Below are 115,343 nucleotides of genomic sequence, written 5' to 3'. Positions count from 1 at the left end.
GACAGGCTTCTCCTCCAGCCGCGTGGTTGTCGACCAGGAGGTGGGCGCTCGGAGACCCGCCGGGAAGCCACTCGGCCGGCCGGGGGAAGTCGCTCGAGTTCAAGCTGCACCGAGTCCACGTGTCCGCTGAGCCGCAGTAGAACGTGGTCTTCCACGACTGCTGGGCACCGGCGGGTTCGGCCACGGCGGCCTCCATGGGCGCTGCCTGAACTCCGGGTGCCGTGACCAGGAGGGTGCCGGCGACGATGCCGAGCAGGCTGCCGATGAGCTTTCTCATGGTTGTCCGTTCTCTCGTTGATGCTTCGTGCGAGGAATCTCGCCATGTGTTTCGCCGACTACGTTGCGGGACGCAGTCGTTCGGATGCGGCAGTCCCGGAGGAACCCGGATTCAGCGGGCTTTCGGCGTTGGGAGGCTTGCCTTCAGGGCTTGCGGATCCCGGACGATTCCGGAGAGCAAGGTGGGGGAGGTTTGTATACGTGGAGTTACCAAGTGCACCGCAGAAGTGGTTTGCCGGCCGGCTGCGACGGCTGTGCGTCTCCTCTGGCGCACCCACTCAGGCTCAACTGCTTGCCCATGACAGGAGCAACGTCCTCACGCGGTCGTCCCTGTCGGATCTGCTGGCAGGCAAGTTCATCAAGCCGCCTCCGTGGGAGCGGGTCGCGGCCTACGCGGGGGCATGCGTCCGTGCCGCGCACACCGGCAGAATCGCACTGTCTCTTGAGGAGGAACTCGCGCGGCTGCGCGCCGATCACGCCACGCTCACCGACCTGCTCGAGACCGCTGCCCCAGAGGTATGCGCACCGGCACCGCTCTGCTCGCGGTTCCGGGTCGTCCGCCTGCCACCGCGCAATCCTCACTTCACCGGCCGCAACGCCGTACTGCGGGAGTTGAGGCAGCGGCTCACGTCGGGCGGGACTGTGGTGCAGGCCGTGCGCGGCTTGGGCGGAGCCGGTAAGACCCAGCTCGCGGTCGAGTACGCCTACCGCTACCGGTCCCAGTATCGGTTCGTAGCTTTCGTGGACGCTGAGGATCCCGGCCTTGTCACGTCGCAATTCGCAGCGCTCGCACAGGAGTTGGGACTCGCGGAGGTGCCCTTCGACGAGGTCGTCCCACGCGTGTATGGCGCACTGCGTGATCACAGCCCCTGGCTGGTCATCCTCGACAACGGGGACAGGCCGGGCCCTCTCGTGAACGCGCTTCCTTCTGGCGATGCGGAGGGCAGCGGTCACGTCGTCGTCACGACCAGATCACGCGGCTGGTCGGGGCGAGCCGGCGTCGTCGACCTGGACGTGTTCACCAGGAGGGAAGCCACGGAGTTGCTGGGCCGGCGGGTTGACGGCATGACCCCAGCGGTGGCGGACCGGATCGCCGAGCATCTGGGCGACCTGCCGCTCGCCCTGGAGCAGGCAGCCGGGTACATGGACTACAACCACACCCCGCCCGAGGACTACCTTGCTCTACTGGCATCGCGGCTGGACGACATGATTGCGCTGGGCGAGTTGGCTGACCGTCCGGCCGTCGTGGTCGCCACTCTGTGGCAACTGAGCGTACGACGGTTGGAAATTGAGCGCCCACAGGCGAAACGGCTGCTGGAACTCTGTTCTCTGCTGGCCCCGGATCCGATCCCGCTGGACCTTTTCAGCAGCAGGGCCGACCTGGGGGACACATCTGTGGCAGACCCGGTGGCATGGGACATGACTGTCGGTGCTCTGGCCGGACTCGGGCTTGCGAGACGCGCCCGGTCTTGCCTCGTTCTGCACCGGCTGGTGCAGGCTGCCATTCGCTCCTCGATGCCGGACGCCGTGCGCGCCGAGGTTCGAGTGCGGCTGTGCCGTGGGCTGCTCCGGGCAGTCCCCCACGATATCCACGGCGTTCCTGACGCGGGCTCGCGATGGCAGATCCTCCTCCCGCACGTTGTGATGCTGACCAGGGACGAGCCACCATCTGAGTGCGTTGCGGAGACGGCGCTGCTGCTGAGGCTGGCAGCGGTGTATCTCCTGTCGATCGGCGATCACCAGTTGGCAATGCCCCTGTGCGAACGTGCCTTGGTGATTGACGAGTCACTCGATGACAGGGACGTCGAGATCGGCTTTGATCTGATCACTTTGGCGCAGATCCACCGCGAGCGCGGCAGGGCTCTGCTCGCGCGTCCGCCGGCGGAACGTGCGCTGAGCCTGCACCAGTCCTGTCTGCCATCCGACAGCACGGCCATCGCGACGGATCTCGCGACTCTGGCACGCATCCTGTGTGAGCTCGGTGACCACAAGGCTGCGGTACCGCTGGCCGAGCGCGCGCTGCGTATCGACGAGACGGCCTACGGACAGGACGATCCCTATGTCAGCTTCGACTTGATCGCACTTGCGACCGTCTACCTCAACCTCAATGACCCGAGTGCAGCCGCACCGCTGATCAACCGGGCGCTCAGCATCCGCGAGGCCCGCTACGCACCTGACCACCTTTACATCGGGTACGCCCTGCTCCTCAAGGCCCAAGTCATGTCTACTCTGGGCGACCCCACCGGCGCGAGCCTTGCACACAGGGGCGCTCTCATCCTGGGCTCCCGGCTGGGCCAAGCTCACGCCAAGACCGAAGAAGCCGTCGCTCTCGCCACTGGCCTGCTGGAGCGCTGGAGGCACGACGAGGATCAGTCCGGCGAGCCGGAGTAGCCCACGTTGACTCGGCCCCGCTCGAAGTCGTCCATCATGCCCGGGGCCCGCCGGTCCTGGAAAACCTGTTCCTGAGCTGGAGCACAAGAAAGGGCGCGGATGCACGCCGGGCCAGCACGCCGGCCCGGCGCCTATGTGGAGGCGCCCGCCACTTCTTCTCTGTACGGGATCCTAGGCATCGCGGGGTGTTTCGCGCATACGGCTGATCTGAAGGAACTCAGCGAACGCGCGCCCGGGTTGCGCCTGGTGCCGCAACCCGCCTGGCGTTCACCGCCAGCCCTCGCGTCCAGTGAGCCACCGCGCAGTGCGGCACGCCTGTCATCACTCGCCACTCCCCCATCAGGCCTGTGCGCGATGGTTCAGCTCATGCGCTCGCCCTCAGTAACAGCCCGTACGGGCAGGGAGCGTGACTCTTCATAATCGGATGCGCCTGGGGCGCACAGCCGTATGCGTTGACGGAGGCATCGATCGTCCGTGCATGTGGGGCCACAGTATTACGCCGTAATATCCACCCACTGACGGGCCCTCAGGGTATTAGCTAACGTGTCCTTGATGAAAATGATCTACACCGTTAGTAAGGTATGCGCATGACGTCGCCTGACACAGCCGACCGCGAGAAGGTCGTCTCCAAGCTGCCCCCCGCCCTCCAACAAGCCCTGAAGGTCCGCGCAGCCCAACACGGCACCGATATCCAGCATGCTGTCGAAGCAGGTATCACCGCATGGCGCCGGCTCGGAGCGAACCTCCCTGCGGCTGACACAGGGGGTGCCAAACCGTTCGCCACCTTCCTACCTACGGGCCAGTGGGACGAGTTCCGTGAGGCCTGCGCCTCCCGTGGAGTCTCACTCATCCAAGGCCTCACGCAGTCCGTCCTGTTCTGGCTCGACACCAACCCAGCCCCCGGTGTCGTCCGCCCCGAGCATCCCAAGCGGATCGTCATCTGCAACCAGAAGGGGGGCGTAGGCAAGACCGCGCTCGCCGCCGGCGTCGGTGAAGCCTTCGCAGAGGACAGCGACCAACTGCACCCCGTACGCATCTCCAAGCACTTCGCCGCCGCACTCCTCGAACCCGACACGGAACCGGCCTCTCGCCTCGACTACGAGGATCTCCCCGGGCTCGGACTCCGCGTTCTCCTCGTCGACTTCGACCCGCAGTGCCACCTCACCAACCAGCTCGGGCACGAGCCGCTGCCCATCGAGGGCGACTCCCTCACCAAGCACATGGCAGGTGAGGCGAAGGGCGAACTCAGGGACCTCATCGTCCCCATCGAGGAAGCACGCTTCGGCGACCGGCTGCACCTGCTGCCGGCGTGCACCGACGCCTTCCTTCTCGACGTGAAGCTCTCCAGCGTCCGCGCCCGCGAAGCCGCCCTCGAACGTGTCCTGGGAACGGTCGAAGGGGACTACGACGTCGTCATCATCGACTGCCCTCCAAGCCTGGGCCTCAGTATGGACGCCGCCGCCTACTACGGACGGCGCCGCGACGGCGAAGCGCCCGGCAACTCGGGCATCCTCATCATCGTCCAGGCCGAAGACAGCTCCGCCGACGCCTACGGGCTCCTCACCAACCAGATCGAGGACCTCCGGGGTGACATGCACCTCGAACTCGACTACCTCGGCATCGTCGTCAACCACTACGACGCACGCCGCGGCTACATCGCCACCTCCTCCCTCCAGTCATGGATCGACATAAAGGATCCACGGGTCGTCGGCGTCATCGGAGACCTCAAGGAGCAGAAGGAGGCTGTCCGTCTGAAGCGGCCCCTCCTCGCTTACGCCCCCCGCTGCGACCAGGCCGTCGGCATGCGCGCGCTGACCAGGGAGATCTCATGAGCAAGGCAGACACCCTGCGCGCGAGTGCGTCCTTCGGCCAGGCCAGGGGCGGCATCAGCGCCCGCCGTGCCGCGATCGAGGCCGCCGCCGCCGCCCCCACCGACGGTGCTCCCCCGCCCCTCAAGCTCCCTGTGGACGCCATCAGCCTCAACCCGGCCAACCCCCGGGAAGAGCTGGGTGACCTGACGGATCTCGGAGCGAGTCTCCGCGACCACGGGCAGAAGACCGCCATCAGCATCATGAGCCGGTTCGCCTACCTGGAGGGCAACCCCGACCGGAAAGACGACCTTGAGGAGGGGACCAAGTACGTCGTCATCGACGGCAACACGCGCCTCGCCGCCGCGCGCGAAGCGGGCCTCACCGAGATCAAGGTGATGCTGGACGACGAACTCGGCAGCAATCCCGACGAGATCCTTGAGTCCGCGTTCGTCGCGAACGTCCACCGCCAGGACCTTGACCCCCTCGACGAGGCGAGGGTCCTCCAGCAACTGCTGGTCATTCACAAGACGCAAGAGGCTCTCGCCGCCCGCCTTCACCGCTCACAGGGGTGGGTGTCGCAGCGCCTGGCGCTCCTGAGTCTGACGCCGGAGCTGAAGGAGAAGCTGCAGTCCGGTGAGGAGCCCGCAGCACTGTTGCGACGTGTAGGAAAGAAGAAGCCTGAAGAGCAGGAGGCACACCTCCGCCAGCTCAAGGCGAAGGAGCAGAAGCATCCAGGGAGGAAGGCGACCGCGAAGCCTCCGGCCATTCCGGCTCCCGCTCCCCCGGCTCAGGATTATTACGCCGTAATGAAGCCCGTCTCCGGTGGCGATGACGCTGTGAGCGCTGGAAACGTCGCATCCGCACCCTCAGATGCGGATGCGGATGCAGGGGCCGTCGACAGCGAGGAGACGCCTCCCTCCGCGGAGTCCCGGCAGCAGGGCGAGGCACTCATGGACGCCGCGTTCGCCAAACTCAACGCCGAACAGCGCAGTGCATTCATCCTGCGCTACTTCCAGCGGAGCGCTGGGGTCGAGGCCGTCACGACGGACATGCGAGGAGACCTTCCTGCCGATGCGCGAAACTCGCTCGCAGATATCCTCCAGCAGATCGCGACAGGCTTGCGCGCGGAGACGTAGCCGCCGCAGAATCAGCGCCTGGCAGATGGCGGGCCCCACCGATGTGGGGCCCGCCATCTGCGACTGGTCGCCACCTGGCTCCTCGCTGCGAGCCTGTGGCCCGTCGCGGGGCCGCATCAACCGCGTATGGGGGACGGCGGGAACGGTCTGCGGCTCGCTCAATCGGTGAGGTCCCTCGGTGGGGGCCACGGCCCCTCGAAGGTCGGCCCGCAGTCGTCAGGAAGGTGGGCCACCACCAACGCGGCCGCCTCTCGCGGGGTGAGCGACTCCCCCAGGACACGTTCCGACGCGTGCAGAGGCGCGTACACGATGCACTCTGTCGCGTCGCCCACGATGAACGGTAGGTCGTTACTCCACGGGAACTCCGTGTTCCGGTGGAGGGTGAGCGCTCCATGGCTGGGAAGAGGAAACAGGGCCCGCAGCCGAGGTTCGGCATAGGCAGCCTCTATCACTGCGGGCTCACCCCTCCGCGCGCCGGGAAGCTTGTTCAGGATCCCGAGCCACGTCTTCTCGACCACGGTCTTCTCAGCCATCCTGCGATCATGACGCCCCGAGGCAGGTCATAACAACCCGCCTCATGGGGACCGTCGAACCCCGCTAGTGCTGTGTCCGCATAGGTTGGCCGGGTTGGTAGTTCGAGCGGTTGGATGGTTGGTGACGGCCATTCGACCGCTGGAGGCGTGGTGGCTGAGCCTGTCCATGTACGCCGGCTGACCGACCAGGAAGGGCAGAAGCTGCAGCAGGTTGTGCGCCGGGGGAGTGCCAGGTCGTTGCGTTACCGGCGCGCGATGATGCTGCTGGCCTCAGCTGGCGGGAACCGTGGCCCGGTGATCGCTCAGTTGGTCCAGGCCGATGGGGACACCGTGCGGGACGTGATCCACCCCGACGTACTCGCCGCACGACGCAAGGAACGCATCCGCATCCGCAGCGAGAGGGGCATCCGCTGGGGCGGACGCCCCTCTCGCCCATGCGGCCTGACAGCACTTTGTGCACATCGCCTAGGCCCCATCTACGGACCCAAAGGACACTCGTGAGCATCCGTACGACGCACCGCGCTCTGCTGAGCCGTCTGCTGCCCGACGACAAACCGGACGACCTGACAGTACGCCAGGGCCAATTCCACCTCGTGGTCCTTGGCTCAGACCGCGTCGTATGCCTGCCCCGTACCCGGGCAGCGGCCACCCGGTTACCCCAGCGGGTGGCCGCACTACACGCACTCGCCGACCTCGACCTCGGCTTCCGCACACCTGAGCCGCTGCTCCCGGGCGGCGCCCACGGCACCGATGAGGCGCCGTTCCTGGTACTCAGCCGCATTCCCGGCGAACCGCTGGAGACCAACGCCCTCAACGATGCCGAAGTCGTCGACACCGTGGCCGCGCAGTACGCCACGCTGCTGTCCGCTCTGGCCCGTGCCGGCACCGAAGAAGCGGTGCGGGCAGTTCTCCCCCAGGCAGCAGAAGGCCAGTGGCGGAGGTTCGAGGAGAACGTGCGCGCGGAGCTGTTCGCGCTCATGTCCGAGAGCGGACGCCTACGGGCCGAGCGAGAACTCACAGCACTCGACGGCCTTACCCACCTCACCCGAGCAGTGGTCCATGGCGACCTCGGTGCCGAAAACGTCCTATGGGAGTGGACGCACGGCCTGCCGCACCTCTCCGGAGTGCTCGACTGGGACGACGTCACACTCAGCGACCCGGCCGAGAACCTCGCAGCCATCGGCGCCGGCTACGGCCCTGAGCTCCTGGAGCAGGTGCTCACCCTTGGCAACTGGTCAGACCACGGGCTCCACACCCGCATCGCCGCGATCCGCGGCACATTCGCCCTACAGCAAGCCCTCTACGCGATCCGCGACGGCGACGAAGAGGAACTCGCCGACGGCCTGGCCGACTACCGCTGAGGCACCCCGACACATCCGCTGCATCGAGCACTTCACATCAACAGCAGCCCCGTGAACCTATGCGGTCACAGCACTAGCGGTGTTACCCGCGCCGGTTAAGCCTCCCCGCCGACTCCCGGTTAGATGGTCAGCTCGGCAGAGTCTGGATGCCAGGCTTCGCCTTCACCGCGGAATTATTACGCCGTAATGACGTGCTCTGAGCCGGCGACGGTGTGCGGAGCTCAGGCTACGGCGTGCGTCCGCGTGAGTGGGCCCCGGCTTCCCATGGGGGAGGGGTTCCAGGGGATGGTCGTTGCCATCGTGTGCAGGTGCGGTTCGTCATCCAAGGGAACTCATGGGGGAGCGATGGCTTTCCACCAGCTGAGGAACCGCTTCCGGGCCGAGGACGACAGGGCGGATACCGGAGCGAGGAGCTTCCTCGAACCCTGTGCGCAATGGGCATCGCCAGACGTTGGCCTGCTCGAAATGCGCCGGTCCAGGTTCAGGGCGACGAAGGCAGTGAGGATGTCGCGTGTGCCGGGCATGGGCGTCAGGTCGGGGATCCCGCCTCCGCTGAGTGGTCGCCTTCGCCGCGTCGGCGAGGTCGCGTTCGGCCAGTCCGTACTGCGTGCGCAGGCTCATTCCGGAGCTTCCTCGGCGGCGGGACTGTAATCGTCGTTCACGAGCCAGCGCAGGGGGACGAGCACGTCGATGCCGCTGCGGCGGGGGAGTTCCACCCGGCGGGACGGGGCGTGCCCGATGTCGTGGTGGACGGCGCGGAGGTCCGGAAAAGTACCGGTGCGGCTGCGCCCTCCGGCACGTATCACCCGTCACCGACGGCGGCGATAAGCGTACCGGCGCGTCCTGGAATCGCAGCGGTCCTGCTGCCTGTGGTCACTGGCCCCCTCCCTGGCCTGGCGGTGATCCCCGGACCGTATGACAGCAGCGGCCGCTCAACCCGGTCCGGGAGACCGGGTTGCCTGTCGGGCCAGGGGAAAGCACCCGGGGTCAGAGCAGGTGGAGGCGCTCGGCCATTCCAGTAGCCGGCTTGCGGTAGGTGGGCCGGCCCCGGCCCGGAAAGTCGCGTCGTCGGGGCTCAGGTCGTAGCAGCGGGCCACCACTGGCCCGGAGGCGAACTGCCGCTCACGTGGCGGGAGGTCCGTGACGTCAGCCCGGTCGGTCAGGCGCGGCCCCTCGTCGCCTGCTGTCATCGGGGCAAGCGGCACCGGACCGGCCCTGAGCCGTTCCTGGGCCGCCCACGGCCGACGTGCCCGGGCCCGCGCGACCACCGCGACGAGCTCCAGGACGCTGCCAAGACCCGCGGCCTCGGGGGAGTGGACCGCGGCTGCCAGGCTGGGACGACGCCCATCGCCACGTCCGTAGCCGGCCGGACGAGGTGGACCGGGATCAGCGATCTTCCCGGTGACGCCCGGCAGGCGCTGATCGAACGTCTGGTGCGCTGATCGTCCGGCATCCGGATCAGGGACGCGATGAGTCGGAGAGCCGCTCCATGTCCGAGCCTTCGGCAGTGATCTGTTGCGAGCCCCGGGCACATCGCAGGCGAACGCCGGGCACGCCGCGGGGGTGACAACGAGAGCCACGCCCACCACGGGCATGGCGTCGGTGAAGCCGGTCGTGAACGCCCGGCCCACGTCGTCGGCGAACGCAAACCTCGGCGCCCATGGGGGTGGCGACCTCCAGACCGTCGGCGGACGAATGGCACACGGATTCGGCCGCCTCGGTCGGCAGCCTGGCCCGGCTGTGGGGGAGTGCCAGGCGGTACTGTCCGGCAAAGACGGTGCCCCTGATGGCAGTGCCGATCGCCGAGCCGACCTCGCGGGTGGTGTCGTTCATCGTCGAGGCCGCTCCCTGGCTGTCGGGTCCCAAGGAGTCGATGACGGCGGTGGTGCTGGTGGAGCTGCTCAGGCCCATGCCGATGCCGGCGAGGAACGGTCCGCTCCCGAAGGCCGGGTAACCGCTGTCGGCGAGGAGCAATGGCCCGCTTTGCCATGACGGCCTTCAGTCCGACGCGGCGGACCGGTCGTGGAGTGAACGCAGCACGTCCTGGCGCACCGCGGTGCTCCGCACCGACCGAATGTCCGCCTCCAACTGACCTTCCATGATGCGTCGGGCCTTTCAAGGATCACGACACAGTACGTACGCACTTCGTACGGTGAACGTACGCGTATCGTACGCTCGACATGATAGGTTGTCAGTCAGGAGGTGCTCCATGTCCGAGTTGTTCGACGCGGTCGACGCCCTGGTCGCGTCCCGCGCCAAGCTGCCGCCCCCGGCGGAACGCAAACGGCTGCGCTCCGCGCACGGCCTGACGATCGATGAGGTCGCCGGAGCACTGAAGGTGCGCCGGGCCACGGTGTCCGGGTGGGAGTCCGGCAAGACGGAGCCCCGCCCGCCGGAGCGTGACGCGTACGCACGGCTGCTGGACAGGCTCGCGGAGCTCTACCCCGCCCCCCCGGGCATGGACACGGCCGCTGAGACGGTGCCCGCGCAGGATGCCCCGGTGCCCGCCGTGTTCACCGCCGCGCCCGCTCCGGCAGAGCCGCTTTCCACCGAGCAGTCCTCCGGGGCCGCAGGTGTGAGCGCGCCGGTGAAGCCGCAAGTGCCCGCCGAGGCCCTGGCGGATGCTCCGGCGGCGGCGCCGGGGAGCACCACCGGGTCGTCGGCGTCGCGCCGCCCCGGTGCGCGGAAGGCGTCCGCGGCCGGAACTCCGGCGGGCGGCGCCGATCCGCGGTTCGAGAACGGACCGCTGGCGGTCGTCGACGCCGGGGACGGCGAGGTGGTGGCGTACTGCGTCGGCGGTCTGGTCCTGGATGTGCCGGCCACGTCCCTGCCCTCGTTGGTGGAGTGGACACTGAAGGAGAGCAAGCTCGGACAGCCGAAGCTGTCGGGCCCGGGAAGGCCGGCCGACCCGCTGCTCGTACTCACCCCGGCCGCGTTGGAGCGCTACGGCCTGCCCACCACGCTGACGGCGCAGGAGAGGGACGCCGGGCGGATCCCGGAGGGCCACAAGGTCATCAAGCAGCTGACCCGTGCGGACTGGAAGCTGACGAAGAGGGGCTTCGGCCCGTGGGCGCGGATCTATCGCCCGGCCAAGGGCTCGGAACGCCAGTGCGTCCAGCTGTGCATCCCCTCCTGGAACGCTCTGGACCCCCGCTTCTGGGGCACCGCCGCGCAGCTTCCCCCGGCGGAGCTCGCCCGCGTCCTGGGCACCTACGCGATGCGGGTGATGACGCCGCGGGGCTCGACCGCCGTGACGGGCCTGGAGCTGATGACCGCGCTGCACCCGCCGACCCACGCCGTACGGGACGAGGAAACCGGCGCCCTGCGGCAGGCCGACGCCAAGACGCCGGGGTCGCTGGGATCGGACCCGGTGGACTGCGCGCCGTGCGAGGCCCCGGACGGGCACCCGGTGGTCACTGCGCTGGGTCTACCGCGCTTCCACGTGCGGGGACCTGCGGAGAAGCTGTTCGAGGAGGCCTACGACTGGGCCCGGCCCATGACCGATGCCGAGTGCACCCTGCGCTACTTGGTGGGTCTGGACGTGAACATGGCCTTCGCCGCCGGAGCGAACGGGCTGACCGTCGGCCTCGGCGAGCCCACACACGTCCAGGCACCTACGTTCGACCCGAAGTTGCCCGGCTCGTGGCTGGTCGACCTCTCCCACGTCGACCTGTCCCATGTGAAGGTCGGGAAGGAGTGGGTGGACCTGAACGGCAGTCTGCTGCCCTCCCCGTTCACGCCGAAGGGCGACCCCCCGACCGGCCCGGCCTGGTACGCGACACCGACCGTGGCGTACGCGCAGGAGCTGGGCTACGACGTCAGGCCGACCGAGGCCTACGTCCGGTACGACAACGGCCGCTACCTGGACGGCTGGTACCAGCGGCTGCGGGACGCCTATCTGGCGACCATGGCCGACCTCGGCGTCCACGCCGAAATGGAGCCGGCCGGCTTCCTCGCCGCGATGGACGGCTACAAGGGCCGCGACCCGGAGCTGAGCATCGTCATCACGGCGATCAAAGCGACGGTCAAGGGCGGCCTGGGCAAGTTGCGCGAGCGGCCCCGCGGCGAAGGCTGGCGGCCGGGCGAGCGGTGGCGCGCTCTGGAGCGGCCGACGTGGCGGCCGGACATCCGGGCGGCGGTCATCTCCCGCACCCGGATCAACCTGCACCGCAAGATCGTCAAGCACGCGGCGTTCACCGGCCGGTATCCGATCGCGGTCCTGTCCGACTGCGTCGTCTACGCCTCCGACGGCCCCTCGCCGCTGGACGTGCTGCCCTACCGGGACGGCAAGCCGCTGCCCGGCGGGTTCAAGCTCGGCATCAACCCCGGCCTGGTCAAGCACGAAGGCACCCAGACCGTGCTCTGGGGCGAAGGGGTGCGCGAGCAGTTCGACGCACCGCATCTGAACTTCGCCCGGTTCATCAAGGACGGCACCATCACCGATGCCGACAACGGAGAGTAGGAGAAGACCGGCATGAGCCTGATCGGGGACGGACTCGACAAGGCGGTGCAGAAGGCGTTCACCCGCCCCACACCGAAGAGCGCGGGTGCGCAGATGCGGTACCTGGTCAAGCAGCTCGGCGGCACCAGGGCCGTCGCGCAGATGCTGCGGGTCTCCCAGCGCACCGTCGAGCGCTACGTGAAGGACCAGATCAAGAAGCCCCGACCCGACCTCGCCGGACGCCTGGACCGTGAAGTGAAGGCCCGGTGGCAGCCGCAGATCAGGGCCAAGGCTAAGGCGAAGGCCGCGTCCACGGACGGCATCATCATCGACACCCGCGCCCGCCTCGGCTACACCGCCCCGATCGGGTCGACGGACCAGGACCGCATCCGCCACCTGACCGTCGCCCTCCCACCGGTCCACGCCGCCCGCCTCTTCGACGCCCAGGAGCAGGGCGCGTCCGACACCCGCCTCCAGGAGATCGCCGCCGAAGCGCTCAAGGAGGTCTACTTCCAGGACGGCGGCCGCCGCGCCGGCTCCCTGGACGAAGTCCGCTTCACCGACATCGAACACCTCGAGTTCGACCTGTAGCCGCGTGCTGAACGCGGGCGAGCCCGGCCCTGTACAGCCCGGTGGGCCAAGACACGCCAGGGTGTCGGATCGGCCGACCTGTTGTCGCCCGGCCGGCGGGTGGGGGAGGGGAGGCGAGCAACCGGCCAGCCCCCCTCCGCGGACGCCGACCGTCGCAGGTGCACCGGCTGCGGCGCGACATAGCCGACAAGCTGAGGCCCGGCGTGCTTCCCGCCGGAACTTGCCCCCACGGCTCAACGACTTACTGGTAGTGCGCGGCAGAAGCCGCGGGTGTCGCACGAGGGGAAACGGTGCTCATGAGGGCGGGGCTGTCGAAAGTTCTGTTGGTCAACTCCTGTCTGGCCGGGGCGGTGTGGCTGACGTGGGCGCTGGTGTGGGGGACGGAGTACTTCGACGTACTCGCCGACAACTGGCGGGTCGCGGTAACGATGATCTTCGGGTCACTGGTGGGCGGGGGGACCAGCGAGGGCGGTGGGGCCATCGCGTTTCCGGTCATGACGAAAATTCTGGCCGTACCACCGGACCAGGCACGCGTCTTCACGTTCGCCATTCAGTCGATCGGGATGACCGCGGCCTCGCTGTCCATCCTGCTGTGCCGCATACCCATCGAGCGGCGTGTGGTGATCCACGGCTCGGCCGCGGGGGTCGTCGGAGTGGTGCTCAGCGTCTCCTTGCTGGCCCCCCTTGTCCCCCTGGGAACCGTCCGGGCCCTGTTCACGATGCTCCTCGTGGCGCTCGCTGTGGCGCTGTTCGTCCAGATGCGACAGCGCGGCTACCACCGCAACGACACGATCCCCTTCTGGAACGGGCGGGAGAAGGTGCTGGTGGTGACAGCGGGCTTCCTCGGCGGTGTCATCAGCGGCGTCGCCGGAGTGGGAGAGAACTGTGTGATGTTCCTGCTGCTCGTGCTGTTGTTCCGGGTGTCGGAGAAAGTGGCCACCCCGACCACCGTCGTGATGATGACGGTGATATCCATCGCGGCCTTCCTCACTCACATTCTCCGTACAGGAGACTTCACGGGGCCCGTCGTCGACTACTGGACGGCGGCGGCTCCTGTCGTCGCCGTGGGTGCGCCGCTGGGCGCATGGGTCTGCACCAGGCTCACCCCGTTGACGATACGGATGATTCTCTTCGTGCTCATAGGCGCCGAGCTGATCAGCACACTGCTGCTCGTGCACTTCACCGACGGGATGATCGTGCTGAGTGCGGTCACCTTGACGGTGTTCACGGGGCTGTGCCTGATCTGTGTACGGCAGGACCGTTACGCCCGGCCCACGGAGTCGGGGGGCCGGGCGGACAGTCCAGGTCTCAGCACTGCTTCGGCGCGCTGACCGGAGCGACCGGCCCGTTCACGCGCTACCGGGTGGCGGCGCCGGCCCCCTCGTACCCGTGCCTCTTACGGAGCGCGGTACGTGGACAGCCACGGTCCGGTGCCGTCATCCGGTACGACGATGGCCGGGGCTGGATTCTCTCTCTACGGACCCTCAGACCCGGCTCATGGTCGAGGAGTAGCCGCCTCCACCGGGGTAGACCCAGTCACCGGTCGCCTTGGTTCCCGCGGCGTTGAACTCGCCCTCGAAGTAAGCGGGGCTTCCCTTCTCACCGGCCCAGATGGTCAGTTTGTCGCCGACCAGTTCGTACACGTAGTCAAGGGTGTTGCCCTGGGAGTCGTAATACCTCGACACCACGTCCTTACCGGGCTCCTCACCGAACGGACGCAGGTTGCCGATCAGTTCCATGCCGCTGACCTGCTCGCCGTCCTGGGTCAGGTCAACGTGCTGGATCAGAAAGAAACCACCGGGCATCCACTCGTAACGGACAGTCCCCTCGGCTCCGCCGGTTACCTTCCAGGTGCCGACCAGGCGGTCCAGGGCCTGCAGCTCAGTGCTCGGCGTGTTGGTCTCGGACATGTCTCTCTCCTCGCAAGGTCTCTTCCGGATGCCACTTACCCGCCTTCCCGCCCATCGGGCAACGAGGCTCCGTGGCGGTCGTCAGAAGACTGATCGCCGCAGGAGGGGCTCGGTCGGCCTCCTGGACCGGGGAATCGCAGCACCCGGCTTCGGAAAAACGGGCCACGCGGTCCTACGCTGCACGGTCCGCGAGAACTCGCGACGCCGACATGCCGCGTCACCACCCGACAGCACCCTTACGCGTTCAGCCTCGGCGGCCGACCGAATACCGGATCGAACAATTCCGGTCTCTTGGTGCGAGCGACCGGGAAACCGCTCGGTCGCTCGCACTCGTACCCCCGGCGACCAGGGAAAAGAGGTCGTCCGGTGTCGATAGCGACGGAAGCGACCCACAGTTCGGGTATATGAGGTCATTCTGCGGGTGCAGGCATGCGTCATATACAGGAGAGTCGAGTCGCTTCCGTCGCTGTCAGCCGTCGGCATCCCCTCCGAACTGGCGCTTTGTCGATTCAGAGGTACAGCGATCAAAGGGGCTCGGTCGCTACGGAAACTGAACGCGTGAGTAGAGGCTTCTCCGGCGCCAATACGGTGCAAGATTCGGGAAGAGGAAGCTCCGCACGGGCCGGATGTTTTCGCTAATCTGTGTTGGTCGGTGGGTCGCTTCAGTCGCTACGGGGGAACGATGTATGGCTCCTGAGCTGCGCGTTCGGGGATTCTCCACCGTACGCCCCGGCACCGTCCTCCCGGCTGCGCCGCGGTCCGTGGACATTGCCCGGTGGTGCGCGGAACAAGGCTGGCCGGTCCATCCACTGGCCGTCGGCCGCAAGACGCCGGCAGGCAACTGCGGGGGCTGCCGGGCCCCCGGTCACACCCACTCGGGCTGCACCTGCCCTGCGGAAGGGCGCTGGTGCCATGGTTTCCGGGCAGCCACGTGTGACGCCGAGAGGATCCTCCGGTGGTGGAGAAGTGCACCGGAAGCGGGAGTCGGGGTCTCCTGCGGCCCCGCCGGGCTGGTCGTCATCGACATCGATGCCCATGGACAGAGCCTGCCCGACCGCGACTGCCTGCTGCCGGGCATACCCGTACCGCCGCAGGTCGATCTCACGGGTCTCGCGAACGGCTACCACACCCTGGCCCTCCTCGCGGCCCTGCGGGGCGCCCCCGACCCGGCCGATGACGAGGACACCTTGCGGGTGCGCACGCCTTCGGGCGGCCTCCACGTCTGGTACCGGGCTCCCGACGCCCGCTCGTGGCAGAGCTCCGCGGGCTCGGGTGGCGGACGCGCCCTGGCCTGGCAGGTGGACGTCCGCGCCCACGGCGGATACATCGTCGCCCCGGGGACCTGGACCCGGGCCGGGACCTACCGGGCTCTGGGCGCCTGCCGGAAGCCTGCGGTGCTGCCTGCCTGGCTGGCCGAGGAGCTGAAGCGGACGGGCCACCTGCCTCGGAAGATCCAGGCAGGCCCCTGGCAGCCCCCGCCCAGGGCCCGCCAGGCCGTCGCCGCCGCGGGCGGCGGTGGGCAGGGTGCTCTCGGCATACTCGTTCCGGTGCTGGCCGAGGTGGCAGCCTGCGCCGCGCAGTCGCAGGGCACCGGATTCTCGGAGAAGCTCAACCGGGCCTCGTACACCGCGGGCGGACTGGTCACCGCCGGTTTCCTCACCCATCAGCAGGCCGAGCAGATCCTTCAGGACACCGCGGCCGCAGCCCGGCCGGGGCAGGGCAGGAAAGCCGCTGGGATCATCCGCAGCGGGATGTCGGCCGGTGCGCGCCGGCCGCTGTACCTGAGGAGAGAGGGATGACCCCCGGAGGCCGTCCGCCGTCCGGCTTCGACGCTCACGCCGTGGCAGCCCAGATCCTCGCACGGTCCACTTCTGCCGGGCCTTCGCTGCCCGCGGGAGGGGTTCCGGGTCGTGCAGAGGCGTCTGCGGGCCCGGAGCAGGTGTTGGGGGTGGGGTTGTTACCGGATTCGTTGACGGATCGGGGGAACGCGAAGCTGTTCGTGCGGTTGTACGCGCAGGACTACCGGCATGTGACGGGGCTGGGGTGGTACCGGTGGGACGGCACGCGGTGGCAGAGCGATGAGGACGACACGGTGCTGTGGGTCGCTGGTGAGATGGCGGAGAGTATCGCGGCGACCGATCCGCGGGGGGTGTATTCCGATGCGGCGCTGCGCAAGCACCGGCGGCGTGCGTTGAGCACGTCGGGGATCAACGCGTTGTTGAGCCAGGCGAGATCGGCGCCGGGGATGGTGCTCAGTGCGGGGGCGCTGGACGCGGATCCGTACATGCTGTGCACGCCGGCGGGGGTGGTGGACCTGCGGTCGGGGAAGCTGCGGGCCGCGGACCCGGACCGGGACTTCCATTCGCGCTCGACCTCGATCGGCCCCCGGCAGATGCCGACGCCGCGCTGGGATCTCTTCCTGACCGATACCTTCGGGGACGACGCGCGGGGCCGGGAGATGATCCGTTTCCTGCATCTCCTGCTCGGTTACTCCCTCACCGGTGACGTCGGAGCGCAGGTCATGCCGTTCCTGTTCGGATCGGGCAAGAACGGAAAGTCCGTACTGCTCGACGTCCTGATCAAGCTGCTGGGCGACTACGCGGACGCCGCGCCGCCCGGTTTCCTGATGGCCCGTCCCTTCGAGGGGCACCCCACCGACCTCGCCGAACTCCACGGACGCCGCGTGATCGTGTGTTCCGAGGTCAAGCCCGGTGACCGGTTCGACGAGTCCCGGGTGAAACTCCTGACCGGCGGCGACCGCATCAAAGCACGCCGGATGCGCCAGGACTTCTTCTCCTTCGCCCCCACCCACAAACTCTGGCTCCTGGGCAACCACCGCCCCGAAGTCGGCACCGGCGGCTACGCCTTCTGGCGCCGGATGCGCCTGATCCCCTTCGACCGCGTCGTCTCCGACCAGCAGAAAATCGACAACCTCGCCGACATCCTCGTCACCGAGGAAGGCCCCGGCATCCTCAACTGGCTCATCACCGGAGCCCACCACTACCTCAACAGCCCCCGCGACCTCACCGGACCGGAAACCGTCCGCATCGCCACCACCGCCTACGCCGAAACCGAAGACCACACCGGCCGCTTCCTCACCGAACGCTGCACCTTCCAGCCCCACCACAGAGTCGAACAGGCCCGCCTGTACCACGCCTACACGGCCTGGTCCCGGCACGAGGGCATCAATCCCGCCTCGTCCCGGGCCTTCGCCGCCCGCATCCGGGAAGCCGTCGGACTGGCGTCACCGAAGGAGATGCTGCTGTCGAACCAGCGCAAGTACTACCCGGGCATCGGGCTCCTGGCTGTGGCCGAGGAGGAGGCGGAGTGAGTGCTCTGATCGACGGGGACGAGATCAGTGAGGAAGCGGAGCTTGTCTGGCTGGAGGACATCTCGATCCTGGATTACGTACGACAGAGCCTGGACCGGCTCCCCAACCGGAGAGGAAGGCCCGCCTACCACCGGGACGGCCGCATGGTGGGATACGCCGTGCTCCATGCGCGGGCCCGCCCCTCACGTACGTCCGGCACCTTCCGCCGACGCGTCTTCTGGCTCCTGCCCCACGACCGCGACACCGCCCCCCAGGGCCTCTACGCCACCGGCGCACCGGCCGAAGCCGTCGACCCCGCCACCCTCACCCCCCGCACCAAAGGCCAGAAGACCGAACGATCCGAAGGAGGCCCCCTCACCACCCCCCCTCACCCGGCCACACCTGTGCCCGGGTGAGGGGGGGGAAGTGCCCGCGCCTGTCAGCCGGTGAGAGCCTCGTCGGCCCGGGTGCCGTTCTGTCCGCTCGCCGTGGCATAGCCGTCGGTGACGATGCGGTCCGCAGCCTGCTGGTAGTAGTCGTCCTGCGTCGGGATGCCGGTCGCCAGGCAGCTGACATAGCGGTTGTACATGCAGAAGGCGGCGGCGATCAGCACGGTGTCGTGGATGTCGCTGTCCTCGGCACCCGCGGCGCGGGCAGCCGCTACCGTCTCGTCGCCGACGGGACGCGCAGCTGCCATGACCTCGGCGGCGACGGCGAGCAGGGCGCGCATCCGGGGGGAGACGGGTGCGTCCTGCGGAGCGGCGAAGACGGCGGTCACCGCCTCGTGTCCGCCGTCCAGCTGTGCTGCTGCCGCGGCTCCGTGGGTTCCGGCGCAGAACGGGGTGTCGTTCAGGTGTGAGACGTAGGCGGCGATCAGTTCCCGTTCGCCCCGGCTCAAGGACGCCGGGGCGCGCAGCAGGACGTTGGCGAGGTGGTTGAGCGGCGCGGCGGCGTCCGGCCGCTGGAACATCAAGCCCCGGATGCCGGGGTGGTCGTTGCTGATCTCGATGTGCGGCACAGTGCTCCTCGGATGCGGAGGGACGAAGCGGCCTTCATGTTCACGGGGGAGGCGAGCGTGCTCAACTTCCTCCGTGCGCTTGTGTGCCCGGGTCCTGTGCGGCATCGGCCGGATTTCGCCTCCGTGCCGCGGGCGAGCATTCTGGGAGATGGATTTGCCCGGTGCCGCTTCTACGCTGTGACCTCAGCCGTGGAGGGGAACCCTGTTGTGGCCGGCATCACCGAGTCAGCGGCACGGGAAAGGGGAGGGATGGCGGCGGGAGCGTCGGTCCGTCGGCGGCAGTTCCTCTGCGGTCGATCGGCGGCGTGCCGGCCGTGGCGCCGGTGTTCCCGCTGTCGGCCTTCTGCGCGGGCGGTCGGTCCGCGGCCCGGATGACGTCATCCTCCACACGATTGACGGCGGTCTCCGCGGGGACCCTGATCGCGGCGGGCATCTTCACCTTCTTGTACCGGGACGTCAGGACTGGACTCACGCGCGCCGGGAGGCATCTCCTGGCATCCGATCGCTCCGTGGGACGCGTGAGGCCTGTTTCACCGCCGGCGGGCGCAGGATCCCATACCCCGCCCCGGGCTGATGCGGTATCCGACTTTAGGCTGCTCATGGCCGCAGGCCCGGTGCACAGTGTCCAGTAGCGGCTGTGGCCGAGGAGGAGGCGGAGTGAGTGCTCTGATCGACGGGGACGAGATCAGTGAGGAAGCGGAGCTTGTCTGGCTGGAGGACATCTCGATCCTGGATTACGTACGACAGAGCCTGGACCGGCTCCCCAACCGGAGAGGAAGGCCCGCCTACCACCGGGACGGCCGCATGGTGGGATACGCCGTGCTCCATGCGCGGGCCCGCCCCTCACGTACGTCCGGCACCTTCCGCCGACGCGTCTTCTGGCTCCTGCCCCACGACCGCGACACCGCCCCCCAGGGCCTCTACGCCACCGGCGCACCGGCCGAAGCCGTCGACCCCGCCACCCTCACCCCCCGCACCAAAGGCCAGAAGACCGAACGATCCGAAGGAGGCCCCCTCTCCACCCCCCCTCACCCGGATGTCGTTCCCCCGGACGATTCCGTTCCGCGGTGACGTGTCCGCCCTGACCGGGAGGTCGTCCCGTGTTCGGTGAGGAAGCGGCCGGTGTGGTCTTCGGTTTCGGCGTAGGCGGTGGTGGCGATGCGGACGGTTTCCGGTCCGGTGAGGTCGCGGGGGCTGTTGAGGTAGTGGTGGGCTCCGGTGATGAGCCAGTTGAGGATGCCGGGGCCTTCCTCGGTGACGAGGATGTCGGCGAGGTTGTCGATTTTCTGCTGGTCGGAGACGACGCGGTCGAAGGGGATCAGGCGCATCCGGCGCCAGAAGGCGTAGCCGCCGGTGCCGACTTCGGGGCGGTGGTTGCCCAGGAGCCAGAGTTTGTGGGTGGGGGCGAAGGAGAAGAAGTCCTGGCGCATCCGGCGTGCTTTGATGCGGTCGCCGCCGGTCAGGAGTTTCACCCGGGACTCGTCGAACCGGTCACCGGGCTTGACCTCGGAACACACGATCACGCGGCGTCCGTGGAGTTCGGCGAGGTCGGTGGGGTGCCCCTCGAAGGGACGGGCCATCAGGAAACCGGGCGGCGCGGCGTCCGCGTAGTCGCCCAGCAGCTTGATCAGGACGTCGAGCAGTACGGACTTTCCGTTCTTGCCCGATCCGAACAGGAACGGCATGACCTGCGCTCCGACGTCACCGGTGAGGGAGTAACCGAGCAGGAGATGCAGGAAACGGATCATCTCCCGGCCCCGCGCGTCGTCCCCGAAGGTATCGGTCAGGAAGAGATCCCAGCGCGGCGTCGGCATCTGCCGGGGGCCGATCGAGGTCGAGCGCGAATGGAAGTCCCGGTCCGGGTCCGCGGCCCGCAGCTTCCCCGACCGCAGGTCCACCACCCCCGCCGGCGTGCACAGCATGTACGGATCCGCGTCCAGCGCCCCCGCACTGAGCACCATCCCCGGCGCCGATCTCGCCTGGCTCAACAACGCGTTGATCCCCGACGTGCTCAACGCACGCCGCCGGTGCTTGCGCAGCGCCGCATCGGAATACACCCCCCGCGGATCGGTCGCCGCGATACTCTCCGCCATCTCACCAGCGACCCACAGCACCGTGTCGTCCTCATCGCTCTGCCACCGCGTGCCGTCCCACCGGTACCACCCCAGCCCCGTCACATGCCGGTAGTCCTGCGCGTACAACCGCACGAACAGCTTCGCGTTCCCCCGATCCGTCAACGAATCCGGTAACAACCCCACCCCCAACACCGAGGGGGTGCTGCGCACGGTCCGCAGGCGTCTGCGGCGCGCCGGGGCCGAGTAGGTGCGCCGGCGCTCGGGAAGGCCGAGGGGGCGGGCGGCGGGTGACAGTTCCGAGGAGGTTCCGCGGGGGCCGACCGGTGTGGCGGGCACAGCGTTCGAGCGAAAATGACCTGCAGAGCCGGCCTCGTCCACGGGCGCTCCTGACCGTCGGTGGATACGAAAAGGGCTGAGCCGTGCGTGTCCGCCCCGCGCGCGTGAGCGGCGGGTGGCGAACGGATCGGTCCCGCTTCTCAGAACCGCTCGGCCTGTCGCCCGGCGCCCGGGGCATCGGGTGCCGGAGTGGCATGTCGCGGTGGTGCGGGAGCAGCCCCGGGGGCCGGAGGGCCGGCCGCCGTGAGGCGCGGATCCGGTGGACGGGTCGAAGCGTTGCCTTCGGCTGAACTCATCACGTGTGCGCTTCCTGAATCATCGGAACTGGTCATGTTCGCGTGACTGAACGCGCCGAGGCACCCCCGGAAAACGTCTTCGATGCATCATAGGAACGATTCTTTTTTTGTCCATGGGAGACTAAAATTTTTGGCCGATTCACCCCGACAAAGGGTGTGTTCTGTAGAAGTGTGCACGCGGGGTTCAGGCCGCCCTCGGCACGTCGGGAGTCCGCGGGGGAGGCGGAGGCGGGGGCAGCCGGCCCGGGCTTTTGATGATTTTCTGCCAGAAGACTTCGGCCATTCACCCAACTCCCGCTAAGGTCGTGCCCCTGCGAATCGGCGACCGGGTTCGAGCCCGTGCCGCCGACGGGGGACGTAGGGGAGGTTCGCGTGGGCGCGATGACGGGTGGGTCGCGGCAGACGGAACGATGTGCGGACGGGGGAGCGCCCATCCGCCCACCGTCGGCGGTCCCGCCGTGCGGCCCGGTCCTCTTGCGCGCCAGGGGCGGCGGAGTGCAGGCCCGGCACGGTCCGCTCAACGGAATCCGTGATGGCCGATGCCCGGCTGCCGTAGGACCGTCGGAGCGATTCACCGGTGGCGTTTCAGCTGGTTCCTCCGCCGGCGCCAGGTTTCCCGGATGGTCCCTTTTCAGCCGTGGCGCCCGAACCGTGCGGTACCGGATCGCGGGACCATGCTCCGTGTACGTACCGGCCGATCCTGATTTACGATGTCCTCTCCGACGATGATCGGCATGGCGAAGCAGCGTGCGGAGTTTTATGCCGAAGGGGTTCGGAGCCTTGCCCGGGGGGGCAGGCCGACGGCACTCAAGTTTCGGCGCAATGGCGACCAGGTGACAACCACGAATCGATCAAGCAGGTAAAAGGCTTGGTCAAGCGGGGGAGGGGGAGGGATGTCGGCGATCTTCGAGCCCCATGGGGCCGACGTTCCCTGCCAGGTCTCCGGCCGACGGAAGCGCCCTCCCCGTAGAACACCATATCGCTCGCTGCGATATCGCGGCGCTCGATCGGTTGCCCAGGAGAAGGGAAACGAGCCATGGCGGCACACGACGTGAGGCACGCGCACCTGCCGGTCTCCGTACTTGCCGATCAGATCTTCGGGCACCTGCCGAGGGCCGATCAGAGGGCGTGGGCCCAGGCCTACCTGACGGGGCTGCTGACCACCGACGGCAAGAAGTCGATCAGACGGATGGCCGCCACCGTCTCCCGTTCGCCCACCGCGTCGCAGTCGATGCACCAGTTCCTCAATGCCAGCCCCTGGGACTGGGCCCCGGCACGTGCCGAGCTGATGAGATGGGTCGAGCAGCAGCTCGATCCGCGCGCCTGGGTCCTGTCGGTGGCGGTGTTACGCAAGCGGGGAGATCACTCCTGCGGGGTGCACCGGCGCTTCGTCCCCGCCACCGGACGCTCCGTCAACTGCCAGCTCGCGGTGGGTGCGTTCCTCTCCACCGGCGCGACGGCCGTGCCCGTCCACTGGGGGCTCCTGCTGCCCGGGGCCTGGGTCGAGGACCATGCGCGCCGCGCACGGGCCCGCATCCCCGAATCGGTCGGCCAGCGCAGCGTCGAGCAGCATGCGCTGGACCTCGTCGACGCGCTGTGCGGGAGCACGCAACTGAGTCCCCGGCCGGTGGTGGCCGATCTGAGTCATCATTCCGGGGTCATCTCGCTGGTGCGCGGACTCACCGCCAGGGGACGCGAGTTCGTCGTGTCACTGCCGGGCCGGACCCCGGTGGTCCCGGTGGGGAGAACGACGGCGCGCGGCGCGTACTCCGCGAACCTGCCCGCCCCCGTGGAGGCACAGCGCCTCTTCGGCCTCAAGCACGCCGGGCATCTCAGACCCGGCGCCCATGATGGGCACGGCGGCGCCGATCGCACCGCCACGATGACCACGCTGGTGCGGCTGCCGCAGGTGCGGCTGGCACGTCACACGCCGCACGCCACGTACCGGATCTTCGGTATGCCGTCCTACTCGGGGCCCCGCTCCGCGCGGATCTGGCTGACCAACATGACGCAGCGGCGGACCGACGAACTGCTGGCGCTGGCCGGGCTCCAGCACCGGGCGGGCACCGCGGTGCAGTCGCTGGAGGACGACTTCGGTCTGCTCGACTTCGAGGGACGGTCCTTTCCCGGCTGGCATCACCACATGACTCTCGTGTCGGCGGCTTCGGCGTACAACCTGCTGGAGCTGTCCGGCCGCCGGCCCGGCTCCCAGGAGGGGAGCTGAGCGACGCGTCCCTCGTGGACGGCCGAGGGGGATACGGGCGGGTTCCGGTTCCCCGGACCCACCCGCGCGCTTCTCCCCTTCCCGGGCGCTCAGCTCGCCGCCGGCAGGACGCCCGCCGCCCGCGGGGGAGGCCCGAGGTGGCGGCGGGCGACCGTGATGAGCAGGGCGTAGGAGAGAACGGCCAGCCCGACCGTGACGATCCAGGTGTACGAACCGGCCGGATCGTAGACCCGCCCGGGGTTGCCCACGTCCACGGCCGGAGCGGTCCGGCCGGCTTCGAAGGCGTCGCGGTCGCTTCCGTACAGCTTGACGCTCCCGAGATCCACGGTGCCGTCGGTGGAGCGGAACGTCCCCAGCCACTCGCAGGTGGTGTGTCCGGCGTGCCCGGCGCACACCAGGCGGGTAGCGGTGAAGGTGCCCAGGGGCCCGTCCGCCGTGGCGGTCCGGGCCGCGTCACCCAGGTTCGGCACCGTCAGCCAGAACAGCAGGACTCCGAGAAGCAGGAGCAGCAAGGACACGAACCCCGAAGGCCTTCTGCCGCTCGTCGTCACGGGGTCAGGCCTTCGGGGCGCAGGTGCACCGTGCGTCGGCGTTGTCCGGTCGGCCGGGCCGGGTGTGCAGGTACATCGCGACCACCATGGGAACCGTCACCAGGGTGTTGTAGAAGAGGTGCAGCTCCACGCGGGGCGCTATCAGCTGGATCAGACTGGTTGCCGCCGGCCTCCCCAGCAGGTTGGCCCCGGCCAGTGCCTGCACCAGGAGCAGCAGATGTTCCATGTGGTGCCAGACCTGGATGCCGAGGGAGATCTTCCACCAGGTGGCCGAGCGCCCGGTGAACCCCGGCCGCAGGAGGAACAGGCCGACCATCATCACCAGGGCGTAGCCGTAGTGCATCCACTCCGAGGTGACCAGCCAGGGGAACGGCATCCCGAGGACGCCGCGCGCCTCCGGAATGGGCCAGCCCATGACGTAGATCTGGTAGGCCTGGACCAGGTGCTCAGCCCAGTGCGCGACGACGATGAACATGAACACACGCAGGCCGAGTTGGTGGTGGCGGGTGTTGACGGCTTCGATCCCGCCGCGAACGGTGAAAGGTGATGCTCCGGTGCTGATGGCCATCCCTGGGCCTCCACGGTCGGTTTGGGAGGGGCAGTGGGTCATCACACCAGCACTTCGCGCGCGCGGGCTTCTTCCGGAGTGCTCTCTTCTCCGTGAGCCGGGCCTTCCGTGGGTCCTGTGAAACAACTCGAACGGTACGGTCAGGCATGCTGCCACGGACGTACGAAGGACAGGACTGCTCGCTGGCCCGGTCCCTGGAAGTGATCGGAGAGCGCTGGAACCTGCTGATCGTCCGCTCCGCCCTGCTGGGCGCCTGCCGGTACGACGAGTTCCTGCGCCAGATGCCGATCTCCCGGAACGTGCTGGCCGACCGTCTCGGCCGTCTCGTCGACCTGGGTGTCATGCGGCGGGTCGTGTACCAGGAGAAGCCGGTACGCCACGAGTACCCGCTCACGCCCATGGGCCGTGAACTCACCGTCGCCGTGGTCGCCCTCATGCAGTGGGGCGACCGGAACCTGCCCGCGGAGCTGGGACCGTCCCGGCAGGCGCAGCACACCGGATGCGACGGCGGTGTACGGGTGCGGCTGGGCTGCGCGTCCTGCGGGCGGGACGTCCACGAGGACGAGGTGGCGGTACGCCGGACGCGCTGATTCCGGGCTCCGTGAGAGCCGGACGGCATTGCGCACGGCACGAGTTGCCAGCGCGTTCATTCATCCTCAAACCCCCTTGCAGCACAGAGGTGTTGCGCATTTGCGAAGATGCTCTGATCTTCGCGCCGAGCCGACCATGAGGCCCTTCGCCACCCCCTGGTGGCCGGTCGAGGGAGGCACACGCGTGGCATCGGTACCGGGATCCCTGCGCAGACTTCTCATGGCTCCGTCCCTGGCCGACGTGAGCTTCGCGGGCCGGGGTTTCCCGGTGGTCGAGACCGCCGCGACCCGCCAGCTGGAGACCATCCCCCAGACGGTGGTCACCGGATTCGAGTGGGGCATCGAGTCGAAGAGCCTGTGGGAGACCGAGCGGCGGCTCTCCCTGGTCGACGAGGAGCTGCGGGGCTTCGCCTACGAGGGCGCGACCATGGCTTCGGTGATCCGGGACTCGATGCCCGGACGGGGAGGCCGCACCGCGGAACTGCTCCAGGGAGCCGGACGCCGCCACATCTTCCTCAACTACATCGGCATCGGTTTCGCGATGGCCAAGCTGCCCAGGCCGCTGTGGAAGAAGGCCGTGCCCGCGCTCGACGGCGACGACCTCTACCCGTCGATGAGCTGGCTCGCGGTCGACGGCTACGGCTTCGACCGCGCCTACTTCGCCCCGGAGCGATGGGTGGACGAGCAGCGGCTGGACACCCCGTACGGCTGGGAGGACCGGCCCGGCTACTTCCAGCGGGCGGTGGACCAGGGCATCGGGCGAGCCCTGTGGTTCATCCACGGCGCCGCGGTGGATGCCGTGTGCGCCGCGGTCAACCGGTTCGCCTCCGATCGCAGGCCGGACCTGTGGGCCGGTGTCGGGCTCGCGGCCACGTTCGCCGGCTGCTCCACCGCGGCGGAGCTGGACACGCTTCGCGTCCGGTCGGGTGAGCTGGCCGGGCATGTCGCCCAGGGCTCGGTCTTCGCCGCCAAGGCCCGCCACTTCTCGCTGACGGTTCCCGAGCACACCCGGACAGCGCTGCACGCGCTGACCGGCCTCACCGTCGAGTCCGCTGCCGAACTCGCCGATGACGCCGCGCCCCCCGCGGGCGTCGGCGACGGTGTTCCCAGCTACGAGATCTGGCGCAGATCAGTACGCGAGAAGCTTCCGCTCACATACCCCTGAGCATTTCCGGAGTAGACATTCGGTCACCTCAATTGAATAAGTTCGGCTGAGCCAATGAGGATGTCAGGCAAGAGTATCGAGGGGCGGTCTTTCAGGTGTCCATGTTGCGAGCGCTGAGGCGCCGAATTCTCACTCCCAGTGTTCGAGAAACACAGCTGGAAACACGGGGTTTCCACATCAAGGACGCGGAGGCCAAGCACCAGTTGGAGACGGTCGGGACGAGCTTCCTGCAGGGGTACGCGTACGCGGTCGAGGCCCGTTCGGCGAGCCAGGCCGTCGACTGGCTGGAGACCGTGCCCCGGGCCTTTCGCGGGTTCGCCTACGAGGGCGCGGGCATGGGTGCGGTCATGCTCGGCTCCCTCACCGGGAGCAGTCGGCGGCTGACGGGGATCCTGGAGGGCGAGGGCCGGCGTCACAACTACATGATCTACGTCGGCATCGGGTGGGCAATGGCCCGGCTCCCCAAGTTCCTGTGGCCCGACGTGACCGCGACCGACCCGGTGCTGCGCTGGCTGATCCTGGACGGGTACGGCTTCCACCAGGCGTACTTCAAGACGGACTCCTACGTTCGCAATCCCGCCGCCGAGCACCCCTTCACCTGGAAGGGCGGCCCGGACGCCTACAGCGCGCGCGCCATCGACCAGGGCATCGGCCGGGCCATGTGGTTCGTCGGGGGCACCGACCCCGACGTCGTGGCCGACCTCATCGGCACGTTCCCCGAGCACCGCCACGCCGACCTCTACGCGGGCGCCGGGCTGGCCTGCACCTACGCGGGAAGCGTGGACGGGGACGAACTGCGGCGCTTCGCCAAGCACGCGGGCGACCATCTGCCCAGCCTCGTACAGGGCTCCGCTTTCGCCTGCGAGGCGCGGGAGCGGGCGGGGACGACGACCGCCCACACGCACCTGGCCGCCCAGATCCTGTGCGGCGGCCGGACCCCGGCGGAAGCCGCACAGGTGTGCACGGACGCACGGCCCGCCACCTGTGCCGGCGGGGAGACCCCGGCCTTCGAGACCTGGCGGCAGCAGATCGCCGCCACCATCAGTTCCATTCCTCCCACGCAGAAGGGCGCCGTCGCATGACACATCCAATTTCGTGGCTGCGGAAGCAGGCTCCGGGGGTCGTCGCACTCGCTGTCATGGTCGGCACTTTCTACGCGGTGAAGCCGTCGGAGTCGAGCGCCGCCGAGAAAAAGGAAATGGCGGAGAGTTTCACTTTCGAGCCGATGGCGATATCCATGCCTGGCGGTTACAAGAAACAGAGCGTCCGCAAGGTCAACAAGGCCTACAAGCACATCGAGGCGTGGATCTCCTCCGTCGGCGCCGGCGTCGCCATGAACGACATCGACGGCGACGGCCTGCCCAACGACCTCTGCATCACCGATCCGCAGATCGACCAGACCGTCGTCACCCCGGCCCCGGCGCCCGGTCGCGAGAGTCCCACGTACGCCCCCTTCGTGCTCGACCCGGCTCCGCTGCCCAAGAGCGACATCATGGCGCCGATCGGCTGCGTCCCCGGGGACTTCAACGAGGACGGCGCGATGGACCTGCTCGTCTACTACTGGGGCCGCACCCCGGTGATCTTCCAGGCGGAGAGGAAGCCGGGCGAGGACACCACGGCGATGGACCCGAAGTCCTTCAAGCCCGTCGAACTGGTTCCCGGCAGCAACGGCAGCACCTACAAGGGCCCCCTGTGGAACTCCAACGCCGCGACGGTCGCCGACTTCGACGGCGACGGTCACAATGACATCTACATCGGGAACTACTTCCCCGACAGCCCCGTCCTGGACGACAGCGTGCACGGCGGCGTGACGATGAACGACTCGCTCTCCCACGCCCAGAACGGCGGCGGCGGTCACTTCTTCCGCTGGACCCCCTCCGGCTTCGAGGAGGTCAAGAACGTCCTGCCGAAGGGCATCGACCGGGGCTGGACACTTGCCGTCTCCGCCACCGACCTGGACGGCGACCAGCGCCCCGAGATGTACCTGGCGCACGACTTCGGAACCTCGGCGCTGCTGTACAACAGGTCGACCCCCGGAACGTTCAAGTTCAGCGAGGTGAAGGCCGTACACACCGCGACCACTCCGAAGTCCAAGGAGATCGGCCGCAGCTCCTTCAAGGGCATGGGCGTCGACTTCGGTGATCTGGACAACGACGGCCTGTACGACGCCTTCGTCTCCAACATCACCACCTCCTTCGGCATCCAGGAGTCGAACTTCGCCTTCGTCGCGACCGCTCGCGACAAGGCGGATCTGCGGGCGAAGTTCCGTGACGGCGTCGCCCCCTACAAGGACGAGAGCGCACCTCTCAACCTCGCCTGGTCCGGTTGGGGCTGGGACGTGAAGATGGGGGACTTCGACAACAACGGAATCCAGGAGATCACCCAGGCGGTCGGCTTCGTCAAGGGCAAGCGCAACCGCTGGGCCCAGCTCCAGGAGCTCGCCACCGCCAACGACGCGCTGGTCAAGCACCCCCGCTTCTGGCCCCGGGTGGAGGAGGGCGACGACCTCGCCGGCGATCAGCACCTGCGCTTCTTCGTACAGGACAAGGACGGCGAGGCCTACAGCGACCTGTCCAAGCAGCTCGGTCTGGCTGTACCCGTGCCCAGCCGGGGCATCGCCACCGGCGACGCCGACGGGGACGGCCGCCTGGACATGGTGGTCGCCCGCCAGTGGGAGGACCCGGTCTTCTACTGCAACATGAGCAAGGACACCGGGGAATACCTCAACCTCAGCCTCGTCGACGAGGCCGGATCGCCCGTGATCGGCGCGCAGGTCACCGTGACCCTGTCCGACGGCAGCACCCGCCTGGGCCGCGTCGACGGCGGCAGCGGCCACTCCGGCAAGCGCAGCCAGGACGTGCACATCGGACTCGGCCAGGAGGCCGACGGCCCGATGGAGACCCGTCTGACCTGGCGCGACCGCACCGGTCAGGTGCGCAACAAGGACCTCCAGCTGACTCCCGGCAGGCACGCGCTGGAACTCGGCGCCGACGTGAAGGAGAAGTGACCGTGCCCGGTTCAAAGACGCTCACGCCCGCCCCCCGGCACGATGTGAAGGTCACCACCGCCCTCCGCCGGTTCGCGATCTCGATCTCGATCCTCAACATCGCCGGGTACACCTTCCTCGGCTTCGAACAGCCATGGCTGTGGCCCTTCATCGCGGTCCTCACCGCCTATGCGGTGGAGATCGTCCTGGAGGCCGTCAGCGCCCGCGGCGAGAAGCGGGCGCCCCGCTTCGCCGGCGGGGGGTTCAAGGGGATGGTCGAATTCCTCTTCCCCGCCCACATCACGGGCCTCGCCGTGAACATGCTGACCTACGTCAACGACCGCGTGTGGGTCATGGTCTTCGGCGTCATCGTGGCCGTCGGCACCAAGTGGGTGCTGCGGGCTCCGCTCAAGGGCCGCATGCGGCACTACATGAACCCGTCGAACTTCGGGATCGCAATGATCCTGGTCCTCTTCCCGTGGGCGAGCATCGCGCCGCCCTACCACTTCACCGAGTACCTGTACGGCCCGGCGGACTGGGTGCTCCCCGCGATCATCCTGGTCCTGGGCACCATGCTCAACGCCAAGCTGACCGGACGCATGTGGCTGATCATGGCCTGGCTCGGCGGCTTCGTGGTGCAGGCCGTCGTCCGAGGGCTGGTCACGGGCACATCCATCCCCGCGGCACTCGGCATGATGACCGGCGTCGCCTTCGTGCTCTTCACCAACTACATGGTCACCGACCCCGGCACCTCACCCTCCAAGCGATCCTCCCAGATCTTCTTCGGAGCCGGAGTCGCGGCGATGTACGGCGTGCTGACCGCTCTCGGAATCGCGTACGGCATCTTCTTCGCGACCGCCTTGGTCTGCCTGATCCGCGGGGGCTACCTGTGGGGGCTGCACTTCCTCGCCAAGCAGCGTGAGGCTCAGGCGCCTCCCGCCCTCGGGGTCCAGGGCCACCGCCCCGACACCGCGGTCGAGCAGATGACGGCCGCCCCGGCGCCCGCCGCCGCTTCCGGACCGGCGGACGGATCGCCCGAGCCGGCGACGGTCGTCCTCTCGGGCAACCCCTGTAAGGACGGCACCTGCTTCCACGGCAAGTGCGCAGCCGAACGAGCGTCGAAGAAAAAGGCGACGGTGCCTGTATGAGCCGCATAGCCATCGTCGGAGTCGCGTGCACGTACCCCGACGCCACCACCCCCCGGGAGCTCTGGGAGAACGCCGTCGCCGGACGGCGGGCCTTCCGCAGACTGCCCGACGTCCGGATGCGGTTGGACGACTACTGGAACCCGGACCCCACGGTCCCCGACACCTTCTACGCCCGCAATGCGGCGGTGCTGGAGGGCTGGGAGTTCGACCGCGTCGCCCACCGGATCGCCGGCAGCACCTTCCGCTCCACCGACCTCACCCACTGGCTCGCCCTGGACACGGCGACCCGAGCGCTGGCGGACGCCGGCTTCCCGGCCGGTGAGGGGCTGCCCACCGAGCGCACCGGAGTCGTCGTCGGCAACACGCTGACCGGAGAGTTCTCCCGCGCCAACGGCCTGCGACTGCGATGGCCCTACGTACGCCGGATCCTCGCCGACGCCCTCCAGGAGCAGGAGTGGGACGACGACCGCCTCGGCGCATTCCTCCGAGGCGTGGAGGAGGCGTACAAGAAGCCCTTCCCCGCCGTGGACGAGGACACCCTCGCGGGGGGCCTGTCCAACACCATCGCCGGGCGGATCTGCAACCACTTCGACCTGAACGGCGGCGGCTACACCGTCGACGGCGCCTGCTCGTCCTCGCTGTTGTCCATCACCACCGCGGCCACCTCGCTGCAGAGCGGCGACCTCGACGTGGCCGTCGCCGGTGGCGTCGATCTGTCCATCGACCCGTTCGAGATCATCGGTTTCGCCAAGACCGGGGCGCTCGCCCGCAAGGAGATGCGGCTCTACGACCGCGGATCCAACGGCTTCTGGCCGGGCGAGGGCTGCGGCATGGTGGTCCTCATGCGCGAGGAGGACGCGGTCGCCTCCGGGCACCGCATCTACGCGTCCATCGCCGGCTGGGGCATCTCGTCCGACGGCCAGGGAGGCATCACCCGGCCCGAGGTGAGCGGGTATCAGCTCGCGCTGTCGCGCGCCTACGACCGGGCGGGCTTCGGCATCGAGACCGTGCCGCTCTTCGAGGGCCACGGCACCGGCACCGCCGTCGGTGACGCCACCGAACTCCGGGCGATCATGAGTGCGCGCGCCGCAGCCGACCCCCACGCCCCGAGCGCCGTCATCACCTCCATCAAGGGCATGATCGGCCACACCAAGGCGGCAGCGGGGATCGCCGGACTGATCAAGGCGGTGATGGCCCTGGACTCCGGGGTGCTGCCCCCCGCCATCGGCTGCGTGGACCCCCACGACCTGCTCACCGACGAGTCCGCCAACCTGCGCGTCCTGCGCAAGGCGGAGTCCTGGCCCGAGAACGCGCCGCTGCGGGCCGGCATCACCGCCATGGGCTTCGGCGGGATCAACACCCATGTCGTCCTCGACAGGTCGGACGCCTCCGGGCGCCGCCCTGCCGTCAACCGCCGGACCACGCTGCTGGCCAACTCCCTCCAGGACTCCGAACTGCTGCTCCTGGACGGGGAATCGCCCGCGGCGCTGGCACGGCGGCTGACCCAGGTCGCCGACTTCGCCGCGCAGGTCTCCTATGCCCAGCTCGGCGATCTGGCCGCGACCCTCCAGCGGGAACTGCGCGACCTGCCCCACCGGGCCGCCGTCGTGGCCACCTCGCCGGAGGACGCCGAGCTCAGGCTGCGCGGACTGGCCGAAACCGCCGGGGGGCGGGCGCCCGACGACGGCCCGGTCTTCTCCCAGGACGGCCGCGCCTTCCTCGGCACCGCCGCCGAGGGAGCCCGCGTCGGCTTCCTCTTCCCGGGACAGGGTTCCGGCACTTCGACGGCCGGGGGCGCGCTCGCCCGCAGGTTCACCGAGGCCGCCGAGGTCTACGCGCGCGCAGGCCTTCCCACCGCTGGAGACATGGTCGCCACCCATGTGGCCCAGCCGCGGATCGTGACCGGTTCCACGGCCGGACTCCGGGTGCTGGAAGCTCTGGGAATCGAGGCCGACATCGCACTCGGCCACAGTCTCGGCGAGCTCTCCGCCCTGCACTGGGCGGGTGCGCTGGACGAGACCACGCTGCTGGAGGCCGCGCGCACCCGCGGTGCGGCCATGGCCGCACACAGCGCTTCGGGCACGATGGCCTCCCTGACGGCCACCCCGGAGGAGGCGGTCAGGCTCGTCGAGGGGCTGCCGGTCGTGATCTCCGGGTACAACGGCCCCCGGCAGACGGTGGTCGCCGGGACCGTCGAGGCCGTGGAGAGTGTCGGGGAGCGGGCGGCGGCCGCGGAGATCGCCTTCACCCGTCTGGCCGTGTCGCACGCCTTCCACTCCCCTCTCGTCGCCCCGGCCGCCGAGTCCTTCGGCGACTGGCTGGCAAAGGCTCCGCTGGGTGGGCTGGGACGCCGGGTCGTCTCCACCGTCACCGGTGCGGAGCTGGAGCGCGACACCGATCTCGCCAAGCTGCTGCGGCAGCAGATCACCGACCCGGTGCTGTTCACCCAGGCGGTCCGGGCGGCGGCGGCCGAGGTCGACCTGTTCGTCGAGGTCGGGCCCGGCCGGGTGCTGAGCGTCCTGGCCGCGGAGACCGCCGGGAAACCCGCCGTCGCGCTGAACACCGACGACGAGTCGCTGCGCGGGCTGCTGCAAGTGGTCGGCGCCGCCTTCGTGATCGGGGCCCCGATCATTCACGAGCGGCTCTTCAACGACCGGCTGACCCGGCCGTTGGAGGTGGGCAAGGAGTTCCTCTTCCTGTCCAGCCCCTGCGAGCAGGCCCCCGAGTTCACGCTTCCCGCCGCCGCTCGTGAACCGCTCGTCCAGGAGCACGACGCCCCGACGACCGCGGGCGCCGGCGACACGGCGGAGGAGTCGGCGCTGGACGTGCTGCGCGCACTGGTGGCCGAGCGGGCGGAGCTTCCGAGCGAGTTGATCGACGAGAACAGCAGTCTCCTCGACGATCTGCACATGAGCTCGATCACCGTCGGCCAGATCGTCAACCAGACGGCTGTCCGGCTCGGACTCGCCCCGTCCAGCATTCCGACGAACTTCGCCACGGCGACCCTGGCGGAACTGGCGTCGGCCCTCACGACCCTGGTCGAGACGGGTGCGGACCCGACGGCGGCGCCCGTCGTGACCGGGTCCGCGGCCTGGGCCCGGCCCTTCTCCGTCGACCTCGACGAACTGCCCCTCCCTCCGGCGGTGGCGGATGAGAAGGACGGCACGTGGGAGCTGTTCACCTCCGCCGACCACCCGTTCGCCGAGGAAGTCCGGCGCGCTCTCCAGGACGCCGCGGTGGGTTCCGGAGTTCTGGTGTGCCTGCCGGCCGGCTGCTCCCCTGATCAGCTCGAACTCGCCCTGGACGGGGCGAGATCGGCCCTCGCGGGCAGCCAGGAGGGACGCTTCGTCCTGGTGCAGCACGACCGGGGCGCGGCCGGTCTGGCCAAGACCCTGCACCTGGAGGCGCCCCACCTGCGAACCACCGTCGTCCACACTCCGGTGGCCGACGGAGCCGCGGACCGGGTGGCAGCCGAGGTCGCGGCGACCACGCACTTCAGCGAGGTGCACCTCGACCGGGACGGCACCCGGCGGGTGCCCGTGCTGCGGGCCCTGCCCTTCGCCCCGGACCGTACCGACCAGGTGCTGGGCCCGGACGACGTCCTGCTCGTCACGGGCGGCGGCAAGGGCATCACCGCCGAGTGCGCGCTGGCCGTCGCCGAGCGGACCGGCGCGGCGCTGGCCGTGCTGGGCCGCTCGGACCCGGGCAGCGACCAGGACCTCGCCGCGAACCTGGGACGGATGAGGGAGAGCGGGATACGCGTCGCCTACGCGGCCGCCGACGTCACCGATCCGGTGCGCGTCGCCGGGGCCGTCGCCGAACTGACCGGGGCACTCGGATCCGTGACCGCTGTCCTGCACGGTGCGGGACGCAACGAGCCGACTGCGCTCGGCGGGCTGGACATGGCCGCCGTCCGCAGCACGCTCGCCCCCAAGGTCGACGGGCTGCGGCACGTGCTGGACGTGGTCGGCGAGCAGAACCTCAGACTCCTGGTCACCTTCGGCAGCATCATCGGCCGGGCGGGGCTTCGAGGGGAGGCCCACTACGCCACGGCCAACGAGTGGCTGGCCGGACTCACCGAGGACGTGGCCCGCCGGAACCCGGACTGCCGGGCGCTGTGCATGGAATGGTCCGTCTGGTCCGGCGTCGGCATGGGCGAGAAGCTGTCCGTCGTCGAGTCCCTCTCCCGCGAGGGCATCGTGCCGGTCTCGCCCGACCAGGGCATCGAGATCCTGCTGCGTCTGATCTCCGACCCCGACGCCCCGGTGGTGACGGTGATCAGCGGCCGGACGGAAGGCATCGGAACCGTCCGGCGCGAGCAGCCCCCGCTGCCGCTGCTGCGTTTCACCGGGGAGCCCCTGGTGCGCTACCACGGCGTGGAACTCGTCACCGAGGCAGAACTGAACGCCGGCACGGACCTCTACCTCACCGACCACATGCTGGACGGCAACCTGCTGCTGCCCGCGGTGATCGGAATGGAGGCCATGGTCCAGGTCGGCTCAGCCGTCACCGGCCGGCGGGACGTGCCGGTCATCGAGGACGCCCGGTTCCTGCGGCCGATCGTGGTGCCACCCGGCGGCACGACCCGCATCCGGATCGCGGCCACCGTCACCGGCACCGACCGTGTGGACGTGGCCGTCCACGCGCAGGACACCGGTTTCGCGGCGGAGCACTTCCGGGCGCGGCTGGTCTACGGCGGCGCGGCGATCCCGGACGGCGCCCCCGACCAGGTGGGGCCGAAGGTGCCGACGGCTCCGCTGGACCCCGCGACCGACCTGTACGGCGGGGTGCTCTTCCAGGGCGAGCGTTTCCAGCGGCTGCGGCGCTTCCACCGGGCCGCCGCCCGGCACGTCGACGCCGAGGTGGCGCTCGACACGGCGTCCGGCTGGTTCGCCGGCTTCCTGCCGGGCACGCTGCTGCTCTCGGACCCGGGGATGCGCGACGCCCTGATGCACGGAAACCAGGTGTGCGTCCCCGACGCGACCCTGCTGCCGTCCGGCATCGAGCGGCTGTATCCGATGGCGGCCGGCGAGGATCTCCCGGAGCTGGTCCGCTACTGCGCGACCGAGCGCCACCGGGACGGCGACACCTATGTGTACGACATCGCCGTGCGGACTCCCGACGGCTCCGTCGTCGAGCGGTGGGACGGGCTCACCCTTCATGCCGTGCGCAAGTCGGACGGCTCCGGCCCATGGGTCGCACCGCTGCTCGGCTCCTATCTCGAAAGAACCCTGGAGGAAGTGCTCGGCACCCATGTCGACGTCGCCGTGGAGCCGGTCCCAGCAGACTCCGGGGGCTCCGTGGCCGATCGCCGCAAGGCCACCGCACGGGCCGTCCAGCGGGCGCTCGGTGAGAGTGTAAAGGTGCGCTACCGGCCCGACGGGCGGCCCGAACTCGACGGCGTGCGCCGCCTGTCGGCAGCACACGGCCCGGGGGTGACGCTGGGCGTCGTCGGCACCACCACGGTGGCCTGCGACATCGAGGCGGTCACCGCTCGCGGTGCGCAGGAGTGGGAGGGACTGCTCGGCGAGCACGGGAACCTGGCGGCCCTGGTCGCCAAGGAGACCGGGGAGACGCCGGACCACGCGGCGACCCGCGTGTGGACGGCCGTCGAGTGCCTGAAGAAGGCCGGCCTTCCGGCCGGGGCGCCTCTCACCCTGGAGCCTCAGGTCAGAAGCGGGTGGATCGTCCTGACGGCGGGCGGGCTGCGCATCGCGACCTTCGCCACCACGCTGCGGCACGTCGAAGAGCCCGTGGTGCTCGCGTTCCTCACCGCCGGCACGGACGATGCGGCCCCCGGGAGCGCCCGCGCGTGAGCAGGTACCGGTGCGGGCGGGGAGCGAAGCCGAGCCCCCGCCCGCACCGGTACCCCTTCCCCATCGATCCCCCGATCCACCGGCACACCATCGAGCCGGGCTCCGGCAGCCGGCAGGAGGCAGAAATGAGTCCGATCATCGCTCCGCCCGCAGAACTGGTCGACCCGAAAGACCGCGTACAGCTCAGGAGGGTGTTCGGGGACTTCCCGACCGGCGTCACCGTGGTGACCGTCGGCGGGAGCGAGCCCCGGGGAATGACCGCCAACTCGTTCACATCCGTCTCGCTCTCACCCCCCCTGGTGCTGATCTGCGTCGGCAAGGACGCCGTCATGCACCAACGCCTCACCGCGCTGCCGACGTTCGCCGTATCGGTGCTGGAGGCCGGGCAGGAGAAGGCCGCCAGGCACTTCGCGGACCACTCGCGCCCCCCGGGCGTGGACCAGTTCGACACCGTGGACTGGGTGCTCGGAGAGGAATCCGGCGCACCGCTGATCGCGGGTGCGGTGGCCCACCTGGAATGTGCGATACACCGGCTCTACGAAGGCGGCGACCACACCATCTTCCTCGGCGAGGTCATCACGGCGACGCGCTGGCCGGCCCGCGAGGGGATGCTGTTCTCCGGCGGCCGCTTCCGCCGCTTCGCTCCGGATGCGGACGAAGGAAGGGCGGCATGAGGATCGACCCGCCCGGCCCGCCCCTCCGGGCGCTTCCGGGACTGCTGAGAAAGCTGGCGGTGGACCGCCTCGGGATGATGAGGGACGCGGCCGGGCTCGGGGACGCCGTCCGCGTCTCCATGGGGCCCAAGAAGCTGTACATCTTCAACCGCCCCGACTACGCCAAGCACGTCCTGGCGGACAACAGCGACAACTACCACAAGGGCATCGGTCTGGTGCAGTCCCGCCGGGTGCTGGGCGACGGGCTGCTCACCAGTGACGGTGAGACGTGGCGCGAACAGCGCAGGATCGTGCAGCCGGCGTTCAAACCGGGCCGCATCAACCAGCAGGCGGCCGCCGTCGCCGAGGAGGCGGCCAAGCTGGTCGCCCTGCTGCGCGGTCACGAGGGGGGCGGTCCCGTGGACGTTCTCCAGGAGGTCACCGGTCTCACCCTAGGCGTACTGGGCCGGACCCTGCTCGACTCGAACCTCACCGCGCACGAGTCGCTCGCCCACTCCTTCGAGGAGGTCCAGGACCAGGCCATGCTGGAAATGGTGAGCCAGGGCACGGTGCCGGCCTGGCTGCCGCTGCCTCCGCAAGCACGCTTCCGGCGCGCCCGCAGGGAGCTGTACCGGGTGGCCGACCTGCTGGTGGCCGACCGGCGCTCCAGGATGGCCGACGGCGGGCCGGGCGACGACGCGCTGTCCCGGATCATCGTCGCCGCGGACAGGCGCCGGGACGACCCCGCCCGGGCTCGCAACAGGCTGCGCGAGGAACTGGTCACCCTGCTCCTGGCGGGCCACGAGACCACTGCCAGTACGCTCGGCTGGACCCTGCATCTGCTGGAACGTCACCCCGAGGTACGTGACCGGGTCCGCGCGGAGGCCCGTGCCGCCCTCGGCGACGGCGTCCCCGGACCGGAGGACCTGCATCGGCTGACGTACACCACGATGGTGGTGCAGGAGGCGATGCGGCTGTTCCCTCCCGTGTGGATCCTGCCCAGGGTGGCCCAGCAACGCGATGTGGTCGGCGGCTACACGGTGTCCGCCGGATCGGATGTGCTGGTCTGCCCGTACATCATGCACCGCCATCCGGGGCTGTGGGAGGACCCCGAGCGCTTCGACCCCGAGCGGTTCGAACCCCGGCAGACCGCCGACCGGCCGCGGTACGCGTACATCCCGTTCGGCGCGGGGCCCCGGTTCTGCGTCGGCAGCAACCTCGGGATGATGGAGGCGGTGTTCGTCACGGCCCTGGTCACCCGCGATCTCGATCTGCGTACCGTCGCCGGACACCGGGCGGTTGCCGAACCCATGCTCTCCCTGCGGATGCGCGGAGGGCTACCGATGACGGTGAGTACGGCGAGGTGAGGCGGCTCTCCAGCGCGAAGTGGGCCAGCAGGACCGGTGGATCGAGGGCGTCCACCGCGCGCAGGAGGATGTCCGCCGGCCGGAGCAGGGCACCGGGGTGCACCACGAGCGGTCCGCTGTGCCCGAGCAACAGCGGTTCGGAGTCGAGCTGGTGCGGCCGGTGTCCGGCGGGGAAGGAGTGGACCAGGATGTGCCAGGTGCCCACGGGCACGTCCCGGAGCTCGAAGGCCCCGGGACTCTCCATGACGGTCCAGCGCGCCGGGCGGCCCTGGCGCATCCTGCCGGGGAACAGGCCCACGAAGATCCTTCCGGGCCTGTCACCCGGGGCGGAGTGAATGCGGCCGCGCACGGAGGGATTGTGCGCGGTGGGAGTGAGACGGGCCGCGGCGGAGGGAAAACCCGGCTGCACCCCGCCGAAGTCGCGATAGGCGCTCGGGGAAAGCCCCACACAGGCCTTGAAGCGAGAACTGAAAGTACCGACACTGCTGTAGCCGACCTGACTGCTGATATCGGCCACACTGAGTGCAGTGTGCACGAGAAGTCTCTTGGCCTCCTGAATCCGTAAGGCGGACAGGAAACGCCCGGGAGAGGTACCGGTGACTTCGCGGAAGATGCGGGTGAAATGGAACTTGCTGAACATCGCCGTGCGCGCCATGTCATCGATCGTGAGGTTCTGACCCAGGTTGACGTGCATGTACTCGACGACCCGGCGGACCGCGTCCTCGATGGTGTTCGTGGTCACCGTAACTCCCTGTCGAAGTAGGCCGTCAACGGCGAGTTGGCTGAGTCGTGCGGAGTCCGGAGCCGTCGGCCGCGGCGCTGTGCCGGCGCCGAACCATCTCCTCGGCGAACCGGTGCCAGGCGTCCGAGCAGTGCTGCGCCAGCTCCGCCATCGAGTCGACGCAGTGGGCCGGGACCGCGTCCGCGCGCCGGCGCCACGCCTCGTCGACGACGAACCGGTTGTGCAGCCAGCGCATGAGTTCGCGCCCCTGGTCGGAGTGGCGCAGGGAGGGGTCGTTGGAGAGCTTGCGCAGCGCCTCCAGCGGGGCCCGGGACCGCGGTGACACCGGCGGCCTGCCGGCGACGGCGGGCGGCACCTTCGGGACCGGACGGGCGGCCGGGCCGACGGGCGGCTTGGCCGTCGCCTTCTTCTGCGGGGCGAGTCCCGGCTCCAGCATCGCGCTCTGCCGGTTCTGCGGGACCGGGTCCTCGCCCCGCAGCAGCCGACGGCGGACGTCGTGGGCCGTGCCCAGCGACAGCCCCGTCTGCTCGACGACGGAGCGCAACGGGAGTCCCGGGTCCTGGGTCAGCAGCGCGGCCGCGTGCAGGCGTTCGGCGGTGCGGTCCAACGGGTGGACGCGGCCGTCCGCCCCGGTGCGCATGTTCAGCAGCGGAGAACCCGCGGCTGAACACGTCCGTACCCCCGCCACGGTCTTGGCGTCGAGGCCGACGTGTGCGGCGACCGCGCGGTCGGACAGGGTCGGGTGGGAGGCCAGAATGCGGGCCGCGGCGGTCTTGCGGTCGGCCACCGACAACGGCAGGCCGTTGGTGATGTTCGCCGCGACGGAACGCAGGAACACCTGCTCCTCGGCGCCCTCGAAGAAGGTGACCTCGACCGTGTCCAGCCCCTTCAGGCGGGCCGCGCCGATGCGGTGCATGCCGTCGACGACCCGCATGGTCGGGCGGTGCACCAGGACCGGCGGCAGGGACGCGTACACGGTCGCGAGGCGCTGCACATGGGAACGATCGATTCCGTTCAGGCGCGGGGAATCGGCGGGAATGAGTTCATCGATCCGTACGACACGGCGTGATCGCTCCACGGCGCGTTGGGCAGAGTCACTTTTCACGTTTCCCCCAAGACATGAGACCAGGGCTCACTTCCACATGCGGTGCCCGTGCAGAAGCTTTTCCACGTGCAGGTGATGAAGACATCCGTGCGGCCAGACTAGTGAGCCGCTCGCCCGCGCGTGTAATCCATCCGCCGCTTCGCGCCAACTCCGTGGAGTCGGTTTCAAGGTCGCCTCGACTTTGGCTAGTTGCTTGAACCGGTCGAACGAACCTAGCTTTCTCCTCGCCACAAGGCATCCCACTCCGGACTGCGAGAATGGAGAGCGAGTTGCGCGACGACAATGAGCGAGGGGCGCCGGCCGGCGATATCCGGACCATGACCCTGGAGGCCTACGCGGACACGATCGTGCCGGGCCAGAAGCGCTTCGCGGACGACCGGGCCATCGCGGGGGTGTCCACCGGCGGTGGCGCCGTCCAGGCGGGAGCCCTGGAGCTCCTGCAATGGGATGCGACCGGCATCCACGAGGGTCTGGACGACCTGGTGCGCCTGGTGAACGAGCACGCGCTGGCCTACGCGGCGGAGCGCCGCCTGGCTCCCGACCCGACGGTCCCGCCCTTCGTGGCGCTCGACTACCCGGACCGGGCCGCGCTGATCCAGCGGCTGACGACACCAGGCCACCCCGAGAAGGAGTTCTGGGTGCTGCTGTCCCTCTTCTGCAACATGGCCTTCGATTCGGCCGCGCACCTCAACACGGCACAGGCGATGGAGGACGGCCATCCGGGACTGGAGGCCATGGGCCTGAGCATGCCGGACGCCGACGGCCTGTGGCGCTTCAAGGATTACAGCTACGGGCGTGAGTTCGCCCGCCTCCACCCCGACACCACGTCCACCGGGAGCCCCGCATGAGCACCACGGCCGAGCGCACGGACGTCCTCGTCATCGGCAGCGGATTCGGCGGTGCCATCGCCGCCTACCACCTGGCGGCGGGGGGCGCCGACGTCACCGTCCTGGAACGCGGGCCGTGGCTGGAGAGCAAGGAGTTCGAGCACGACTACAAACTCGGCTCCTCGTACACGAGGGCGTTCGACTTCACGGTCGGGGACGGCATGAGCATCCTCGGCGGGAACTGTGTGGGCGGCGGCAGCGTCGTCTACTTCGCCGCGATGCCCCGCGCCCCGCGCTTCGTCTTCGACCGGCAGGGGTCCATAGGACGCCGGATGTGGCCGCAGGCGGTGAGCCGCGAAACCCTGGACCCCTGGTACGACCGTGTCGAGGAGTCCCTCTCCGTGACCCGGCAGGACTGGAACGACGTGAGCTACGCCGGCGGACTGTGGGCCGCGGCGTGCAACCACGCCGGCCGCACCGCCAACCCCCTCGCCGTCGCCATCGACAACACCAAGTGCGTGAACTGCAACTGGATGATGGCCGGCTGCCGCTTCGAGGCCAAGCAGTCCTTGCTGGTCAACTACCTGCCCGCCGCCATCGCCCATGGGGCGCGCATCCGCCCGCTGCACGAGGTCCAGCACCTCTCGCGCACCCCCGACGGCTCCTACCGGGTGCACTACAACGTCGTGCACGACGACGACTACCGCCTCCAGGCGGGCAGCGGCGTCATCGAGGCGAAGATCGTGGTGATGGCGGCCGGCGCGGGCGCGACCCCGGTGATCCTCCAGCGCAGCGAGGCCCACCTGGGCACCATGCCACGAGCGGTCGGACGCTACTTCTCCGGCAACGGCGAGCGGCTCAACACCGCCATCATCGACGAGGCCAAGGCGGCCGAGCTGTTCGGCCTGGACCGGGGCGACGGGCTCGCCTACGCGGCCAACCAGATCGGCAAGGGGCCCACCGTGGCGAGCTGGGACAGGCTGGACGGCTCGTTGCCCGAGTACTCCCGCTACTCCCTGGAACAGCTCTACTTCCCGCCGGGCCTCGGCACGATCCTCGCCCAGGTGCCCGGCGCCACGGGCCCCTCCTGGTTCGGCAAGGAGAAGAAGGAGATCCTGAAGCAGTGGACCTCCTGGCTCACGATCTTCACGATGATCGAGGACGACAACGAAGGCGTCTTCGGCCCCCCTCCCGCCACCGGTAACGCCCACCGCATCTCCCAGCAGATGCTCGGCCGGGGCAACCTGCGCTACGACCCGACGAAGAACACCCTGGGCGCCTGGGCCGCATCCGACGCCGAGGTCAAGGAGATCCTGGAGAAGGACGGCCTGGCCAAGGTCATGCCCTGGACCAACGACCTCGTCGGCGCCTACACCGTCCACCCGCTCTCCTCCTGCCGGATGGGCGACGACCCCCACACATCCGCCCTGGACGACAGCAACGAGCTCCGCGACCACCCGGGGATCTTCGTCACCGACGGATCGTCGGTTCCCGGCGCGCTGACGGTCAATCCCGCGATGACCATCGCGGCGCTCGCCGAACGCGCGATGCCGGGGATCGTGCGCGCCGCGCAGAGCCGGGGTATCTCCGTCACCTACGGCGCACCGGCCCCCGACGGCTCCACGAGCGGCCGCGAGAGGGTTCTTCCCCTGCTGCCGTCGGCGCGCGGCTGACCCCGCGCCGGCCGGCACCCCGCCCGCACTCTCCGCCCGGAGCGCGGGCCACCGACCCCGCAGGCCATCGCGACCAGTGAGTTGCTTCACGCAACTCGGTGCGACGACCGGCCCCGACGACGAAGGGCACAGACCTATGACCGCGACGAATCCTGACTACTTCGAGCTCCGCCACACCGTCGGCTTCGAGGAGACGAACCTCGTCGGCAACGTCTACTACGTCAACTACCTTCGTTGGCAGGGGCGTTGCCGGGAACTCTTTCTCAAGGAGAGGGCGCCTTCGGTGCTCGCCGAGGTCCAGGAGGACCTCAAGCTCTTCACCCTCAAGGTGGACTGCGAGTTCTTCGCGGAGATCACCGCCTTCGACGAACTGTCGATCCGGATGAGGCTCTCGGAGCTGCGGCAGACCCAGCTGGAGTTCACCTTCGACTACATCAAGCTGGGCGACGACGGCGGCGAGACCCTGGTGGCGCGGGGACGCCAGCGCATCGCCTGCATGCGCGGCCCCAACACGGCGACCGTGCCGACCCTGATACCCGAAGCCCTGGCCGAGGCGCTCGCGCCCTATTCCGACCGGGCCGGCTCCTACGCGGGACGCGCCGCCTAGCGACTGTCGCCGACGCTCCGCGACGGCGCTTCCGCCGGCCGCCGGCCCACCCGGCGGGACATCCGTCCCAGCCCGGAACACCCCCAGTGAAGGAAGTACGAGATGAATTCGCTCGACGACGTCCTCAAGCACCTGGCCACCGACATCGAGGAGCTGGCGCAGCTGGTCGAGAAGATCGACGACGAAGCCTGGAACACTCCGACGCCGGCGCCCGGCTGGACCGTCACCGACCAGATCGCCCACCTCACCTTCGTCTTCAACCTGGCCAGGACCGCGGCGGCGGCGCCGGAGGAGTTCAAGGCCGTCACGGCCGCCGCGGCAGGCAACTTCGACGGAGCGGTCAACGCGGCTCTGCAGCAGTTCAAGGGCTTCCCGCCGCAGGAACTGCTCACCCGCTTCCGGGGCATGGGGCGGGCCTCGGTCGAGGCGCTCGCCGCGGTCCCCGCCGGCCAGGTGGTTCCGTGGCTGGTCAACCCGCTGCCGCCGGTCGTTCTGGGCTGCGCCGGGATCATGGAGGTGTTCGCCCACGGCCAGGACGTCGCCGACGCCCTGGGTGTCCGGCGCACGCCCACCGAGCGGCTTCGCAACATCGTCGACTTCGCCTGGCTGACACGCGACTTCGGCTACGAGTCCCACGGTCTGACCCCGCCGGCCGCGCCGTTCCGCTTCGAGCTCACCGCCCCCTCGGGCGAGGTCTGGACGGTCGGCCCCGAGGACGCCACCGAGACGGTCAGCGGTCCCGCGCACGACTTCTGCCTGCTGGTCACCCGGCGCCGCCACCGCGACGACCTCGCCCTGACCGCGTCTGGTCAGGAGGCGGAGAAGTGGCTGGACATCGCCCAGGCCTACCGGGGGCCGGCGGGCGAGGGGCGCAGGCCCGGGCAGTTCGCGGCGACCGGGAGCTGACCGGCGCCCCGGGGCCGGTGCCCCGCGGATCGCGGCCCGGGGCGGGTCAGTACGCCTGGTGGGCGACGGGCTCCCGGTCCCGGCCGATGTCGGCCAGGGCGTTGAGCACCATCGGCGGGTTGTCGGCCAGCCTCCGCAGCAGGGGAAGCCACCAGTTCATCCCGTAGGCCGCGTGGATGCGACAGGGGCGGCCCGCCGCCCGGTGGCGGCGCAGCAGCTCGGGCCGCACACCGTAGAGCATCTCGATGTCCTGGACGCGTTCGAGCAGACCACGCTCCTGCGCCCCGGCCAGGACCTCGGCGTCCGGAGTGGCCAGACTCAGCCGGACGCCACGGTCCACGAGAAGCTCCGCGAGGTCAAGGTACCGGTCCTCCAGAGCGGGGCCCCGGGACAGAGCGGTGCCGGCAGGCTCGGCCGAGGAGCCCATGACCAGCCGCACGGTGCGGCCAGGACCCGCGACCGCCATGGCGTCGTCCACGGTGCGGTGCAGGTGCGCCTGAAGGGTGATCCCCACGTTGTCGTAACGGTTCACCAGGGCGTCATGGACGGCCAGCACGGTGTCGATGTCCTCGGACCCCTCCATGAGCAGGACGACCTCGCTCCCGCGGAGCGCCGCAGCGGCAGCCAGCCGCCCGGTGTTGCGCAGGGCAGTCTGCGCCGAGTGGGCGAGGCCGATCCGGGAGACGTCCACACCGATCCGGTCAGGGGCCGGCTCCTGATCGAGCAGCCTCAGGTGCTCTTCGACCACGTGCTCCGCGTGGAGGGCGTCGGTGGCTCCCTGATCGGGGCCGACGAACTCCGCGCTCACCCGGTACCCCCGGGAGCGCAGCCGGACAGCCTGCTCGAAGAACCCCGCGCGGTCCGAGGCGAGCACGTACCGGCGGGCGGCGGGGGAGAACATGTCCCTCAATGCCGAGGAGGGCGCGGCCGACGCGCTCCGGCACCGCGCGTCGCCGGCCAGCCGCCGCAGCCCCTCGGCCGCCGCCTCCAGCAAGGCACGCTGGGACATGTCGTGGTTCACGGCTGGGCCTCGGCATTCTTCTCGGTGGGAACCTGCTGCGGCCGAGGCCGCTGTGCCCATCAGCGGACGCACACCGGCGCCTCGTTCCGGACGGTGCGGTCCGTCGGCCGGGCGACGAGAAACCGGAGCCATGCCGGAGCAGTGTCACCCGGGGGGCGAAGGCTGTCCGGGACGGACAGAGATGTATCGGTTTTCGGCAAAATCTTGCCATCCCCATCGACATCAGTTGCCTGGCCAGAACGGCAGCACTGACGAACGCCATCGCCGCTCAACTCGATGTTTCCCATATGGCCGCCCGAGATCGGAGGAGGCTACTTGACTTGCATATCAGCACGCCTCTTCAGCAAAGGCAAGCAATTGCCATTCGGTTCGACAATTTTGGCAACAATTGACTGTGTAGGAGGTACACATGTGCCAACAGATGCACCACCAAGGGCGAGCAACCGTGGGGGGCGGCACACGCCGGCGCCTCACGCCGACGGCGGTGGCCACGGCGGCGCGGTGGACCTCGCGAACCGGCGCGGCGTCAGCCGCCGGTGGCGCCGCGGACCTTCCCGCGCGCCCGCATCAGGCATTCCGCCGCGAGCCGCCAGATCTCCGCGGCGAGGTTGATGTTGGAGTTCTCCTGCGCCTCCTCGGCCAGGAGCTGGAGGCCGGCCAGGCCTTCCTCCTCCTCCCCGCTCAGGATGCGCAGCTGATGACCGAGGACCTCCAGGCGGATCCGGCTCTGATAGGGCAGCCGGAGCTCGGTCCTGCCGAGCCTCTCCAACAACGCGCGGGCATCGGCGAACCTGCCCTCATGGAAGGCGAGGCGCGCCCGCAGAGCGGCGAGGGACTGTTCCAGAGCGGATGTGCGGGCAAAGGGAAGGGCCGCCTCCGCCGCCTCGATGCAGAGCTGCGCGGCGTCGGGCTCGGGAGGAAGTTTCTGCAGGTGGAGTTCGGCCATCGCGATGCGCAGCCGCAGCCAGATCGTCAGGTTCTCCCGGCTGTCGAACCCGTCCAGAGCCTCCTGGAAAAGGACCTCGGCCGCGGCGAACTCGCCCTGCCGCACCTTCAACGCACCCGCCGTCCACAACGCCTCGGCCCACAGAGTGTCGGACCGTCCCCTCACCAGGACGGTCAGTTCGTCGGCGTGGCGCCGGGCGTCGGGCATCCGTCCCGCCTCGGCCTCCACCGACACCAGAACCAGCAGCGAAGCGGCCCTGTCCTGGCTGGACAGCGCATGGTCCACCGCGAGCCGGTGGGCGGCGGCGGCAGCCTCCACCGCCGGAACGATCTCGCCCAGTACCCGCAGCGACCGGGCGAACTGGGTCAGGGCCCGTGCGCGCAACTCGGCCAGGCCGATCTCCTCACTCAGCGTCACCAGACGCTGGAGGTAGCCGTGCTCGCCGGCCGAGTCGCCGTGCCGGCGCTTCCACTGTCCCAGCAGCCACAGGGCCTGCCAGCGGAGCATCGGATCCTGGCCATGCGCGGAACGTACCGCCTCGGCGAGAAGCTCACTGGTCTCGTCGGACTCCAGGGAAGTGGAGAGGGAGAGGATCTGGGCGAGCGAGGTGGCCCGGGACCCTTCGAACTCCGACGGGCTGATGCCGAGTTGTCCGGCCAGGTGGGCGACGGCGCGATCGGAGGGCTGCCGGGCGCCCGACTCCAGGCGCGAGAGATAGCCCGTAGACATGCCGTCCCCCGCGAGCGCGGCCTGGGAAAGACCCCGCTCGGTCCTCAGCTGCCTCAGGCGACGGCCGAAAGATGGCTGCTCCAACACGTGCACGCCCCAGCGAATAGATGGAGGACGAAGGTTCCTGGCCCGGCCCGGTCCCCGTGGCCTGCCACGCTACTCATTCCAGTTGTGCCAGAGAGTATGCCGGTCGCGCGCGGCTTGGCAAACCTGCGGACCTCGAATGCCTACACATCTCGCCCAACTGCAGTGGGTGGATGGCAAGGAGGGTTGCCACCGACTTGGAAAGGTATTGCCATGCAACATGTGCTCCCGTACCGTGGCGGGAAGCCGATGCAGCCGACACATGCCCCTGGAGGTGGCGAAAGTGACCAGTGACCGCTCTGCCGTCTCCGGCCGGAACCGTTCCGCGGGATCCGGCGCGCCGAAGGGCCCCGACGGCGACGAGCACCGGCTCGGTGACGTGGGGGAGTTCATGGTCGGCGCGTGGAGCGAGCTCCTCGGCCGCTCCGACCTCACCGAGCATTCGGATTTCTTCGCGCGCGGCGGGGACACGCTGCTGATCACGCGGCTGGTCCGCAGGATCACCGAGAGGTTCGGCGTCACGGTGTCGCTGCGCGAGCTGTCGCGGCGCAACCTCGGCGACCAGGTGGCGCTGGTGCATGCCTCGCGGCTGCGCTCGGCACGTCGGGGCTCCCGGCGCACGGTCGTCACCACCGGCGACATCCGCCAGGTACTGGTGCGCGGCTGGGGTGACCTGCTCGGCTTCCCGGACCCCTCCGAAGGTGCTGATTTCTTCGCCCACGGCGGCGACTCCCTGCTCATCACCCGGCTGGTCCGCAGGATCAACCGCGAGCTGGGCGTCACGCTCCCGGTACGCGACATGCTGGCCGCCCCGACGCTGGGTGAGCAGACCCTGCTGCTCTGCGACGCGGTCGCGGGATCTCGCCGTTCCGTCTTTACCAGCGGCCGACAGTCCGGCTGATACACAGGCAAGTTGCCAAAGTCTGGCATATCGTTGCCACCCTCAGTCCGATTCGCTAGCTTCCTGGCATCACGAGGTCTCACCGTCCCGCGGTCACGCCGCCCTCGCTAGGAGCTCGCATGGGTACCGCACTTCACGTTGCCCGACTGTCCCTCCTCTTCGGCACGTTCGGACTCGTCACCCTCTTCACCACGGCCTCCGCCCACTCCGCAACGGGAGGGGAAGACGTGGAATGGCCCTTCACCCGCATCTGCGCGGCCGCCGACGACGAAGTCGAATGGCCCTGATCCGCCGCCGTCCGCCCCTCGTCCACCCGGAAGGAAGAGCCGTGCCCCACATAGCACTCGACAACGACCTCCCCGGCATCAGTGGTCTGATGGCTCACCACCCCGGCACCGCAGCACCGCTGGGCGATCTCGCGAACGCCCTGCTGCGGGCGCCGTCCTCGCTGGAACCGGGGCAACGCGAGCTCATCGCGGCGTACGTCTCGCATCTCAACTCCACCGAGTTCTGCGCCGCCTCCCACGGGGCCTTCGCCGCCGCGCAGCTGCCGGGAGGCCGGCAGCTCGTCGAGGCCGTCCTCGCCGACCCCGCCACCGCGCCCATCGACGGCAGGACGCGCGCGCTGCTGGCCGTCGCCGCCGAGGTCCAGAGCGCGGCGCGCCCGGTCTCCGCAGGGGTGATCGCCTCGGCGCGGGCCGAGGGAGCGGACGACACCGCTCTGCACGACACCGTTCTGATCGCCGCCGCGTTCTGCATGTTCAACCGGTACGTCAGCGGTCTCGCCACGGAGCTGCCGAAGGACGACGAGTACTACGAGCACTCCGCCCGGCAGATCGTCGCCAACGGCTACCGGGCCGCGATGGCCCAGGCCGGCTGACGCATCCCCCGGGAGGGACGACCGATGAGAACGCGGCGACGCTGGAGCGCCGCCGATGTCCCGGACCGTACCGGAACCACCGCGGTGGTCACCGGTGCCAGCTCCGGCATCGGACTGCACCTGGCGCAGGAGCTCGCCCGGCACGGCGCCCACGTGGTGCTGGCCGTGCGCGATCCGGACCGCGGGGTCGCCGCGGCGGCCCGCATCCAAAGCCGGGTGCCGTCGGCGCAACTGACGGTCAGACGGCTGGATCTTTCCCGTCTCGCGTCGGTGCGTGCCGGCGCCGAGGAACTGCGCGACCGCTTCCCGCGCATCCACCTGCTGGTCAACAACGCGGGCGTGATGTGGACCGACCGGGCCCGCACCCCGGACGGTCACGAACTCCAGTTCGCCACGAACCACCTGGGGCACTTCGCCCTCACCGGCCTGCTCCTGGACAGCCTGCGGGCCGCGCCGGGCGCGCGGGTCGTGACGATCAGCAGCTATCTGCACCGGCTGGGGCGCATCGACTTCAGCGACCTTCACGGCGAACGCCGCTACAGCCGGTACCGGGCCTACAACCAGTCCAAGCTGGCCAACCTCATGTTCGCGCTGGAACTCCATCACAGACTGGCGGAGTCCGGCGCGGAACTGGCCTCGCTCGCCGCTCATCCCGGGCTGACCGCGACCGGTCTGGGCCGGGACTTTCCCGCGCCCGTGCGCAGGCTCGGCTCCCCGCTCGCCCCGTTGTTCCTGCAGCCCGCCGCGGCGGGGATGCTGCCTGGTCTGCGGGCGGCCACCGATCCCGGCGCGCGCGGGGGCGAGTTCTACGGGCCCCTCGGCGTGACCGAGACCCGGGGCGCACCCGGGCTCGTGCGCCCCGGCGGAGCAGCCGTCGACCCCAGGGCCCGGCGCCGCCTCTGGGAGGAGTCCGAGCACCTCACCGGCGTACGCCTCCGGCCGTGAGACAGCCTTCCCGAGCCGTTGCGGGGCCGTTCATCCCGGCCCGGCGGCGTCGGGCACGACGAGCGTGCGACCGACACGGACGGCCGTGGTCAGCGCGGCGTAGGACGTGAGCTCGACGAGTTCGCGGTCGGTGGGCCGACGCCGTCTGAACTCCTCGACGTCGTCCGGGAGCACCTGGTAGGGGGCGAAGGCCGTCAGCAGCGCCAGCCGTGCCGCGGGCACGTCCTGGGGCGGCAGGCCGGACACGGCCTCGTCGAGCCATCCCCGGCCGAGGCCCGGCGCCGATCCGTCCCAGGTGTCCAGACGTGTGCGCAGCCGCTCCCGGACCGGTTCGGGCACCCAGTGCGCTCCCTGGTCCACAGCGGCGACGGCACGCCCCAGCGCCTGGGCCACGAAAGGGTTGCCCTCGGCCCACTCCAGTCCGGGCGGCAGGGGAGCCGGAGGCAGCAGGCCGAGCGATGCGCCCGGTGTCAGCAGCCCCGGGCCGACGGGACGCATGGCCAGTGCGGTGGTCCTCATGATGGGCCCGCGCAACGGTGTCGGCGTCCGGGTCGGCATGGGGGAGTCGTCGAGGAAGAGGGAGACCATGCGGTTGATGTAGTGGAACGTGACCACGACGCCGCACAGTTCCGGTGCCTGTTCACCGCTGAACGGAAGCGGCCGCCCGCCGCCCACCGCACCGCCGCCGGGCCGTCGGCCTGCCTCCCGGACCCACCGCAGGAGCCCGGCCTGGCCGCCGTCCGGAGGCAGTGTCCCGAGTACCGCCTGATGGACCTGGACGCAGTACGGACAGTCGTTGGCACGGGAGACCTCGGTGGCGACCGTCTCCTTCACCGCCCGGCTCACCCGCCCGTCGACCAGCAGTGTCTCCCGCAGCATGAGCCACGTCGCGGCCAGCGACGCCGCGGCGGGCGAGTGGAGGGCCAGGGGGGGCGCGAGCACGCCGAACTGCTCCTCGGTCTCCCGGTACACCCGCGCCACCAGGGAGCGCGCCCGGCGCGGGGAGACCACGTCCACGTACCTCACCTGCCGCAGGGAACCCCGCAGCACTGCCCGAACGAGCGGCCTCATCGTCCTCCTACCTTCCCGTCGTCGAGGTTCGGCGCCCACGTGGGCGGGGGTTCGCCCGGCGCGTCCGGTCCGGTCTGCGGCGCCGGGCCGTGGCCGGAGCCGGTCCGCCGCGCCGGGCCGTCCGCGCGGGTCTCGGGACCGACCGCGCCGGGACCGAGCACCATCTGTTCCATCAGCATGCGGACCAGCGCGGTCGCCGCTTCCTGGGCGGTCGCCGCGGTGTAGGCGGCGGGCGAAGCCACCGCGGCGCCGAGGACCGTGCCGGCCGACGGTTTCGCGGTGGCGGGTGCCACCGCGGCCGGCACCCGGGACGGACTGTCGTTGTCACTCATGGGCTGCCTCCATGACCGGTCCGGGCGTGGTCCGGCGTGACCGGCGACGGGCGCCGGCGCCGGCCGTGACTCCGGCCGAGAAGCACATTCTGGCTTCCCGGACCGTTCGTGGACTTCTCGTGGGATGCGCTGTCGCACCAGCCCGATCGGCATCGGGGTAGGTGACCGGCAATCAAGGAGATGCGACGTCCGCGGAACTCGGTGAACCATGCGGGAGCAGGGCGACGCCGTCCTGACCGATGCGCGCAGACGCCTGCTTCCGCATACCGCGGACAGGGCGTCTCATGATTCCTGGAGGATCGAGTGGACCAGACGTCTACGCCCGCCCGTACCGAACTGGTGGAACGGGCCTCGAAGCTGAGGCCGCTGCTCCAGTCCCACGCGGCCTGGACCGAGGAGAACCGGCGGCTGCACGAGGAGTCGGTCGAGGCGATGGCCGAAGCCGGGATCTTCCGCATGCGCGTGCCGGCCCGTTACGGCGGCTTCGAGTCCGACGCCCGCACCCTGGTGGACGTGGCCGCCGAGCTGGCGCGCGGCGACGGATCGGCCGCCTGGACGGCCTCGGTGTGGTGGATACCCACCTGGATGGCGGGCCTCTTCCCCGACCACGTGCAGGACGAGGTGTTCTCCCGGCCGGATGTCCGGGTCTCCGGCACCCTCAGTCCCGGCGGCATGGCGGCCCCGGTCGACGGCGGTGTCGTAGTGAACGGCAAGTGGGGCTTCATCAGCGGTGCCTGGCACAGTCACTGGCAGGTTCTGATCGCCGTCTCACCGACCCCCGACGGCGGCATGCAGCCCGTGATGGCCCTGGTGCCGACCGACCAGCTGCAGATCGTCGACGACTGGCACACCTCGGGGCTCCGGGGCTCGGGAAGCGTCAGCACCATCGCCGCGGACGTCTTCGTTCCCCAGGAGCGCGTCCTTCCGCTGGGCGCGGTGCTCCAGCAGCAGTACGCCTCCGAACTCAACGCCGGATCACCGATGTTCCGGGCGCCGATGCTGGCCGTGGCCTCGGCCTCGTCGGTCGGCACCATGACCGGACTGGCCGCGGCCGCTCAGGACGTCTTCCGCGGGAGGCTGCCCGGCCGCAAGATCACCTACACCGAGTACGAGGAGCAGGGCTCGGCGCCGATCACCCACCTGCAGCTCGGCGAGGCGACCCTGCTGGCCGACGAGGCACGGTTCCACGCCCATCGGCTGGCCGACCTCGTCGACTCCAAGGGGGCTTCGGGCGAGGCCTGGACGCTGGAGGAGCGGGTGCTGTGCCGCGGCCTGCTGGGGCGGGCGTGCCGACTGGGCAAGGAGTCGGTGGACATCCTCGCCCAGGCGAGCGGCGGGTCCTCGATCTACAACGACGTCCCGATCCAGCGCGTGCAGCGCGATGCCCAGAGCATCACGCTGCACGCGCTCATGAACCCGAGCACCAACCTGGAGCTGTACGGCCGGGTGCTGTGTGGTCAGGGGCCCAACACCCTGTACGTCTGAGAGGGCGCGCACCCGCCGGCCGGGACGGTCACGTGTTCCGGCCGGCGGGGGCTCAGGACCCGAGGGTCACGGGAAAGGTTTCGAGGCCGCGGACGACCCAGCGGTCGCGGTAGACGGGGGGCTCGGACACGGCCAGGTCCGGGAAGCGGCGCAGCAGACGCGGCAGCGCGATCCGGGCTTCCAGCCGCGCCAGCGGAGCGCCGAGGCAGAAGTGGCCGCCCGCGCCGAAGCTCAGCGGTCTGGTGGCCTCCGGCCCGCCCGGCCGGGGCGCGTAGCGGTCGGGGTCGAAGCGGCCGGGCTCGGGGTAGCGGCCGGGATCGCGATTCGCGGCGGCCAGGATCAGGACCAGCTTGGAGCCCGCCGGTACGGACAGGCCCAGCAGGTCGAGGTCCTCGGCAGCCCACCGGCTGGTGACGTGGACCGGCGGCTCGAACCTGAGGATCTCCTCGACGTAGCCGTCGGCGAAGTCGGGTTCGGCCCGCAGCCGGGCCGCGTGCGCCCGTTGTTCGAGGGCGATCATCGCCCCGTGGCCGATCAGAAAGCTCGTGGTCTCGAACCCGGCTGTGAGCAGCACCATCATGGTGCCCATCAGTTCGTCGTGGTCCAGGCGCCCGGGGGAGCCGTCGTGGGCCTCGGCGAGCAGGGTGACCAGGTCGTCGGCCGGGGTGCGGCGGCGACGGTCCAGGAGGTCGTCGAAGTAGGCGCTCATCTCGTCCATGGCGGCGTCGGCCCCCGTGAGCGCGCCGGGGTCGGTGAAACCGTCCGTCGCCACGGCGACCCGGGAGGCCATGTCGCGGAACCACACCTGGTCCTTCGCCGGAAAGCCGATCATCTCGCTGATCACCGCGACGGGCAGCCGGGCGGCGAACTCGGCTATGAGGTCGACCGGGGAGCCGCCGGAGCCGAGCCGGGCCATCCGGTCGAGGAGCCGGTCGGTCATGTCCTCGATCACCCCGTGCATCCGGCGCACCTTGGGCGGGGTGAACGCGAAGCTCACCACCTGGCGCAACCGGCCGTGATCGGGCGGGTTGCTGTAGAGCATGGAGCTGGTGAACCCCCGGACCGAGGAGTGCGACCGCCACGAGGGGAAGACGACGTCGTAGCTCCTGGCGTCCTGGACGCGCAGGGCCGGTTCCCGCAGCGCCCGGTCGCACGCGTCGTGGCCGACCACCACGAAGCGGCCGGGCTTCGTGGGGACCGCCTGCCCGTGCGCGCGGATCGCCTCGTAGAAGGGATAGGGGTCCTGACGCCCCTGCACCGTGCCCAGCGCGTCGAGCGCCTCCACCGGCGACATGACCAGGCCGGCCATACGCTCTCTCCTTGTCTGCCGTGGCCCGCGCCGCGATGGGCCGGGGCTCCGGGCGGTCAGACCGCGGACATCTGGATGATCGCGGAAGGGCCCGCGGGGTGGACGGCGACGACCCGGAGCCCGGCCCGGCCGGCGAGTTCCTCGAACTCCTCCACGCGGCGCTCCTTGGCTCCGTAGATGCACAGCATGCGCAGGTCCATACCTGTGTGCGGGGCGTCCCCCGCCGAGCCGGTCGACTCGATGACGAACACCGATCCCGTCTGCCCCGCCGCCTCGGCGCAGCGCCGCAGGATCGCGACGGACGCCTCGTCGTCCCAGTCGTGCAGGACCAGGGACAGGACGTAGGCGCCCGCGCCGGCGGGGAGGGCGTCGAAGAAGCTGCCCGCGACCGCGTTCGCCCGGTCGTCCAGTCCGGACACGGCGAACGACTCCTTGGCACGCTGCACCGCTTCGGGCAGGTCCAGGACCGTGCCGCGCAGTGACGGACAGGCGGTCAGCAGTGCGGTCAGCAGGGAGCCGTCGCCGCCTCCGAGGTCGATGACATGACCGGTGCTCGCCCAGTCGAAGCCGGCCACCACGGCCGGGGCGCGAGTGGCGACGTCCTGGCCGAGCAGCCGGTTGAAGGACTCCGCGCGGCGGGGGTCCTCCGCCAGGTCCTCCCAGAAGGGGCGGCCGTAGCGCAGGGGGAAGGCGGCCTTCCCGGTCCGTACGCTGTGCAGCAGGTCGACGAACGACAGCTCGCCCCGCCCCGCTCCCTCCATGTCGAACCAGGCCCGGACGCCGGCGGGGTGGTCCTCGCACAGCGGCCGGCCCAGGGGGGTCAGCGTGTACCGGCCGAGCCCGTCACGGTCCAGCAGGCCCCGGACGGTGAGGTAGCGCAGCAGCCGGTCGAGGGATTCCTCGTGCACGGCGGCCGCTTCGGCGATTTCGCCGGCGGTGTGCGCTCCGGCCGTGATGTGGTCGGCGATGCGCAGGGTCGCCGCGACGCGCACGGCCATCGGTGTACCCAGGTTCGCCATCGACCACAGCTCGGCGGCCTTGCCGTCCTCATCGCCCAACACGGCGCTTCCTTCCGGGAGATCGGCCTGCGGCCGGTGGGCCACCATCGTGACGCCTGGTCGCGGGCGGCCCATCTTCTGGGTTGCTCAGTCGTACGGCGGGCGGCCCGGGGGAACCGGCCGCCCGCCGTACGGGTCTCGTCGGGACGGGTCTCAGCCCACGGGCTGGGACGTGCGGTCCTCGCGGACGGGGGCCGGTCCCCCGGACGTCTTCGACAGCGCGCCCGGCCACCAGAACCGGGGCCCCAGATCGAGCGCCAGGGCCGGCAGAAGAATCGTCCGGACGAGGAAGGTGTCCAGCAGAATGCCCAGGCCGACCACGACACCCATCTGGGCCATCGGGACCAGCGGCAGTGTGGCGATGACGGCGAACGTCGCGGCCAGGACCACGCCGGCACTGGTGATGACGCCCCCGGTGGTGGTCAGGCCGGTGAGCACGCCCTTGGCATGGCCGTGCAGAGCGACCTCCTCCTTCACCCGGTGCATGAGGAAGATGTTGTAGTCGATTCCGAGGGCGACCAGGTACACGAACCCGAGAAGCGGCACCGACCAGTCGACGCCGGCGTGCCCCATCACGTACTCGAAGAGCAGGTTGGACGCCCCCAGGGCCGCGAAGAACGACACGACCACGGTGCCGAGCATGATCAGCGGTCCGGTGACCGAGCGCAGCAGCCAGATCAGGACGAGCAGGACCACCAGCAGGACCGCGGGGACGGTGACCCAGAGGTCACGGACCGAGGCGCGCTGGGTGTCCAGGCTCTGGGCCGTCGTACCCCCCACGAGAGCATCCGTGTTGTCCCGCAGTGCATCGATGGTGTCCTTGGCCCCGCTGCTGTCGGGAACGTCCTTCAGCACCACGGACAGCATGGTCAGCTCTCCGTCGGGAGTGGTGGGGCCGTCCTGGACGGAGACCACTCCGTCGGTCCCCTCGGCGGCCCGGCGGACCTCGGCCACGTCCGCGCTGGGTGCGACGACGGTGGCGGGGTCGGAGGAGCCGGACGGGTAGTGGGCGGAGATCCGCTCCTGGGCGACGACGGACTCGGGCTTCGTCTGGAGCAGTTCGCTCTGGGTGAGTCCCATGTCGAGGCCGAGGGAACTGAGGGCGAGAAGCCCCGTCGCGGCCAAGGACAGCACCCAGGCGCGGCGCGGCCGGGCGGCCGTGACGGAGCCGATGCGCTCCCAGCGGCTGTGGGACGCCGGTGCCTCGGGGGCCGCGGCCGACTCCGGCGTCCAGCGGGGAACGAAGGGCCAGAACACCCAGCGGCCCAGGATGACCAGCAGCGCGGGCAGGATCGTGACCATGGCGAGGAGGGCGCAGACCACGCCGATCGCGCCGACCAGGCCCATGGAGCGGGAGGAGTTGACGTCCGCGAGGACCAGGCAGACGAGGCCGATGGCGATGGTGCCGGCCGAGGCCAGGATGGCCGGGCCCGACCGTCGCAACGCGGTCTTCATGGCCACGTGCCGGTCCTGCTCGCGGCGCAGTTCCTCACGGTAGCGGGCGATGAGCAGCAGGGCGTAGTCGGTGCCGACACCGAACACGAGGACCATCAGGACGCCGGAGCTCTGCGGGTCGACCGGCAGCCCGGCGTACTTGGCGAGCATGTAGGTGCCGACCTGGGTCAGCACGGAGGCGAAGCCGACGGAGAGCAGGGGCAGCAGCCACAGGATGGGGGAGCGGTAGGTGATCAGCAGCAGGATGGCGACCACAAGGCCGGTGACCATCATCAGCATGGAGTCGAGGGACTCGAAAGCGCCGGCGGCGTCGGTCGTCGACCCGGCGGGCCCGCCCACCTCGATGGCGACGCCCGGGGGGGCGTTGGCGTCCGCGACATCGCGGACCTTCTTCGTCGTGGCGACGATGTCGGCGTCGCTGATCAGCGGAACGACGACCATGAGCGCCTGGCCGTCCTCCGACTCCAGGGGCGCTTCGACCTTCTCGCCCTCGGCGGCCAGCTCCTGGAAGGCGGCTATGTCCTTCTCGGCCTTGGCCCGCCCCTCGGCGGGCAGCGAGCCGTCGGCGCTGTAGACCACCACGGCCGGCATCAGCTCGTCGGCGCGGAACTTCTCCAGTTCCTTGTTCAGCTTCGCGGACTCCGAGCTGCGCGGAAGGAAGGCGTTGGCGCTGGAGTCCTGGACGTCGGCGAGCTTCCCCGCCAGCGGGCCCAGCGCCATCGCGATGATGAGCCAGGCGGCCAGGACCAGCCACTTTCCACGTCTGTCACCGGGCACACCACTGGTGCGCTTGAACCAGGCTTGCAAGGGGGGCTCCTTCGGGCACGTCTCGGATTCCGCGATGGCCGGGAGTGTTGGAGAGGGCCGCACTGCACGGCCGTTCCGACGCGGCCGGCGGGGGCCTCCATCGTTCCCAACTCCACCTGGAAGACGTCAACTTCCAGATTGCGCAGTTGGTCGAACAAGGTTTGACCGAACGCTTCGGCGCCGTACGCGGAGCTCCGCACTCAAGGAGAAGCGTCCTGTGCGCCGCCGCCCCAAGATGGGCGTCGTGGCGAATGACGTGACTGTGACCGAGCCGGACCGGGGGCCTTCGCCGGCCTCCGGATCTGCGGTGTTGCACCCGTACGCGGCCTACCACGTGAGCGGCGGACTCGACCTGGAGGCCCTGCGGACGGCCTGGCGGGCCGCCGCCGGAGACGGGGCCGCCGTGGACGGGCCGAGTGCCGACGAGGAGTGCGGGGAGGAGGAACTCTGCGCTCGCTGGGCGGCCCGTCCCTTCGCCGAGGGTGACGCGCCCGCACGGCTCCACATCGCCCGCAGAGGCCCACGCGCGCACCTGCTTCTCCTGGTGGCCTCGCACTCCGGAGCCTGGGACGGGCCGTCCGGGCCCCTGCCGGCCGCGTTGTCGAACGCGTACCTCGCCGTCACCACCGGCGGCCGGCCTCCCACTGCGCCCGCGCCGCAAACGCCCCGGGCGCCCGGGAGCGAGGAGTCTTCGGCGACCGCCTCCGGACAGGTCCTGCCCGCCGACCGGAACCGCCCGCACCTGCCCTCGCACGCGGGGAGCACCGTCGCCTTCGGCTGGAGTCCGGACCTCGGCTTCCGTACGGCCCGGCTCGCCGAAGCGGAAGGGGTCACCGCCGCGGCCGTGGTGCTGGCCGGATTCCGAGCCCTGGTCCAGCGCTACGCCGGACAGGACGACGGCACGCCGGCCACCGCCTTCCGGGAGCTGCTGCACACGACGCCGGCCCCGGCCCCCGGGCCGTGCCGGATCGAGGGGGCCGACGCCGTGTTCGTCCACGAGGAGCGGCCGGGCCTGCGGATACCAGGCGCCGAGGTGAGGCGGCTGTCCGTGCACAACGGCACTGCCGCCGCCGACCTGACCCTGGTGCTGCAGGACACCGCGCCCTCGGTCACCGGCTACCTGGAGTACCGCGAAGCTCTGTTCGAGCCCGCTTCGGCCCGGCGGATGCTGGATCAGCTGGCCGTCCTCCTGACCGCCGCGACCACGGATCCGGACACACCCGTGGGCGCTCTGCCGCTGGACGACGACCGCCACCGGGACCACGCCCTGCGCGCTTCGGACCGCCGGGCGTCCGGCGGGGACATGACGCGGCCGGTGCACGCCTCGGTCCGCCGCCACGCGGAACACGACGGTGTCGCCGTCTCGTTCGGCGGCACGCGCACAAGCTACGCCGAACTGACCGCGGACGCGGCCCGCGTCGCCTCGGCCCTCACCGCGGCCGGCGCGGGGCACGGCTCGCCGGTGGCGGTGCGGATGCAGCCGGGCGCCCGCCGGATCGCGGTGCTGCTGGGAGTCCTGGAGGCGGGCGCCCACCTGGCGTGGTTCGCTCCGGACGGCGCGGGCGAACGACACCGGTCGATGCTCAGCGATCTGCGCCCGGCGTGCCTGGTCCTCGACGGCGATCCGCAGGAGGATCCGCTGGCGCTCTGGTACGCCGGTGAACCGGGCGCCACCCTGCTGGACGCCTCCTCTGTGCTCGGCCCTCGACCCGCCGCCGGCCCGGACGCGACGACCGCGGCGGGGCCGGGCCTGGCAGACCTGGCCTACGTGGCGTTCACCTCGGGTTCGACCGGGCGGCCCAAGGGGATCGCCCAGTCGCATGCCGCGCTGGGCCAGTTCGCGGGCTGGATGGGCGAACGGTTCGCGATGGGGCCGGGCGCGCGGGTGGCGCAGTGGGTCTCCCCGGAGCACGACCCGGCGCTGGCCGAGGTCTTCGCGACGCTCGTGGCCGGCGGGACGCTGTGTCCGGTGCCGGAGCGCGTCAGGGTGAACCCCGACAAGCTGGTGCCGTGGCTCGTCCAGGAGCGGATCACTCATCTCCAGACCGTGCCCAGCTTCGCCCGGGACCTCCTGGGAGTGATCACCGCCTCCGACCCGGGCGATCGGCCCGGCACCCTGGGCCACCTGCTCCTGATGGGCGAGGCGCTGCCCGGCGAACTCGTGGACGGACTGCGCGCGGCCCTGCCCCGGACCCGCCTGATCAACCTCTACGGGCCCACCGAGACGATCGCCGCGACCTGGCACGAGATCACCGGGCCGGTCACGGGCCCGGCCCCGATCGGGTACCCGCTCCCCGGCCGCCAGGTACTCGTCGTGGACGCGGACGACCGGCCGAGCCCCGCCGGCGTCACCGGCGAACTGGTGATCCGCTCCCCGTACGTGACGCCGGGTTATCTCGCCGTCGAGGGCGGCCCGGACCACAGCGCGCTGTTCGCGCCCCTCGCCGGCCTCGCCCCGGACGGTGACCGGTGGTACCGGACCGGGGATCTGGCGCGGGTACGGTTCGACGGAGCCCTGGAATTCCGGGGCCGCAAGGACTTCCAGGTCAAGCTGTTCGGGAACCGCTTGGAACTCACCGAGATCGAGGCCGCGCTGAACCGTGACCCCTCGGTCCTGGAGTGCGCGGTCCTCCCCCACGTCAACGGCCAGGGCCTGGTGACCCGCCTCGCCGTGTACGTGGTGCCACAAGGAGAGGGCCGGGAGGACGTGCGCGCGGACATCCGGGCCTGGCGTTCCCATCTGCGCGGCCAGTTCGGCCCCCTCGCACTGCCCGCCGTCTTCACCCGCCTGACTTCACGCCTGCCGCGCAACGCCGCGGGGAAGGTGGACCGCTCCCGGCTCACCCGCTGAGCCGCGCCTCACGAACCCACCCCCTGACCTGTCGTACACCGGCCTCGGCCGCTACCCATGGAGTGATGGCATTGACTCAAGTCGAGACCGAGATCGTCCCGGTTTCCGTCGACGGCGAGACCCTGACCGTCGAAGCCGTACGCCGCGTCGCGGAGGAACGCGCGACGGTCGACGTACCGGCCGAATCCATCGCGAAGGCCCAGAAGAGCCGGGAGATCTTCGAAGGGATCGCCGAACAGAACATCCCCATCTACGGGGTGACCACCGGGTACGGCGAGATGATCTACATGCAGGTCGACAAGTCGAAGGAAGTCGAACTGCAGACCAATCTCGTCCGTAGCCACAGCGCGGGAGTCGGTCCGCTGTTCGCCGAGGACGAGGCGCGGGCGATCGTCGCCGCCCGGCTGAACACCCTCGCCAAGGGCCACTCCGCGGTGCGCCCCATCATCCTCGAACGCCTCGCGCAGTACCTGAACGAGGGCATCACCCCGGCCATACCCGAGATCGGGTCACTCGGGGCGAGCGGCGACCTGGCTCCCCTCTCCCACGTCGCGAGCACCCTCATCGGAGAGGGCTACGTCCTGCGCGACGGACGGCCGGTGGAGACCGCCCAGGTGCTGGCCGAGCGGGGCATCGAGCCGCTCGAACTGCGCTTCAAGGAGGGCCTCGCACTGATCAACGGCACGTCCGGGATGACCGGTCTGGGCTCCCTGGTCGTCGGACGGGCCCTGGAGCAGGCCCAGCAGGCCGAGATCGTGACGGCTCTGCTCATCGAGGCGGTACGCGGATCGACCAGCCCCTTCCTCGCGGAGGGGCACGACATAGCCCGCCCGCACGAGGGCCAGATCGACACCGCCGCCAACATGCGGGCCCTGATGCGGGGCAGCGGACTGACGGTCGAGCACGCCGACCTGCGCCGAGAACTCCAGAAGGACAAGGAGGCCGGCAAGGACGTCCAGCGCTCGGAGATCTACCTGCAGAAGGCCTACTCGCTGCGGGCCATCCCCCAGGTCGTCGGGGCGGTGCGCGACACCTTGTACCACGCGCGGCACAAGCTGCGCATCGAGCTCAACTCGGCCAACGACAACCCGCTCTTCTTCGAGGGCAAGGAGATCTTCCACGGGGCGAACTTCCACGGTCAGCCGATCGCGTTCGCGATGGACTTCGTGACCATCGCGCTCACCCAGCTCGGCGTCCTGGCCGAGCGGCAGATCAACCGGGTCCTGAACCGGCACCTCAGCTACGGCCTCCCGGAGTTCCTCGTCTCCGGGGACCCGGGGCTGCACAGCGGATTCGCCGGCGCCCAGTACCCGGCCACCGCACTGGTGGCCGAGAACCGGACGATCGGCCCGGCCAGCACCCAGAGCGTCCCGTCCAACGGCGACAACCAGGACGTGGTGAGCATGGGCCTGATCTCGGCCCGCAACGCCCGCCGGGTCCTGTCGAACAACAACAAGATCCTCGCGGTGGAGTACCTGGCCGCCGCCCAGGCGGTCGACATCTCCGGCCGGTTCGACGGCTTGAGCCCGGCGGCGAAGGCCACGTACGAAGCGGTGCGCCGGCTGGTTCCGACGCTGGGCGTCGACCGGTACATGGCCGACGACATCGAGCTGGTCGCCGACGCGCTGTCCCGCGGCGAGTTCCTCCGGGCGATCGCCCGGGAGACGGACATCCAGCTGCGCTGACCAGGCCCGGTTTCACATGGCTGAGGCGGTTCACCCGGTACCGGGTGAACCGCCTCAGCCATGTGAAACCGGGCGCCGCGGGGAGACGGCGCCCGGCGAGTCTCACTGCGTTCCGGAGCCCTCGCCGCCCGCGGCGTCGGCCGTCCGGACGACCGCCGCGATGAAGGTAGGCAGATCCGGGTCGTCGAAGAGGACGCCGATGTCGACCCAGATGTCGAGCTCCTCCTGGATACGCGTGGCGATGCGCACGGCCGAGACCGACTGCCCTCCGAGCTCGATGAACGTCGCGCCTTCCTCACCGGACGTGCCGAGAACACCCGTCCAGATCCGGGTGACCTTCTCCTCCAGGGAGGAGCCGGCCGCTGTGTCGGAAACGGTGGACACTGGCTTTCCTTTCTTCGGGCGGGTTCGCCGCCGCCGGAACTGTCTCAGGAGGTGAAGGGGGCGTCCGGCCGGGCCACCGCGTTCTCGAGCACGTCGAGGTAGTCGGCCAGGAAGGCCGCCATCGTCTCGTCCTTGAAGCGGTTGGTGTTGTACCCGAGGCTGCCGGCCATGGAGCCCGAGGGGTCGATGTGGATCGACCACAGCACCCCGTCGGGGATGTCGGAGCCCTCCGCCTGCGACAGCTGCCGCTCCCAGATCTTCGAGTACGTCAGGTCCCCGGCCTGCTCGGGCCCCTCGGACGCGGGCGCGTGCACGGCCTGGAAGACGGAGATCTGGTGGTTGTCGGAGGCCGCCGACGCCATCAGCTCCGGCACCTCCGGGATCAGCCGGGAGAAGGGCAGCTCGTGGGTGAACGCCTCTCCGCAGGTGGTGCGGGTGCGCAGCACGACCTCGCGGAAGGATGCGCATCCGGAGAGGTCGGTACGCAGCGGCAGGAAGTTGATGAAGGAACCGACGGTGTCCTCGAACCGCGAGTTGTTGCGCCCCCCGGAGAAGGTCGGCACGGTGATGTCCAGCTCGCCCGTCCTGCGGTGCAGCAGCACCTGGTAGGCGGCGAACATGGTCATGAACGGGGAGCACTTGGCGGCCCGTGAGAACTCCACCACGGCGTCGGCCAGTTCCCCGCGTACGGCGAAGCGCTGCCACGCGGTGCCCTTGGGCAGCCCCGCCGAGCGCGGTATGTCCGTCTCCAGCCCGATGATCCGCGCGCCCTGGAGGCGCTTGCGCCAGAATTCCTTCGAGACCGCGACCCGCGGTGCCTCGGCCGCCTCGCGCTCCCAGCGGGCGAACTCGGCATGCTGGGCCGGCTCGGGGAGCGGGGGAACCGGGTTCCCGCGCCTGGCGGCGTACAGGTTGAGCAGGTCGCGGGCGATGACGTGCATGGCCCAGGCGTCCGCGGCGGTGTGGTGGGCGATGAGGACCAGCACCGCGTCCTTCTGGTCGAAGCGTCCGAGCACGGCCCGCAGCAGGGGCAGCTCCCGCACGCTCAGACCGGTCGACTCCACCTCGTTGAGCAGTTCCTCACCGCGCCGCACCCGCTCCGACTCGTCGACGTCGCCGAGATCACGGACCTCCAGCGCGGCGGGCCCCGCAGGCAGGATCTCCGGCCGGTGCGTGCCACCTTCGCGGACCAGCGATGTGCGCAGGGCCTCGTGGCGCACGACGACGTCACCCAGCGCCTCGCGCAGGGTCTCCTCGTCGATCCCGCCGGTCAGCCGCCAGGCTCCGACGATGTGGTACATGGGGCCGAACGGCCCCACGTCGGCGCCGTCGTTCCCGCTGTCGAACATGCACAGGAACTCCTGGTGGAAGGAGAGCGGCGGCACGCCGTCCTGGGACCGGTCGGTGGTGTCGGACGTCGTCATGATGTCAACCTCTCAGTCGGGAAGGTCGCCGGCGCTCGGTGCCGGACGGGATGCAGAAGTGCGGACGGTCACCCGACGGGGCGGGCGACGGCGGATTCGGGAACCGGCTCGCTTCCCGGGGCCGTCCGGGCGCGGAACAGCCGTCGCTCCCACAGGGTGGCCGGCCAGGCGAGCAGGACCGCGGCCATCACGGCGGCGATGAACCAGCCCGAGGCGCCTCGCTCGTCGGAGTAGGCGGCCAGCAGTGGCCCCGCCCCGCCGAGGAGTGCGGTGGTCGAGGCGTGCGGCAGCCCGATGCCCAGGCCGCGTATCTGCGGAGGGAAGATTCTGGAGAGCATCTTCGGCAGCACCATGGTGACGCAGCCGAGGAAGATCACTCCGGTGCTGTACGTGAACGCCAGGCTCGCGAAGGAGTCCTGGACGGTGAGGTAGGCGTACGAGCCCACAGCGGCGAAGACGACGCTGGAGACGATCAGGAACCTGCCCGGTTCCACCCGGTCGGCGAGCAGCCCTATGGGTACCTGCAGCAGGATGACCGAGCCGGTCACACAGACCACCACCCAGAACATCGTCTGCGAGCCGATCAGACGGTGGCCCATCGCCGGGACCGCGGTCGACCACGTTCCGCCGATGACGCCCAGTCCGGCCACCAGCATCACGGCCAGCAGCACCTGGGGGCGGTGGGCTCCGATCAGCTGGCCCAGTGAGCCGCGCCGGGCCCGGGGCCGCACCTCCCGGCGGAAGACCTCGGTCTCGGTGAGCCGACGGCGCAGGAACAGCAGGATCACGCCGAAGACGCCGCCGAGGAGGAACGGCACCCGCCAGCCCCAGGCCTCCATCGTCGCGGTTCCCAGCCACACGCCGAGGCCCGCGCCCAGCAGCGATGCGACGAAGGGGCCCGCCATGGTCGTCACGGAGAAGAGGCTGCTGTAGAGGCACCGGCGGTTCTTCGGCGCGATCTCCATCAGGTAGGTGGCCGCCGCTGTCCATTCCCCGCCCGAGGAGACTCCCTGGGCGAGCCGGGCGAGCAGCAGAAGCAGCGGGGCGAGGATCCCGATGTGCTCGTAGGTGGGGACGACGGCGATCAGGGTCGAGCCGCCGGTCATCAGTCCGATCGCCAGCATCAGGGCGGGGCGCCGGCCGCGCCGGTCGGCGAGGCGGCCCAGCAGGACCCCGCCGATCGGCCGGAAGAGCATGCCCGTGCCGAAGACCGCGAACGCGCCGAGCAGGGAGGTGAACTGGTTGGACGAGGGGAAGAACTGAGCCGCGAAGAGAGGAGCGAAGAGCCCGTAGGCGAGCCAGTCGAACGACTCCACGAAGTTGCCCACCACCGTCGCCACGACGGAGCGTCGGTGCGACTGGCCTGACTGCACCGATCCATTGACAGCGGGCATCGAGCCTCCGTGCGTAAACGTGTGCGAACTCCGTGACACCGCAGATCGTCGCACCGGGTCGCGGGCCTCAGCTTCTTCCAGAATGCGCGACTTGTTCTGGCCGTGAAGTGACTGGCGTGGGGCGCAACGCAGGAGATGCCTGATGACGGGGCCGCCTGCCAGCGTCGGGCTCGGGCAGGGCTGCGGGCCGTGCCGAAACCGCCAACCAACGGACGGGAACCGCGATATGACCAGCACCGACTCGACCACCTCCGCTCCCGACGCCGCCCTGGCAGCGGTAGCCGCTCTGCCGGCGCGCATCGTGGCCGCCTGGGCCGACCACGACGCCGACCGGTTCGCCGACGTCTTCGCCGAGGACGGGACGATGATCCTCCCCGGCCTCTTCCGCAAGGGCCGCGAGAACATCCGCACCCACATGGCGGCCGCCTTCGCGGGCCCGTACAAGGGCACCCGTGTCATCGGCAGCCCCATCGACGCGCGCCTGCTCGGCGACGGCATCGCCCTGCTCATCACCGAGGGCGGCATCCTCGCCCCGGGGGAGACCGAGGCGAGCGGCGACGGCGCCGTCCGGGCCTCCTGGCTGGCCGTCGAACAGGACGGGCAGTGGCGTCTGGCCGCTTACCAGAACAGCCCGCGCGGCAACGACTGACCGGACCACCGTCCCTTTCTCACCTCACGGATCACTGAGCACTCCTGAAGATGCGAAACACATCTGAGGGCACGACAATGTCCGGAAGGTCGGGGCGCGCCGTCGTGCAGCGGTCGGCGTGCCCTCCGGAACCCCCAATTCTGGCAGGACCGATTACTTTTCCTCCGGACGCCGGTCTCCACTGTCGGCAGCACGCCCCACAATGTGATCTGAGGGAAGCTATGTCTTCAACCCGTGAGAAAGCAGCCAAGGTGGAATCAACGACGGTATCGGCCGACGGCACCACGATCGCCTTCGACAAGTCGGGCGAGGGGCCGGCGGTGATCCTGGTGGCCTCCGCCTTGGCCGACCGCTCCGACGCCAAGAAGCTCGCCGGTCTCCTCGCCGAGCACTTCACGGTCGTCAACTACGACCGTCGGGGCCGCGGCGCCAGCGCCGACGGTCCGGCGTACGCGGTCGAGCGCGAGATCGAGGACATCGCGGCGCTGATCGACCAGGTCGGCGGTTCGGCCTCCCTGTTCGGCAGCTCTTCCGGCGCGGTGCTCGCCCTGCGAGCCGCCGCCGCCGGCCTGAAGGTGAACAAGCTCGCGGTCTACGAGCCGCCGTTCTCCGTCACCTCGGACGGCTTCGGCCCGCCCGCCGGCTTCGGCGGTCAGATCGACAGCCTTCTGGCGGAGGACCGACGCAGCGACGCGGTCAAGGCCTTCATGGTCAAGGCACAGGGCATGCCCTCCTTCATGGTCGGCGCCATGCGCCTGATGCCCGGTGTCTGGTCCAACCTCAAGGGTCTGGCCAACACGCTTCCCTACGACATCGCGGTGATGGGCGACACCCAGCAGGGCAAGCCGCTCCCCGCCGAGCCGTGGTCGGCGGCGTCGGCCCCGACCCTGGTGCTGACCGGTTCCAAGAGCCCCGACGGTTTCCAGCGTGCCGCGAAGGAACTCACCGGAGTCCTCCCCGACGCGAGCCACCGCACCCTGAACGGGCTCAACCACGGTGCCGTCGCCATGGCGCCCAAGAAGCTCGCCCCCGAGCTCATCGGATTCCTGCGCGGCTGAGCACCAGCCGCCCCGACGGTGTACTGCGGCCCCCGGACATCGCGTCCGGGGGCCGCAGTACACCGTCGGGGAACTACAGCCCTCCGAGAAGGTCGCGGGAGGCGGAACGCATCGCGTGAAACGACTCCAGGTCGGGAGCGGTCCAGCCGTCCAGGTCGTACTCGTCCATGCATGCCTGGGCGAAGTCCATGTACGAGTCCAGTTTGCCGCTCGCCGTCTGCGACAGCAGCAACTCGATCCGGGTGTTCTCGTGGTTCCCGGAGTAGTTCCGCTCGTAGAGTTCGTGCCGGCCGCCGAAGTCGGATCCCACCGCGTCCCACAGCAGCTTCATCACCTTGACACGCTCGACGGCGCCTGCGCCGTCGCTGCCCCGGAGGTACTTCTCCAAGTAGGGGCCGGTCTCGGGGTTGCGGAAGTCCTCCGTGGAGGAGTTGACGTACATGAGGCCGCTGGCCACGTCCTGTTGGACGATCTCCAGGACCCGCGGGTAGCCGATCTGCATGAACCAGCGGTAGGCCATACCCGCCTGAGGGTTGGGCAGGAGCGTGCCGTTCTTCCAGGGGACGGGGTTGCGGGCCGCCGCGTCCGACAGTGACCAGAAGAGGTTGCGCCAGGCCAGGACTTCTCCGAGCCGGGTCTGCACACCGCGGAAGTCCTTCGCCCCGGTGATGTCCAGCGCCTTGGCCAGCAGCCCGGCGATGAACTCCAGCTTCACGGCGAGCCGGGTGCACCCGTGGAAGGTGGCGCGTTCGATCATCCCGGACTGTCCGGCGAGGAGATGTACCTTGCCCAGGTTGCCGTAGACGAACACGTTCTCCCAGGGGATCAGCACCTGGTCGAGTACGAGGATGGCGTCGTTCTCGTCCAGCCGTGAGGACAGCGGGTTGTCGAACGGGCTGCCCGTGGTCGCCGCGTTTGCGGAGTAGGAGGGACGGCAGATCACCTTGAGGCCGTCCGCGTCCATCGGCACGGTGGCCACCAGGGCGAACTTCCGGTCCTTGATGGGAAGTCCCCAGTGCGAGATGAACGCCGCGTGGGTGAGGGCCGATCCGGTCGCGACGACCTTGGCCCCGCTCACCACCAGGCCCGCGTCGGTCTCCCGCTCGACGTGGATGAAGACGTCGCCCACCTCGTCGGCGGGCAGCGAGCGGTCGACCGGCGGGTGAAGGAAGGCATGGTTCCAGTACAGCACCTTCTCCTGCGACTCCCGGTACCAGCGCCGGGCGTTGTCCGCGAAGGGCTCGTAGAAGTCGGCGTTGGCCCCCAGCGTGCCGAGGAACGACGCCTTGTAGTCGGGGCTGCGCCCCATCCAGCCGTAGCTCTTGCGCGCCCAGGATGCGATGGCGGCCTGGTCCTTGACCAGGTCGTCGACGCTGCGCGGTGCGGTGAAGAAGCGGTGGGTGAAACCGTCACCGGCATCGGTGGGCGCCGTCAGGACCGCTTTCTGGGCGGGGTCGTGCAGGCTGTCGTACAGCCGGGCCGTCATCCGGGCCGGGTTGTGGAACGCGGGATGCGCGGTGACGTCCTTGACGCGGCTGCCGTCGAGGTACACCTCCCGCGCGTCCCGCAGGCTCTCCAGATACTCCTCGCCGGTCAGCGGCCGGGTGCCGGCGCTCTCCTCGGCCGGGCTCGCTTCGCGCTCTGCACCGTGGGGCACCGGTCTCCCTTTCGTCTGACCCGGCGGACCGGGGGTGGGTTCAGGCCACGAGGCTGTCGTCGTGCCCCCGGTAGTACTCGAACTCCACGCCCTGGCCGTCCAGGGCGATACGGAGTTCCGCACGGGCGGCCCTGACCGCGGCGAGCACGGCCGGGACCGCGCAGCTCTGCTCCAGCAGGCCCAGGCTCCGGTAGCTCACCAGGAGCTGCTCCACCTGCTCAGGCCTGAGGGGCGAGTTCGCGCTCGTCATGAAGTCGTGCCGCCTTCCACTTCGATCGGGGGAGGCTGCCCGCGGGGGTCAGCTCCACCTGGGGCCGTATGCCTATCTCACGCTTGAACTCCTCGGTGATGCGGCCGCACAGGCTCTCGGCCGCCTCACCCGAGATGTCTCCCGCCTCGACCTTGACGTGGATCGTATCGAGTCCGCGGACGGTCCGGATGGACGAGTGGAACTCGTTCACCTCGTCGAAGCCGCGCAGCACATCCTCGATCATCACCGGGGTGATCGAGACCCCGCGTATCTTGCGCATGTCGTCCACGCGCCGAAGGATGCCGCCGTCGTAGAAGTCCCACGTCCGGCCGCAGCCGCACTCGGTGTGGGGCCGCTTGACCACGACGTCCTCGGTCCAGTGCCGGAAGAGCTGCATCCCCTCACGGTTCAGCCCGGTGGTGACTCGGACGCCCTCCTCGCCGTAGCCGACGGGCTGTTCCGTCACCGGGTCGAGCACCTCCTCGATGCACGAGGGTTCGATGATGTGGCAGGCCTCGCGCCGGGCGGTGCACTCGAACATGAACACCCCCCCGAACTCAGTGGTGCCCGCGGCGTTGAAGACCCGGGCGCCGAAGGCCTCCTCGATGGTGCGGGTGGTGAACGCGGAGCGCGGCTCCGCCCCGGCCAGGATGATCTGGACGTTAGCCTCGCGGGCGAGGTCGATGCCCATCTCGCGGGCCGTCTCGATCAGCCGCATCGCATAGCTCGGTGTGAGGCCGAGCACCTCGATCTGGTAGTCGACCAGCAGCCGTACCCGGGAGCGGGAGTCGAGGCCGCCGGCCGGGATGACCGTGGCGCCCATGCGCTCGAGGCCGTAGTGCATGCCCCAGAAACCGGCGAACAGCCCGTAGCCGAACGCCACCAGACCCTTGTGGTGCGGGCGCACGCCCATGCTGTGGAGCGCCGTGCAGAACGTGTCCACGCACCAGGCCCAGTCGCGTTCGGTGTCGAACGTCCGGATGGGGGGGTTACCGCTGGTGCCGCTGGTCTGGTGATGGCGCACTCCGAGCGCCGGATCCAGCGAGGGCCAGGTGCCGTAAGGGGGAGACGCGGCTTCCGCGGCGAGGAGGTCGGCCTTGCGCAGGAGAGGCACCCGCGCCGCGTAGTCCGCCATGGAGGTGATGTTCTCGGGGAGTCGTTCCCGCCAGAAGGGCGAAAGCCTTCTGGCGTGGTCCATGGCGGCCTGGAGCCTGCGCCACTTCCACTGTTCGAGTTCCTGGCGGGGCATGGTCTCCGCCGTGCTGTTCCAGTACTCCACTACGCCTCCGTTGCCGTGCAGGTGCACCCCGGAAGGTGATCCTCATACCTCGACGGCGGCCGTTGCATCTCCGGAAGTGCGCTCATGTGGCCGGTTGAGCGTCGTTCTCGGCCGGTTCCTCGCCGTGCCCGTGGTCCATCGCGGAAATGTCCCGCAGCCGGGTGCCGATGAGGACGGCGAGCGCCAGGGAGAACACGGCGCAGACGGCGGCGACGGACTGCACGCCGCTGGTGAAGGCCGCGCGCGCGGAGTCCAGCAGGGCGTCGGCGCTGCCCGGTGCCAGCTGACCGGCCGTGTGCAGGGCGCCGGCGATGCTCTCCTGCGCGGCGTCGGCGTCGGCGGGCCCGGCCGCGTCCGGCACCTCGACCCCGGCGCTGTACACGACGGTGCCCAGACTCCCCAGGCCCGCGATGCCGAGCGCCACTCCGAACTCGCCGCCGGTGGCGGACAGCGACGAGGCGGCACCCGCCTTCTCCGGGGGCGCGGCTCCCATGATCGCGCCCGTGGTGATCGGCCCCACCGGTGAGGCGCCGAAGTAGATCAGGGTGGTGGCCGCGATGAGGAGGGCGGTGTCCTCGGTGTCCACCTGGGTGATCAGGAGCTGTCCGACGGCCGCGATCAGCAGTCCCCCCAGCAGCACCCGGGAAGGGGGCATCCGCTGGGCCAGCAGGTTCGACAGCTGTACGCCCACGACGAGCATGCAGGCCGGGATCAGCAGCCACAGCCCGGCGGCCAACGGGGAGTGACCGGCGATCGTCTGGAGGTACAGGGCGACCATCAGTCCGGTCCCGCCCATGATGACGGCGTTGACCAGACTGACCGTCAGACCCGCCCGCAGGGTGCGGTCGGCGAAGAGGCCGAGGTCCAGCATGGGGTCGGCCAACCGCCGCTGGCGCTGGACGAACAGCGCGCCGAAGATCACGCCGAGGACCACCGCGCCGGCGGCGAGCGGGTCCCACCCGGTCCGGGCCAGCTCCTTCAGTCCGTAGATCACCGGCAGCACGGTCGCGAGGGAGAGCCCCGCGCTCAGCAGGTCCAGCCGTCCGGCGTCCGGGTCGCGGGACTCGGTGAGCAGCACGGGGCCGGTGACCACCACCAGCAGCATCACCGGAACGGCGATGAGGAACACCGATCCCCACCAGAACGCGGCGAGGACCAGGCCGCCGACGGCGGGCCCGAGGGCGACTCCGGCCATCATGGCGCTCGCCCACATGGCGATGGCGGTGCCCCGCTCCTTGGGGTCCTCGAACATGTTGCTGATGAGCGCGAGCGTCGAGGGCATCACCGTGGCCCCGGCGACGCCGAGCACGGCGCGGCTGACGACGAGCATCGCCGCGCTGTCGGAGAACGCGGCGACGACGGACACGACCGCGAAGACGGCCGCGCCCCCGAGCAGGAGCCTGCGGCGGCCGATCCGGTCGCCGAGGGTGCCCATGGTCACCAGGAAGCCGGCGATCGCGAATCCGTAGATGTCGGTGATCCACAGCTGTTGCGTGCTGCTCGCGCCGAGATCCTCGCTCAACTGCGGCAAGGCCAGCATGAGGACGTTGATGTCCAGCATCAACAGCATCGTGGGCAAGGAGAGGACGACGAGAGCGATCCACTCCCGCCGTCCTGCGCGGGACGTCGGCTCCTTGACTGCTGTCACGGAGGTGGCTCCTTTCCTGGGGTGTTCCTAGCGGTGGCTGCCGTCAGCCGACGGCGTCCAGGAGGCCGGCCGCTTCCTTCAGCGGCTGCCACCACGAACGGTTCTCGTGGTACCACTTCACCGTCGCGGCCAGGCCGTCCTCGAAGGCGACCAGGGGCTCGTAGCCCAGTTCCTGCCGGATCTTCGTGATGTCGAGCGAGTAGCGGCGGTCGTGCCCCTGCCGGTCGGCCACCCGGTCCACGCAGGACCAGTCGGTGCCGCACGCCGTGAGCAACAGGCCGGTGAGTTCCTCGTTGGAGAGTTCGGTGCCGCCGCCGATGTGGTAGACCTCCCCGGCCCGGCCGGAGTTCATGACCATCTGGATGGCCCGGCAGTGGTCGGACACGTGCAGCCAGTCCCGGCGGTGGGCGCCGTCCCCGTACAGGGGCACCCGCAAGCCGTCGAGGATGTTGGTGACGAAGAGCGGGATCACCTTCTCGGGGTACTGGTAGGGACCGTAGTTGTTGGTGCACCGGGTGACGACGACGTCCAGGCCCCGGGTGCGGTGCCAGGCGAGCGCCATCAGGTCCGAACCCGCCTTCGACGCCGCGTAGGGGACGTTGGGGGCGAGCGGGGTGTCCTCGGTCCATGAGCCGGAGGCGATCGACCCGTAGACCTCGTCGGTCGACACGTGCACGAACCGGCCGACCCCGTGCCGGAGAGCCGCTTCCAGCAGCGTCTGGGTCCCGAGCACGTTGGTCGTGACGAACCGGGTGGCGGTGTCGATCGAGCGGTCCACGTGCGACTCCGCCGCGAAGTGGACGATGACGTCGTGGCCGGCGACCACCTCGTCGACGACGCGCGGGTCGACGGTGTCGCCCTGGACGAAGGTGTACCGCGGATGGGCCGCGACGGAGGTGAGGTTGGCCGGATTGCCGGAGTACGTCAGCTTGTCCAGGACCGTCACCCGGGCGTCCTCGGAACCCGGCAGCTCGCCGTGCAGTGTGGCCCGCACGAACTGCGAGCCGATGAAACCCGCTCCGCCCGTCACCAGCATCCTCATCGGTCCGCCTCCTTGTCACGGCGATGACGCTTCGTCAGTTCTACCAGGAGCGATACGAGTTCGACCGGGCTGGGGGCGGAATTCCGGTCTTCCCGGATCCGTCGAGCGCCCTCGCGGAAGGAAGGTTCGGTGAGCACCCTGCGTAGTTGCTCACGGATCTGTCCGGCGGACTGCTTCTGGTGGTCGACGCGCACCCCCGCCCCGTAGTCGGTGACCACGCGGGAGGTGAGCGTCGCGGTGAGCTGCTTCTGGCAGGTGAAGTCCCACGCGATGCCGTCGGGGGTGTCCTCGCCGAAGAGCAGGAGGGGCTCGTCGGTGTCGCAGACCACCTGGGGCAGCCCGGCCGCGCTCGCCGCGGCGAAGGTGCCCGTCGATCCGTGGTGGATGACGGCCGAGCAGGTGGGCAGCAACTGGTCGAGCGGTACGTAGTCGAGGGTGTGGACGTTGTCCGGCAGCGGCCCGCTCTCCGCCAGTTGGTTGTCGTTGAGCGTGGCGATCACCTCGATGTCCAGCTCCGCGACCGCTTCCAGCAGTTTGGCGGTACGCCCCCAGTCACCCTTGAGGAACGCCCGCGCGGACACTCCGAGCGACAGCGCCACCCGCGGCCGCGACGGCCGCGCGTACAGCCACGCGGGCATGACGCTGGCACCGGTGTAGGGCACGTAGCGCACCGGAACGTTCGTGAGCCGGGTCGGCGGGTTCATCGGCGCCGGGAACGGATTGACCGTCCACTGTCCGAGCAGGAGATCGTCGTCGACCTCCACGCCGTACCGCTCGGCCAGCGGCCGCATCGTCTCGGCCAGGAGGTCGGCCCCCGCCGCGGGGCCCGCGGCGGCGAACCGCTCGGTGACCCAGCCGGTGTAGTCGGGGGCTACGAGCACCCGCGCGTGCGCGGCGCCGCTGACCCGCGCCGCGATCGCGCCCGAGGGGAACCAGGCGTCCCACAGCACCAGATCGGGCTGCCAGATCCGGGCGAACTCGATCACCTGGTCCACGTCCTGCCGCGGCCGCGGCGGATGGTAGTCGCGGATCGCCAGCAAGGTGAAGTGGTAGAAGACGTCCCAGGTGGGGCGCTCCTTCTCGCTGATCCCGAGGGCCGCCACGTAGCGCTCCGACTCCGCCGCGGTCGGCAGCATCGCCGCGTAGCCGGGGTCGTCGCGGTCGTGGACCGCCAGCGGCTGCGGCTGCCCGCAGGTCACCGACTTCAGGCCGGCCGCGGTGACGGCCTCGTGGAAGTCGGGGTCGGCCACCCCGGTGGGATAGCCCGGGGGCGCCACGACACATACCTCGTGGCCCGCGCTCTGCAGGGCCCAGGCATAGGGCACCAGCGGCAGGAAGTGCGCCCGCGCCGGGAACACCGTGATCATCACCCGCATGTCGGCTCCTGGCCCCGGCAGCCGCCCCGGACGGGCCGCGCGGTCATACGGCGGCGCCCGAAGGGACCGACGGCTTCGCCGAGGAGTTGCGCATGACCCGCAGGGCGAGGGAGGGGCGCATCAGGGCCTGCGGGGGGTCCACCAGCCCGGCCACCCGGAAGAACGCCCCGGTCACCGCGCCGTCGACGGCTGCCGCTGCGTGCAGGCGGGCCATGTAGGCGTTGGCCATCTTCACCTTCATGGTGCGGGGGCCCTCCACCCCGGGGAAGTTCAGATCCGCTCCGGCGGCGATGTCCCACGGAACGTCGATGACCGTGGAGATACGCCGGAAGAAGCGCAGGGCGTCGGGGTCCGGGGCGTCGCGCAAGTGGTCCCGCAGCGCCACGGCCTCCAGGGCGGCGACCGTCATGCCCTGGCCGTAGACGGGGTTGAAGCTGCACACGCCGTCGCCCATGACGAGGAACCCGCCGGGGAAACGGCGCAGCCTCTCGTAACGGCGGCGGACGCTCGCCGGGAAGCGGAAGGTGACCGGTTCGTCGAGAGGTTCGGCATCGCGGACGGCCCGGTAGATCTCCGGCGCGGCAAGCGACTTGGCGAACGCCAGGAAGCCCTCGTCGTCGGTGGGCGGGTGGTCGCCGAGGATTCCGGTGAGGGAGAGCTGGGAGCTGCCGTCCGCGAGCCGGGGGAAGAACGCGCCGCGCGGGTTGCTCGGCGATGCCACCGGGTTGATCGACAGGTCCGTGCCGTAGGGGTCTTCCTTGAGCTTGAAGTGGCGCGTGGTGTACGCCAGATCGATCTTGAAGCGGTCCTCCGCGGGCCGCTCGTATCCGAACTCCTCCAGCCAGGCGGGAGTCCGCGAGCCGCGCCCCGTGACGTCGACGACGAGGTCGGCCTCCAGGCGCGTCGGGGTGTCCGTACCCGACTCGTCGACCACCTCGACACCGGTGACGCGGCTGCGGTCGGCCGAGGCGGTCAGGCCCCGGATCACGCACCCGTCCATGATCTTCACCTGTGGCAGCGCGGCGACCCGTGCGCGCACGTGGGACTCCAGCTCGGGCCTCGTCGCCGAGACGCTGATCAGCCCGGTGTCGAAGGGCTGGAGCCGGCGGCCGTTGAAGTACCACCGCAGGTTCCCGGCGATGTCCCCGGCGGGGATTCCGGCCGAGGTGAGTTCGGTGTCGAGTCCGGGGAAGAGTTCGTTGAGGATCTGCTGTCCCTTGGCCAGCAGCGCATGGGCGTGGCGTCCGTGCGGGACACCGCGGCGCTGCTCCGTGCCGCCCAACCGGTCCCGGTCGATCACCAGCACTTCCTTGTACGTCTCGGACAGGACGCGCGCGGCGAGCAGCCCCGCCATCCCTGCGCCGAGGACTACCGCGCGGTCACGGGCGTGCTTGGTCATCTGCGGTCCGCCTCCGTTGCTCCGATGGCTCTGTGGGCCGTCGTCCGGGCAACCGGGCCTCGGACCGTTGCATCGTCACGTCGCCCGTCACCGACCTGCATCTCCCGGTGTGCTGAGGTGGGGCGGACGTCGTCCGCACCCCCCTGCCCCCGGTGCCGCCGCATCTAGACTGCGGCGTTCCCACGGGCCCGGCGGACCCCTCGGCCGCCTCCCGCGAGTCGTCGAGAGAAGTCGAGAGAAGGGGCCAGCGATGAAGCCGATCGGGATCTCGGGAGCGTGGACGGAGGAGAAGCAGGTCTTCCGTGACGAACGGGGCTCGTTTCGCGAGTGGTTCCAGGGCGAGCCCTTCCGCCGCACCGTAGGCCACTCCTTCGACCTGCGGCAGGCGAACTGCGCGATCTCCTCCCACGGGGTGCTGCGGGGCATCCACTTCGCCGGGGGCGTACCCGGCCAGGCCAAGTACTTCAGCTGCCTGCGCGGCAGCGTGTTCGGCGCCGTGGTCGACATCCGGGTGGGGTCGCCCACCTTCGGCGGCTGGCGGACCGTGGAGCTCGGCGAGGAGAACGGACGGGCGCTGTACGTCTCCGCGGGGCTGGGCTTCGGATTCCTCACGCTGAGCGACGAGGCGGTGATCGTCTACCTGTGCTCGGCGGCCTACGACCCCCGGCTCGAACATGGCTTGAATCCGCTGGATCCGGAGGTGGGCATCGCCTGGCCGCCGGAGATCACTCCGATCCTCTCGGAACGGGACTCCTCGGCCCCCGGTCTGGCCGAGGCGGGGCGGCGGGGGTGGCTGCCTTCCCACTCAGGCCGAAACAAGTCGTCCTGAGCACCGGAACAGCACGATTGGAGATGCGGCTCACACTCCGCAGACCCGACTATTTCGGGAAGTCAACGAGCAAGTGCCAAGGGAAAGGGGACTGTTCCATGGGGGACGTCCTTCGCGACGCAGGTGGCGCAAAAAGCAAGCGAATACCGAAGTTCGAGGGACTGCGAGGTGTCCTCGCGCTGGGTGTGGTCGTCTACCACGTCGCCTTCCAGGCCGGAGTGGGCAGCTTCGTCGGTGAGCCGGGCAAACCGTTCTGGGGCGTCCTCGCGGACGGTCTGGGGGTATGCCTTCCCCCCTTCTTCGCTCTGTCCGGAATGATGCTGTACAAGCCCTACGCCCGCGTCACCATCAGTGGGACGAAGCGGCCCGCCACCGGACGGTTCCTCAAACGCCGGGCCCTGCGCATCCTGCCCGCCTACTACCTGTTGCTCGTCTTCGCAATCCCCGGCTACAACTGGTTCGAGATCGACAGCGTCAGCGACGTCCTGCGGCCCGTGCTGCTCATGCACTTCTATCTGCCCGAGGGCCAGCCGATGCACGGCATCGAGCCCACCTGGACGGTCCCCGCCGAGTTCACGTTCTACCTCGCCCTGCCGCTGATCGCCTGGATCGGCCACCGGCTCGCGCGGGGCGGCAGCACTCCCGGGCAGAAGGCACGCCGCCTCCTGCTGCCGCTGGCCGCGCTGGAAGTCATGGCCATCGGCTGGGTCACGTACACCAACCTCCCCTCCACCGGCGCGACGATGCAGTGGTACTGGCCGCCCTACTACGCCGGCTGCTTCGCCGCGGGCATGGCACTGGCCATCTACTCCGCGTACGCCGAGGCGACGCCAGGGACCCCGGGCTTCTACCGTTTCGTGATCCGGCGCCCGCTGATCTGCTGGGTCCCGCTCATCCCGCTGTACCTCCTCTACGCCACCAAGCCCATCGGCATCCCGGGCATGGGCGACAACGCGGCCCTGGCCCAGGAGCTCGTCGACCACTTCATCCTGACCTCCTTCACCCTGCTGCTCCTGGCACCGATGACGGTCCCCGGCGCCGAGTCCCGGTTCTCGGACGCGCTCTTCACCAGCAAGCCGATCCTCTTCCTCGGCCAGATCTCCCTCGGCGTCTACCTCTGGCACGAGATCGTGATCAACCTCTGGCTCAGGAACGGCAGCATCTTCGGCAAGTCTCCCGTGCCAACGCCGGAATTCCGGGGTGACATGGGGTTCTGGGAACTGTTCCTCTTCACGATCTCGATCAGCGTCGTGCTGGCGACCATCAGCTTCTATCTCGTCGAGAAGCCCCTCATCCGGTTCGGCGAGCGTGGCGGCCCGCCGCGGGGCGGTCTTCCTCCCGCCCCCGCCGAGCCGGCCCTGCGGCTCCCGGACCAGCGGCGGCCAGACAGTTCCCCCGAGCCGACCGCCGAGCGCACCTGACTCACCAAGGAGGCCCCTCGTGAGCGCACAACTCAAGATCCTCGCGATCAACGGTTCGGAACGTGACGGCAACACCGCCGACGTACTGCGGCACGCGGCACGCGTAGCAGAGAACCGCGGCGTCGACTTCGAGGCCGTCGACCTGCGCTCGATCAGGATGGAGCGGTGCGGGCCCTGCGGGGACTGCAACGACAGGCCGGTGGCCTGCACCCTGGCCGACGGGGTGCCCGAGGTCGTGGCGAAGATGGTCGCGGCGGACGGGATCATCTTCGCGGCGCCCGTGCACGGATTCGGCACGGCCAGCCTCATGCAGACCTTCATCGAGCGTGCCGGAGTCGGTTATCTGCGCTTCGACCGGCCGCTGAGCAACAAGGTCGCGGGGATCATCTCGGTCGCCCGCCGCTACAGCGCCGGCGAGGTATGGGCTCAGCTGACCGTCAATGCCCTGCTCAACCGGATGATCCTGGTGGGCAGCGGCTTCCCGGCGACGGTGCACGCGCTGCACCGGGGCGACGCGCTCAAGGACGAGGAGGGCCTCACCAACGTCTCGCGCCTGGTCGAGAGGATGACGGACATGATCGAACTGCTCGACGAACACCGTCGGCTCACCGGCCGTTCGGACGTGCTGGCCTCCAACGAGGTCAACGAGCGGGTCGGCCTCGCGCTCAACGAACTCCAGGCACAGCCGTGAGAGACGGCCGGCGGCCCGGTCCCGGCGGGACCGGGCCGCTGGACCCCGACGCGGACAGCGAGTTCTGGTCCGCCTACGGGCAGGTGAGCGACGCGTTCTACCGCGGCGAACTCACCGCCGCCGACCGCGAGCGCTGGGAGGGCGAACGGCTGACGGCCGTACTGCGCCACGTCACCCGCCGCTCGCCGTTCTACCGCCGCCATCTGGCAGGCGTGGACGTCGAGGCCGTCACCCCCGCGAACCTGGCGGACCTGCCCTTCACCACCAAGGACGACCTGCGGCGGGAGATGCACGACGTCCTGTCGGGCCCGCTGCACGAAGCACGCATCTACTACGAGACCACCGGGACCACCGGGGCGGCCACCCCGTGCCCACGCGGCGAGAAGGACATCGCGACCAGCAACATCGCCGTCCGGGAGTCCTGGCGCCGCATGCTGGAAGCGAGGTTCGGGGGGCGGATGCCCGTCGTGGGCCTGATGGGGCCGTCGGAGCTGTACGCGTTCGGGGACGTGTTCACCGCGGTGGCAGCGGAGCTGGGGGCCTGTCACGTCAAGATCTGGCCCGAGTCCCCCAGGGTGGGATTCCGTAAGGCGCTGCGGCTGATCGAGGAGCTGGAGGTCGAGGTCGTCGTCTGTGCTCCGGCGCTGTGCCTGAGCCTTGCCAAGGCGGCCCTGCACTACGGCTACGACCTGGCCCGGCTTCCCGTGAAGCTCTTCCTCACGCTGGGTGAGATCTGCACCCCGCAGTTCGCCGACAACGTGGCGACCCTCTGGCCGCAAGCCGTCGTGCGGCCCACGCTCTACGGCTCCCAGGAAGCCCTGTGCATCGCCACCGGAGCGGACACCGGAGCGCTCCACCTCGCCCAGCCCAACTACTTGACCGAACTCGTCGAACCGGACACCGGCGCCGTGGTCGGCGACACGGGAGAGGGCGAACTCGTCCTCACCATGCTGGTGGACGGCATCAAACCACTGATCCGCTACCGCACCGGGGACCTGGTCCGCATCCTCCCGGCGGGCCCCGGGGAGCCGCTGCCGGGACCGCGGATCCAGGTCATCGGCCGGGTCGCGGACCGCATCCCCCTGGGCGACGTGACCCTCCAGCCCGCCGAGCTGGAGGCCGCGATCCTCGACGGGGTCGGCGGCTGCCTCGGCTACCAGGTCGTCATCGACCGGCAGGACGACGGCAGCGACGCCGTCACCGTGCGCATGGACCTGCTGGCCGGCGCCGAGGGGGAACGGCAGGGCATCGGCGAGGCCGTCGCCGCCCGGCTCAGGGAGCGGACCGGCGCGCACGCCGGCATCGTCGTGGACACCGACCTCGACCCCGTGACCCACACCGGCTCCTTCGTCAGCTGGAAGGCCGCGCGCGTCGTCGACAACCGCTCCGGCCCCGACCGGGCGGTGCTGACCGCCCGTCAGGTGGCACACCGCTACGCCATCACCACGTGATCCGGGAGGACCCAGGATGACCGACCAGTGCGTGGTCTCGGCCCCGGTGCGGGTGCGGACACGACGCCTCGATGTGAAGGAGACGGGCGCCCTGCCCGCCTACCGCGCGCTGGCCGAGCACTTCGGCCCCGACGAGGTCTACCTCCTGGAGTCCGCGGCCGGCCCGGCCCGCGACCGCAGGCACCAGTTCGTCGGCTTCGGCGCGCTGCTCTCGCTCTCGGTCACCGACCGGGTGGTGCGCGTCGAGGGCGTACCCGCCCTGCGGGGCCTGCTCCTGGAGCGGGCCGGCGCGCTCCTGGAGGACGGCCCCCAGGGGCTGCGGCTGCGTACCGCGGGCGGGTTGTGGCCGCTGCTGCGGGCCATGCGGGACATGTTCGACGCCGAGGGGTCCGCGTCCGGCTTCCGCTTCGGGTTCCTCGGGTTCTTCGGGTACGACACGGCCCGCTACATCGAGGACCTGCCCCACCTCATCGAGAACCGGCCTGGCCTGCCGGACGTACGCATGGTCCTGCACCGGGGCAGCGTGGTCACCGATCTCGCCACCGGCCGATGCGAACTGCTGCTCCACGAGTCCCCGTACTGGCCCGGCCTCGCGCCGGAGACCGTCACCGGGCTCCTCGCCGACGTGGAGCAGGCCTGGCCCGATCCGTCCGCAGACGGCTTCCCCGCCTCCGCGGTCACCGACGACAGCGCCCCCGAAGTGTTCGCGAACGACGTCGAGCGGTGTCTGAAGCACATCGCCGTCGGCGACATCTACCAGGTGCAGATCGGTCACGAGCTCTCCATCCGCTCGACGGCCGACCCCGCGGACGTCTACCAGCGCCTGCGCGGGCGGAACGCCTCCCCGTACATGTATCTGGCGGGCATCGACGGGCACCGTCTGATCGGCGCCAGCCCCGAGCTGTTCGTACGCATCGAGGACGGCGAGGTCACGATGCGGCCGATCGCGGGCACGGTGCCGCGGTCCGGCGCGGACGGCGGCATCGCCGCGGGAGTCCGGCTGAGGTCGGATCCCAAGGAGATCGCCGAGCACACCATGCTGGTGGACCTCTGCCGCAACGACATCGGACGGATCGCCCGGCCGAACACGCTCGACGTACCCGACCAGCTGGACGTGGAGGGCTACTCCCACGTGCTGCACCTGGTCTCCACGGTCGTCGGCCGGGCGCGGGTGGACACCGATGCCTTCGACACCATCGCCGCCCTGTTCCCCGCCGGCACCATGACGGGCGCGCCGAAGATCCGCGCCATGGAGATCATCGAGTCCGTCGAACGCAGCCGCCGCGGCCTGTACGCCGGGGCGCTCGGCCTCCTCGACGTGGGCGGGTACACCAACCTCGCGCTGTGCATCCGGACCCTTTTCCACCACGAGGGCGTCTACCGCACCCGGGCCTCGGCCGGAATCGTCGCCGATTCCGAACCGGGGGCGGAGTGGACCGAGACGCTGGCCAAGATGAGCGCCACTCACTGGGCGGTCACCGGAGAGGAGTTGCTGTGAGCTTGTGGTCTCCCGACGGATCCGGCGCAGGCACCGAGGCCCCGCGGGTCCTGGTGGTCGACGCGTTCGACAGCTTCGTCGACATCCTGCGCCAGTATCTGATGTCCGCCGGCGCGGAGCCCGTCATGGTGCGGTCGCATCTCATGACCCCGGACGAGATGGGGCTGATGCGGCCGGACGCGGTCCTGCTGGGGCCGGGCCCCGGCCACCCCGACACCTCCGGGCACGTCGAGATCGTCCAGGCCTTCGCCGGCCGGGTCCCGCTGCTCGGGGTCTGTCTGGGGCATCAGGCCGTCGCCCGCGCCTACGGCGCCGCCACCGTCCCCGCCCGGCATCTCATGCACGGGAAGACGAGCCGGATCACGCACGACGGGCGCGGAGTGTTCACCGGGCTGCCCGCGGGGTTCTCCGCGACCCGCTACCACTCACTGATCGTGCCGGAGGGCACGGTCCCGCCGTCCCTCGAGGTCACCGCGCGCTCCACGGACGACGGCTACGTGATGGGCCTGCGCCACCGTTCGCTGCCGGTGGAGTCCGTCCAGTTCCATCCGGAGAGCTTCCGGACCGAACACGGCATGCCGATGATCCGCAACTTCCTGTCCTCCGTGCGGTCCTTCTCCGCACGGGAAGGCGCGGCCGCGCCGGCCGAAGCGGCCTGAGCACGGTCCCCGATCACATCGGGGCGGCCGCCTCGCGCCGCCCCGCTCCCACAATCACGAGGGTGGATTCACTGTGCGTCCCTTCCGTATCGAGATCGACCAGTCCGACATCGACGACCTGAACCGCCGGATCGACGCGACCCGGTGGCCGTCGGAGATACCCGGATCCGGATGGGACCGCGGAGTGCCGCTGTCCTACCTCAAGGAGCTCACCGACCACTGGCGCCACGGCTACGACTGGCGTGCCGCGGAGGCCGAGCTGAACGCGTTCCCCCAGTTCGTCACCACGATCGACGGCGCCGACGTGCACTTCCTTCACGTGCGTTCGCCCGAGCCGGACGCGATCCCGCTGATCCTCACCCACGGCTGGCCGGGCTCGGTCGCCGAGTTCCTCGACGTCATCGGGCCGCTGAGCGACCCGCGCGCGCACGGCGGCGACCCGGCGGACGCCTTCCACGTCGTCGTCCCCTCCATGCCGGGCTACGGCTTCTCCGGCCCGACTGCCGAGCCGGGCTGGGACGTGCGGCGGATCGCACGCGCCTGGGCGGAGCTGATGAACCGCCTCGGCTACGAGCGTTACGTCGCCCAGGGCGGCGACTGGGGAAAGGTCGTCTCGCTGGAGCTGGGGCTGGCCGACCCCGAGCACGTGGCCGGCGTCCACCTGAACATGCTGGTGACCTTCCCGCCCCAGGACGCCCCGGAGGCCATCGGGCGCCTGGACGAGAGCGACCTGGGCAAGCTGGCGCACAGCGGGGAGTTCGCCGACACCGGCATCGGCTGGCAGCGCATCCAGGCCACCCGCCCGCAGACCCTGGCCTACGGCCTCACCGACTCCCCGGTCGGCCAGCTCGCCTGGATTCTCGACAAGTTCCAGGAGTGGAGCGGCGGCAAGAACGTGGAGGAGGCCATCTCCCGGGACCGGCTGCTCACCCACGTGATGATCTACTGGCTGACCGCGACGGCCGGTTCCAGCGCTCAGTTGTACTACGAGTCGGCTCGCGGCATGGCGGACTTCGCCCGCACCTGGGGCGGGCCCTGGCCGCTGACGGCCCCCGTCGGCGTCGCGGTGTTCCCGGACGACGCCACCCGGCCGATCCGGTCGTTCGCCGAGGGCATCCTGCCGACCCTGACGCGGTGGACCGAGTTCGACCGCGGCGGGCACTTCGCGGCCATGGAGCAGCCGCAGCTCCTCATCGAGGACGTACGGGCGTTCACCCGTCCGCTCCGCTGAACCAGTAGGGCACATACGAAGTGGAGCGCCCGTCGGCCGGAACCCTAGATTGACCGTCCCCGGACCGACGGGCCCGATGCGTCGGCATTCGCCGTCAGGAGACTTCATGCTGGAGAAATGCAGGCGGGACGAGACGTGCCGTGTATGCGGTGCGGACGACTGGACCGAGGTGATCTCCTTCGGCTCGCTGCCGCTGGCCAACGGGTTCGTCGATCCGGCCGACGCCGATGAGGCGCAGGACGTCTTCCCGCTCGACGTCATCGTGTGCCGGTCGTGCCGGCTGATGACGCTTCGCCATGTCGTCGACCCCGGGACACTGTTCAAGCACTACGTCTACGTCTCCTCCGACTCCGACCAGATCCGCGAGCACATGGCGCACATCGTCGGGCTGGCGACCCGCCGGGCAAGCCTCGCCTCCGGCGACCTGGTCGTGGAGCTGGGCAGCAACGTCGGCACCCAGCTCGCGATGTTCCGGGCGGCGGGCATGCGGGTGGCCGGGGTCGACCCGGCGGCCAACCTCGCCGAGATCGCCAACGCCCGGGGGATCCCCACGGACCCGGACTTCTTCGGCCCGGAGCCCGCGGGCCGCATCGCCCTTGAGCAGGGCAGGGCCAAGGCCGTCATCGGCCGCCAGTGCTTCGCGCACATCGACGACGTGCACCGCATCCTGGACGGCGTCGACGCAGTGCTCGACGACGACGGCGTCCTGGTCATCGAGGTGCCGTACCTGCTGAACCTGCTCGACGAGAACCAGTTCGACACGATCTACCACGAGCACCTGTCGTACTTCTCCCTGCACACACTGCGCCACCTCTTCGGCGCGCACGGCCTGCGGATCATCGACGTGGAGCGGGTCGCCGTGCACGGCGGTTCGATCGCGGTCGTCGCCGCGCGCGAGTCGGCCGCACGGGTCCCGGAGCCCTCGGTCGCGGCGCTGCTCGGCCTGGAGGAGGAGCGCGGACTGCTGACGGATGCCCCCTACCGGGCGTTCGCCGAGCGGGTGACGCGCGTGACCGAAGCGATCCGTACGCTCGTTCGCGGTCTGGCCGCGGACGGCCACCGCGTGGCCGGCTACGGAGCACCGTCCAAGGGGACCCAGTTGCTGATGGCCTGCGGTCTGACGGATCAGGACATCACCGTCTGCGGCGACACCACCAGCCTCAAGCACGGCAAACTGCTGCCGGGGAACCGCATCCCGGTCCTTCCTCCGGAGGAGGTCGCTGCCACCGAGCCGGACTACTACCTCCTCCTCGCCTGGAACTACACCGACGAGGTCGTCCGCAAGGAGCGCCGCTTCCTGGAGGCGGGAGGGAAGTTCATCGTTCCCATCCCGGAGCCCAGAATCATCTCCGCCCAGTCTGCGAAGGAGCTCGTCTGATGGAGTACGGCCCCGAGCACGCGAAGTTCTACGACCTCGTGTTCCGCAGCCGCGGCAAGGACTTCGACCTGGAGGCCCGCGGGCTCACCGAGCTGATCCTCGCCGCCCGCCCCGACGCCGTGTCGCTCCTGGACGTCGCCTGCGGCACCGGAGCCCATCTGGAGACGCTCGCCACGCTCTTCGGCCATGTGGAGGGCCTCGAGTACGCGCCCGCGATGCTGGAGCAGGCGGCGGGCCGGCTTCCCGGCGTCCCGCTGCACGCCGGTGACATGCGTTCGTTCGACCTGGGCCGCACCTTCGACGCGATCACCTGCATGGGCAACGCGCTCGGCGAGATGGGGTCCGTCACCGAGCTCAAGGCCGCGGTGTCGGCCATGGCCCACCACCTGAACCCCGGGGGAGTCCTCGTCGCCGAACCCTGGTATTTCCCCGAGAACTTCCTCGACGGGCATGTCGGCGGCCATCTGCACCAGGAGGAGGGCCGTGTCATCACGCGGATGACGCACTCCGTGCGCCAGGGCGACAAGTCACGTCTGGAGGTCCGGTTCCGGGTCGCGGACGCCTCCGGCTTCAGAGAGTTCTCCGAGGTCCTGACCTCCAGCCTCTTCACCCGCGAGCAGTACACCGACGCCTTCGAATCGGTGGGGCTCTCGGTGCGGTTCGTGCCCGGCTTCCGGCTGGCCGACGGCCGGCCCAACAGCCCCGGCCTCTTCGTCGGCGTGCGCACGGCATGAGCGGCGGCCCGGTGCGTCTGGACTCCCTACCCACGCCCTACTTCAGCGAACCGCTGCACGTGGGACGCCCGAACGTGGGCTCCCGCGACCGTTTGATGGAACGGATCGACGGGGCGCTGGAGCGCCTGTGGTTCACCAATGACGGCCCCCTGGTCCGGGAGTTCGAGGCCCGTGTGGCCGAGCTGACCCAGGTCAGGCACTGCGTCGCCGTATCGAACGCCACCACCGGCATCCAGGTCGCCGCGAAGGCCCTGGGCATCGGTCCTGGGGACGAGGTGATCGTGCCCTCCTTCACCTGGGTCGCCACCGCCCACGCACTGGACTGGATCGGTGCGGTGCCTGTCTTCTGCGAACTGGACGAGGAGACCGGAACCGCGGACGTGGCACACGTGGAGCGGCTCATCGGCCCGCGTACCCGCGCCATCCTGGACGTGCACGTCTTCGGCAGACCGGCCCGGATCGACGAGCTGACCAAGCTGGCCGCCGAGCACGGGCTGCACCTGCTCTTCGATGCCGCCCACGCCTTCGGCTGCACCTACCGGTCGAAGCCGATCGGCGGCTTCGGCACGGCGGAGATCTTCAGCTTCCAGGCGACGAAGTTCGTGAACAGCTTCGAGGGCGGGGCGATCGTCACCGACGACGACGCCCTGGCCGACCGGCTCCGGGCCATGCGCCACCAGGGGCTCAACGCCGCGCATGAGATCACCGGGAGCGGAACGGTCGCGCGGATGCACGAGATCAGCGCGGCCATGGGCCTCACCTCCCTGGAGTCCGCCGATCACTTCACCGCGATCAACCGGCGCAACTACCGTCTGTACGAGCAGTACCTCGACGGACTGCCCGGCGTCCGGGTCCGCCCGCAGGATCCGAACGAGCTGTCGAACTGCCAGTACGTCGTCATCGAGGTGGACGCCGTCCGCGCCGGGCTGCACCGCGACGAACTCCAGGCGGTGCTCCAACGGCACAACGTCCTGGCCCGCGCCTACTTCAGCCCCGGCTGCCACAGCTGCGAGCCCTACCGGTCCGACCTCGCGCGCCACGCGCCCGATCCGCTCCCGAAGGTGGAGGCGCTCACCGAGCGGGTGCTGTCGCTGCCCACCGGTACGGCGGTGGGGCCGGAGGAGGTGCGGGGGGTCTGCCGCATTCTGCGGGCGGCCGTCGACGGGAGTGCCGTGCCGGAAATCCACGAGAGCACAGAGGGAGATGCAGGCGGCCGTCCGGCGAGGTGATCCTTTCATGGAGTGATCAACCCCCTCCTCGAATCGGAGCCTACGCATGTCGTTACGTCACATGTCCCGCCGTGCTTCCAGGTTCGGCGTCGTGGCCGTCGCATCCATCGGCCTGGCCGCCGCCGCACAGTCCGTCGCCTTCGCCGCGCCCGCCTTCTCCGTCAGTCCCGCCTCGGGTCTGAGTGACGGACAGAGCGTGTCGGTGTCGGTCAGCGGTGCCGCCGCCGGCGAGACCTACTACATCGCCCAGTGCGCTCCGGTCGGTGGCCAGGACGCGTGCAACCCGGCGACCGCGACGTCCTTCACCACGGACGCGTCCGGAGCGGCGTCGTTCAGCTTCGTCGTGCGCAAGTCGTACACGGGCTCCACGCCCGAAGGCACGCCGGTCGGCAGCGTCGACTGCGCCACGGCCGCCTGTAACCTCGGCGCCGGCAACTCCGGGCTCGACCTCGGCCACGTGGCTCTGACCTTCGGCTGATCGAACCTCGAGTCCCCCATATCCGCGGACCGGGGACCTGTGGGCTGCCGGGGCGGGTCGCTCCCGCCCCGGCAGCCCTTCTTACGGCCTGACGCCCCTGCCGAGCCTCCCCCCGGTGCTCCGGTGGGTGCGTCAGGCCGCGATCTCGATCTGCACGTGGTCGCCGACGACCAGCCGGTGCCGGGCCTCGCCCCGGGCCCCGGGCGCGATCCGCGCGCCCCTTCCGATCAGCGAGCCGTGCAGTCCGCTCACCGCGAGGATCGAGGCGTCGTCAAGGACGATGGAGTCGGAGAGCCGGGACGCCCGCACGGTGCAGCGCCGGCCGATGGAGGCGTACGGTCCGATCTGGCTGTCCTCGACGACCGTGCCCGCGCCGATCACCGCTGGTCCCACGACCCGCGAACGCGTCACCCGGGCGCCCTCCTCGACGACCACCGCACCCACCAGTTCGCTCTCCGGGTCCACCTCGCCCGACACCTGGAGCGCCAGACGGCCGAGCATCCGCCGGTTGCACTCCACGACGTCCTCGACCCGGCCGGTGTCCTTCCAGTAGTCCGTGTAGCGGCCGGCCTCGACCGGCAGGCCCTGCTCCAGCAGCCACTGGATGGCGTCGGTGATTTCCAGCTCGCCCCGTCGGCTCGGGCTAATCGCGTCGACGGCGCGGTGCACGTCCGCGGTGAAGAAGTACACGCCGACCGCCGCGAGGTCGCTGCGCGGTTCACGGGGTTTCTCGACCAGGCGCAGCACACGCCCTTCGCCGTCCAGCTCGATCACCCCGAAGGCCCGGGGGTCGGGCACCTGGCGCACGACGATCCGCGCGGCGGGGCGGGTGTGGAGGAAGTGCCCCGCCTGCGCGGACAGGTCTCCGTCCAGCATGATGTCGCCTAGGTAGAGGACGAAGTCGTCCTCGTCGAGGAAGTCTCGGGCCAGTTTCACGCAGTGCGCGATGCCCAGAGGTTGCTCCTGGCGTATGTAGGTGAGGCGCAGACCGAAACGGCTGCCGTCACCCATTGCCTCAATAATTTCCTGAGCCCAGTCACCGACGACAATGGCGACCTCTTTGATATCGAGGTTCCGGATATTATCCAGAACATATTCAAGGACTGGCTTCCCGGCGATCGGAACGAGCTGCTTCGGCATGGCGTAACTGATCGGGCGCAGGCGGGTCCCCGAACCACCCGACAGTACAAGTGCCTTCATCGTGTGCCGCCCTTCAGCGCAATCACTGAAATTCCACGCCACTGTAGACCGGGCCACGCGGTTCATGCTTCTCGCAGAATGCCCACGACTTCGCAATACCGAAGATGCGGCAGCACCTGGGCGGGCCAGAGGATTCCTGGGAATATGAGACGCCCGATGTGCGAGAAGGAGAGTCCGTGGACGTGTCAGCGCAGTACGACGTCATCGTGGTCGGCGGAGGTCCGGCGGGCTCGACCGTCTCCACGCTGGTCCGCAAGCGGGGCCATCGCGTACTCCAGCTGGAGAAGGAGACCTTCCCGCGCTACCAGATCGGTGAGTCGCTCCTCCCCTCCACCGTCCACGGCATCGCACACCTCCTCGGTGTCTCCGACGAGCTGAAGAAGGCAGCCTTCACGATCAAGCACGGCGGGACGTTCAAGTGGGGTGCCAACCCCGAACCGTGGACGTTCGACTTCGCCGTCTCGCGCCGGATGCCGGGGGCGACGGGGTACGCGTACCAGGTCGAGCGCATGAAGTTCGACCAGATCCTGCTCGACAACGCTCGCAGGCACGGTGTCGAGGTGCGGGAGAACAGCGATGTCCTCGACGTGCTCAAGGCCGAGGACGGCCGGGTGCGGGGCGTGCGCTACCGGGACTCCGAGGGGCGCGAGCACGAGGTGGGCTCCCGTTTCGTCGTGGACGCCTCCGGCAACACCGGTGGGCTGTACAAGAAGTCGGGCGCCAAGCGCGAGTACTCGCCCTTCTTCCGCAACCTGGCCCTGTTCGGCTACTTCAACGGCGGCAAGCGGCTTCCGAAGCCGAACTCCGGGAACATCTTCACCTGCACCTTCGAGCACGGGTGGTTCTGGTACATACCCCTGTCTCCCGAGCTGACGAGTGTCGGCGCAGTGGTGAACCGGGACTCGGCGAGCCTGGTGCAGGGCGACCCCGAGAAGGCGATGGAGTCGTTCATCGCGGCCTGCCCGCTGATCGCGGAGAAGCTCTCCGAGGCCACCCGGGTGACCGAGGGCCCCTACGGCGAGCTCCGGGTCCGCAAGGACTGGTCGTACAGCAACACGAAGTTCTGGGCGCCGGGCATGGCCCTGGTCGGGGATGCCGCGTGCTTCGTCGACCCGGTGTTCTCCTCCGGGGTGCACCTCGCCACCTACAGCGGACTGCTGGCAGCGCGCTCGCTCAACTCCTGCCTGGACGGGTCGGTCGACGAGACCAGCGCGTTCGAGGAGTTCGAGGCCCGCTACCGGCTGGAGTACGGCCGCTTCTACGAGTTCCTGGTCGGCTTCTACGACATGCACCATTCGGAGGACTCCTATTTCTGGCAGGCCCGGAAGATCTCCAACACCGCGGACTCCGACCTGCAGTCCTTCGTCGAACTGATCGGCGGGGTCTCCTCCGACGAGTTCGCCGACACGGCCCGGGCCAGGCAGCGGTTCTCCGAGGCGTCCGACGAGATGGCCGGCATGACGCACACCGCTGCGGGCGACGCCGACGGGCCGCACGGCGCCGTGCCGGGAAAGGTGGTGGGCCGCCTCATGGAGCAGAGCGCCGCACTGCAGGCACGGGCTCTTCTGGGGGATGAGGCGGGGGCCGAGCGACCGGTGAGGCAGGGGGGTCTGGCCGCGTCGACGGACGGGCTGGGCTGGGTTCCCGGTGCGCGGTCCTGACGTGGCTGTGCTCGCAGCCACGTCGCCGCTGGGCGGGGAGCCGCTGACGGTCTTCCTGCTCCAGGTCGGCCTCCTGCTCGCCTGTGCCTACGGTCTGGGACGGCTGGGGACCCGGATCGGTCTGCCGCCGCTGGTGGGGGAGCTGACCGCGGGGGTACTGCTCGGGCCGACCCTGCTGGGGCAGATCTCGCCGGGACTTTCCGGCAGGCTGTTTCCCGAGGACATCTCGCAGGCGCACCTGCTCGACGCGTTCTGCCAGTTCGGCGTCCTTCTGCTGGTGGCCATCGCAGGTGCCCAGTTCGACCCCCGGATCCTGCGCAAGCGCGGGGGTCTGGCCGCCCGGGTCAGCCTGGCGGGTCTTCTGATTCCTCTGGGGCTGGGCATCGCCACCGGCTACCTGGTGCCCGCCTCGCTGCTCGCGGACTCCGGAGAGCGGGGCGTCTTCGCGCTGTTCCTCGGGGTCGCGATGTGTGTCACGGCCCTCCCGGTGATCGCCAAGACGCTCGCCGACCTGAATCTGACGCACCGCAACGTCGGCCAGCTGCTCATCGCGGCAGCGGTGTTCGACGACGCGGTGGGCTGGCTGCTGCTCGCTCTGGTGACGGCGCTGGCGAGTGGGGCGGCCGGGGGGCCCGTGGTCCTGACCACGATGGCCTGGACGACCGTCTTCGTCGCCGCGGCGTGTGCGGTGGGCGGCCCGATCGGCAGGCGGCTGTCCCGTACGGGTGACAGCCGGGTCCCCGTATCGGCCGTCACCGTCGGCGTGGCCGTGGTCGTCCTGTACGGGGCGCTGACCGCGGCGGCCGGGATGGAGGCGTTGTTCGGGGCGTTCGTGGCCGGTGCGACCCTGCTGAGGCACATCGCCCCGGTACGGCTCGCCCCGCTGCGCACGCTGGTCATGGCCGTGTTCGCACCGGTGTTCCTGGGCAGTGTGGGGCTTCGCATGGACCTGACCGCACTCGCGGAGCCGTCGGTGCTGCTCACGGGCCTCGGGGTGCTGTTGGTGGCCACTTTCGGCAAGTTCGCCGGTGCGTACGTCGCCGCCCGTAGTGGCGGGATGAGCCGCTACGAGGGGCTGGCGCTCGGAGCGGGGATGAACTCGCGTGGAATGATCGAGGTGGTGATCGCCCTGGTCGGCCTGCGTATCGGCGTACTGGACACCGTGACCTTCACGATCATCGTGCTGGTCGCCCTCATCACCTCGGTGACGGCGCCGCCGATCCTGCGCTGGGCGAGCAGCCGGATCGTTCTCGAGGAGGACGAGACGGAGCGGGGGGATCGGCTGGCGGGGTGGAACACGGAGCCGGCCCTGTCCGGCGGGCCGGCCCCCAAGTCAGCACGGGAGGAGAAGACCCCGGACACCTCCTGAGTACAAGCTAGGTGGTTACCGTTCCGCCGGTTTGCCCGGCTGAACGGTAAATCATGTACGGAAGCCAGGAGGAAAACTCTGTGAGCGTCACCGACCCCACCGCCGGCGCGGGAAAAACATCCGGCCCGGGAGACGGCATCCGCATCGCGGGCGCGCGGATCCACAACCTCAAAGATGTCTCCCTGACGATTCCCCGCAACCAGATCACGGTCTTCACGGGGGTCTCGGGTTCGGGCAAGTCGTCGATCGTCTTCGACACGGTGGCCGTGGAGGCCCAGCGACAGCTGAACTCCACCTTCAGCTGGTACATCCGCAACCAGCTTCCGAAGTACGAACGTCCTCAGGCCGAGGCGATCGAGAACCTCACCACCCCGGTGATCGTCGACCAGAAGCCCGTGGGGGGCAACGCCCGGTCCACGGTGGGGACCATGACGGACGTACAGCCGATGATCCGGGCCCTGTTCGCACGGTTCGGCACGACGAAGGACGACGGGCCGTCCTCGCTCGGCGTCTCCGCGTTCTCGTTCAACGACCCCCAGGGCATGTGCCCGGACTGCGACGGTCTCGGCCAGAGCATCGCCCTCGACCTGGACAAGATGCTGGACCGCTCGAAGTCCCTGGACGACGGGGCGGTCCTTTTCCCCGAGTACAAGGTGGGTAGCCCGGACTGGCAGATCTGGGCGAAGTCCGGCCGTCTGGATCCGGCCAAGCCGATCGCCGAGTACAGCGCCGAGGAGCTGGACACGCTGCTGCGCGGCACCGGCGGGAAGGTGACGCTGAAGACCAAGAGCACCGAGTTCCAGACGAACTACGAGGGGTTGGCCGACCGGTTCGAGCGGCTCAACCTCAAGCGCGACCTCAGCGCGCTGAGCGACCGCAAGCGCGAGGTCATCGAACGTTTCGTCACCGACGGAGTCTGTCCCTCCTGCCGGGGCGCGCGGCTCAACGCCGCCGCGCTCGACGTCCGGATCGACGGCAAGAACATCGCCGACTACTCGAGCATGGAGGTCCGCGACCTCACGGAGGTGCTCGCCGGCGTCACGGAGCCGGCCGCTGCCCCTCTCGCGAAAGCCGCGCGCACGGCCCTGGAGCGGATCGTGTCCATCGGGCTCGGCTACCTGACCCTGGACAGGCCCACGGCCGACCTCTCGGGGGGCGAGGGGCAGCGGCTGAAGATGGTGCGCCACCTCGGCAGTGGTCTGGCCGGGCTCACGTACATCTTCGACGAGCCCAGCATCGGCCTGCACCCGCGCGACGTGGGGCGGCTCAACGACCTGCTGCGCGCGCTGCGCGACAAGGGGAACACCGTGCTGGTCGTCGAGCACGACCCCGATGTGATCGAGATCGCCGACCACATCGTCGATGTCGGTCCCGGGGCGGGAGTGCACGGGGGCGAGATCGTGTTCGAGGGGTCCTTCGCGAAGCTGCGGAAGGCGAAGACCCGGACCGGGGAGGCTCTGCGGCGGGGGGCCCGCGTGAAGGAGGAGGTCCGCCCGCCCACGGGGGAGCTGACCGTGGAGAACGCGGATCTCCACAACCTGAAGCAGGTCTCCGTGGCCGTGCCCACCGGTGTGCTGACCGCGGTGACCGGGGTGGCGGGTTCCGGCAAGAGCAGCCTGATCTCCGGGGCATTCATGGAGGCGCACCCCGACGCGGTCTTTGTCGACCAGTCCGCGATCGCCGCCTCGTCGCGCTCCACACCGGTCTCCTACCTCGGCCTGATGGACCCGCTGCGCAAGCTGTTCGCGAAGGAGACCGGCGCGAACGCCTCGCTGTTCAGCTTCAACTCCAAGGGGTCGTGCGAGGAGTGCCAGGGCCGCGGGGTCATCATCACCGAGCTGGCCTTCATGGATCCGGTGACCACGCACTGCGGTGTCTGTGAGGGGCGCCGCTTCAAGCCCGAGGTCCTGGAGCACCAGCTTCGCGGGAAGTCGATCGCGGACGTCCTGGAGCTGCCCGCCGACGAGGCCGTCGAGTTCTTCACCGAGAAGGCCCTGCTGCCGAAACTGCGCGCTCTCGTCGACGTCGGTCTTGGGTACCTCAGCCTGGGCCAGCCGCTTTCCAGCCTCTCCGGCGGTGAACTGCAGCGGATCAAACTTGCCGACCAGCTGCACCGCACGGGCACGGTCTATGTCCTGGACGAGCCCACCACCGGGCTGCACATGTCGGACGTTGACACCCTGCTGAAGCTCCTGGACGGGCTCGTCGAGGCCGGGAACACCGTCGTGGTCATCGAGCACAACCTCGATGTGGTGCAGCAGGCCGACTGGATCATCGACCTGGGTCCCGACGGGGGACGGGAGGGCGGCGAGATCGTCTTCACCGGCACACCGAAGGACCTGCTCGCCGCGGATTCCTCCCTGACCGGTGAGTATCTGCGCCGCCACCTGAAGGCGCAGGCGGGTTGACCCTACGTCCTGCCGGGGGGCGGGAGAGCATGTGCTCTCCCGCCCCCCGGCCAGTGCCCCGCCGGGAAAGCGGGCGGCGGCGCCCCTGTGCCCCGGTACCGGATCTCAGACGGCGGAGGGGGTCCCGGATCCGGAGCGGTTCCGGGCGTTGTAGGCATCGAGCAGTTGCTGGGCGGCCACGCCGGCTTCGGCGAAGGCCTTCGCGGGGTCCGCTCCACTGCGCAGGACATCGTCCATCGCTGCGGTGATGACCTCGTTGACGGCCGCGAAGTCGCCGAGCAGCGCGCCGAGCGCCGCCGGTGACCGGTCGGACGCCTTCAACTGCTCCCCGGCCACCCGTTGCTGCGGCCGGCGGTCGAACCAGCCTGTCGCTTCCAGCAGTTCCCCGGCCGCGCCGGTCACCGGTACGAAACCGTTGGTGCGGTGCCAGTCCGCGGCGTTGGCCGGGCTGATCAGGTACTGGGTGAGAGCGAGCAGCCCGTCCTGCGTGGTCTCGTCGAGTCCCGCGGCCAGCCACAGGGAGTCTCCCGAGACGGGCTGGCCCGCTACCGGGGCCTTCGCGTTCCTGGGCAACGGGAACACCGCGACCTCGAAACCGGCCTGTGCACCGGCCTGGATGAGTTCCCGGGCGGCCTTGGACGAGTCGAAGGTGAATGCGACCTTCTGCTGGACGAAAGCCTCGAACGCCCCGCCCCAGTCCGAGGGCCCGCCCGTGTAGAGGTAATGGCCGCGCTCATGGAGGTGCGTCCACCAGCGGACCCAGTCCAGCATCTCGTCCGATGTGACGTCCACCGTCGTGGCGGAGCCGGAGCGGCCGTTGTCCTGATCGGTCAGCACCCCGTTCTGAAGGGCGACGGCCTGCTGGAAAACCCAGCCGTCGTTGGCCCAGGTGATTCCGTGACCGGGCCCCCCGTCGACGCTGGCCACCGCCTGGCAGGCTGCTTCGACCTCATCCCAGGTACGGGGCAACTCCGGAACACCGGCGCGCGCGAGGAGGGAGGAGTTGGCGTAGCAGAGCATGGTGGTGACCGTGAGCGGCAGCGACACCAACTCGCCCCCGAACGAGTAGGAGTCGCGCACCACGGGGTCGAGGTCCTCCACCACCACCGGGTGTCCCAGTATCTCCGTCCGGCCGGCCAACGCGGCCTCCACCGAGGTGAAGACCGGCTTCCCGTCGGGCCTGCGCGCGTCCCGCGCCAACTGGCTGTCGGTGGCGTAGTAGCCCGCTATGTGCGGAGGCCTGCCCTCCGCGGTGGCGCGCGCCACCTTCTCGGGGATGGTCCAGAAGTCGTGGCCGTTGATGTCGACCCGGTATCGGGGGTGGGCGCGCTCGAACTCCGCCGCCCGCTCGCGCAGCGGAGCGAGGAAGTCACGCCCGTCATAGGTGGGGAACGGGTAGTTCGCCAGCCATACGTCCAGGACGATCCGCTCTTCCTGCGGCTGCTCCGGGGACCGGCCGTTCTTCGCTTCTGGAGCCTGCAAGGTCTGCCTCCTGAGGATCAGCGGACGCTGGATAGGGGTCGGGGGACATCGTCGATTCCCGGCCGCTGTCGGGGCATCTCCTGCCATGCGCAATCCGCCACTTCCCGGCAGAGCCCTCACAAGCCCTCCTGACGCCCCCAAGCGCCCCCATGGGGTAAATGGCCAGGAGGAGGCCCAGAGGGCCACAGAACGGCCCCTGAGGGGTTCTAGGACCCTCTCCGGCCTCACAGGGGAGCGACGACTCGCTGTGGGAAACGGGGGAGGGGGCACTGCACGATTACCGTCGCCCGCCCCGCGCAGGGACTTGGTCCCTCTTCGGTCCCTGCGTTGAGTCCCTGGTCATCACCGCAGGTCAGAGGGGATACGACCCCACGAAAAGGGACTGAAGGGACTCAACTTCCGCATTATAAGCTCACTATGTACGCGCGCGTATGTAGGCGCGCATATCGTCATACTGCTTTCTTCTACTCAGCTCATAATGGGGAAGTTGAGTCCCTTCAGTCCCTTTTTCACCCCTCAAAACCCCTCTGACCTGCGGTGATGACCAGGGACTCAACGCAGGGACCGAAACTCTCTCCGCCCCTTCAGACCCTCTTATCGCTCCATACAGACCCTCAGTCCCTCCACCGGGGCCCCTCACCGACCGCCCGCCGCACCGCCCCCTTGGGTCCCTGCCGCGATCCGGGGAGGGACCCAAGGGACCGACCGAACAGATCCCGTCCGCCGGGGAGTCGAGGCGCGGTCCCCACCCGACAACCCCCTACACTCATTCCGAAAGACAGTCCCTTCAGTCCCTCGCCGAGTGTCACGAAAGATGCTTGACCAGCAGCTTTCGCCTTATTGGGGGTCAGGAGGCTGAAGCCAGACGCAAGCTGACGGACGAGGACCACAACGTGCCGCCCCACGGAGAGACGAGCCCTTCCCCCCGTACCGGGCCGCTCGTGCCCTCGCTCACGCCGCCCCGCCACCCGGTTGCCGGCCCCTGCTTCCCCCCGTCGGCCGGCCCTCGTCCGAAACGGGCCGTTGTCCCCCCGCACATGCGCTGCCCCTGGCACTCTGTCCGCACCGGGAAGATCATTCATGCCGTTCCCGCAGCGGGGACCGCCCGACCGCTCCATCTCGAAGGACGTCCATGAGCAGCAGCGCCGAGGGCCCTCGCTTTGACGCAACTGCCGCCGCTCAGCAGATGCTGGCCCTCGAAACCACCCCGGCCCCAGCGCCGCTCCTCCCTGTCCAGGCCGCTCCCGAGGCCCCCGTCGCCGCGACCGCCTGGGAGGCGGGCGAGATTCCCGCCAGCCTGACCGACCGCGGCAACGCCAAGCTCTTCGTCCGTCTCTACCGTGACCAGTTCCGGCACGTGGAGGGCCTGGGCTGGTACTCCTGGGACGGCTACCGGTGGAAGCGGGCCGGAGGCGAGAAAGCTGCCCTGTGGGCTGCCGGAGAGATGGCGGAGGAGATGCCCGGCAGCGATCCCCGCGGGCTGTTCACCGACCGGGAACTGCACCACCACAAACGCCGCACCCTGTCGACGACCGGTATGAAGGCGCTCCTCACCCAGGCAAAGGCCTCTCCCGACCTCTCCCTCGATCCCGACACCCTCGACGGAGACCCCTACGCCCTGTGCACCCCTGACGGAGTGGTCGACCTCCGCAACGGCCGTATGCGCAAGCCCGACCCCACCCGGGACTTCCACTCCCGCGCCACCAGCGCCTCCCCCCAGGACATCCCCACCCCCCGCTGGCACCGTTTCCTCGAAGACACCTTCGGCAGTGACGCCGAAGGGCGGGAGATGATCGACTTCCTCCACCTCCTTCTCGGCTACTCCATCACCGGTGACGTCGGGGCGCAGGTGCTGCCCTTTCTCCACGGCCAGGGAAAGAACGGCAAATCCGTTCTCCTCGACGTGATGATCCAGATTCTCGGCGACTACGCCGACGCAGCCCCGCCGGGTTTCCTCATGGACCGTGGCGCATACTCCGAACACTCCACCGAGCTCACCGAACTCCACGGCCGCCGCCTCATCGTGTGCAGCGAGCTCAAGCCCAACGACCGCTTCGACGAGGCGCGCGTCCGCCTGCTGACCGGCGGTGACAAGATCAAGGCCCGCCGCATGCGGCAGGACTATTTCTCCTTCACACCCACGCACAAGCTGTGGCTGCTGGGCAACCACCGCCCCGAGGTCTCCACCGGCGGCTTCGCCTTCTGGCGCCGCATCCGCCTCCTGCCCTTCGAACGGATCGTCCCCGACGAACGCAAGATCGACAACCTGGCTGTCGAACTCGTCCAGGACGAGGGCCCCGGGATCCTGCACTGGCTCACCGAAGGGGCCCGCCGCTACCTCGCCACCCGCGACACACTCGCCGGCCCCGACCGGGTCCGCATCGCCACCAGCGCATACGCGAACACCGAGGACCACATCGGCCGCTTCCTCGCCGAGTGCTGCCTCCACGACCCCGAGAACAGCGAGCTACGCGTCGAACAGGGCCTTCTCTACACGTCCTACAGCACCTGGTGCGCACACAGTGAAGGCATCCGCCCCGGGACCGCCCGTGCCTTCGCCACCCGGGTCCGCCAGGAAGTGGGCCTCGCCTCACCTGCCGACATGATCAAATCCAACGGCCGGAAGTTCTACCCCAACCTCGCTCTGGCAGCCGACGAATGAACGTCCTCCGACCGGAGGCACTGCCCTGCGGAAGCGGACCCCATCTACGATGTGAGTGCCCCAGGACGTACCTGCCCGTGCTTTGGCCGAGAACCGGCACCACGGGCGGTCCGCACCACTGCGGCCCACCGCCGCAGACGAACACACATCACGCAGGCACCGCTCCCCACCCGGTGCACGCCGACGAAGGAGAGGTCGCCGCCATGAGCTCGCTACTGACCGACAGCGATCTCGTTCACGAGGCGAAGGTCGTGTGGCTCGAAGATCCCGAGGGACTCGACTACGTCCGCCAGGCCCTGGACAAGACCCCCCGGCGCAAGAACAAGCCGCGCTACGCCCGCGACGGCCGCATGATCGGCTACATCGAACTCGGGGCCGACGCCGAAGCGGACCCGGACAGCGGTCTGTACCGGCGCCGGGTCTTCTTCCTGCTCCCCCATGACCGGGACTCCGACCCCGAAGGCGTCTACCGGCAAGGTGCCCCCGGAGAGGCCGTCGACCCCCGCACCATCGAGCCCAACCGCGTCGGCGAAAAGACCCCCCGCTCCCAGCTGGGCACCTCCTCCACCGTGGCCGCGACCGGCTCCTAGAACCCCGCAGGCTCCTCCCGCCCCCCATACATCAGCACGTTCCGCCGCTCGGCGACTTCGCATCAACTTCCCCTGAAAAAGCGGCAATCAAAGCTTTGCGGTGGTTCGAAACCCAGCCTCTTCCCTACTCTTCGGCCATGACCATCGCCACTGAGCCGATCGGCAGCCTTCCGCGCTCCGCGACACTCCTGCACGCCCTTGCCGCGCATGCCCAGGGAACCCTGGACGCCACGGACCTGGCCAAACAGCAGGAACAGGCCGTCGCGGACACCCTGACACGACTGGAACGAGTCGGCAGCCCCGTCCTCGTGGACGGTGAACAGTCCAAGCCGAGCTTCGCCACCTACCCCGTGACCGGCCTCGACACCCTCTCGCCCGACGGCGCTGTCATCCCCTTCGCAGACGGGCACACCCGGCAGCTCCCCAGCATCACCCAAGGGCCCTTCCGCTACCAGGTGCGGGCCGAAACCTATCTGCGCGCCGCACGGCAGCTCACGGACCGCCCCCTGAAGCAGGCGGTCATCGCACCCTCCGCCCTCAGCCTCCTCTACCCCGCCACTCCCATCGAGGGCTACCCCCGCGAGCAGTTCCTGCGCGACCTCGCCGACGAGGCCGAAGCCGACATCCGAGGCTGCCTGGACGCGGGGGCACACGTGGTCCAGCTCGACTTCACCGAGGGGCGGCTGTCCCTCAAGCTCGACCCCAGCGGCGGCGTCCTCGACGACTTCATCGCCCTCAACAACGAAGTCCTGGGGCGCTTCAGCGCCGAGGAAACCGCCCGCATCGGCGTACACACCTGCCCCGGCGGCGACCAGGACTCCACGCACAGCCTCGACATCGACTACGCCGAACTGCTGCCCAAGCTCTTCCAGCTCAAGGCGGGCAACTTCTATCTCGAACTGGCCGGCGAAGCGGACCCCGAGCGGGTCCTGAGCATCGTCCGTGACCACCTGCCCCCTGCCGCCCGCGTCTTCCTCGGGGTGACCGACCCGATCGACCCAGTGGTCGAGACCCCCGAGCAGGTACGCGACCGCATCCTGCTCGCCGCCCGCTACATCCCCGTCGAGCAACTGGGAACCTGCGACGACTGCGGCTTCTCCCCGTTCGCCGACGACACCTCCACCACACGCGACCTGGCCTTCGCCAAGATCGAGGCCCGTGTTCGGGGCACCGCCCTGGCCGAGGAGGTGCTCGGCCTCTGACCTCGCCCCTCGGGGCTCCCGGTGGTGCGGCGAGGTGACGTCCTGGGGCCGCACCACCGGGCGACCTGCCTAGAAGGGGCCGGAGGGCGGCCGGGACAGCTCACCGGGGGAGGTGCTTGGGCAGACTGGAGGGACGAGGAACTCCCATCACTACGAGGAGAGGCATTCCCATGCCGCGGATTCCCGTCCACACCATCGACACCGCACCCGCAGCCGGCGGAGACATCCTGCGCCGACTGGAGAAGCGGTTCGGGCGAGTGCTCAACATCCACGGGGGAATGGCCCATTCCCCCGTGGTCCTGGAAACCTACGCCGCGATCACCGGAGCCGTCGCCGAACATGGAACGTTCGACGCCCGCACACGCGAGGCGATCGCCCTCGCCGTGGGCGCGGTCGACGCGTGCGCGTACTGCCAGGCGGCGCACACGGTGTCGGCGAAGGTCGCGGGTTTCACGCTGGAGGAGACCGTGGCGATTCGCCGGGGGACGCCCGGCGACGACGTGAAGCTCGAAGCACTGGTCCAGGTGGCCAGGGAGATCGCCGGCGAAGTGGGCGAGGCGTCTGACGCCTCGTGGAACGCGGCCGTGGCACAGGGATGGACGGACACCGAGCTCGCCGAGGTCTTCGTCCACGTGGCCGTGAACCTCTACACCAACTACTTCAACCACTACGCCCGCACCGAGATCGACGTCCCTGGCGTTCCCGACATCGACAGCTGACGCCCCGCACGCACGCCCCCGGACAGGCTCCGGCTGATCACGCGGCCGCCCCTGCCGGTGCCCCGCCCCCGTCGAGCCCCGGGGCGGGGCACCGGCAGGGGCGTCGTCGTCCGGTGCCTTCGGGTATCGTCGGTGCCACGATCGTGCACGACCTGACCCGTATCCACTCCCGCGATCCCCTTACGGATCAGTGGAGTTGACGCCAGGTCAGGGAACTTCCAGTCAGCGAGGACACCGACGGGAGCGCGCGACGCGGCGCCCCTGAGTCAGCGGGGGAGGCTTCATGGGCATGACGGGTGCGCGCCCCAGGGTGCTGGTCGTAGGGGCGGGCCTGGCAGGCACGGCGACCGCGATACGCCTGCTTCATTTCGCGAGAAGACCGCTGGAAGTCGTCCTCCTGGAGCGGCGCGCCGCCTACCGCTCGGCCGGCGTCGCCTATCACCGTGACGGCAACCCCTGGGACCACGTCTTCAATATCCAGGCCGGCAGGATGTCGGTGTTCCGCGAGGACGTGCTCGACTTCATCAACTGGGCCAACCAGGAGGCCGACCGGCGCGACTGGCCCCGGCGCTGGGCTTCGTGGAAGTTCACCGAACAGGGCCCCGCCCCCCGCCGCATCTTCCAGGACTACCTCGACGCCCGACTGGTCGAGGCCGCACGGGAGTCCTGTCCCGGCGTCGTCCTTGTGGAAGCGGACGGGGAGGCGCTCGACGCCCGGTCCCACGACCGCTGCTTCGAGGTGACCGTCAGGGGCCTCACCCCGTACCTGACCGAGGGGCTGCGCCCTGGGCCGCTCCCCGACACGCAGATCCTCGACGCGGACCACGTCGTCCTCGCCACCGGCCTCGAACTCAAGGAACCGCCCTTCGCCGCAGGCGTCGCCGGGCACCCCTCCTTCGTCCGTAACCCCTACTCCGCACCCGGGATCCGCAAACTCGCTCAGCTTCCGCCCGACGCCTCTGTGGCCATCGTCGGATCGGTGCTCAGCGCGTACGACTCGGCGGGCCTGCTGCTGCGCAACGGGCACGTCGGCCGTATCCACCTGATCTCCAGGTCAGGGACGATCTTCCGCACCTACCCCGGCACCCACGAACACGGAGTGGTGCAGCTGCCCCGCCCCGACACCCTGATGCAGCCCTACCGCGGCCGCGAGGAGTTCCTCGCCCGTGTCCGGACCGCCTGGCAGGCCGCCTGCGCGATTGTCAGGGACCAGCATCCCGAGATCGACCCCGTGATCATCTCCGAACGGGTCGCCAAAGCCTGGGAGCCCTACATTCCGGAGGTCATCGACCGCATCCCGAGCGACGACCTGCGCCGGCTGCTGGACGAGTTCGCCACCGGCCTCGCAGCCCTGCGCGTCGGAGCTGTGGAGTACACAATGGCGATCATCGAACGGGCTATGCGCCCCCAGGACGGCCGGGTGGAACTGGTCGTCGGCCGGGTGCAGGAGATATCCCCCGCGGAGTCCGGGCGGCTGACGGTGTCCGTCGTCGCGCAGCACGAGCGACACAGCCTCGAAGCCGACCTCGTGGTGTCCAACTTCGGCAGGGAGTTCGACTACGCCAAGGTCGAGCAGCCCCTCTGGCGCAACCTTCTCCGCAAAGGCATCGCGGTTCCCCATGAGCGCACGGGGCGCGGCGTGGAGGTCGACGAATGCGGAACGTTGCTGAGTTCCGACGGGACACCGGCCGGGCCGATCTCCACCGTCGGCGTTCCCAGAGAGGGGGATGAGATCGTCCGGCACGGCCGGACCGGCGCGTTCGCGTTCAACCTCGCAGCCATCAAGAACCACTCCGTCTCCGTCGCCGCCCACGTCGTCGAACAGCTCGAACTGCGGCAGGACGGCTTCGACGACCTTGCCGTACGGCACCCCCATTACCGGAGCTATGTCAGCAACCCGGAGGAAGCGGTTCAAGACGCACTGGAGCAGTCTGTGGTACTGGAAGTGCGGAGACTGGCCTCCCGGGATCGAAGGAACAGGGAAGCGCTGGAATCCCGGCTGAACGCCCGTATTCGCTCCATGGGCAGCCTCCCCGTACTTCCGGCGGGTGTCCCCCGCGACGACCGCCTGATAAGGGCGGTCGTCAACCGGGTCGCCGTGGAACGGCTCAACGACGTCTCCGTGACACCACGGCAGCTGCGTCGACAACTGGGGTTGGAGAACGCCGAACATCCGGAGGAATAGTTGAACGGGAACGGGCGACGGATCCTGGGATCTCTCCTGGCCGGCGGTACCGAGAGTGTGCTTCGGGGCACCTGCAACCGAACACGAAGTCCGCGCGAGGGGACCATCCTCATCGCCCCTGCCCTCGAAGCCGGGCTGTACGACGCCATAGTGGCAGCACGGGCTGTGGTGTGCGGCTCCGGAGGACTCACCGGTCACATGCAGTCCCTGTGCCGCGGCAGAGGGATCCCCGTACTGCGTGTCGAGGAGGCGGACCTCGCTGACCTCGTCGGCGAGGTGACGCTCTACCTGGAGAGCGCGTCCATCGTCGTCGACGCCCGCCCCAGCCCGCCCCACGCCGGCAAGAACGCGCTGGACGCCATCGGCTCGGCGTGCGCGGTCATCGCGGACCTGCAGGACATCACGACGATCAACTTCTGCGGGCCAGACGCTGCCCGCGTCGAATCCTTCTTCATCCGGGAGGAGTTCCTCTGCCTCGCTCTGGGGCTGAGTCCGCTCGACGCGATGGCTGGCGACGCCGCGGACATCACCGCCTACGGACAAGCCATCGGAGAGCGGCTCTGCTGCTTCGTCGAGGCGCTCCTGCCAGGGCAGCGGCTGGTCCTGCGCATGCTCGATCTGCGCTCCGATCACGCGGCTGACGTCACCGAGACCGCCCCCGTCGCCGTCGAGCCGAACCCTGAGATGGGCATGCACGGAGCCCGCTGGCTCCTGGGCTCCGTCGGGTACCGGGAGGCCCTGCACGCCGTACTGGCGACCCTGCGCAAACGTCTCGGCGACGAGGCGGCCCGGGTGGGGCTCTCGGTGCCGTTCGTCAGCGACGAGAGGGAGTTCGCCCAACTGAGAAGCCATCTCGGGCTGCCCGGCGGCACCCCCCTGTCCGCCTTCGTCGAAACGCCCTCGGCCGTCCACGCCACCACCGCGCTGTGTGCCGCCGGAGCCAGCGAACTGTTCGTCGGACTCAAGGACCTGGTGCAGTTCTATCTGGCAGCCGACCGGGGCAACCACCTGGTCGCTGATTCCTACAGCACCCGCCACCCCGCCGTCCTGGACGGCGTACGCCACGTCGTGGAATCCGCCCGGGCCGCAGGGACACCTGTACGGGTCTTCTCGTTGGCGTCGGACCTCGACCACTACCTCGAACACCTGCCGTCACCCGACGGCTACATGATGTGCACCGCTGAACTGCAGCAACTGCTTTCGTCGTCCGGCTCCCGCTCCACCGGGTGAAAGGACGGAGCCCCCAGTCCCGCAAGTCCTTGGTCCCGTTTTCAGTCCCGCAAGAGAAAACGCTGGTCAGGCGGGTTCTCCACAGAAAGTACGGGACTGACGGGACCCGACACCGCAGTTATCACCGCACCAGGCGTTTTCAACACGCGCGCGCATGAGGAAGAAGCGGTAGTCGCGAGCAGCTGATAACTGTCCAGTCGAGTCCCGTCAGTCCCGTTGTCCTGGAGGAAACATCTCTGACCTTGCCTTTTATCGTGCGGGACCGAAAACGCTCCAGCCTCCGCGGGACCGTGGGTACCCGGCAACCCGCTGTCTGCGGGACTGACGGGACCCTGATCCACCGACACGTTTCCGGGGCTTCCCTGCCTCTGTGACCCCGTGGGCTACGCTCGTCTCGCAAACCCGATGCTTCAGTCCCGTCAGACCCGTTGGTTCTGCCGGGGAACGGCATGAACCGCGACAAGGACGATGCGTTGACCCGCCACCCCCCGACTCCACTGGATCGTCCGGGCGAGGCCGTGCACGCACATGCGATCGCCCGGTGGTGTGCGCGGGCAGGCTGGCCGGTCCACCCCCTCGCCCCGCAGCAGAAGGTTCCGCCGGCGAACTGTCAGGCATGCAAGGAGGACCGGCACCCGCCCGCGCTCTGCCCCTGCAAACAGGCAGGACGCTGGTGCCACGGCTTTCACGCCGCGACCACCGATCCTGAGCGCATCGACGCCTGGTGGCACGCCGGCTCCCGCTTCGGGGTCGGCGTCTCCTGCGGTCCCGCGGACCTGGTCGTTCTCGACGTGGACGCACACGCGGCACACGTACCCGACCGCTCCCGCCTCCTGCCGGGGATCCCCATCGCCCCCCAGGTCAACCTCGCAGGCCTTGCCACAGGCTTCGACACCCTGGCCCTGCTCGCCGCACTCCGCGGCAAGCCGAGCCCTGCCGCGGATACCGGCACCCTGCGGGTGCGGACCCCCTCCGGGGGACTGCACATCTGGTACCGAAACCCCCACCCCGAGACCCGCTATCGGTCCTCGACGGGCTCCAGCCCGAGAACAGCACTGGCCTGGCAGGTCGACGTCCGCTCCGACAACGGCTACATCGTCGCTCCCGCGACCACGACCACCGCGGGCAGCTACCGGCCGCTGGGAACAACCCGCATGCCGGCGCCGCTGCCCCCATGGCTGGCAGCGGAACTCGTACGCACCCACCACGTGCGAACCACGATCCCCCGTCCCACCGCGGACCGCCGCCGTCGGCGCCGCTCTGCAAGAGGAGCCGAACGGCTCCTGACCCCGCTCCTGGACGAGGTGTCCGCATGCGCGGCGACTCCGCAAGGGGCGAGTTTCACCGAGAAACTCAACCGCGCCGCCTACACCGCCGGGGGACTCGTCCAAGGAGGCCACCTCCCCGAGGAAGAAGCGCGCATCCTGCTCCTGGAGGCGGCGCGCACCGCCCGTCCCGCCCAGGAGAGCCGTAACCTCACGATCATCGAGACAGCTCTGTCTGCGGGTGCCCAGCGCCCACTCCACCCCCGAGGACGTTCATGAGCGCCGAGTCCACACGCTTCGACGCGCAAAGGGCCGCAGCGCAGATCCAGCAGCAGACCTTTGCCTGGGATTCGCCCGAGTCGCACGCGAACCTGCCCGCGCAGCAGACCGAGGCTCGCCAACAGCCCGCCCCCGAGCCGCATGGACTGCTGCCCGACTCGTTGACGGACCGGGGAAACGCCAAACTGTTCGCCCGCCTCTACCGCGACCAGTTCCGCTACGTGATCGGCATGGGGTGGCACTCCTGGGACGAGTACCGGTGGAAACTGACCGGCGGCGACGAGGCAGCCGTCTGGGCCGCCGGGGAGATGGCCGAGCAGATCGCCGAACACGACCCGCAGGGAAGATTCACCCCCCGCGAGCTGGCCGCGCACCGGCGGCACTCCGAATCCACCTCAGGACTCAAGGCCCTGCTCTATCAGGCGCAGGCCGCCCCCGGGCTACGCCTGGACCCCGACGTTCTGGACGGCGACATCTACGCCCTGTGCACCCCAGCCGGTGTCGTCGACCTGAGAAGCGGAACGCTGCGCAAGTCCGACCCGCTCACGGACATGCACTCGCGGGCCACCTTCGTCGCACCACATCACATGCCCATTCCGCGCTGGGACAGCTTCCTGCGCGACACCTTCGGCGAAGACACCAAAGGCAGGGAAACCACCCACTTCCTGCACCTCCTCCTCGGCTATTCCATCACCGGCGACGTCGGGGCCCAGGTCCTGCCCTTCCTTTACGGCTCCGGAGCCAACGGCAAGTCCGTACTGCTGGAGGTGATGATGCAGATCCTGGGCGACTACGCCAACGCGGCACCGCCCGGCTTCCTCATGGAGAAGGGCAAGTTCACCGAGCACTCCACCGAACTGACCGAACTCCACGGCCGGCGCATCGTGGTGTGCAGCGAGCTCAAGCCCAACGACAGGTTCAACGAATCCCGCGTCAAGCTGCTCACCGGCGGCGACACCATCACCGCCCGCCGGATGCGACAGAACTTCTTCACCTTCACCCCCACGCACAAGCTGTGGCTGCTGGGCAACCACCGCCCCGAAGTCGGCACCGGCGGCTACGCCTTCTGGCGCCGCATGAGGATCATCCCCTTCGAGCGGAGCGTCCCCGACGAACGGAAGATCGACAACCTGGCCGCCGAACTCGTCCGCGACGAGGGCCCGGGCATCCTCCACTGGCTGATCGAGGGAGCCGGACGCTACCTGACGACCCGAGATCCGCTCACCGGACCGGCCTCCGTGCGGCTGGCGACCGCCGCCTACGAGACCACCGAAGACCACGTGGGCCGCTTCATCACCGAGTGCTGCACCAAGGGCGAGGGCGGACGCCCCAACCCGGAACTGCGCGTCGAACAGAAACTGCTGTACGAGACCTACGGCCGGTGGTGCTCGGAGGAAGGCATCCGGCCCTCCACCAGCCGCGCCTTCGCCAGCCGCATCCGCCAGGAACTCGGCCTGTCCTCACCCGCAGAAATGATCAAAAACAACGTCAAGAAGCTCTACCCCGGCATCGCCCTGCTCCACAACGGAAACTCCGACGGCCCGAGCGGGACGCCATGAGGACCTTCCGCACCCGGGAGGGGCGCACGCCCCGACCGTACGATGGACAGTGCCGGCCGTCCCACATCGCCCCGCCAGCCGGCAAGACGAACAGCACGAAAGCCCCAACCCCAGGCCGGTGCCCGGCTGCCAAGACCCAGGAGGCCTGATGAGCGCGATTCCGCAGGAAGGCGATCTCGTCCAGGAAGCCGAGGTCGTCTGGCTGGAGGACACCGAAGACCTCGACTACGTCCGCCAAGCCCTGGACAAGGTCGGCACCCGCAAAGGCAAACCCCGGTACGAGCGCGACGGACGGATGATCGGCTACACCAACCTGACGCCCACCGCGCCACGCAGCCCCGACAGCGGCCTCTTCGCGCGCCGTACGTTCTACCTGTTGCCGCACGACCGCCCCAACCAGCCCGATGACCCCGAGTGCCCCTACCGGGTGGGCTCCCCCCTGGAAGCCGTCGACCCCCGAACCGTCGCGGCGGGAAAGGTCGGAGCCAAGACCCCTCGTTCACAGGCTTCGGGGGAGATAGTGTCCGCCCGCTCCTAGAGGGGCGGCCCGGATGAGACCCCGCCGTCGCGGGACCCTGGTACGGAGCCTACGACTACTGCACCGGCGTCGGCTTCGCCGCGTAACTACAGACCAGGGGCGGTCCGGGGACCTAGGGCGTGTCCGCAATGTCGTTTGGTCGTTGGGCCGTTCGTGGTGCGTCGTCATGAAGTGACTGATCAAGCGTGGGAAGTGGTCGGGCCGTTGCTGGCTCCGCCTCGGATGGGTCGTCCGGTGCGGGACCGGCGGCAGGTCCTCAACGGGATCCTGTGGAAGCTGTCCACGGGGGCGGCCTGGCGGGATCTGCCGGATCGGTACGGGCCGTGGAAGACAGTCTACGAACGGTTCCGTCGCTGGTCGGCGGACGGGACGTGGGACCGGCTCCTGGCTCATGTCCAGCAGCACTCGGATGCGGTCGGGAAGGTCGACTGGTCGATCGTCTGCGTCGACTCGACGATCGTGCGGGCCCACCAGCACGCGGCCGGGGCCCGAAAAGGGGGCCCTGCACCGGCGAGGCACTGGGCCGGTCCCGCGGCGGGCTGAGCACGAAGATCCACCTCGCCTGCGACGGGCAGGGCCGACCGCTCGCCTTCACGATCACAGGCGGAAACGTCAACGACTGCACGCAGTTCGAGCCGGTCATGGCCCGCATCGCCATCAAGCGGGACGGGCCCGGCCGGCCCCGCACCCGGCCCGACCGGGTAGCCGGCGACAAGGGCTACTCCTCCCGAAAGATCCGGGCCTACCTGCGCAGACGCGGCATCGCCTGCACCATCCCCGAACGCACCGACCAGATCAGCGGCCGCCGACGACGCGGCGAGACCCCCTGCCGCCTCGACCGCACCGCCTACCGACGCCGCAACGTCGTCGAACGCTGCTTCAACAAGCTCAAGCAGAACAAAGCCCTCGCCACCCGCTACGACAAACGCGCCCGCCACTACCAAGCTCTCGTCACCATCGCCTGCCTACGACTCTGGCTCCCCGCGGACATTGCGGACACCCCCTAGGCCCCACGGTTTTTGCCCTGCTGCTTCCGTGCTGGCGATGATCCAGGAGGGCCACGCCTGGACCCCGGTGTCGCCGCCCGGGAGAAGGTGGTACACGCGCCACAGCCCAGTCCCGTCAGGGGCGGTGGCGAGGGCAGCGCCATCCTGGGCAAAGGCCACCCCGCTCTGTGCGGCATCGAACATGGTCCGCCTGGACCCGTCGAAGGCAGACACCGCTTCCACCCGCGCAGGCGCACCGGAAGCCGGCTCCGGGTCGCCCAGCACGAGGTGGTCCCCAACAACGGCGCGCAGCCGGTAGGGGCCGGCGTCACCGAGTGCGGGAGGCTCGGCACCCGGGGCGGAGCCGACGCGCACCACAGTCAGTGTGTGATTCGGTCCCTCGTCGGTGGCGAACCACCGGTCGTTGTAGAAGATCTGGGCGCTGGCCGACAGCCCGGTGGCATACGGGGAGAAGGAGTAAGTGGCAAGGTCGACGAGCCCTGCCGTCGCCACGCCCTGATACTTGTAGGCAACGGCCGCATACCGCACGGAGCCGCCCGGCCGGACCAGGTACACGGTGGCCCCCGAAGGTATTCCCGCCACCACCCGCCCCCCGATGGCGTTCTCGACCGGCAGCAGGGCAGAGGCACGCCACACGCGCAGCTGGCCCCCGCCGCTGTTCCCGCCCGCCAGGACACTCCACCCGCTGGCAGCGCGGAAGGTCTGCCCCTTGGGCAGCGCGAACCGGGTCGCGTCTCCACTGGACCGGTGGACCTGGGAAACGATGGTGACATCGCCCTGGTTCGTCACGCTGCTTCGCACGTCCGCACCGCTTGACAGATCGCTCGGCTGCGCACTGGAAAGTGGAGGTTCAATGTTCTGGTAGAAGCCGGCCTGCGTAGTCGCCCCACCGCCGAGGCTGAAATCGAAGCTGTGCGAACCGGCCCACAGGTATGACACCGAAGGCACCTCCGCCGCGACCTGGACGCCCGGACCGGGATGATCGTCGGCTGATGCCCCGGGTACGGCGCCGAAAACGGCACCCGCGGCGAGGACGAGTGCGGCGAGAGCCTTGGGAGATCTTCGCGAGGGGATCACAATTCCTCCGGTCGGTGTCGCCTGCAGGCACCCAGCGGTATTCCGAAGCCACTCAACCACACGCACCGGGAGAGCGGTACGTACAGAATCAGCACAACGACCCTCACTGTCCGAAGGACCAAGTCCGCTGATCGCGTGCGTACTTGCTGAGGTGTGGGATCTCGATCCGGCGCGACACGATCGTCGCCATCGAGGCCCCGTCAGCTGGACGGTCGCTGCGCTGAGCGGCGTATCCGCAGGCAGTTGTGGCTGACCTCCTACGCGCCGACCCATTCCAGTCCCAACCCGGCGAGCCGCTGGTACCCAGGGGCGGTCTTTCTGATCAGTGAGTGGTGGGCTGGCCTGGGCCGATCAGTTTGGTGTGGGTGGCGATGGTGCTCCGGGTCGAGCTCTCACCGCCAGGGGGCGGGGGACCCGGTTTCAGTTCTCTGAGCTGAGCTGCTGTTTCATCGGGTGGAGCGGGTGCTGGTCAGGTGTAGTCATGTTCCGGGTGTGTTGCTCAGATTCGTTGAGTGCTGTTATGCGGTAATCCAGTACAGGGCGGTGTCGTTGTCGCGGGCGGTCCAGTTGCGGATGGGGTCTGGAGCGGCGGTCAGGAGCTGGTCGATCGCTTCTATGTAGCGGCTGTAGCGTCCGGGTGCGTGGCTGAGGTTGATGCCAAGGGCGTGCAGTCCGTCGTGGGCGCGGCGGTCGTAGGCAGCCATGCGGTCCGGTGCGGCTGCTGTGAGGACGGCGGAGGCAAGGGCGTCACCAGTACGGAAACCAGGTGGTGAGGCCAGGGCTGCTCGGTCGGCTCGCGCTGCCGAGCGGCGGCTGAGAGAGGTGTCCCGGGCGGCGGCCGTGGCCGCAGCGGTTGCGCGGCGCACGTCGGAGTCCGCGAGCGCCATGAGTTCAGCGGTCGGCGCGCGCCGCGCCCCTTGACCAAGCACCCTGACGTGCGTGTTTTCCCCTCAGAGTGAACCGGTGGGGGCAAGTCGCCCCACTCACCACGTCCGCTCACCACGCTGCCTGTGCCGGCTACTCACCACGACGGACTGGTGGTGGTGAGTGGCCGTTGTGAGTGGGCGAGTTCGTGGCATCGGGTGGGTGTCAGCGGGACAGGGCGCTGGGTGCCTGGTCATGGGGCCAGCTGTCGGCATGTTCGCTGTCATGAGGTGGCCAAGTGGCTGTTGCCCTCCGCCTGGCAAGCGGTTGATCGGCTGCCGTGGGAGCGGCCACTCACACCCCCGCTGCTCCGGCGGGCCCCGGGCAGCCGCCCGAGGCCCGCACGTGGCCGTACGCCACCCAAGGGGCGCAATAGGATCCGAAGAGCGCGGCTCCGTTGTGGCTGAGCTGGAGATTTATCCCGTAGGAGCCTTCGGTGCTTGGCTCGCATACTGGTCTGATGAGTTCGATCTCCGCACACCATCGGTTCCGGGACCCGCGCAGCACGAAGTACGACTTTCTCGCATCGGTCGTCGTGTGCTGTCCCGGCTGCGAGAAGGTCGCGCACGTCGTGGCAGGTCCGGAGTCGGCCGGGGTGCGCGATCCGGACCTCTTCGCACCAAGGCGTCTCGTCTGTCGGAATTGCGGGACGGCGAAGGAATGGAGCCGTGGGGGTGTGGCCTTGCACCGGGATCGGGACGAGCCGGCCACGGACCCATACTTCGGCGTCCGTCTGTGGCTGCAGACCGAGACCCGGCACGGGTGGGTATGGGCCTACAACCTGGAACACCTGGACCTGCTCAGGCGGTTCGTTCAGGCGCCGCTGCGTGAAGGGATCCCCTGGCACGACCACGGCCGGAAGATGACCGTGGTGGCCCGCCTGCCCGCATGGATGCAGCAGGCCAAGAACCGCGACAAGGTGCTGCGGGCCATCGCCCGCATCCACGCCTCACTGCGCCACGCCTGATCCGGCTTCCTCAGAGAACACCGCGTCCCGCGCACGCATCACCGCCCTCGAAGAAGACCTGATTGCTGCCCGGACCAGCCTGCGCCGGATGATCCGCACCGAGAACACGGCTCGCTGAACGTCACCCGCGGCGGTTATGCCCATTCGATGCCGAGCTCCCGGAGGGCGTTGAGCTGTTCCTGGGTGAGTTTGTCGCGGCGGGTTTTCGTGTTGGAGATCCATACGCCGAGCTTGACGACCACTTGCTCAGTCTCGCCGTCGATCGAGATCTCCTCGGCGTGACCCCTCGGCACAGGCCGTTGGCCTTCCCGTTCGATCCACTGTGTGAGGGCTGTGAGGCCGCGTTGGAAGGCTTGCTGTGCCTTGCTCGGGCCCTTCTTCGTCGCACGCGCGCCGACCGGGGCGGGAGGCGGGGCCTGGGCAGGTTCCACGCCCAGCTTCGACAGCCGTTCCTGCTGATCGGTCGACAGCTGCGCCCACGTGCCTGGGTTCTTCTGCCGCTTGAGCCATCGTCCGATGTCGTCGCCGTCGAAGGTGACGCCGGGGACGATGTGGGGCAGGTGTCCGTCGGCGTCGACCAGGTCCGCGAGTACGCGGTGGTGGCGTTGCCAGTCGAGTGGCCAGGGGCAGTTCCAGTCCGGGTCGATCTCCGCCAGCTGCTCCGCGCGCGCAGTGGCCCGCTCCGCATCCTTCCCGAGCCCGCCCTTGCGGCGGAGGTTGGCGAGGAGCTGTCCGACAGCTAGCTGCTCCCCGTCTGCCGCGCCTTCGCCCCAGAGGGCGTCTTGTCGGGGTGCGAGGTGCCCGTGTGCCTGGTGGTAGGAGCGGAGTGCGGCGAGCTTTTTCTCCCATGCTTCGTCGCCGGGTTCCCACACCATCCCGGCGTCGTCGAGGAGGTCTTTGCGGTGAGGATCGAGCTCTCCGGCCCGCAATGATTTCCGCTGCTGGTGCACCCATCGCCCCAGCGGAAACGCCTTCGTCGTGCCGGCCTTGGTCTCGACGTCATAAGGCACGGCATACAGGCCGGTGATCCCGTTCTCGGCACGCCACCGGACCAAGGCCTGGTAGCCCTCCAGCCAGACGAAGGACTGGGGGCGGATGACGCGGCAGCGGGTGAGGGCGGCGATGTCGGCGGCGTCGCGGGGGGAGGCGAAGTTGACCACGATGGAGGTGACCCGGTCGACCTCCTGCTGCGCCTCGCCGGCCTCCGCGGGCATGTCCCCGTCCTCCGGACCGGCCGCGGTGGCGGGGGAGGGGTGGACGTGGATGCGCCGCCGTACAGCGCTGCCGCGAGTGAGGGCGTTGGAGGCGAGCTGGTCGACCATGCGTTCGGAGTGCGAGCGCAGGGCCTGGAGGATGTCGACCAGGGGCTGGTAGCTGGCCGAGGCGACCATGTCTTTCGGGTCCTCCCCGGGCTGGAGGAAGACGGGGATGATGATCCGCGCAGTCTTCACACTGCGGTCGGGATTCGGGCGCAGGGCGCGTCCGATGTTCTGGACGATGTCGACCTGGGAGCTGCGTGAGCCGACGATGCACACGGCCTCGACCCCGCGCAGTCCGGTGATGTCGACCCCGACTCCGAGGGCGCGTACCGAGGAGAGGAACGCCCGGTGCACCCGCCGGCTGTCGGCGTCGATGCCGTTGGCGAACTGGTGGATTACTTCACGCCGGTGCGCGATGGGATGGTCCCCGCACAGCCAGTCCGCCCACACCCGCTCCGGCGGCACGTGACGGCCTTCCTCGAGCTCGTACAGCTCTGCGTCGATCGACGACGCGGGTAGCTCCGCGGCCTCGGCCAGCGCCGCCGCGGAGGCCTCAGAGGCGTACAGCTCGGCGGCGGTCGCCGGCATCTGCTCGGCGAACGCTGCGGCTTCCTCGACCCGCTGGTGGAACACCATGGTGGTGTGCAGATTCCGCTGCGTCGCATGCTCCAGCAGCGCCGCCTGCAACAAAGCCATACGCCGGCCGCGCAGCGCCTCCTCCGACAGCCCTAGAATCGGGTCGGGGTCGCGGATTTCCAGCACGTCGATTTCGAACCCCGCGAGGATCGAGCGTTCCACCGCCTCCGCCAGACCGAGATCGAAAATCCGGGTGCCGTAGGTGCGGGAGTCGTCCTCCATCGACGCGATCACCACCTCCCGCCCGTCCCGCCCGCGCTGCGGCCGGGGCGCGGCGAGGATCCGCGGCGTAGCGGTCAGGTAGAGCCGGAAGCCGACAGGGATCCGGCTGTTGTCATGGATCGCCGCCCACGGCCGCCCCAAATCCCCGGCCGTCATGTGCCCCTCATCCAGAATGGCCAGGTCAAACGGAGCCATCCGCTGCCCGTACAACCGATCCCCGCCCGCCAGAGCCGACTCCAACGGCCCAGGAACAGTCCCACGACCAGAGACATCGACCGGGTCCTCACGGTCCACGAGAGAGGCGTACGTAGCGAACACGACCACCGGCCCGGTCCCGGCCCACAGGGCGAGCTGGATCGGATTGGTCGTGGTGCGCACCCCGAGCTGCTCCAGGACCTCGTCCCTGTCCACCGAGCAGACCGCGACCATCGGCGCACTGTGCCCGACCCGCCGCCAGGACTGGGCACTCTGCACGATCAGGTCCAGCGTGGGCACCATCACCAGAATCCGCCCGCCCGGGAAGTACTCCAGAGCGCACGCAGCGGTGGTGATCGTCTTACCGGACCCGGTCGCGGACACCCCCATGGCACGCGCCCCCTCCGGAGGCACAAAAGATCTTGCAGGAAATCCAACCCAGTCACGAAAGCGCAATTTCTGGTCGACCTGGTGTTCCTTGAGCGGAACCAAAAGCATTTCCAAGCCCTCCCCGATTCCTATTCCTGTGGTCCTTCGATGGCCGCGTGCGGAATGCAGGCCGCACCCGAGCCGTTCCAGATCCACGCACCCGCCCTGTGCCAGCCGGGCTTTCCGTCCTTGAAGGGCGGTCGGCCGTCCGGGTCGTAGCGCCCGACACCGAGCATGCAGAGGATCCAGTCCTCGTCGCTGTTCACCCTCCGCGCCGCACACAGACCGCCGACCACGCCCAGCACCTCCCACCCGGAGCCGCGCCATGATGCACGGATAGGCGCGCGGCAGCACGGACTCCCGGACGAACCCCACCGGCCGCCGCACCGTGGCCATCCCCGGCCCGCGATACCTCCAGGGCCTCGCTCACCGCCATCACGCCTTCGTCCCAGCCGTCCGCGAACAGCACACCCCGAGGAGCCGGCGCCATGCCGCCCAGCTCCACCACCTCGCCCTGCGCCCCCGCGACCGCCCCGGCCTCCAGGTCGTCCGCCTCGCTCGCGGGCACGCCCTGCGCCTCCAGGAGCGCGAACAGTCTCAACCGGGCGTTCACACCCGCCGTCTGGTACTGCGTCACCCGGCGCATCGAATCGCTGCTCAGCGCGGGATCTGGTCCGGTAGATTCGCGGTGACCGGCCATCTGGCCATCCTCTCGGAACTTGGGATATTCCCGAGCGACTGCCAGGTATCCCATATTTCCGCCAACGGTACATGCTGCATCTATCTGAGGCAGCCACTGCACTAGAACCCGACACGAACGAGGGACCCCCCACCCCTCGTAGCTAGCCCGGCCCGCGGCAGCGGGCCCAACGGTTCTGGAGGCGCAGCCGGAAGGACCGTTGGGCGAGGGAGCGCAGCGGACTCGCCCCAAGCAGGCGAAGCGAAGCGAAGGCCTGCTAAGCGCAGGCGAAGCCTGCGCCGGTCCGGGAGCGCAGCGGATGGACCGTCACCTCCGAAGCGCAGCACAGGAGGTGCGTGACCCGCGCAGCGGGTCACCAGCGCTTCCGCGGAGCGGAAGCGCAACCACCGCGCGCAGCGCGGTGGTTCGCTTGCACATCGCGCAGCGATGTGGTACCCGCTCCGCGGG

General features: G+C 69.6%; 91 protein-coding genes and 2 pseudogenes (1 of these 93 running past the window's edge). 60 read left to right on the top strand and 33 right to left on the bottom strand.

Annotation, left to right across the window (positions count from 1 at the left end):
• Positions 1-277, bottom strand: partial view of a hypothetical protein gene (locus WQO_RS34110; RefSeq protein ID WP_010064702.1) — the 5' portion only. 170 nt of this gene lie to the left of the window's left edge; 277 of the gene's 447 nt are visible here — the first part of the coding sequence; the start codon lies at positions 275-277; the stop codon falls past the left edge of the window.
• A gap of 200 nt (positions 278-477) precedes the next feature.
• On the opposite strand from WQO_RS34110, the gene fxsT reads away from it, so the two are divergent.
• From fxsT to WQO_RS34095, 3 genes are all read left to right on the top strand, one after another.
• Entirely contained in the window at positions 478-2,667 is a 2,190-nt protein-coding gene (fxsT, locus tag WQO_RS34105) for an FxSxx-COOH system tetratricopeptide repeat protein (RefSeq protein WP_058954238.1), read from the top strand.
• A 587-nt stretch (positions 2,668-3,254) separates the two neighbouring features.
• Entirely contained in the window at positions 3,255-4,499 is a 1,245-nt protein-coding gene (locus WQO_RS34100) for a ParA family protein (protein WP_010064700.1), read from the top strand.
• Complete coding sequence (locus tag WQO_RS34095) at positions 4,496-5,614, top strand: ParB/RepB/Spo0J family partition protein (protein WP_010064698.1); 1,119 nt, start codon at positions 4,496-4,498, stop codon at positions 5,612-5,614. Before WQO_RS34100 ends, WQO_RS34095 begins: the two co-directional genes overlap by 4 nt.
• A gap of 158 nt (positions 5,615-5,772) precedes the next feature.
• Here WQO_RS34095 and WQO_RS34090 read toward each other — a convergent pair whose 3' ends face one another.
• Positions 5,773-6,147: a DUF6193 family natural product biosynthesis protein gene (locus tag WQO_RS34090; RefSeq protein ID WP_010064696.1), complete on the bottom strand. Its 375-nt coding sequence runs from the start codon at positions 6,145-6,147 to the stop codon at positions 5,773-5,775.
• Positions 6,148-6,297: 150 nt separating this feature from the next.
• Here WQO_RS34090 and WQO_RS37065 point away from each other — a divergent pair.
• Positions 6,298-6,495 (top strand): annotated as a pseudogene (locus tag WQO_RS37065) (IS630 family transposase); the annotation flags it as partial.
• Positions 6,496-6,644: 149 nt separating this feature from the next.
• A complete protein-coding gene (gene vph / locus WQO_RS34085) occupies positions 6,645-7,508 on the top strand; it encodes a viomycin phosphotransferase (protein ID WP_010064695.1) in 864 nt (287 codons plus the stop codon).
• A gap of 617 nt (positions 7,509-8,125) precedes the next feature.
• On the opposite strand, the gene WQO_RS34080 is transcribed toward vph, so the two are convergent.
• A complete protein-coding gene (locus WQO_RS34080; protein ID WP_010064694.1) occupies positions 8,126-8,314 on the bottom strand; it encodes a hypothetical protein in 189 nt (62 codons plus the stop codon).
• Positions 8,315-9,294: 980 nt separating this feature from the next.
• Here WQO_RS34080 and WQO_RS36205 point away from each other — a divergent pair.
• From WQO_RS36205 to WQO_RS34065, 4 genes are all read left to right on the top strand, one after another.
• Positions 9,295-9,462, top strand: a complete 168-nt coding sequence (locus WQO_RS36205) for a hypothetical protein (RefSeq protein ID WP_158514080.1) — start codon at positions 9,295-9,297, stop codon at positions 9,460-9,462.
• A 255-nt stretch (positions 9,463-9,717) separates the two neighbouring features.
• Complete coding sequence (gene tap, locus WQO_RS34075) at positions 9,718-11,970, top strand: telomere-associated protein Tap (protein WP_058954237.1); 2,253 nt, start codon at positions 9,718-9,720, stop codon at positions 11,968-11,970.
• Between the two features lie 12 nt (positions 11,971-11,982).
• Positions 11,983-12,540, top strand: coding sequence for a telomere-protecting terminal protein Tpg (gene tpg, locus WQO_RS34070; protein WP_010064691.1), 558 nt, complete (start codon positions 11,983-11,985; stop codon positions 12,538-12,540).
• Between the two features lie 296 nt (positions 12,541-12,836).
• Complete coding sequence (locus WQO_RS34065; RefSeq protein ID WP_032749421.1) at positions 12,837-13,871, top strand: TSUP family transporter; 1,035 nt, start codon at positions 12,837-12,839, stop codon at positions 13,869-13,871.
• A 153-nt stretch (positions 13,872-14,024) separates the two neighbouring features.
• Here the strand turns inward: WQO_RS34065 and WQO_RS34060 are convergent, their stop codons facing one another.
• The gene (locus WQO_RS34060) at positions 14,025-14,450 is read right to left on the bottom strand and encodes a hypothetical protein (RefSeq protein ID WP_010064688.1); all 426 of its coding nucleotides are present in this window, start codon (positions 14,448-14,450) and stop codon (positions 14,025-14,027) included.
• A 686-nt stretch (positions 14,451-15,136) separates the two neighbouring features.
• Between WQO_RS34060 and WQO_RS34055 the strand changes: the two genes are divergently transcribed.
• The 3 genes from WQO_RS34055 to WQO_RS34045 are packed head-to-tail and all read left to right on the top strand — an operon-like array spanning position 15,137 to position 18,176.
• On the top strand, positions 15,137-16,249 hold the full coding sequence (locus WQO_RS34055) for a bifunctional DNA primase/polymerase (RefSeq protein WP_010064686.1): 1,113 nt from the start codon (positions 15,137-15,139) through the stop codon (positions 16,247-16,249).
• Complete coding sequence (locus WQO_RS34050) at positions 16,246-17,781, top strand: DNA primase family protein (RefSeq protein ID WP_058954236.1); 1,536 nt, start codon at positions 16,246-16,248, stop codon at positions 17,779-17,781. Before WQO_RS34055 ends, WQO_RS34050 begins: the two co-directional genes overlap by 4 nt.
• Positions 17,778-18,176 (top strand): DUF6009 family protein, encoded by a 399-nt coding sequence (locus WQO_RS34045; protein WP_058954235.1) that lies wholly within the window; start codon positions 17,778-17,780, stop codon positions 18,174-18,176. Before WQO_RS34050 ends, WQO_RS34045 begins: the two co-directional genes overlap by 4 nt.
• 23 nt (positions 18,177-18,199) lie before the next feature.
• Here WQO_RS34045 and WQO_RS34040 read toward each other — a convergent pair whose 3' ends face one another.
• Positions 18,200-18,778, bottom strand: coding sequence for a carboxymuconolactone decarboxylase family protein (locus WQO_RS34040; RefSeq protein WP_010056885.1), 579 nt, complete (start codon positions 18,776-18,778; stop codon positions 18,200-18,202).
• Between the two features lie 657 nt (positions 18,779-19,435).
• Between WQO_RS34040 and WQO_RS34030 the strand changes: the two genes are divergently transcribed.
• A complete protein-coding gene (locus tag WQO_RS34030) occupies positions 19,436-19,849 on the top strand; it encodes a DUF6009 family protein (protein WP_058954234.1) in 414 nt (137 codons plus the stop codon).
• Here the strand turns inward: WQO_RS34030 and WQO_RS34025 are convergent.
• On the bottom strand, positions 19,807-21,063 hold the full coding sequence (locus WQO_RS34025) for a DNA primase family protein (protein ID WP_237274243.1): 1,257 nt from the start codon (positions 21,061-21,063) through the stop codon (positions 19,807-19,809). The two genes, WQO_RS34030 and WQO_RS34025, sit on opposite strands and share 43 nt — an antisense overlap.
• A gap of 1,458 nt (positions 21,064-22,521) precedes the next feature.
• On the opposite strand from WQO_RS34025, the gene WQO_RS34020 reads away from it, so the two are divergent.
• Positions 22,522-23,709 carry an IS701 family transposase gene (locus WQO_RS34020; RefSeq protein ID WP_010056329.1) on the top strand — a complete coding sequence of 396 codons (1,188 nt, stop codon included), beginning with the start codon at positions 22,522-22,524 and terminating at the stop codon, positions 23,707-23,709.
• An 89-nt stretch (positions 23,710-23,798) separates the two neighbouring features.
• Here WQO_RS34020 and WQO_RS34015 read toward each other — a convergent pair whose 3' ends face one another.
• Positions 23,799-24,227, bottom strand: a complete 429-nt coding sequence (locus WQO_RS34015; RefSeq protein ID WP_010056328.1) for a hypothetical protein — start codon at positions 24,225-24,227, stop codon at positions 23,799-23,801.
• A 37-nt stretch (positions 24,228-24,264) separates the two neighbouring features.
• Entirely contained in the window at positions 24,265-24,828 is a 564-nt protein-coding gene (locus tag WQO_RS34010; protein WP_010056327.1) for a hypothetical protein, read from the bottom strand.
• Positions 24,829-24,974: 146 nt separating this feature from the next.
• Between WQO_RS34010 and WQO_RS34005 the strand changes: the two genes are divergently transcribed.
• The 8 genes from WQO_RS34005 (at position 24,975) to WQO_RS33970 (ending at position 38,553) form a co-directional block, all read left to right on the top strand.
• Positions 24,975-25,418, top strand: a complete 444-nt coding sequence (locus WQO_RS34005) for a winged helix-turn-helix transcriptional regulator (protein WP_010056326.1) — start codon at positions 24,975-24,977, stop codon at positions 25,416-25,418.
• Between the two features lie 184 nt (positions 25,419-25,602).
• Positions 25,603-26,583: a DUF1702 family protein gene (locus tag WQO_RS34000; protein WP_029181888.1), complete on the top strand. Its 981-nt coding sequence runs from the start codon at positions 25,603-25,605 to the stop codon at positions 26,581-26,583.
• A gap of 95 nt (positions 26,584-26,678) precedes the next feature.
• The gene (locus tag WQO_RS33995; RefSeq protein WP_237274242.1) at positions 26,679-27,665 is read left to right on the top strand and encodes a DUF1702 family protein; all 987 of its coding nucleotides are present in this window, start codon (positions 26,679-26,681) and stop codon (positions 27,663-27,665) included.
• Positions 27,662-29,590, top strand: coding sequence for a CRTAC1 family protein (locus WQO_RS33990; RefSeq protein ID WP_029181886.1), 1,929 nt, complete (start codon positions 27,662-27,664; stop codon positions 29,588-29,590). The genes WQO_RS33995 and WQO_RS33990 overlap by 4 nt, the downstream gene beginning before the upstream one ends.
• Positions 29,587-30,717, top strand: coding sequence for an RnfABCDGE type electron transport complex subunit D (locus WQO_RS33985; RefSeq protein WP_010056321.1), 1,131 nt, complete (start codon positions 29,587-29,589; stop codon positions 30,715-30,717). Before WQO_RS33990 ends, WQO_RS33985 begins: the two co-directional genes overlap by 4 nt.
• Positions 30,714-36,533 (top strand): type I polyketide synthase, encoded by a 5,820-nt coding sequence (locus WQO_RS33980; protein ID WP_010056319.1) that lies wholly within the window; start codon positions 30,714-30,716, stop codon positions 36,531-36,533. Before WQO_RS33985 ends, WQO_RS33980 begins: the two co-directional genes overlap by 4 nt.
• Positions 36,534-36,658: 125 nt before the next feature.
• Complete coding sequence (gene sgcE6 / locus WQO_RS33975) at positions 36,659-37,207, top strand: NADH-dependent FAD reductase SgcE6 (RefSeq protein ID WP_010056317.1); 549 nt, start codon at positions 36,659-36,661, stop codon at positions 37,205-37,207.
• Entirely contained in the window at positions 37,204-38,553 is a 1,350-nt protein-coding gene (locus tag WQO_RS33970; RefSeq protein ID WP_010056316.1) for a cytochrome P450, read from the top strand. Before sgcE6 ends, WQO_RS33970 begins: the two co-directional genes overlap by 4 nt.
• Here the strand turns inward: WQO_RS33970 and WQO_RS33965 are convergent.
• On the bottom strand, positions 38,441-39,295 hold the full coding sequence (locus WQO_RS33965; RefSeq protein ID WP_029181885.1) for a helix-turn-helix domain-containing protein: 855 nt from the start codon (positions 39,293-39,295) through the stop codon (positions 38,441-38,443). The two genes, WQO_RS33970 and WQO_RS33965, sit on opposite strands and share 113 nt — an antisense overlap.
• A gap of 25 nt (positions 39,296-39,320) precedes the next feature.
• Complete coding sequence (locus tag WQO_RS33960; RefSeq protein WP_010056314.1) at positions 39,321-40,289, bottom strand: ParB/RepB/Spo0J family partition protein; 969 nt, start codon at positions 40,287-40,289, stop codon at positions 39,321-39,323.
• Between the two features lie 428 nt (positions 40,290-40,717).
• Here WQO_RS33960 and WQO_RS33955 point away from each other — a divergent pair, with 428 nt between their 5' ends.
• The 4 genes from WQO_RS33955 (at position 40,718) to WQO_RS33940 (ending at position 44,413) form a co-directional block, all read left to right on the top strand.
• Entirely contained in the window at positions 40,718-41,248 is a 531-nt protein-coding gene (locus WQO_RS33955) for a DUF5987 family protein (protein WP_010056313.1), read from the top strand.
• On the top strand, positions 41,245-42,900 hold the full coding sequence (locus WQO_RS33950; protein WP_010056312.1) for an FAD-dependent oxidoreductase: 1,656 nt from the start codon (positions 41,245-41,247) through the stop codon (positions 42,898-42,900). The genes WQO_RS33955 and WQO_RS33950 overlap by 4 nt, the downstream gene beginning before the upstream one ends.
• Positions 42,901-43,036: 136 nt before the next feature.
• Positions 43,037-43,507, top strand: a complete 471-nt coding sequence (locus WQO_RS33945) for an acyl-CoA thioesterase (RefSeq protein WP_010056311.1) — start codon at positions 43,037-43,039, stop codon at positions 43,505-43,507.
• Positions 43,508-43,609: 102 nt separating this feature from the next.
• On the top strand, positions 43,610-44,413 hold the full coding sequence (locus tag WQO_RS33940) for a TIGR03084 family metal-binding protein (RefSeq protein WP_010056309.1): 804 nt from the start codon (positions 43,610-43,612) through the stop codon (positions 44,411-44,413).
• Between the two features lie 46 nt (positions 44,414-44,459).
• Here the strand turns inward: WQO_RS33940 and WQO_RS33935 are convergent, their stop codons facing one another.
• Together WQO_RS33935 and WQO_RS33930 are read right to left on the bottom strand one after the other, a co-directional pair.
• Positions 44,460-45,422: a proline dehydrogenase family protein gene (locus WQO_RS33935; protein ID WP_148660139.1), complete on the bottom strand. Its 963-nt coding sequence runs from the start codon at positions 45,420-45,422 to the stop codon at positions 44,460-44,462.
• Positions 45,423-45,960: 538 nt separating this feature from the next.
• On the bottom strand, positions 45,961-47,196 hold the full coding sequence (locus WQO_RS33930) for a helix-turn-helix domain-containing protein (RefSeq protein WP_010056305.1): 1,236 nt from the start codon (positions 47,194-47,196) through the stop codon (positions 45,961-45,963).
• Between the two features lie 280 nt (positions 47,197-47,476).
• Here WQO_RS33930 and WQO_RS35885 point away from each other — a divergent pair, with 280 nt between their 5' ends.
• The 4 genes from WQO_RS35885 (at position 47,477) to WQO_RS33915 (ending at position 49,919) form a co-directional block, all read left to right on the top strand.
• Entirely contained in the window at positions 47,477-48,094 is a 618-nt protein-coding gene (locus WQO_RS35885) for an acyl carrier protein (protein WP_237274241.1), read from the top strand.
• A gap of 119 nt (positions 48,095-48,213) precedes the next feature.
• Positions 48,214-48,381, top strand: a complete 168-nt coding sequence (locus tag WQO_RS36200; RefSeq protein ID WP_158514079.1) for a hypothetical protein — start codon at positions 48,214-48,216, stop codon at positions 48,379-48,381.
• 41 nt (positions 48,382-48,422) lie between these two features.
• The gene (locus tag WQO_RS33920; RefSeq protein WP_010056303.1) at positions 48,423-48,974 is read left to right on the top strand and encodes a carboxymuconolactone decarboxylase family protein; all 552 of its coding nucleotides are present in this window, start codon (positions 48,423-48,425) and stop codon (positions 48,972-48,974) included.
• 24 nt (positions 48,975-48,998) lie between these two features.
• On the top strand, positions 48,999-49,919 hold the full coding sequence (locus tag WQO_RS33915) for an oxidoreductase (RefSeq protein WP_010056302.1): 921 nt from the start codon (positions 48,999-49,001) through the stop codon (positions 49,917-49,919).
• A gap of 30 nt (positions 49,920-49,949) precedes the next feature.
• Here WQO_RS33915 and WQO_RS33910 read toward each other — a convergent pair whose 3' ends face one another.
• A complete protein-coding gene (locus WQO_RS33910; RefSeq protein WP_029181883.1) occupies positions 49,950-50,990 on the bottom strand; it encodes a carboxymuconolactone decarboxylase family protein in 1,041 nt (346 codons plus the stop codon).
• Entirely contained in the window at positions 50,987-51,322 is a 336-nt protein-coding gene (locus WQO_RS33905; RefSeq protein WP_010056300.1) for a hypothetical protein, read from the bottom strand. The genes WQO_RS33910 and WQO_RS33905 overlap by 4 nt, the downstream gene beginning before the upstream one ends.
• 303 nt (positions 51,323-51,625) lie before the next feature.
• Here WQO_RS33905 and WQO_RS33900 point away from each other — a divergent pair, with 303 nt between their 5' ends.
• The gene (locus WQO_RS33900) at positions 51,626-52,807 is read left to right on the top strand and encodes an acyl-CoA dehydrogenase family protein (protein ID WP_010056299.1); all 1,182 of its coding nucleotides are present in this window, start codon (positions 51,626-51,628) and stop codon (positions 52,805-52,807) included.
• Between the two features lie 52 nt (positions 52,808-52,859).
• Here the strand turns inward: WQO_RS33900 and WQO_RS33895 are convergent, their stop codons facing one another.
• The 3 genes from WQO_RS33895 to WQO_RS33885 all read right to left on the bottom strand — a co-directional run bounded on the left by WQO_RS33895 (position 52,860) and on the right by WQO_RS33885 (position 57,436).
• On the bottom strand, positions 52,860-54,116 hold the full coding sequence (locus WQO_RS33895) for a cytochrome P450 (protein ID WP_010056297.1): 1,257 nt from the start codon (positions 54,114-54,116) through the stop codon (positions 52,860-52,862).
• Between the two features lie 56 nt (positions 54,117-54,172).
• Positions 54,173-55,174 carry a methyltransferase gene (locus WQO_RS33890; protein ID WP_010056295.1) on the bottom strand — a complete coding sequence of 334 codons (1,002 nt, stop codon included), beginning with the start codon at positions 55,172-55,174 and terminating at the stop codon, positions 54,173-54,175.
• 153 nt (positions 55,175-55,327) lie between these two features.
• Positions 55,328-57,436 (bottom strand): MMPL family transporter, encoded by a 2,109-nt coding sequence (locus WQO_RS33885; protein WP_010056294.1) that lies wholly within the window; start codon positions 57,434-57,436, stop codon positions 55,328-55,330.
• A gap of 334 nt (positions 57,437-57,770) precedes the next feature.
• On the opposite strand from WQO_RS33885, the gene WQO_RS33880 reads away from it, so the two are divergent.
• On the top strand, positions 57,771-60,287 hold the full coding sequence (locus WQO_RS33880; RefSeq protein WP_158514078.1) for an AMP-binding protein: 2,517 nt from the start codon (positions 57,771-57,773) through the stop codon (positions 60,285-60,287).
• 71 nt (positions 60,288-60,358) lie between these two features.
• The gene (gene cmdF, locus WQO_RS33875) at positions 60,359-61,972 is read left to right on the top strand and encodes a tyrosine 2,3-aminomutase (RefSeq protein WP_010056292.1); all 1,614 of its coding nucleotides are present in this window, start codon (positions 60,359-60,361) and stop codon (positions 61,970-61,972) included.
• A 102-nt stretch (positions 61,973-62,074) separates the two neighbouring features.
• Here the strand turns inward: cmdF and WQO_RS33870 are convergent, their stop codons facing one another.
• From WQO_RS33870 to WQO_RS33860, 3 genes are all read right to left on the bottom strand, one after another.
• Positions 62,075-62,356, bottom strand: a complete 282-nt coding sequence (locus WQO_RS33870) for a phosphopantetheine-binding protein (RefSeq protein WP_010056291.1) — start codon at positions 62,354-62,356, stop codon at positions 62,075-62,077.
• Positions 62,357-62,400: 44 nt separating this feature from the next.
• Positions 62,401-63,780 (bottom strand): condensation domain-containing protein, encoded by a 1,380-nt coding sequence (locus tag WQO_RS33865; RefSeq protein WP_010056290.1) that lies wholly within the window; start codon positions 63,778-63,780, stop codon positions 62,401-62,403.
• A 68-nt stretch (positions 63,781-63,848) separates the two neighbouring features.
• Positions 63,849-65,174 carry an MFS transporter gene (locus tag WQO_RS33860; protein WP_029181882.1) on the bottom strand — a complete coding sequence of 442 codons (1,326 nt, stop codon included), beginning with the start codon at positions 65,172-65,174 and terminating at the stop codon, positions 63,849-63,851.
• Positions 65,175-65,400: 226 nt separating this feature from the next.
• Between WQO_RS33860 and WQO_RS33855 the strand changes: the two genes are divergently transcribed.
• The gene (locus tag WQO_RS33855) at positions 65,401-65,823 is read left to right on the top strand and encodes an SgcJ/EcaC family oxidoreductase (protein WP_010056287.1); all 423 of its coding nucleotides are present in this window, start codon (positions 65,401-65,403) and stop codon (positions 65,821-65,823) included.
• Between the two features lie 221 nt (positions 65,824-66,044).
• Complete coding sequence (locus tag WQO_RS33850) at positions 66,045-66,881, top strand: alpha/beta fold hydrolase (protein WP_029181881.1); 837 nt, start codon at positions 66,045-66,047, stop codon at positions 66,879-66,881.
• Between the two features lie 73 nt (positions 66,882-66,954).
• On the opposite strand, the gene WQO_RS33845 is transcribed toward WQO_RS33850, so the two are convergent.
• From WQO_RS33845 to WQO_RS33815, 7 genes are all read right to left on the bottom strand, one after another.
• The gene (locus tag WQO_RS33845) at positions 66,955-68,538 is read right to left on the bottom strand and encodes a 4-hydroxyphenylacetate 3-hydroxylase family protein (RefSeq protein ID WP_010056283.1); all 1,584 of its coding nucleotides are present in this window, start codon (positions 68,536-68,538) and stop codon (positions 66,955-66,957) included.
• 40 nt (positions 68,539-68,578) lie between these two features.
• Positions 68,579-68,788, bottom strand: coding sequence for a DUF6052 family protein (locus WQO_RS33840; RefSeq protein ID WP_010056281.1), 210 nt, complete (start codon positions 68,786-68,788; stop codon positions 68,579-68,581).
• Positions 68,757-70,067: a phenylacetate--CoA ligase family protein gene (locus tag WQO_RS33835; RefSeq protein WP_010056280.1), complete on the bottom strand. Its 1,311-nt coding sequence runs from the start codon at positions 70,065-70,067 to the stop codon at positions 68,757-68,759. The genes WQO_RS33840 and WQO_RS33835 overlap by 32 nt, the downstream gene beginning before the upstream one ends.
• Before the next feature lie 82 nt (positions 70,068-70,149).
• Positions 70,150-71,715 carry an MFS transporter gene (locus WQO_RS33830; protein ID WP_010056279.1) on the bottom strand — a complete coding sequence of 522 codons (1,566 nt, stop codon included), beginning with the start codon at positions 71,713-71,715 and terminating at the stop codon, positions 70,150-70,152.
• A 43-nt stretch (positions 71,716-71,758) separates the two neighbouring features.
• Positions 71,759-72,757, bottom strand: coding sequence for a dTDP-glucose 4,6-dehydratase (rfbB, locus tag WQO_RS33825; RefSeq protein ID WP_010056278.1), 999 nt, complete (start codon positions 72,755-72,757; stop codon positions 71,759-71,761).
• Positions 72,754-74,133, bottom strand: a complete 1,380-nt coding sequence (locus tag WQO_RS33820) for a nucleotide disphospho-sugar-binding domain-containing protein (protein ID WP_058954233.1) — start codon at positions 74,131-74,133, stop codon at positions 72,754-72,756. The genes rfbB and WQO_RS33820 overlap by 4 nt, the downstream gene beginning before the upstream one ends.
• Before the next feature lie 43 nt (positions 74,134-74,176).
• Positions 74,177-75,532, bottom strand: a complete 1,356-nt coding sequence (locus WQO_RS33815; RefSeq protein ID WP_010056274.1) for an FAD-dependent oxidoreductase — start codon at positions 75,530-75,532, stop codon at positions 74,177-74,179.
• Positions 75,533-75,782: 250 nt separating this feature from the next.
• Here WQO_RS33815 and WQO_RS33810 point away from each other — a divergent pair, with 250 nt between their 5' ends.
• From WQO_RS33810 to WQO_RS33760, 11 genes are all read left to right on the top strand, one after another.
• Positions 75,783-76,361, top strand: a complete 579-nt coding sequence (locus WQO_RS33810) for a dTDP-4-dehydrorhamnose 3,5-epimerase family protein (RefSeq protein WP_010056273.1) — start codon at positions 75,783-75,785, stop codon at positions 76,359-76,361.
• A 98-nt stretch (positions 76,362-76,459) separates the two neighbouring features.
• Positions 76,460-77,782, top strand: coding sequence for an acyltransferase family protein (locus WQO_RS33805; RefSeq protein WP_158514077.1), 1,323 nt, complete (start codon positions 76,460-76,462; stop codon positions 77,780-77,782).
• A 19-nt stretch (positions 77,783-77,801) separates the two neighbouring features.
• Positions 77,802-78,473: a 2-amino-4-deoxychorismate dehydrogenase SgcG gene (sgcG, locus tag WQO_RS33800; protein WP_010056271.1), complete on the top strand. Its 672-nt coding sequence runs from the start codon at positions 77,802-77,804 to the stop codon at positions 78,471-78,473.
• Positions 78,470-79,924 carry a phenylacetate--CoA ligase family protein gene (locus WQO_RS33795; RefSeq protein WP_010056270.1) on the top strand — a complete coding sequence of 485 codons (1,455 nt, stop codon included), beginning with the start codon at positions 78,470-78,472 and terminating at the stop codon, positions 79,922-79,924. Before sgcG ends, WQO_RS33795 begins: the two co-directional genes overlap by 4 nt.
• Positions 79,925-79,940: 16 nt before the next feature.
• Positions 79,941-81,422 (top strand): 2-amino-4-deoxychorismate synthase SgcD, encoded by a 1,482-nt coding sequence (gene sgcD / locus WQO_RS37060; RefSeq protein WP_010056268.1) that lies wholly within the window; start codon positions 79,941-79,943, stop codon positions 81,420-81,422.
• Complete coding sequence (locus tag WQO_RS37055) at positions 81,419-82,081, top strand: anthranilate synthase component II (protein WP_010056266.1); 663 nt, start codon at positions 81,419-81,421, stop codon at positions 82,079-82,081. Before sgcD ends, WQO_RS37055 begins: the two co-directional genes overlap by 4 nt.
• Before the next feature lie 73 nt (positions 82,082-82,154).
• Positions 82,155-83,312, top strand: coding sequence for an epoxide hydrolase family protein (locus tag WQO_RS33780; RefSeq protein ID WP_010056265.1), 1,158 nt, complete (start codon positions 82,155-82,157; stop codon positions 83,310-83,312).
• A 106-nt stretch (positions 83,313-83,418) separates the two neighbouring features.
• Complete coding sequence (locus WQO_RS33775; protein ID WP_010056264.1) at positions 83,419-84,690, top strand: class I SAM-dependent methyltransferase; 1,272 nt, start codon at positions 83,419-83,421, stop codon at positions 84,688-84,690.
• Positions 84,690-85,424, top strand: coding sequence for a class I SAM-dependent methyltransferase (locus tag WQO_RS33770; RefSeq protein ID WP_010056263.1), 735 nt, complete (start codon positions 84,690-84,692; stop codon positions 85,422-85,424). The genes WQO_RS33775 and WQO_RS33770 overlap by 1 nt, the downstream gene beginning before the upstream one ends.
• A 95-nt stretch (positions 85,425-85,519) precedes the next feature.
• Complete coding sequence (locus WQO_RS33765; RefSeq protein ID WP_237274240.1) at positions 85,520-86,653, top strand: DegT/DnrJ/EryC1/StrS family aminotransferase; 1,134 nt, start codon at positions 85,520-85,522, stop codon at positions 86,651-86,653.
• Between the two features lie 91 nt (positions 86,654-86,744).
• Complete coding sequence (locus tag WQO_RS33760) at positions 86,745-87,131, top strand: enediyne antibiotic chromoprotein (RefSeq protein ID WP_050992197.1); 387 nt, start codon at positions 86,745-86,747, stop codon at positions 87,129-87,131.
• 132 nt (positions 87,132-87,263) lie between these two features.
• Here WQO_RS33760 and WQO_RS33755 read toward each other — a convergent pair whose 3' ends face one another.
• Complete coding sequence (locus WQO_RS33755) at positions 87,264-88,331, bottom strand: glucose-1-phosphate thymidylyltransferase (RefSeq protein ID WP_029181877.1); 1,068 nt, start codon at positions 88,329-88,331, stop codon at positions 87,264-87,266.
• A gap of 176 nt (positions 88,332-88,507) precedes the next feature.
• On the opposite strand from WQO_RS33755, the gene WQO_RS33750 reads away from it, so the two are divergent.
• Genes WQO_RS33750 through WQO_RS33740 form a run of 3 tightly spaced genes read left to right on the top strand, consistent with a single transcriptional unit; the run spans position 88,508 to position 93,769 of the window.
• Positions 88,508-89,992, top strand: a complete 1,485-nt coding sequence (locus tag WQO_RS33750) for a tryptophan 7-halogenase (RefSeq protein ID WP_010056256.1) — start codon at positions 88,508-88,510, stop codon at positions 89,990-89,992.
• Between the two features lies 1 nt (position 89,993).
• A complete protein-coding gene (locus tag WQO_RS33745; RefSeq protein WP_107115931.1) occupies positions 89,994-91,361 on the top strand; it encodes a cation:proton antiporter in 1,368 nt (455 codons plus the stop codon).
• A gap of 53 nt (positions 91,362-91,414) precedes the next feature.
• Positions 91,415-93,769, top strand: a complete 2,355-nt coding sequence (locus tag WQO_RS33740; RefSeq protein WP_107115930.1) for an ATP-binding cassette domain-containing protein — start codon at positions 91,415-91,417, stop codon at positions 93,767-93,769.
• A 105-nt stretch (positions 93,770-93,874) separates the two neighbouring features.
• On the opposite strand, the gene WQO_RS33735 is transcribed toward WQO_RS33740, so the two are convergent.
• Positions 93,875-95,251, bottom strand: a complete 1,377-nt coding sequence (locus WQO_RS33735; protein ID WP_010056253.1) for an extracellular solute-binding protein — start codon at positions 95,249-95,251, stop codon at positions 93,875-93,877.
• Between the two features lie 1,132 nt (positions 95,252-96,383).
• On the opposite strand from WQO_RS33735, the gene WQO_RS33730 reads away from it, so the two are divergent.
• The 10 genes and pseudogenes from WQO_RS33730 to WQO_RS35485 all read left to right on the top strand — a co-directional run bounded on the left by WQO_RS33730 (position 96,384) and on the right by WQO_RS35485 (position 108,487).
• Positions 96,384-97,913 (top strand): DNA primase family protein, encoded by a 1,530-nt coding sequence (locus WQO_RS33730; RefSeq protein WP_029181875.1) that lies wholly within the window; start codon positions 96,384-96,386, stop codon positions 97,911-97,913.
• Between the two features lie 203 nt (positions 97,914-98,116).
• Complete coding sequence (locus WQO_RS33725) at positions 98,117-98,503, top strand: DUF6009 family protein (RefSeq protein WP_010056251.1); 387 nt, start codon at positions 98,117-98,119, stop codon at positions 98,501-98,503.
• Between the two features lie 137 nt (positions 98,504-98,640).
• Positions 98,641-99,705 carry a cobalamin-independent methionine synthase II family protein gene (locus WQO_RS33720; protein WP_010056249.1) on the top strand — a complete coding sequence of 355 codons (1,065 nt, stop codon included), beginning with the start codon at positions 98,641-98,643 and terminating at the stop codon, positions 99,703-99,705.
• Positions 99,706-99,875: 170 nt separating this feature from the next.
• Complete coding sequence (locus tag WQO_RS33715; RefSeq protein WP_010056247.1) at positions 99,876-100,424, top strand: carboxymuconolactone decarboxylase family protein; 549 nt, start codon at positions 99,876-99,878, stop codon at positions 100,422-100,424.
• Positions 100,425-100,707: 283 nt separating this feature from the next.
• Positions 100,708-102,609 (top strand): FAD/NAD(P)-binding protein, encoded by a 1,902-nt coding sequence (locus WQO_RS33710; protein WP_010056246.1) that lies wholly within the window; start codon positions 100,708-100,710, stop codon positions 102,607-102,609.
• Positions 102,610-103,839, top strand: a complete 1,230-nt coding sequence (locus WQO_RS33705) for a putative PEP-binding protein (protein ID WP_029181874.1) — start codon at positions 102,610-102,612, stop codon at positions 103,837-103,839.
• Between the two features lie 533 nt (positions 103,840-104,372).
• Positions 104,373-105,383, top strand: coding sequence for a bifunctional DNA primase/polymerase (locus tag WQO_RS33700; protein WP_029181873.1), 1,011 nt, complete (start codon positions 104,373-104,375; stop codon positions 105,381-105,383).
• Positions 105,380-106,942, top strand: a complete 1,563-nt coding sequence (locus WQO_RS33695; protein WP_058954232.1) for a DNA primase family protein — start codon at positions 105,380-105,382, stop codon at positions 106,940-106,942. The genes WQO_RS33700 and WQO_RS33695 overlap by 4 nt, the downstream gene beginning before the upstream one ends.
• 148 nt (positions 106,943-107,090) lie before the next feature.
• A complete protein-coding gene (locus WQO_RS33690) occupies positions 107,091-107,480 on the top strand; it encodes a DUF6009 family protein (protein ID WP_010056240.1) in 390 nt (129 codons plus the stop codon).
• Positions 107,481-107,636: 156 nt separating this feature from the next.
• Positions 107,637-108,487: pseudogene (locus WQO_RS35485) on the top strand (IS5 family transposase).
• Here WQO_RS35485 and WQO_RS33675 read toward each other — a convergent pair.
• The gene (locus tag WQO_RS33675) at positions 108,446-109,426 is read right to left on the bottom strand and encodes a hypothetical protein (protein ID WP_058954231.1); all 981 of its coding nucleotides are present in this window, start codon (positions 109,424-109,426) and stop codon (positions 108,446-108,448) included. The pseudogene WQO_RS35485 and the gene WQO_RS33675 overlap by 42 nt on opposite strands.
• A gap of 656 nt (positions 109,427-110,082) precedes the next feature.
• Positions 110,083-110,430, bottom strand: a complete 348-nt coding sequence (locus tag WQO_RS35880; protein WP_237274239.1) for a hypothetical protein — start codon at positions 110,428-110,430, stop codon at positions 110,083-110,085.
• A 518-nt stretch (positions 110,431-110,948) separates the two neighbouring features.
• On the opposite strand from WQO_RS35880, the gene WQO_RS33665 reads away from it, so the two are divergent.
• Complete coding sequence (locus WQO_RS33665) at positions 110,949-111,455, top strand: hypothetical protein (protein WP_058954230.1); 507 nt, start codon at positions 110,949-110,951, stop codon at positions 111,453-111,455.
• 134 nt (positions 111,456-111,589) lie between these two features.
• Here the strand turns inward: WQO_RS33665 and WQO_RS33660 are convergent, their stop codons facing one another.
• Together WQO_RS33660 and WQO_RS36270 are read right to left on the bottom strand one after the other, a co-directional pair.
• Positions 111,590-114,265: a DEAD/DEAH box helicase gene (locus tag WQO_RS33660; protein ID WP_193407326.1), complete on the bottom strand. Its 2,676-nt coding sequence runs from the start codon at positions 114,263-114,265 to the stop codon at positions 111,590-111,592.
• Positions 114,266-114,458: 193 nt separating this feature from the next.
• Complete coding sequence (locus WQO_RS36270; RefSeq protein ID WP_162493211.1) at positions 114,459-114,833, bottom strand: hypothetical protein; 375 nt, start codon at positions 114,831-114,833, stop codon at positions 114,459-114,461.
• Positions 114,834-115,343 lie beyond the last annotated feature (510 nt).

Origin of the sequence: Streptomyces globisporus C-1027 (assembly GCF_000261345.2) — a bacterium.
In the GTDB taxonomy this organism is placed as follows: Bacteria; Actinomycetota; Actinomycetes; order Streptomycetales; family Streptomycetaceae; genus Streptomyces; species Streptomyces pakalii.
Note: the sequence above shows the minus strand (reverse complement) of the source record. Positions and strands in the feature narration are given on the sequence as shown.

Excerpts from the sequence above, each read along its gene's own strand:
- WQO_RS33970 (WP_010056316.1), top strand. The coding sequence starts at position 37,204 with ATGAGGATCGACCCGCCCGGCCCGCCCCTCCGGGCGCTTCCGGGACTG.
- WQO_RS33710 (WP_010056246.1), top strand. The coding sequence starts at position 100,708 with ATGGGCATGACGGGTGCGCGCCCCAGGGTGCTGGTCGTAGGGGCGGGC.
- WQO_RS34095 (WP_010064698.1), top strand. The coding sequence starts at position 4,496 with ATGAGCAAGGCAGACACCCTGCGCGCGAGTGCGTCCTTCGGCCAGGCC.
- WQO_RS34100 (WP_010064700.1), top strand. The coding sequence starts at position 3,255 with ATGACGTCGCCTGACACAGCCGACCGCGAGAAGGTCGTCTCCAAGCTG.
- WQO_RS33765 (WP_237274240.1), top strand. The coding sequence starts at position 85,520 with ATGGAACGGATCGACGGGGCGCTGGAGCGCCTGTGGTTCACCAATGAC.
- WQO_RS33905 (WP_010056300.1), bottom strand. The coding sequence starts at position 51,322 with ATGAGTGACAACGACAGTCCGTCCCGGGTGCCGGCCGCGGTGGCACCC.
- WQO_RS33730 (WP_029181875.1), top strand. The coding sequence starts at position 96,384 with ATGAGCAGCAGCGCCGAGGGCCCTCGCTTTGACGCAACTGCCGCCGCT.
- tap (WP_058954237.1), top strand. The coding sequence starts at position 9,718 with ATGTCCGAGTTGTTCGACGCGGTCGACGCCCTGGTCGCGTCCCGCGCC.
- WQO_RS33865 (WP_010056290.1), bottom strand. The coding sequence starts at position 63,780 with ATGACGACGTCCGACACCACCGACCGGTCCCAGGACGGCGTGCCGCCG.
- WQO_RS33695 (WP_058954232.1), top strand. The coding sequence starts at position 105,380 with ATGAGCGCCGAGTCCACACGCTTCGACGCGCAAAGGGCCGCAGCGCAG.
- WQO_RS33740 (WP_107115930.1), top strand. The coding sequence starts at position 91,415 with ATGTACGGAAGCCAGGAGGAAAACTCTGTGAGCGTCACCGACCCCACC.
- WQO_RS33770 (WP_010056263.1), top strand. The coding sequence starts at position 84,690 with ATGGAGTACGGCCCCGAGCACGCGAAGTTCTACGACCTCGTGTTCCGC.
- WQO_RS33715 (WP_010056247.1), top strand. The coding sequence starts at position 99,876 with ATGCCGCGGATTCCCGTCCACACCATCGACACCGCACCCGCAGCCGGC.
- WQO_RS33820 (WP_058954233.1), bottom strand. The coding sequence starts at position 74,133 with ATGCGGGTGATGATCACGGTGTTCCCGGCGCGGGCGCACTTCCTGCCG.
- WQO_RS33805 (WP_158514077.1), top strand. The coding sequence starts at position 76,460 with ATGGGGGACGTCCTTCGCGACGCAGGTGGCGCAAAAAGCAAGCGAATA.
- WQO_RS33850 (WP_029181881.1), top strand. The coding sequence starts at position 66,045 with ATGTCTTCAACCCGTGAGAAAGCAGCCAAGGTGGAATCAACGACGGTA.
- WQO_RS33720 (WP_010056249.1), top strand. The coding sequence starts at position 98,641 with ATGACCATCGCCACTGAGCCGATCGGCAGCCTTCCGCGCTCCGCGACA.
- WQO_RS33690 (WP_010056240.1), top strand. The coding sequence starts at position 107,091 with ATGAGCGCGATTCCGCAGGAAGGCGATCTCGTCCAGGAAGCCGAGGTC.
- WQO_RS36205 (WP_158514080.1), top strand. The coding sequence starts at position 9,295 with ATGGCAGTGCCGATCGCCGAGCCGACCTCGCGGGTGGTGTCGTTCATC.
- sgcE6 (WP_010056317.1), top strand. The coding sequence starts at position 36,659 with ATGAGTCCGATCATCGCTCCGCCCGCAGAACTGGTCGACCCGAAAGAC.
- WQO_RS33810 (WP_010056273.1), top strand. The coding sequence starts at position 75,783 with ATGAAGCCGATCGGGATCTCGGGAGCGTGGACGGAGGAGAAGCAGGTC.
- WQO_RS34010 (WP_010056327.1), bottom strand. The coding sequence starts at position 24,828 with ATGGCCATCAGCACCGGAGCATCACCTTTCACCGTTCGCGGCGGGATC.
- WQO_RS33990 (WP_029181886.1), top strand. The coding sequence starts at position 27,662 with ATGACACATCCAATTTCGTGGCTGCGGAAGCAGGCTCCGGGGGTCGTC.
- WQO_RS36200 (WP_158514079.1), top strand. The coding sequence starts at position 48,214 with ATGGGTACCGCACTTCACGTTGCCCGACTGTCCCTCCTCTTCGGCACG.
- WQO_RS33755 (WP_029181877.1), bottom strand. The coding sequence starts at position 88,331 with ATGAAGGCACTTGTACTGTCGGGTGGTTCGGGGACCCGCCTGCGCCCG.
- WQO_RS33815 (WP_010056274.1), bottom strand. The coding sequence starts at position 75,532 with ATGACCAAGCACGCCCGTGACCGCGCGGTAGTCCTCGGCGCAGGGATG.
- WQO_RS33950 (WP_010056312.1), top strand. The coding sequence starts at position 41,245 with ATGAGCACCACGGCCGAGCGCACGGACGTCCTCGTCATCGGCAGCGGA.
- WQO_RS33660 (WP_193407326.1), bottom strand. The coding sequence starts at position 114,265 with ATGCTTTTGGTTCCGCTCAAGGAACACCAGGTCGACCAGAAATTGCGC.
- WQO_RS34055 (WP_010064686.1), top strand. The coding sequence starts at position 15,137 with ATGGCTCCTGAGCTGCGCGTTCGGGGATTCTCCACCGTACGCCCCGGC.
- rfbB (WP_010056278.1), bottom strand. The coding sequence starts at position 72,757 with ATGAGGATGCTGGTGACGGGCGGAGCGGGTTTCATCGGCTCGCAGTTC.
- WQO_RS34050 (WP_058954236.1), top strand. The coding sequence starts at position 16,246 with ATGACCCCCGGAGGCCGTCCGCCGTCCGGCTTCGACGCTCACGCCGTG.
- WQO_RS33840 (WP_010056281.1), bottom strand. The coding sequence starts at position 68,788 with ATGACGAGCGCGAACTCGCCCCTCAGGCCTGAGCAGGTGGAGCAGCTC.
- WQO_RS34065 (WP_032749421.1), top strand. The coding sequence starts at position 12,837 with ATGAGGGCGGGGCTGTCGAAAGTTCTGTTGGTCAACTCCTGTCTGGCC.
- WQO_RS34005 (WP_010056326.1), top strand. The coding sequence starts at position 24,975 with ATGCTGCCACGGACGTACGAAGGACAGGACTGCTCGCTGGCCCGGTCC.
- WQO_RS33910 (WP_029181883.1), bottom strand. The coding sequence starts at position 50,990 with ATGAGGCCGCTCGTTCGGGCAGTGCTGCGGGGTTCCCTGCGGCAGGTG.
- WQO_RS33935 (WP_148660139.1), bottom strand. The coding sequence starts at position 45,422 with ATGTCCCAGCGTGCCTTGCTGGAGGCGGCGGCCGAGGGGCTGCGGCGG.
- WQO_RS34090 (WP_010064696.1), bottom strand. The coding sequence starts at position 6,147 with ATGGCTGAGAAGACCGTGGTCGAGAAGACGTGGCTCGGGATCCTGAAC.
- WQO_RS34020 (WP_010056329.1), top strand. The coding sequence starts at position 22,522 with ATGGCGGCACACGACGTGAGGCACGCGCACCTGCCGGTCTCCGTACTT.
- WQO_RS33855 (WP_010056287.1), top strand. The coding sequence starts at position 65,401 with ATGACCAGCACCGACTCGACCACCTCCGCTCCCGACGCCGCCCTGGCA.
- WQO_RS33895 (WP_010056297.1), bottom strand. The coding sequence starts at position 54,116 with ATGGCCGGCCTGGTCATGTCGCCGGTGGAGGCGCTCGACGCGCTGGGC.
- WQO_RS33945 (WP_010056311.1), top strand. The coding sequence starts at position 43,037 with ATGACCGCGACGAATCCTGACTACTTCGAGCTCCGCCACACCGTCGGC.
- WQO_RS34060 (WP_010064688.1), bottom strand. The coding sequence starts at position 14,450 with ATGTCCGAGACCAACACGCCGAGCACTGAGCTGCAGGCCCTGGACCGC.
- WQO_RS33980 (WP_010056319.1), top strand. The coding sequence starts at position 30,714 with ATGAGCCGCATAGCCATCGTCGGAGTCGCGTGCACGTACCCCGACGCC.
- WQO_RS33775 (WP_010056264.1), top strand. The coding sequence starts at position 83,419 with ATGCTGGAGAAATGCAGGCGGGACGAGACGTGCCGTGTATGCGGTGCG.
- WQO_RS33725 (WP_010056251.1), top strand. The coding sequence starts at position 98,117 with ATGAGCTCGCTACTGACCGACAGCGATCTCGTTCACGAGGCGAAGGTC.
- WQO_RS33915 (WP_010056302.1), top strand. The coding sequence starts at position 48,999 with ATGAGAACGCGGCGACGCTGGAGCGCCGCCGATGTCCCGGACCGTACC.
- WQO_RS33665 (WP_058954230.1), top strand. The coding sequence starts at position 110,949 with ATGAGTTCGATCTCCGCACACCATCGGTTCCGGGACCCGCGCAGCACG.
- tpg (WP_010064691.1), top strand. The coding sequence starts at position 11,983 with ATGAGCCTGATCGGGGACGGACTCGACAAGGCGGTGCAGAAGGCGTTC.
- sgcD (WP_010056268.1), top strand. The coding sequence starts at position 79,941 with ATGACCGACCAGTGCGTGGTCTCGGCCCCGGTGCGGGTGCGGACACGA.
- WQO_RS33955 (WP_010056313.1), top strand. The coding sequence starts at position 40,718 with ATGACCCTGGAGGCCTACGCGGACACGATCGTGCCGGGCCAGAAGCGC.
- WQO_RS33860 (WP_029181882.1), bottom strand. The coding sequence starts at position 65,174 with ATGCCCGCTGTCAATGGATCGGTGCAGTCAGGCCAGTCGCACCGACGC.
- WQO_RS33940 (WP_010056309.1), top strand. The coding sequence starts at position 43,610 with ATGAATTCGCTCGACGACGTCCTCAAGCACCTGGCCACCGACATCGAG.